This window comes from Streptomyces cirratus (assembly GCF_014650775.1).
In the GTDB taxonomy this organism is placed as follows: Bacteria; Actinomycetota; Actinomycetes; order Streptomycetales; family Streptomycetaceae; genus Streptomyces; species Streptomyces cirratus.
The window spans coordinates 504398-618028 of record NZ_BMVP01000003.1; the positions used below are offsets into that span (position 1 = coordinate 504398).

Annotated in this window: 100 protein-coding genes and 1 pseudogene (2 of these 101 only partly in view); 46 read left to right on the forward strand and 55 right to left on the reverse strand. The window is 73.8% G+C overall.

Annotated features, from left to right (window positions below; translation table 11 throughout):
- Together IE207_RS11995 and IE207_RS12000 are read right to left on the reverse strand one after the other, a co-directional pair.
- A protein-coding gene (locus tag IE207_RS11995) for a Zn-ribbon domain-containing OB-fold protein (protein WP_190184069.1) crosses the window boundary here: on the reverse strand, positions 1 to 418 show its start. 557 nt of this gene lie to the left of the window's left edge; only the first 418 of its 975 coding nucleotides appear in the window; it begins with the start codon at positions 416 to 418; its stop codon lies off the left edge, out of view.
- A 776-nt stretch (positions 419 to 1194) separates the two neighbouring features.
- A complete protein-coding gene (locus IE207_RS12000) occupies positions 1195 to 1995 on the reverse strand; it encodes a crotonase/enoyl-CoA hydratase family protein (RefSeq protein ID WP_190184070.1) in 801 nt (266 codons plus the stop codon).
- Between the two features lie 186 nt (positions 1996 to 2181).
- Between IE207_RS12000 and IE207_RS12005 the strand changes: the two genes are divergently transcribed.
- The gene (locus IE207_RS12005) at positions 2182 to 3813 is read left to right on the forward strand and encodes an acyl-CoA synthetase (RefSeq protein ID WP_190184071.1); all 1632 of its coding nucleotides are present in this window, start codon (positions 2182 to 2184) and stop codon (positions 3811 to 3813) included.
- An 18-nt stretch (positions 3814 to 3831) separates the two neighbouring features.
- Here IE207_RS12005 and IE207_RS12010 read toward each other — a convergent pair whose 3' ends face one another.
- Positions 3832 to 4479 (reverse strand): DUF2278 family protein, encoded by a 648-nt coding sequence (locus IE207_RS12010; RefSeq protein ID WP_190184072.1) that lies wholly within the window; start codon positions 4477 to 4479, stop codon positions 3832 to 3834.
- 163 nt (positions 4480 to 4642) lie between these two features.
- Between IE207_RS12010 and paaK the strand changes: the two genes are divergently transcribed.
- The 3 genes from paaK (at position 4643) to IE207_RS12025 (ending at position 7859) form a co-directional block, all read left to right on the forward strand.
- A complete protein-coding gene (paaK, locus tag IE207_RS12015) occupies positions 4643 to 5959 on the forward strand; it encodes a phenylacetate--CoA ligase PaaK (protein WP_190184073.1) in 1317 nt (438 codons plus the stop codon).
- A gap of 114 nt (positions 5960 to 6073) precedes the next feature.
- Positions 6074 to 6928 (forward strand): YhjD/YihY/BrkB family envelope integrity protein, encoded by an 855-nt coding sequence (locus IE207_RS12020; protein ID WP_373304698.1) that lies wholly within the window; start codon positions 6074 to 6076, stop codon positions 6926 to 6928.
- A gap of 67 nt (positions 6929 to 6995) precedes the next feature.
- Entirely contained in the window at positions 6996 to 7859 is an 864-nt protein-coding gene (locus tag IE207_RS12025) for an oxidoreductase (RefSeq protein ID WP_190184074.1), read from the forward strand.
- 70 nt (positions 7860 to 7929) lie between these two features.
- Here IE207_RS12025 and IE207_RS12030 read toward each other — a convergent pair whose 3' ends face one another.
- From IE207_RS12030 to IE207_RS12040, 3 genes are read right to left on the reverse strand one after another with little or no spacing between them, the layout of a single operon-like run.
- The gene (locus IE207_RS12030) at positions 7930 to 9060 is read right to left on the reverse strand and encodes a calcium:cation antiporter (RefSeq protein ID WP_190184075.1); all 1131 of its coding nucleotides are present in this window, start codon (positions 9058 to 9060) and stop codon (positions 7930 to 7932) included.
- Positions 9061 to 9094: 34 nt separating this feature from the next.
- Entirely contained in the window at positions 9095 to 10642 is a 1548-nt protein-coding gene (locus IE207_RS12035; RefSeq protein ID WP_190184076.1) for an acyl-CoA synthetase, read from the reverse strand.
- 5 nt (positions 10643 to 10647) lie between these two features.
- Positions 10648 to 11769 carry a nitronate monooxygenase gene (locus IE207_RS12040; RefSeq protein WP_190184077.1) on the reverse strand — a complete coding sequence of 374 codons (1122 nt, stop codon included), beginning with the start codon at positions 11767 to 11769 and terminating at the stop codon, positions 10648 to 10650.
- Positions 11770 to 12073: 304 nt separating this feature from the next.
- On the opposite strand from IE207_RS12040, the gene IE207_RS12045 reads away from it, so the two are divergent.
- Both IE207_RS12045 and IE207_RS12050 read left to right on the forward strand, forming a co-directional pair.
- The gene (locus IE207_RS12045) at positions 12074 to 13945 is read left to right on the forward strand and encodes a serine hydrolase domain-containing protein (protein ID WP_190184240.1); all 1872 of its coding nucleotides are present in this window, start codon (positions 12074 to 12076) and stop codon (positions 13943 to 13945) included.
- Between the two features lie 90 nt (positions 13946 to 14035).
- Positions 14036 to 14488: a nitroreductase family deazaflavin-dependent oxidoreductase gene (locus IE207_RS12050; protein WP_190184078.1), complete on the forward strand. Its 453-nt coding sequence runs from the start codon at positions 14036 to 14038 to the stop codon at positions 14486 to 14488.
- Positions 14489 to 14492: 4 nt separating this feature from the next.
- Here IE207_RS12050 and IE207_RS12055 read toward each other — a convergent pair whose 3' ends face one another.
- The 10 genes from IE207_RS12055 to IE207_RS12100 all read right to left on the reverse strand — a co-directional run bounded on the left by IE207_RS12055 (position 14493) and on the right by IE207_RS12100 (position 26498).
- Positions 14493 to 16085, reverse strand: coding sequence for a phytoene desaturase family protein (locus IE207_RS12055; RefSeq protein WP_190184079.1), 1593 nt, complete (start codon positions 16083 to 16085; stop codon positions 14493 to 14495).
- Positions 16082 to 18145 carry a serine/threonine-protein kinase gene (locus IE207_RS12060; protein WP_190184080.1) on the reverse strand — a complete coding sequence of 688 codons (2064 nt, stop codon included), beginning with the start codon at positions 18143 to 18145 and terminating at the stop codon, positions 16082 to 16084. The genes IE207_RS12055 and IE207_RS12060 overlap by 4 nt, the downstream gene beginning before the upstream one ends.
- A 257-nt stretch (positions 18146 to 18402) precedes the next feature.
- The gene (locus IE207_RS12065) at positions 18403 to 19836 is read right to left on the reverse strand and encodes a chloride channel protein (protein ID WP_190184081.1); all 1434 of its coding nucleotides are present in this window, start codon (positions 19834 to 19836) and stop codon (positions 18403 to 18405) included.
- Positions 19833 to 21671 carry a glycoside hydrolase family 15 protein gene (locus IE207_RS12070; RefSeq protein ID WP_190184082.1) on the reverse strand — a complete coding sequence of 613 codons (1839 nt, stop codon included), beginning with the start codon at positions 21669 to 21671 and terminating at the stop codon, positions 19833 to 19835. The genes IE207_RS12065 and IE207_RS12070 overlap by 4 nt, the downstream gene beginning before the upstream one ends.
- A gap of 25 nt (positions 21672 to 21696) precedes the next feature.
- A complete protein-coding gene (locus IE207_RS12075; RefSeq protein WP_190184083.1) occupies positions 21697 to 21921 on the reverse strand; it encodes a hypothetical protein in 225 nt (74 codons plus the stop codon).
- Between the two features lie 76 nt (positions 21922 to 21997).
- Positions 21998 to 22663 carry a class II glutamine amidotransferase gene (locus IE207_RS12080; RefSeq protein ID WP_190184084.1) on the reverse strand — a complete coding sequence of 222 codons (666 nt, stop codon included), beginning with the start codon at positions 22661 to 22663 and terminating at the stop codon, positions 21998 to 22000.
- A gap of 211 nt (positions 22664 to 22874) precedes the next feature.
- Positions 22875 to 23213 (reverse strand): hypothetical protein, encoded by a 339-nt coding sequence (locus IE207_RS12085; protein WP_229873656.1) that lies wholly within the window; start codon positions 23211 to 23213, stop codon positions 22875 to 22877.
- A 225-nt stretch (positions 23214 to 23438) separates the two neighbouring features.
- Positions 23439 to 24629 (reverse strand): acyl-CoA dehydrogenase family protein, encoded by a 1191-nt coding sequence (locus IE207_RS12090; protein ID WP_190184085.1) that lies wholly within the window; start codon positions 24627 to 24629, stop codon positions 23439 to 23441.
- Positions 24630 to 24762: 133 nt separating this feature from the next.
- Complete coding sequence (locus IE207_RS12095) at positions 24763 to 25599, reverse strand: class II fructose-bisphosphate aldolase (RefSeq protein ID WP_190184086.1); 837 nt, start codon at positions 25597 to 25599, stop codon at positions 24763 to 24765.
- Positions 25596 to 26498 carry an SIS domain-containing protein gene (locus IE207_RS12100; RefSeq protein WP_190184087.1) on the reverse strand — a complete coding sequence of 301 codons (903 nt, stop codon included), beginning with the start codon at positions 26496 to 26498 and terminating at the stop codon, positions 25596 to 25598. Before IE207_RS12100 ends, IE207_RS12095 begins: the two co-directional genes overlap by 4 nt.
- 149 nt (positions 26499 to 26647) lie before the next feature.
- Between IE207_RS12100 and IE207_RS12105 the strand changes: the two genes are divergently transcribed.
- Complete coding sequence (locus IE207_RS12105) at positions 26648 to 27427, forward strand: DeoR/GlpR family DNA-binding transcription regulator (protein WP_190184088.1); 780 nt, start codon at positions 26648 to 26650, stop codon at positions 27425 to 27427.
- A gap of 875 nt (positions 27428 to 28302) precedes the next feature.
- Here the strand turns inward: IE207_RS12105 and IE207_RS12110 are convergent.
- The 3 genes from IE207_RS12110 to tdh form a co-directional block, all read right to left on the reverse strand.
- Positions 28303 to 29217: a LysR family transcriptional regulator gene (locus IE207_RS12110; RefSeq protein ID WP_190184089.1), complete on the reverse strand. Its 915-nt coding sequence runs from the start codon at positions 29215 to 29217 to the stop codon at positions 28303 to 28305.
- A 151-nt stretch (positions 29218 to 29368) separates the two neighbouring features.
- On the reverse strand, positions 29369 to 30571 hold the full coding sequence (locus IE207_RS12115; protein ID WP_190184090.1) for a glycine C-acetyltransferase: 1203 nt from the start codon (positions 30569 to 30571) through the stop codon (positions 29369 to 29371).
- A 134-nt stretch (positions 30572 to 30705) separates the two neighbouring features.
- Positions 30706 to 31734, reverse strand: coding sequence for an L-threonine 3-dehydrogenase (gene tdh / locus IE207_RS12120; protein ID WP_190184091.1), 1029 nt, complete (start codon positions 31732 to 31734; stop codon positions 30706 to 30708).
- A 214-nt stretch (positions 31735 to 31948) separates the two neighbouring features.
- Between tdh and IE207_RS12125 the strand changes: the two genes are divergently transcribed.
- On the forward strand, positions 31949 to 32857 hold the full coding sequence (locus IE207_RS12125) for an alpha/beta hydrolase fold domain-containing protein (protein WP_229873657.1): 909 nt from the start codon (positions 31949 to 31951) through the stop codon (positions 32855 to 32857).
- A 113-nt stretch (positions 32858 to 32970) separates the two neighbouring features.
- On the opposite strand, the gene IE207_RS12130 is transcribed toward IE207_RS12125, so the two are convergent.
- A complete protein-coding gene (locus tag IE207_RS12130) occupies positions 32971 to 33678 on the reverse strand; it encodes a class I SAM-dependent methyltransferase (RefSeq protein WP_190184093.1) in 708 nt (235 codons plus the stop codon).
- Between the two features lie 147 nt (positions 33679 to 33825).
- Between IE207_RS12130 and IE207_RS12135 the strand changes: the two genes are divergently transcribed.
- A complete protein-coding gene (locus IE207_RS12135) occupies positions 33826 to 35943 on the forward strand; it encodes a SpoIIE family protein phosphatase (RefSeq protein WP_444544997.1) in 2118 nt (705 codons plus the stop codon).
- A gap of 299 nt (positions 35944 to 36242) precedes the next feature.
- Positions 36243 to 37673: an APC family permease gene (locus tag IE207_RS12140; protein ID WP_190184094.1), complete on the forward strand. Its 1431-nt coding sequence runs from the start codon at positions 36243 to 36245 to the stop codon at positions 37671 to 37673.
- 30 nt (positions 37674 to 37703) lie between these two features.
- Here IE207_RS12140 and IE207_RS12145 read toward each other — a convergent pair whose 3' ends face one another.
- Positions 37704 to 39497 carry a glycoside hydrolase family 15 protein gene (locus tag IE207_RS12145; RefSeq protein ID WP_190184095.1) on the reverse strand — a complete coding sequence of 598 codons (1794 nt, stop codon included), beginning with the start codon at positions 39495 to 39497 and terminating at the stop codon, positions 37704 to 37706.
- A 76-nt stretch (positions 39498 to 39573) separates the two neighbouring features.
- Entirely contained in the window at positions 39574 to 40143 is a 570-nt protein-coding gene (locus IE207_RS12150) for a DoxX family protein (RefSeq protein ID WP_190184096.1), read from the reverse strand.
- A gap of 124 nt (positions 40144 to 40267) precedes the next feature.
- On the opposite strand from IE207_RS12150, the gene IE207_RS12155 reads away from it, so the two are divergent.
- Positions 40268 to 40732, forward strand: coding sequence for a MarR family winged helix-turn-helix transcriptional regulator (locus IE207_RS12155; protein ID WP_190184097.1), 465 nt, complete (start codon positions 40268 to 40270; stop codon positions 40730 to 40732).
- A gap of 40 nt (positions 40733 to 40772) precedes the next feature.
- Here the strand turns inward: IE207_RS12155 and IE207_RS12160 are convergent, their stop codons facing one another.
- Positions 40773 to 41417 carry a fasciclin domain-containing protein gene (locus tag IE207_RS12160; RefSeq protein ID WP_190184098.1) on the reverse strand — a complete coding sequence of 215 codons (645 nt, stop codon included), beginning with the start codon at positions 41415 to 41417 and terminating at the stop codon, positions 40773 to 40775.
- 35 nt (positions 41418 to 41452) lie between these two features.
- A pseudogene (locus IE207_RS33085) lies at positions 41453 to 41817 on the reverse strand (molybdopterin-binding oxidoreductase); the annotation flags it as partial.
- A 584-nt stretch (positions 41818 to 42401) separates the two neighbouring features.
- Between IE207_RS33085 and dhaK the strand changes: the two are divergent.
- From dhaK to IE207_RS12175, 3 genes are all read left to right on the forward strand, one after another.
- Positions 42402 to 43406 (forward strand): dihydroxyacetone kinase subunit DhaK, encoded by a 1005-nt coding sequence (gene dhaK, locus IE207_RS12165; RefSeq protein ID WP_190184099.1) that lies wholly within the window; start codon positions 42402 to 42404, stop codon positions 43404 to 43406.
- 156 nt (positions 43407 to 43562) lie between these two features.
- Positions 43563 to 44144, forward strand: coding sequence for a dihydroxyacetone kinase subunit DhaL (gene dhaL, locus IE207_RS12170; protein ID WP_373304702.1), 582 nt, complete (start codon positions 43563 to 43565; stop codon positions 44142 to 44144).
- Positions 44141 to 44551, forward strand: coding sequence for a PTS-dependent dihydroxyacetone kinase phosphotransferase subunit DhaM (locus tag IE207_RS12175; RefSeq protein ID WP_190184101.1), 411 nt, complete (start codon positions 44141 to 44143; stop codon positions 44549 to 44551). The genes dhaL and IE207_RS12175 overlap by 4 nt, the downstream gene beginning before the upstream one ends.
- Before the next feature lie 98 nt (positions 44552 to 44649).
- Here IE207_RS12175 and IE207_RS12180 read toward each other — a convergent pair whose 3' ends face one another.
- Positions 44650 to 45027: an RNA-binding S4 domain-containing protein gene (locus IE207_RS12180; protein WP_190184102.1), complete on the reverse strand. Its 378-nt coding sequence runs from the start codon at positions 45025 to 45027 to the stop codon at positions 44650 to 44652.
- Between the two features lie 134 nt (positions 45028 to 45161).
- On the opposite strand from IE207_RS12180, the gene IE207_RS12185 reads away from it, so the two are divergent.
- The 3 genes from IE207_RS12185 (at position 45162) to IE207_RS12195 (ending at position 48588) form a co-directional block, all read left to right on the forward strand.
- Entirely contained in the window at positions 45162 to 45557 is a 396-nt protein-coding gene (locus tag IE207_RS12185; RefSeq protein WP_190184103.1) for a TOBE domain-containing protein, read from the forward strand.
- Between the two features lie 120 nt (positions 45558 to 45677).
- Positions 45678 to 46490 (forward strand): molybdate ABC transporter substrate-binding protein, encoded by an 813-nt coding sequence (modA, locus tag IE207_RS12190; RefSeq protein ID WP_190184104.1) that lies wholly within the window; start codon positions 45678 to 45680, stop codon positions 46488 to 46490.
- A 169-nt stretch (positions 46491 to 46659) separates the two neighbouring features.
- Entirely contained in the window at positions 46660 to 48588 is a 1929-nt protein-coding gene (locus tag IE207_RS12195) for an ABC transporter permease (protein ID WP_190184105.1), read from the forward strand.
- Between the two features lie 7 nt (positions 48589 to 48595).
- On the opposite strand, the gene IE207_RS12200 is transcribed toward IE207_RS12195, so the two are convergent.
- The 3 genes from IE207_RS12200 to IE207_RS12210 all read right to left on the reverse strand — a co-directional run bounded on the left by IE207_RS12200 (position 48596) and on the right by IE207_RS12210 (position 54972).
- Positions 48596 to 51244 carry a phosphodiester glycosidase family protein gene (locus tag IE207_RS12200; RefSeq protein ID WP_190184106.1) on the reverse strand — a complete coding sequence of 883 codons (2649 nt, stop codon included), beginning with the start codon at positions 51242 to 51244 and terminating at the stop codon, positions 48596 to 48598.
- Between the two features lie 178 nt (positions 51245 to 51422).
- Positions 51423 to 53501, reverse strand: coding sequence for a SpoIIE family protein phosphatase (locus tag IE207_RS12205; protein WP_190184107.1), 2079 nt, complete (start codon positions 53499 to 53501; stop codon positions 51423 to 51425).
- Positions 53502 to 53520: 19 nt separating this feature from the next.
- On the reverse strand, positions 53521 to 54972 hold the full coding sequence (locus IE207_RS12210; RefSeq protein ID WP_373304699.1) for a DUF6777 domain-containing protein: 1452 nt from the start codon (positions 54970 to 54972) through the stop codon (positions 53521 to 53523).
- A gap of 99 nt (positions 54973 to 55071) precedes the next feature.
- Here IE207_RS12210 and IE207_RS12215 point away from each other — a divergent pair, with 99 nt between their 5' ends.
- Together IE207_RS12215 and IE207_RS12220 are read left to right on the forward strand one after the other, a co-directional pair.
- Complete coding sequence (locus tag IE207_RS12215) at positions 55072 to 56355, forward strand: streptophobe family protein (protein WP_190184108.1); 1284 nt, start codon at positions 55072 to 55074, stop codon at positions 56353 to 56355.
- Positions 56356 to 56455: 100 nt separating this feature from the next.
- A complete protein-coding gene (locus IE207_RS12220; protein ID WP_190184109.1) occupies positions 56456 to 56824 on the forward strand; it encodes a hypothetical protein in 369 nt (122 codons plus the stop codon).
- Between the two features lie 16 nt (positions 56825 to 56840).
- Here the strand turns inward: IE207_RS12220 and IE207_RS12225 are convergent, their stop codons facing one another.
- The 3 genes from IE207_RS12225 to IE207_RS12235 are packed head-to-tail and all read right to left on the reverse strand — an operon-like array spanning position 56841 to position 60848.
- Positions 56841 to 57854: a serine/threonine-protein kinase gene (locus IE207_RS12225; RefSeq protein WP_190184110.1), complete on the reverse strand. Its 1014-nt coding sequence runs from the start codon at positions 57852 to 57854 to the stop codon at positions 56841 to 56843.
- Positions 57854 to 58483: a hypothetical protein gene (locus IE207_RS12230; RefSeq protein WP_190184243.1), complete on the reverse strand. Its 630-nt coding sequence runs from the start codon at positions 58481 to 58483 to the stop codon at positions 57854 to 57856. Before IE207_RS12230 ends, IE207_RS12225 begins: the two co-directional genes overlap by 1 nt.
- A 13-nt stretch (positions 58484 to 58496) precedes the next feature.
- Positions 58497 to 60848, reverse strand: a complete 2352-nt coding sequence (locus IE207_RS12235) for an FHA domain-containing protein (protein WP_190184111.1) — start codon at positions 60846 to 60848, stop codon at positions 58497 to 58499.
- A gap of 151 nt (positions 60849 to 60999) precedes the next feature.
- On the opposite strand from IE207_RS12235, the gene IE207_RS12240 reads away from it, so the two are divergent.
- From IE207_RS12240 to IE207_RS12260, 5 genes are all read left to right on the forward strand, one after another.
- Positions 61000 to 62031, forward strand: coding sequence for a cation diffusion facilitator family transporter (locus tag IE207_RS12240; RefSeq protein WP_190184112.1), 1032 nt, complete (start codon positions 61000 to 61002; stop codon positions 62029 to 62031).
- A 30-nt stretch (positions 62032 to 62061) separates the two neighbouring features.
- Entirely contained in the window at positions 62062 to 62541 is a 480-nt protein-coding gene (locus IE207_RS12245; RefSeq protein WP_190184113.1) for an NUDIX hydrolase, read from the forward strand.
- 37 nt (positions 62542 to 62578) lie between these two features.
- Entirely contained in the window at positions 62579 to 63835 is a 1257-nt protein-coding gene (locus IE207_RS12250) for a Tm-1-like ATP-binding domain-containing protein (RefSeq protein ID WP_190184114.1), read from the forward strand.
- Between the two features lie 137 nt (positions 63836 to 63972).
- Positions 63973 to 65619 carry a serine/threonine-protein kinase gene (locus tag IE207_RS12255; RefSeq protein ID WP_190184115.1) on the forward strand — a complete coding sequence of 549 codons (1647 nt, stop codon included), beginning with the start codon at positions 63973 to 63975 and terminating at the stop codon, positions 65617 to 65619.
- Positions 65616 to 66269, forward strand: coding sequence for a hypothetical protein (locus IE207_RS12260; protein ID WP_190184116.1), 654 nt, complete (start codon positions 65616 to 65618; stop codon positions 66267 to 66269). The genes IE207_RS12255 and IE207_RS12260 overlap by 4 nt, the downstream gene beginning before the upstream one ends.
- 120 nt (positions 66270 to 66389) lie before the next feature.
- Here IE207_RS12260 and IE207_RS12265 read toward each other — a convergent pair whose 3' ends face one another.
- On the reverse strand, positions 66390 to 67679 hold the full coding sequence (locus tag IE207_RS12265) for an ATP-binding protein (protein ID WP_190184117.1): 1290 nt from the start codon (positions 67677 to 67679) through the stop codon (positions 66390 to 66392).
- A 285-nt stretch (positions 67680 to 67964) separates the two neighbouring features.
- On the opposite strand from IE207_RS12265, the gene IE207_RS12270 reads away from it, so the two are divergent.
- The gene (locus IE207_RS12270) at positions 67965 to 68732 is read left to right on the forward strand and encodes a trypsin-like serine peptidase (protein ID WP_190184118.1); all 768 of its coding nucleotides are present in this window, start codon (positions 67965 to 67967) and stop codon (positions 68730 to 68732) included.
- Here the strand turns inward: IE207_RS12270 and IE207_RS12275 are convergent.
- Genes IE207_RS12275 through IE207_RS12285 form a run of 3 tightly spaced genes read right to left on the reverse strand, consistent with a single transcriptional unit; the run spans position 68729 to position 71409 of the window.
- Complete coding sequence (locus tag IE207_RS12275) at positions 68729 to 69211, reverse strand: NUDIX hydrolase (RefSeq protein WP_190184119.1); 483 nt, start codon at positions 69209 to 69211, stop codon at positions 68729 to 68731. The genes IE207_RS12270 and IE207_RS12275 overlap by 4 nt on opposite strands.
- 37 nt (positions 69212 to 69248) lie before the next feature.
- A complete protein-coding gene (gene lnt / locus IE207_RS12280; RefSeq protein WP_190184120.1) occupies positions 69249 to 70850 on the reverse strand; it encodes an apolipoprotein N-acyltransferase in 1602 nt (533 codons plus the stop codon).
- Between the two features lie 43 nt (positions 70851 to 70893).
- Positions 70894 to 71409, reverse strand: a complete 516-nt coding sequence (locus IE207_RS12285) for a hypothetical protein (protein WP_190184121.1) — start codon at positions 71407 to 71409, stop codon at positions 70894 to 70896.
- Positions 71410 to 71737: 328 nt separating this feature from the next.
- Between IE207_RS12285 and IE207_RS12290 the strand changes: the two genes are divergently transcribed.
- Positions 71738 to 72082: a hypothetical protein gene (locus tag IE207_RS12290; RefSeq protein ID WP_190184122.1), complete on the forward strand. Its 345-nt coding sequence runs from the start codon at positions 71738 to 71740 to the stop codon at positions 72080 to 72082.
- A complete protein-coding gene (locus tag IE207_RS12295) occupies positions 72079 to 72999 on the forward strand; it encodes an ADP-ribosylglycohydrolase family protein (protein WP_229873658.1) in 921 nt (306 codons plus the stop codon). The genes IE207_RS12290 and IE207_RS12295 overlap by 4 nt, the downstream gene beginning before the upstream one ends.
- Here the strand turns inward: IE207_RS12295 and abc-f are convergent.
- The 3 genes from abc-f to IE207_RS12310 form a co-directional block, all read right to left on the reverse strand.
- Positions 72975 to 74597: a ribosomal protection-like ABC-F family protein gene (abc-f, locus tag IE207_RS12300; protein WP_190184123.1), complete on the reverse strand. Its 1623-nt coding sequence runs from the start codon at positions 74595 to 74597 to the stop codon at positions 72975 to 72977. The genes IE207_RS12295 and abc-f overlap by 25 nt on opposite strands.
- Before the next feature lie 145 nt (positions 74598 to 74742).
- Positions 74743 to 75090 (reverse strand): VOC family protein, encoded by a 348-nt coding sequence (locus IE207_RS12305; RefSeq protein ID WP_190184124.1) that lies wholly within the window; start codon positions 75088 to 75090, stop codon positions 74743 to 74745.
- 77 nt (positions 75091 to 75167) lie between these two features.
- Complete coding sequence (locus IE207_RS12310) at positions 75168 to 75959, reverse strand: glutamate racemase (protein WP_190184125.1); 792 nt, start codon at positions 75957 to 75959, stop codon at positions 75168 to 75170.
- 547 nt (positions 75960 to 76506) lie between these two features.
- Between IE207_RS12310 and IE207_RS12315 the strand changes: the two genes are divergently transcribed.
- The 6 genes from IE207_RS12315 to IE207_RS12340 all read left to right on the forward strand — a co-directional run bounded on the left by IE207_RS12315 (position 76507) and on the right by IE207_RS12340 (position 83387).
- Positions 76507 to 77679, forward strand: a complete 1173-nt coding sequence (locus IE207_RS12315; protein ID WP_190184126.1) for a glycosyltransferase — start codon at positions 76507 to 76509, stop codon at positions 77677 to 77679.
- Between the two features lie 294 nt (positions 77680 to 77973).
- On the forward strand, positions 77974 to 78492 hold the full coding sequence (locus IE207_RS12320) for a DUF6643 family protein (protein WP_190184127.1): 519 nt from the start codon (positions 77974 to 77976) through the stop codon (positions 78490 to 78492).
- 100 nt (positions 78493 to 78592) lie between these two features.
- Positions 78593 to 79417 (forward strand): MOSC domain-containing protein, encoded by an 825-nt coding sequence (locus tag IE207_RS12325; RefSeq protein WP_190184128.1) that lies wholly within the window; start codon positions 78593 to 78595, stop codon positions 79415 to 79417.
- 222 nt (positions 79418 to 79639) lie between these two features.
- On the forward strand, positions 79640 to 80251 hold the full coding sequence (locus tag IE207_RS12330; protein WP_190184129.1) for an Rv1733c family protein: 612 nt from the start codon (positions 79640 to 79642) through the stop codon (positions 80249 to 80251).
- A 113-nt stretch (positions 80252 to 80364) separates the two neighbouring features.
- Entirely contained in the window at positions 80365 to 82821 is a 2457-nt protein-coding gene (locus tag IE207_RS12335; protein ID WP_190184130.1) for a right-handed parallel beta-helix repeat-containing protein, read from the forward strand.
- 89 nt (positions 82822 to 82910) lie between these two features.
- Positions 82911 to 83387, forward strand: a complete 477-nt coding sequence (locus IE207_RS12340) for an SRPBCC family protein (RefSeq protein ID WP_190184131.1) — start codon at positions 82911 to 82913, stop codon at positions 83385 to 83387.
- Between the two features lie 68 nt (positions 83388 to 83455).
- On the opposite strand, the gene cds1 is transcribed toward IE207_RS12340, so the two are convergent.
- A complete protein-coding gene (cds1, locus tag IE207_RS12345; protein WP_190184132.1) occupies positions 83456 to 84583 on the reverse strand; it encodes an L-cysteine desulfhydrase Cds1 in 1128 nt (375 codons plus the stop codon).
- A gap of 321 nt (positions 84584 to 84904) precedes the next feature.
- On the opposite strand from cds1, the gene IE207_RS12350 reads away from it, so the two are divergent.
- Entirely contained in the window at positions 84905 to 85447 is a 543-nt protein-coding gene (locus tag IE207_RS12350) for an ATP-binding protein (protein WP_190184133.1), read from the forward strand.
- 55 nt (positions 85448 to 85502) lie between these two features.
- On the opposite strand, the gene IE207_RS12355 is transcribed toward IE207_RS12350, so the two are convergent.
- Positions 85503 to 86801, reverse strand: coding sequence for an ROK family protein (locus tag IE207_RS12355; RefSeq protein ID WP_229873659.1), 1299 nt, complete (start codon positions 86799 to 86801; stop codon positions 85503 to 85505).
- Between the two features lie 40 nt (positions 86802 to 86841).
- On the reverse strand, positions 86842 to 87492 hold the full coding sequence (locus IE207_RS12360; protein ID WP_190184134.1) for an alpha-ketoglutarate-dependent dioxygenase AlkB family protein: 651 nt from the start codon (positions 87490 to 87492) through the stop codon (positions 86842 to 86844).
- Between the two features lie 38 nt (positions 87493 to 87530).
- On the opposite strand from IE207_RS12360, the gene IE207_RS12365 reads away from it, so the two are divergent.
- Positions 87531 to 88271, forward strand: a complete 741-nt coding sequence (locus IE207_RS12365; protein ID WP_190184135.1) for a maleylpyruvate isomerase family mycothiol-dependent enzyme — start codon at positions 87531 to 87533, stop codon at positions 88269 to 88271.
- Here IE207_RS12365 and IE207_RS12370 read toward each other — a convergent pair.
- Positions 88264 to 89229: a spherulation-specific family 4 protein gene (locus IE207_RS12370; RefSeq protein ID WP_190184136.1), complete on the reverse strand. Its 966-nt coding sequence runs from the start codon at positions 89227 to 89229 to the stop codon at positions 88264 to 88266. The two genes, IE207_RS12365 and IE207_RS12370, sit on opposite strands and share 8 nt — an antisense overlap.
- Before the next feature lie 556 nt (positions 89230 to 89785).
- Between IE207_RS12370 and IE207_RS12375 the strand changes: the two genes are divergently transcribed.
- Positions 89786 to 90850, forward strand: a complete 1065-nt coding sequence (locus tag IE207_RS12375) for a hypothetical protein (RefSeq protein ID WP_190184137.1) — start codon at positions 89786 to 89788, stop codon at positions 90848 to 90850.
- A 49-nt stretch (positions 90851 to 90899) separates the two neighbouring features.
- Here the strand turns inward: IE207_RS12375 and IE207_RS12380 are convergent, their stop codons facing one another.
- On the reverse strand, positions 90900 to 92090 hold the full coding sequence (locus IE207_RS12380) for a geranylgeranyl reductase family protein (protein WP_229873675.1): 1191 nt from the start codon (positions 92088 to 92090) through the stop codon (positions 90900 to 90902).
- A 270-nt stretch (positions 92091 to 92360) separates the two neighbouring features.
- Between IE207_RS12380 and IE207_RS12385 the strand changes: the two genes are divergently transcribed.
- Together IE207_RS12385 and IE207_RS12390 are read left to right on the forward strand one after the other, a co-directional pair.
- Complete coding sequence (locus IE207_RS12385; RefSeq protein WP_190184139.1) at positions 92361 to 93725, forward strand: dipeptidase; 1365 nt, start codon at positions 92361 to 92363, stop codon at positions 93723 to 93725.
- A 119-nt stretch (positions 93726 to 93844) separates the two neighbouring features.
- Entirely contained in the window at positions 93845 to 94498 is a 654-nt protein-coding gene (locus IE207_RS12390) for an MBL fold metallo-hydrolase (RefSeq protein ID WP_190184246.1), read from the forward strand.
- A gap of 260 nt (positions 94499 to 94758) precedes the next feature.
- Here the strand turns inward: IE207_RS12390 and IE207_RS12395 are convergent, their stop codons facing one another.
- Entirely contained in the window at positions 94759 to 95796 is a 1038-nt protein-coding gene (locus IE207_RS12395) for an NUDIX hydrolase (RefSeq protein ID WP_190184140.1), read from the reverse strand.
- 244 nt (positions 95797 to 96040) lie between these two features.
- Between IE207_RS12395 and IE207_RS12400 the strand changes: the two genes are divergently transcribed.
- On the forward strand, positions 96041 to 97027 hold the full coding sequence (locus IE207_RS12400; RefSeq protein ID WP_229873660.1) for a LacI family DNA-binding transcriptional regulator: 987 nt from the start codon (positions 96041 to 96043) through the stop codon (positions 97025 to 97027).
- A gap of 45 nt (positions 97028 to 97072) precedes the next feature.
- Here the strand turns inward: IE207_RS12400 and IE207_RS12405 are convergent, their stop codons facing one another.
- The 5 genes from IE207_RS12405 to IE207_RS12425 form a co-directional block, all read right to left on the reverse strand.
- Entirely contained in the window at positions 97073 to 98371 is a 1299-nt protein-coding gene (locus IE207_RS12405) for a DUF6986 family protein (protein ID WP_190184142.1), read from the reverse strand.
- A 175-nt stretch (positions 98372 to 98546) separates the two neighbouring features.
- Positions 98547 to 99509, reverse strand: coding sequence for an electron transfer flavoprotein subunit alpha/FixB family protein (locus IE207_RS12410; protein ID WP_190184143.1), 963 nt, complete (start codon positions 99507 to 99509; stop codon positions 98547 to 98549).
- Between the two features lie 61 nt (positions 99510 to 99570).
- Positions 99571 to 100356, reverse strand: coding sequence for an electron transfer flavoprotein subunit beta/FixA family protein (locus tag IE207_RS12415; RefSeq protein ID WP_190184144.1), 786 nt, complete (start codon positions 100354 to 100356; stop codon positions 99571 to 99573).
- A gap of 202 nt (positions 100357 to 100558) precedes the next feature.
- Positions 100559 to 101095: a flavin reductase family protein gene (locus IE207_RS12420; protein WP_190184145.1), complete on the reverse strand. Its 537-nt coding sequence runs from the start codon at positions 101093 to 101095 to the stop codon at positions 100559 to 100561.
- Positions 101096 to 101375: 280 nt separating this feature from the next.
- The gene (locus IE207_RS12425) at positions 101376 to 101714 is read right to left on the reverse strand and encodes a thioredoxin family protein (protein WP_190184146.1); all 339 of its coding nucleotides are present in this window, start codon (positions 101712 to 101714) and stop codon (positions 101376 to 101378) included.
- Positions 101715 to 101925: 211 nt separating this feature from the next.
- Here IE207_RS12425 and IE207_RS12430 point away from each other — a divergent pair, with 211 nt between their 5' ends.
- Positions 101926 to 102648, forward strand: a complete 723-nt coding sequence (locus IE207_RS12430; protein WP_190184147.1) for a lysophospholipid acyltransferase family protein — start codon at positions 101926 to 101928, stop codon at positions 102646 to 102648.
- Positions 102649 to 102695: 47 nt separating this feature from the next.
- Positions 102696 to 103937 carry an MFS transporter gene (locus tag IE207_RS12435; RefSeq protein WP_190184148.1) on the forward strand — a complete coding sequence of 414 codons (1242 nt, stop codon included), beginning with the start codon at positions 102696 to 102698 and terminating at the stop codon, positions 103935 to 103937.
- Here the strand turns inward: IE207_RS12435 and IE207_RS12440 are convergent.
- The 5 genes from IE207_RS12440 to IE207_RS12460 all read right to left on the reverse strand — a co-directional run bounded on the left by IE207_RS12440 (position 103873) and on the right by IE207_RS12460 (position 109078).
- On the reverse strand, positions 103873 to 104475 hold the full coding sequence (locus IE207_RS12440) for a transglutaminase-like domain-containing protein (RefSeq protein WP_190184149.1): 603 nt from the start codon (positions 104473 to 104475) through the stop codon (positions 103873 to 103875). The two genes, IE207_RS12435 and IE207_RS12440, sit on opposite strands and share 65 nt — an antisense overlap.
- Positions 104476 to 104517: 42 nt before the next feature.
- On the reverse strand, positions 104518 to 105594 hold the full coding sequence (locus IE207_RS12445; protein ID WP_190184150.1) for a threonine aldolase family protein: 1077 nt from the start codon (positions 105592 to 105594) through the stop codon (positions 104518 to 104520).
- On the reverse strand, positions 105591 to 106352 hold the full coding sequence (locus IE207_RS12450) for an SDR family oxidoreductase (RefSeq protein WP_190184151.1): 762 nt from the start codon (positions 106350 to 106352) through the stop codon (positions 105591 to 105593). The genes IE207_RS12445 and IE207_RS12450 overlap by 4 nt, the downstream gene beginning before the upstream one ends.
- A 26-nt stretch (positions 106353 to 106378) precedes the next feature.
- Positions 106379 to 107785: a DUF6421 family protein gene (locus IE207_RS12455; protein ID WP_190184152.1), complete on the reverse strand. Its 1407-nt coding sequence runs from the start codon at positions 107783 to 107785 to the stop codon at positions 106379 to 106381.
- Between the two features lie 171 nt (positions 107786 to 107956).
- Positions 107957 to 109078, reverse strand: a complete 1122-nt coding sequence (locus tag IE207_RS12460; RefSeq protein ID WP_190184153.1) for an LLM class flavin-dependent oxidoreductase — start codon at positions 109076 to 109078, stop codon at positions 107957 to 107959.
- Positions 109079 to 109440: 362 nt separating this feature from the next.
- Here IE207_RS12460 and IE207_RS12465 point away from each other — a divergent pair, with 362 nt between their 5' ends.
- Positions 109441 to 110124, forward strand: a complete 684-nt coding sequence (locus IE207_RS12465) for a glycerophosphodiester phosphodiesterase (RefSeq protein WP_190184154.1) — start codon at positions 109441 to 109443, stop codon at positions 110122 to 110124.
- 19 nt (positions 110125 to 110143) lie between these two features.
- Here IE207_RS12465 and IE207_RS12470 read toward each other — a convergent pair whose 3' ends face one another.
- Complete coding sequence (locus IE207_RS12470; protein ID WP_190184155.1) at positions 110144 to 110683, reverse strand: GNAT family N-acetyltransferase; 540 nt, start codon at positions 110681 to 110683, stop codon at positions 110144 to 110146.
- 131 nt (positions 110684 to 110814) lie between these two features.
- On the opposite strand from IE207_RS12470, the gene IE207_RS12475 reads away from it, so the two are divergent.
- The 4 genes from IE207_RS12475 to IE207_RS12490 all read left to right on the forward strand — a co-directional run.
- Positions 110815 to 111390, forward strand: a complete 576-nt coding sequence (locus IE207_RS12475) for a DUF5134 domain-containing protein (RefSeq protein WP_190184156.1) — start codon at positions 110815 to 110817, stop codon at positions 111388 to 111390.
- A gap of 79 nt (positions 111391 to 111469) precedes the next feature.
- The gene (locus IE207_RS12480) at positions 111470 to 112408 is read left to right on the forward strand and encodes a M56 family metallopeptidase (RefSeq protein ID WP_190184157.1); all 939 of its coding nucleotides are present in this window, start codon (positions 111470 to 111472) and stop codon (positions 112406 to 112408) included.
- Between the two features lie 75 nt (positions 112409 to 112483).
- Positions 112484 to 112903, forward strand: coding sequence for a hypothetical protein (locus IE207_RS12485; RefSeq protein WP_190184158.1), 420 nt, complete (start codon positions 112484 to 112486; stop codon positions 112901 to 112903).
- A 111-nt stretch (positions 112904 to 113014) separates the two neighbouring features.
- Positions 113015 to 113631: the 5' portion of a TetR/AcrR family transcriptional regulator gene (locus IE207_RS12490; RefSeq protein WP_190184159.1), read on the forward strand. The gene runs 16 nt beyond the window's last position; the window shows 617 of its 633 coding nt (coding positions 1–617); its start codon is at positions 113015 to 113017; its stop codon lies off the right edge, out of view.

Here is a 113631-nt window from a genome sequence, read left to right on the forward strand (position 1 = left end):
GGGCGGCCCATCGGATGCGCACGCGCATGCCGGTGCGGACGGCGTCGGGGCCGGGGGCGTCGAGGGCGTGGAGGAGGGCGGTGTCGGCGCCGTCGAGCCTGACCAGGGCCCAGGCGAAGGGGCTGTCGAGGGGCTGGTTCGGGCGCGGGTGGTCGTTCCAGGCCCAGGTGGTGACGGTGCCGGTGGTGGCGACCTGGACCAGCTCGCGGATCTCTTCGGCGGTGACGGGGTCGTACTCGACGGGCGGGACCATCACCTGGCCGGCGGTGGTCCGGACGCCGAGTACGACGCGCTCGCGCAGGCCGGTGAGGAACGCGCTCTGCACGGGCCCGAGGGACCGGGTGAAGGGAAACTCGACGACCAGGGGCGCGCGCAACACCCCGGGCGGCGACGCGGCGGCTTCTGCGGCAGCGGACATGTGCGGGCTCCTGTCTGAAGGCACGACGAGTAACACCCGACCGGCCCTTGGCCGGCCGGGTCTGACGGCCGGGCCTGACGGCCGGGTCTGGCGGCCCGGCCCTTCGGCCGATCGGTCGGGGCGGGCGGTTCTGCTTCGGTCCGGCACCTCTGCCGACGGGCCACGGGCGCAGGCCGGCCCACGGCGTACCCGGCCCCGTCCCCGGCCCGCCCGGCCATCCGCCGTCCACTTGGGGGCCGGGCCCCGGGAGACCGAGGGCGGGGCCCCGGGAGTCCGGCTCTGGGGTAGCACTTCCGGCCTGGCCGGCCGTCGGCCGCCCGGGCCACCCCGGGGGTGCCGAATCCAGGCCCTCGGGTACCGGCACGTCCCGGGGCCCGGACCCCGGGACGTCCGGACGTCGGAGTACCGGGGTTCCGGCCCCGCACGGCCGGCCGCCACCCGGTGACCCGGGGGCGCCGGGGTTCCGGAGCGGCCGGCCGACCGCCACCCGGCCACCGGGTACCGGCGACCCCTGCGCCCGGGGCCGGGCCCCAGGAACCCGCCTCCGGGGCGGCGGTTCCGTCCCTCGTCGGTCGTCCGGCGTCGGTCGTCCGGCGTCCGGCCACGGACGTACCGGCTCCCGGCTCCCGGCTCCCCGCCACGGACGTACCGGCGGCACCGGGTACCGGCGGCCCCTGGCCCGAGGTCCGGGGTATCCGGGCGGTGGGGGGGAGCGGGGCTCCGGCCGCGCCGGGCGGCCGGGCACCGGTGCCTCCGCCGTGCCGTCCCGCGGAGCGTCAGGCGCGGTGGTACTGGGGCGGGCGTTTTTCCGCGAACGCACGCGCGCCCTCCTTCGCGTCCGCCGTCTCGAAGATCGGCCGGCCCCGGGTGAGTTCGGCGGCCAAGCCCTCCGTTTCCGTCAGCTCGGCCGTCTCGTACACCGAGGCCTTCACCGCCTCCACCGCCAGCGGCCCGCACGCGTTGATCCGTTCGGCGATCTCCAGCGCCTGCTCCAGCGCGGTGCCGTCCGGCACCACCCGCCCGATCAGGCCGATCCGCGCCGCCTCCGCCGCCGAGTACGGCCGGCCGGTCAGCAGCATCTCCAGCGCGTGCGTGCGCGGGATCTGCCGTGGCAGCCGTACCGTCGAGCCGCCGATCGGGAACAGGCCCCGTTTGACCTCGAAGAGCCCGAACGTGGCCCCCTCCCCCGCGACCCTGATGTCGGTCCCCTGGAGGATCTCGGTGCCGCCGGCCACGCAGTACCCCTCCACCGCCGCGATCACCGGCTTGCGCGGCCGGTGGTGGCGCAGCATCGCCTTCCAGTGCAGGTCGGGGTCGGCTTCCAGCCGGCTCCGGTAATGGTCGCCCGCCATCCCCCGCCCGGCCAGGGCCTTGAGGTCCATTCCCGCGCAGAAGTCCCCGCCGGCGCCCGTGAGGACAACCGAGCGGATGGCGTCGTCCGCGTCGGCTTCCAGCCAGCCGTCGTACAGCCCGACCAGCAGCGGCAGCGAGAGCGCGTTCTTCGCCTCCGGCCTGTTCATGGTGAGCACCAGCGTGGCGCCGTGGCGTTCCACGGTCAGGTGTTCCGTCCCACCCATTGCCGTCCTCCCGTCTGAAGACCTAGAACAGGTTGCAGGAGGGGAGGATGCAGTTCAATAGTTTTCTGACACACAGTCAGTTTTCTTGTTGCGCGCCTTCCCAGTTGACCGTCCCGGCGCTCTAATGACCGCCGAGCCGGCCCAGCCATGGGGTCAGCCATGGACACTTTCGGGTCAGGAGGAACGGTGGAGTACAACCTTGCCGACCTGTTCGAGTCGGTCGTCGACGTCGTCCCCGACCGGGAAGCCCTCGTCTACGTGGACCACCCCGGAACCGGCGCCGAGCGCCGCCTGACGTACGCGGAACTGGACGCCGCGGCGAACCGCCTAGCACACCACCTCCTCGACAACGGACTGACGGCCGGCGAACACCTGGGGCTGCACCTCTACAACGGGGTCGAGTACCTCCAGACCGTCCTGGCCTGCCTCAAGGCGCGCCTGGTGCCGGTGAACGTCAACTACCGCTACGTCGAAGAGGAGCTGGTCTACCTCTACGACGACGCCGACCTCGCCGCCCTCGTCTTCGAGGGCGAGTTCACCGAGCGGGTGGCCGCGGCGCTCCCGCAGACCGCCCGGCTCCGGCACCTCATCCGGGTCGGCGAGGCCCCCGAAGGCGCGCCGGAGCCCGCGATCGCGCCCGTGGCGTTCACGGACGCGGAGGCGGCCGGCTCCCCCGGGCGCGGCTTCCCGCCCCGCTCCCCCGACGACCTGTTCATCATCTACACCGGCGGCACCACCGGGATGCCCAAGGGCGTCATGTGGCGGGCCGAAGACCTCTTCTTCGCGGGCCTGTTCGGCGGCGAGCCGTCGGGCGAACCGGTGAAGCGGCCGGAGGAACTGGCCGAGCGCGTCGCCGCGCGCGGCGCCGGTCTCACGTTCTTCCCCGCGCCGCCGCTGATGCACGGCACGTCGACGCTGACCTCGTTCATCGCCTTCAACTACGGCCAGCGGGTGGTCATCCACCGCAAGTTCGCGCCCGAGGAAGTGCTGCGCACGATCGAGAAGGAGAAGGTCTCCAGTGTGTCGCTGGTGGGTGACGCGATGCTGAGGCCGCTGATCGACGCGTTGAACGGCCCGCTCAAGGGGACCGACCTGTCCTCGCTGTTCAGCGTCTCCTCGTCCGGGGCGATCATGTCGGAGACGGTGAGGGCCGAGTTCCAGCGGCTGGTGCCGCACGTGGTGCTGCTGAACAACTTCGGTTCGTCGGAGTCCGGTTCGAACGGCCGGGCGGCGAACGACTCCGGCCCGGAGAAGGGGTTCCGGCTGGAGGTCAACGACCGTACGCAGGTGGTGGACCCGGTGACGCACGAGCCGGTGCCGGTGGGCCGGCCGGGGCGCCTGGCGCAGCGCGGGCACGTACCGCTCGGCTACTACAACGACCCCGTGAAGACGGCCGAGACCTTCTTCCGCAAGGACGGCCAGCGGTGGGTGCTGCTCGGCGACATGGCGACGGTGGACGAGAGCGGGATCGTCACCGTACTGGGGCGCGGTTCGCAGTGCATCAACACCGGGGGCGAGAAGGTCTACCCGGAGGAGGTCGAGCAGGCGCTGAAGTCGCACCCGGACGTGTACGACGCCCTGGTCGCCGGGGTCACGGACCCGACGTGGGGCAGCCATGTGGCGGCGGTCGTCCAGGTGCGTGCGGGTGCTCCCGAGCCGACGCTGGAGGAGATCCAGGCCCATTGCCGGACCAGGCTGGCGGGGTACAAGATCCCACGCCAGCTCGTCGTCACGCCCGCGATCCAGCGTTCCCCGAGCGGCAAGGCGGACTACCGCTGGGCGAAGGCCGTGGCCACGGAGGCGGACGCCGCCCGCTGAGGCAGGGGTGGGCGCCGGTCACAGGGGGTGGCCGTCGGGACCGGTCCGGTCGGCCTGCGTGGAGAACTTCGAGAGGAAGACGTCGTACCAGCCGTCGCCCCTTCTGGTCATCGTCGCGCCGTCCTGCCAGATCCCGTTGTCGGACCACCACTGGCTGTCGTACGGGTCGCCCTGGTTCTGGTGGACGTTGTGCACGCCCGGGCCGCCGTGGTCGAACGGCTCCCCCCAGACGAGGACGGGGCGGCCGGGTACGAGGAGGGGCTCCAGCGCCCGGGAGGCTTCGAGGCAGGAGCCCGAGACCCAGGGGTGCGGGGGGCTGAGCCGGTCGAGGAGCGCGCGCAGCCGGGCGGGCGTGCGGCCGGACCGGTCGGCGAGCGCGGGGTGGCGCTGGAAGTCGATGGCGCCGGATCCCGAGGTGCGGGCGAGGTCGTGGTAGCCCGGCAGGAGCGCGGAGGCCGGTTCGAGCACCGAGGCGGCGAGGGTGAGGACCTTCCACTGCACGCCGATGGCGGAGTGCTTGCTGTCGACGTCGACGGCGCAGCGGTAGCGGCCGTCGGGTGCGTCCACCTCCAGGTTGACGTGGAACCAGCGGCCCTGCGTATCGGGTTCGTCGCGGAAGTGGCGGTGCAGCGTTCCGCACAGCACCCCGTAGTCGGCGAGCGGCATGCGGCCAGTGAACCACCGACGGACCCGGTGGTGGCGACGGCGCGGGCCGTCCGCACCTGACGGCGGCGAGATCACCGATCACTCGTTCGAGCCATTGCTTCAGCCGACGGTCTCCGGCAGGCTACCGAATGATCGGTCGGTTCGTTCACGATGGGGTGAGGACATGTCGGACTTCGCAGGCGAGGAGCGGGATCAGGGCGAGCTGCTGAGCGGTGACGAGCTCGCGGCCCTCCAGCTGAGCCGGTTGCGGGCCACCTTGCACCGCGTCTACGAACGCGTGCCCTTCTACCGGCAGGCCTTCGACAAGGCCGGTGTGCACCCCGACGACTGCCGTTCCCTCGCCGACCTCTCCCTCTTCCCCTTCACCACGAAGGCCGACCTTCGCGACCAGTACCCCTTCGGGATGTTCGCCGTCCCCCGCCCGGAGGTCCGGCGCATCCACGCCTCCAGCGGAACCACCGGCCGCCCGACGGTGGTGGGGTACACCGAGGGTGACCTGTCCACCTGGGCGGACGTCGTGGCCCGCTCCATCCGCGCGGCGGGCGGCCGGCCGGGGCAGGTCGTGCACATCGCCTACGGGTACGGCCTGTTCACCGGCGGCCTCGGCGCGCACTACGGCGCCGAACGGCTCGGCTGTACGGTCGTGCCCGCTTCCGGGGGCATGACGGACCGGCAGGTCCGGCTGATCCAGGACTTCCGGCCGGGGGTCATCATGGTGACCCCCTCCTACATGCTGACGTTGCTGGACGAGATGGAGCGCCAGGGGATCGACCCGCGCTCGACCTCTCTGCGTACGGGGATCTTCGGCGCGGAGCCGTGGACGGAGGAGATGCGCCGGGAGATCGAGGACCGGCTCGGCATCGACGCCGTCGACATCTACGGCCTGTCGGAGGTGATGGGCCCCGGGGTGGCGCAGGAGCACGCTTCGACGAAGGACGGGCTCCACATCTGGGAGGACCACTTCTATCCGGAGGTGGTCGACCCGCTCACCGGGGCGGTACTGCCGGACGGCGAGCCGGGGGAGCTCGTCTTCACCTCGCTCACGAAGGAGGCCATGCCCGTCATCCGCTACCGCACCCGGGATCTGACGCGGCTGCTCCCGGGCACCGCCCGGCCGGCCTTCCGCCGGATGGAGAAGATCACGGGCCGCAGCGACGACATGATCATCCTGCGCGGGGTCAACCTGTACCCCACCCAGATCGAGGAGATCCTGCTCCGCGTCCCGGCCCTGGCCCCGCACTTCCAGCTCCGGCTGACCCGGGAGGGCCGGCTGGACGCGCTGACCGTCCGGGTGGAGGCCCGTCGCGATGCCGATGCCGCTCAGCGGGAGGCGGCAGCCGCCGCGGTGGTCAGAGCCGTGAAGGAGGGGGTCGGGGTATCGGTCGGGGTCGAGGTGGTCGATCCGGAGACGCTGGAACGGTCGGTCGGCAAGATCAAGCGGATCCGGGACCTGCGGGGGGAGCCGCCGATACGCCCCTGACCGCCGCCGGCGAGCGGTGCGGGTCAGCCGCGCGGACGTGGGAAATCCACCCCTTCGGGCCGTTTTCACCGGCGCCTACGAGGCAATCGGGGTGCGGCCGGGTAGGTGAAGGGTGTGACCTCGAAGCCCCGGCCGCCGCACGACCGGCTCCGGGCCTCCCTCGTCGGGCTGGCCTGGAGCCGGGGGCGCCAGATGGAGCTGATGCACCGCGCGATGGGCTTCGCGGCCCTGGGCTTCTTGACCCTCGTACCGCTGCTCGTGGTCGTCGCGGCCGCCGCACCCGGCTCCGGTTCCGGCTTCGGCCGCTGGCTGGGGCAGGCCCTCGGGGTGACGGAGTCCTCGCGGGCCCGGGTCGAGATGCTGTTCAGCGCCGCCGACCTGGCGCTGGAGCGGACCACCGCCTTCGGTCTGGCCGCGCTCGCCGTGTTCGGCCTGACGTTCGGCTCGGCGGTCCAGACCGGCTACGAGAAGGTGTGGGACCTTCCCACCGCCCGCTGGCACACCATGTGGCGCCACGTCATCTGGCTCGCCCTGCTCGTCTGCTACCTCGCCGTCCTCGTCGAGATCCCCGCCCCCTCGAAGAGCGTGGTCGGCACCGCCGTCGGCACCGTCAGCGACCTCATCGGCACGGTCCTCTTCTTCTGGACCTCCCAACGCCTCCTGCTGGGCGGCCGGGTCCGCTGGCGCGCCCTGTTCCCGGGCGCGGTCGCCACCAGCATCGGCCTGCTGGGCCTGCGCGTCTTCTCCCAGCTGGTCTTCTCCCCGCTGATCGCGTCCAGCGCCGTCACGTACGGGCCGTTCGGCACCCTCCTGGTGGTCCAGTCCTGGCTGGTCGGTGTCGGCTTCGTCGTCTACGGCGGCTCCCTCGTCGGCCGCCTGGCCCACGAACGGCTCACCCTGCGCAGGCTGCGCAGGTCCGGCATGGCCACCGAGGAGGGACCGGATTCGCATGGTCCGAGAACCGACTGACGCCGCGGGCCACACCGGTGCGAGGATCGGCGTGATCCAGTAACACCAGTCACTCGCAGGGGGATTGATGAGTACGCAGTTTCCGACGGGCGCACCCGAGGGCCGCGTCTGGCTGATCACCGGGGCGTCCTCCGGGTTCGGCCTGATCCTGGCCGAGGCCGCGCTGGCCGCCGGCGACACGGTCGTCGCGGCCGCCCGCCGCACCGGCACCCTCAACGCCCTGGCGGCCGAGCACCCCGGCCGGCTCGTCCCGCTGGCCCTGGACGTGACGGACACCGCCCGCGCCGAGGAGGCCGTCGGCGGGGTCGTGGACCGCTTCGGCCGCATCGACGTGCTGGTCAACAACGCCGGGCGGGGCCTGGTCGGCGCCGTGGAGGAGGCGAGCGACACCGAACTCCGCGAGCTGATGGACCTGCACTTCTTCGGCCCGGCGGCGCTCCTGCGCGCCGCGCTCCCCCACATGCGCTCACGCAAGTCCGGGGCCGTCGTGCAGATGAGCAGCATGGGCGGGCGGCTGGCCTTCCCGGGCGTCGGGGCCTACTGCGCGACGAAGTTCGCCCTGGAGGGCCTGACCGAGGCGCTCGCCGCCGAGGTGGCCCCCTTCGGGATCAAGGTGTTGATCGTGGAACCCGGGTCGTTCCGGACGAGCTTCGCGGGCGGCGGTGCGCTGCGGTCCACCACCCCGCTCCCCGCCTACGAGGACATCGTCGGCCCCGTGCGGGTCGGGCTCCCGGCGAGCGACGGCCACCAGCCCGGGGACCCCGTCAAGGCGGTCGCCGCGATCCTCGCCGCCCTGGACGCCCCGCAGACCCCGCTGCGCCTGGTGCTGGGCAATGACGCCGTCGAGTTCATCCGGGCCCACGCGGACGCCGTGCGCGCCGAGGCCGACGTCTGGGAGTCCGTCAGCCGCGGCACGGACTTCGACGCCTGACGCCGCCACCCACCCGGGACGTGCGCCCGGGCCGGTGCCACCGGTCCGGGCGTACGTCCCGCACGGCGGTTCACGGGCTCACGGCCAGGAACAGGTACGCGGCGAGCAGCACGATGTGCACCCCGCCCTGGAGCAGCGTCGCCCGCCCGGGCACGATCGTCAGGGCGCTGACCACCACCGTCAGCGCCAGCAGCACCATGTGGACCGGGCCGAGGCCGAGCAGCAGCGGTCCGGAGAGCCAGATCGTGGCCAGCGCGATGGACGGGATGGTCAGGCCGATGCTGGCGATGGCGGAGCCGTAGGCCAGGTTCAGGCTGGTCTGCACCCGGTCACGGCGGGCGGCGCGTACGGCGGCCAGGGTCTCGGGGGCCAGTACCAGCAGGGCGATGATCACACCGACGACGGCGTGCGGCAGCCCGGCGTCCGCCACGCCCCGCTCGATGGTCGGTGAGACGGCCTTGGCGTTGCCGACCACCGCCACGAGCGCGATCAGCAGCAGACCGAGGCTGATCAGGGCGGCACGGAAGGTGGGCGGCACGGCGTGGTCGCCGTCGCCGTCCGTCCCCCCTCCCGCCGCGGGCCCCGCCGCGCTCCCCCCGGTGTCCACGGGCAGGAAGTAGTCCCGGTGACGGACCGTCTGGACGGCGATGAACAGGCCGTAGAGCGCGAGGGAGGCGCAGGCGGCGAAGGTCAGCTGGGCGCTGGAGAACTCGGGGCCGGGCTTCGTGGTGGTGAAGGTGGGCAGCACGAGGCTGAGGACGGCGAGGGTCGCGACGGTGGCGAGCGCCGCACCCGAGCCCTCGGCGTGGAAGACGGCGACCCGGTTGCGCAGGGCGCCCACCAGCAGTGACACGCCGACGATGCCGTTGCAGGTGATCATGACGGCGGCGAAGACGGTGTCCCGGGCCAGCGAGGAGGTCTTGTCCCCGCCGCCGGCCATCAGGGTGACGATCAGGGCCACCTCGATGATGGTGACGGCGACGGCGAGCACGAGGGAGCCGAAGGGTTCGCCGACCCGGTGGGCCACCACCTCCGCGTGGTGGACGGCCGCCAGGACCGCGCCCGCCAGGCAGAGGGAGACCAGCGCGACCGCGAAGCCGGGCAGGTCCCGTCCCCAGCTCAGGACGAGCGCGCCGAGGGCCACCACGGGGACCACGACGGTCCAGTCGGTCAGGGGCGTTCTGTGCGTTGCCGTACTCATGTCGGCCAACTTGCCAGAACCCTCCCCGGGGGCGTCACATGGCGCGCTCGCGCCCTTCCCAGTACGGGTCCCGCAGCCGTCGCTTGTACAGCTTGCCGTTGGGGTCGCGGGGCATCGTCTCGATGAAGTCGACCGTCTTGGGGCGCTTGTAGGCGGCCAGCCGCCGCTCGCAGTGGTGCAGGATCTCGGCGGCCAGCGCGTCGCCCGCCTCGAAGCCCTCGGCGGGTTCGATGACGGCCTTGACCTCCTCGCCCCAGTCGTTGTGCGGGATGCCGAAGGCGGCGGCGTCCGCGACCGCCGGGTGGGTGAGGAGGGCGGATTCGATCTCGGCCGGGTAGATGTTGACCCCGCCGGAGATGATCATGTCGATCTTGCGGTCCCGTAGGAAGAGGTAGCCCTCCTCGTCCATCAGCCCCAGGTCGCCGACCGTGAAGAAGTCGCCGATGCGGTTCTTGCGGGTCTTGCCCTCGTCCTTGTGGTAACTGAAACCGCCGGTGTTCATCTTGATGTAGACGGTGCCGAGTTCACCGGGCGCCAGCCGGTTGCCGTCGTCGTCGAAGATGGCCAGTTCGCTGATCGGCCAGGCCTTTCCTACGGTTCCCGGCTTCTTGAGCCAGTCCTCGGCGGTGGCGAAGGCGCCCCCGCCCTCGCTTGCGGCGTAGTACTCCTCCACGCAGCCTCCCCACCAGTCGATCATCGCCCGCTTGACGTGGCCGGGGCAGGGCGCTGCGCCGTGGATGGCGTGCCGCATGGAGCTGACGTCGTAGGCGTCCTTCGTCTCCTGCGGGAGCGCGAGGAGGCGGTGGAACTGCGTCGGCACCATGTGGGTGTGGGTGCAGGCGTACTGGTCGATCAGGCGCAGCATCTCGGCCGGGGTCCACTTGTCCATGAGGACCAGCGGGTGCCCGATGTGCAGCGACGCGCCCGCGAACTGGAGGACTGCGGTGTGGTAGAGCGGCGAGCAGACGAGGTGCACGTTGCCGTCGAAGGGCCGGATGCCGAAGATGCCGAGGAATCCGCCGAGGTACGTCTCCTCGGGGAGCTTGCCGGGCAGCGGGCGGCGGATGCCGCGCGGCCGGCCGGTGGTGCCCGAGGTGTAGTTCATGACCCAGCCGAGGGTGCGGTCGGCGGGCGGCGTGGCGGGGTGCGGGGCGAGCAGGTCTTCGTAGGGGCGGAAACCGGCCACCGTTCCCACGGCGTAGCGGTGGCTCACGGGCAGGCCGGCTTCACCGGCCGCCGCCGTGGCCGCCTCGGAGAAGCGCTCGTGCGCGATGAGCACCTTGGCGCCGCTGTCGGCGACGATCCAGGCGATCTCGGGACCGACGAGGTGGTGGTTGACCGGGACGAGGTAGAAACCGGCCTGGGAGGCTGCCAGGTAGGCGGTGAGGAACTCGACACCGTTGGGCAGTACGACGGCGAAGGAGTCACCCGTCCGCATTCCGGCCGCGCGCAGTCCGTGGACGAGCCGGTTGGCCTCGGCGTGCAGCCGGCCCGCGCTCCACTGTTCGCCGTCGGGGGCGGTCAGTACGGTGCGGTCGGGCTCGGCGGCGGCCTGGGCCCAGAAGCCGTTGGTGTCGGTCATGCTGCTCACGCCTCTCGGGTGGTCCGGCGGCCGGCTATGCGGTTGATTCGGTCGATGGCCTTCTCGAAGCCGCTCGTCAGTTCGTCGAACACGGCCTGGACGCCGCGTTCGCTGTTCATCCGGCCGACGATCTGGCCGACGGGGGTCCCGAGGAGCGGCTGGACCTCGTACTTCTGGATCCGCGACACCGCTTCGGCGACCAGCAGGCCCTGGAGCGGCATGGGGAGCGCGCCGGGGCCGTCCGGGTCGTCCCACGCGTCGGTCCACTCGGTGCGCAGCTGGCGGGCGGGCTTGCCGGTGAGGGCGCGGGAGCGGACGGTGTCGCCCGAGCCGGCGGCGAGGAGCTTGGCGGTGAGCGCGCGGGAGTGCAGGTCGGCTTCGGTGGTGGTGAGCCAGAGGGAGCCGAGCCAGACGCCCTGGGCGCCGAGGGCGAGGCCGGCGGCGATCTGCTCGCCGCTGCCGATGCCGCCCGCGGCGAGGACCGGCAGCGGGGCGACGGCCTCGGCGATCTCGGGGACCAGCACCATCGTGGCGATGTCGCCGGTGTGGCCGCCGGCTTCGTAGCCCTGGGCGACGACGACGTCGATGCCGGCTTCGGCGTGACGGCGGGCGTGTTTGGCGCTGCCCGCGAGGGCGGCGACGAGGACTCCGTGGTCGTGGGCGCGGCGGATGACGTCGGCGGGCGGGGAACCGAGCGCGTTCGCCAGGAGTTTGATGGGGTAGTCGAAGGCGACGTCGAGCTGGCTCCGCGCGACCTGTTCCATCCAGCCGGTGATCCGCCAGCCGGATGCCTCGCCCTCCGCGAGCTCGGGCACGTGGTGCTTGGCGAGGGTGTCGCGGACGAAGGCGCGGTGTCCGGCGGGGATCATCGCCTCGATGTCGGCTTCGGAGATGCCGTCGACCGCCTTCTTGGCGGGCATGACGACGTCGAGGCCGTAGGGCTTGCCGTCGGTGTGTGCCTGCAGCCAGTCGAGGTCGCGTTTGAGGTCGTCGGGGGCGGTGTAGCGGACGGCGCCGAGTACGCCGAATCCGCCCGCGCGGGTGATGGCAGCGGCGACCGCCGGGAAGGGCGTGAAGCCGAAGATGGCGTGCTCGACTCCCAGTTTCTTGCTCAGCTCCGTCTCCATGGGCGTGAGGATGCCGCAGCGCGACGGTCGAGGGAAGAGGTTTTCTGATGCAGCGTCAGATTCTTTGCGGACCGGTCGGTGCGGGGCGCGCCTGCCGCGCGGGCAGATACTGCGAGAGGCGCGACGGCGGACAGGAGGACCGGTGATGGACGAGTTCACGGGGGCGCCCGAGGGGCCTCGGCCCGTACCGGTGGCCACACCCACCGCGGGCCCCACAGCCGCGGCGATGCCCGGACCGCCCGACGCGGGCGGTGGGGCGGCACCCGGGGCGGCTGGTGCGGCGGCAGCCGGACCGACCGCCGGGATGACAGCCGGACCGGCCGGCTCGGGCGCCCGGGCCGATGGCGCGCAGCCTGAGCAGGGCGACGGGGTGGCTGGCGGGACGGGTGTCGGCGGCGACGGGGTCAGCCGGCGGCGGCTCGGGGCGCGGTTGCTCGCGCTCGGCGGGGTGCTCGTCCTTCAGGCGGCCCTGCCCGGGTCCGCCGGCGCCCGGGGCAATCCGGCCGAGCGGCGCGCCCTCCAGGGCCTGAGGCTGCGCTACGGCTCCGCCCGTCAGGCCGGGTTGCTGGAAGAACACCTCGAAGGGGTGGCGGAGGAGGCGCGGCGCTTCCTCGGCCCCTCCCCCGAACACCCGTACTACGCCGGAGCCGTCGTCCTCGCCGGCCGCGGCCGCACCGTCGCGCTGCACCGGGCCATGGGCCACGCGCTCCGGTACGCCGACTACGACGGCCGCACCGACCGGGTCCGGGAGTTCCCCGAGGCCGAACGGATCGCGATGGCGCAGGACACCGTCTTCGACCTGGCCTCGCTCACGAAGCTGTTCACCTCGTTGCTGGCCGTGCAGCAGATGGAGCGGGGGCGGCTGGAGCTGGAGGCTCCGGTGGAGCGGTACCTGCCGGAGTTCACCGGAGGCGGCAAGGAGCTGATCACGGTTCGTCAGCTGCTCACGCACACCTCGGGGATGCGCTCGTGGGCCCCCTTCTACCGGGAGTCCACCCACGAGGGGCAGATGAGGCTGCTGTGGTCGGTGCGCCCACAGGACACCCCGGGGACGGTGTACCGGTACTCCGACCTGAACCTCATCACGCTCCAGCTGCTCCTGGAACGGATCACCGGCCGCACCCTGGACACCCTGCTCCGCGAGGAGATCACCGCTCCGCTCGGGATGCACCGCACCCGGTACCGGCCGCCGCTCTCCTGGCGCCGGGGCATCGCCGCGACCGAGGTGCAGCGTCCGCCCTGGTCCGGCCTGGACCGCGGTCTGGTGTGGGGCGAGGTCCACGACGAGAACGCGTACGCCCTCGGCGGCGTCGCCGGCCACGCGGGCGTCTTCGGCACCGCCTGGGACCTGGCCGTCCTCGCCCGCGCCCTGCTCGACGGCGGGGTCTACGCCGGGAAGCGCATCCTGCGTCCCGCCTCCGTCGAGCTGCTCTTCACCGACTTCAACACCGCGTTCCCCGGCGACGACCACGGCCTGGGCTTCGAGCTCTACCAGCACTGGTACATGGGAGCCATGGCCACCCCGCACTCCGCGGGCCACACCGGTTTCACCGGCACCTCCATGGTCCTGGACCCCTCCACCGACTCCTTCCTCATCCTGCTCGGCAACTCCGTCCACCCGGTACGGACCTGGCGGGCCGGCAGCGCGCCCCGCGTCGCCACCGGCAACCGCTTCGCCCGCGCCGTCCCCGTCCGCACCCGGCACGGCGGCCCCGCCTGGTTCTCCGGCATCACCCCGGGCGGCTCTGGCACCCTCGCCCTCCCCCCGCTCACCCCCGCCACCGCGGCCGCGCGGCTGCGCTGCGCCCTGTGGTGGGACACCGTGCCCGGCGAAGGGGCCTTCCACCTGGAGGCCTCCGCCGACGGGCAGAGCTGGGAGCCCCTGCCCTTCACCACCGTGCGCTCCACCGGCGGTACGTCCGAAGCGTGGCCCCAGGGCCGCGCCGACGGCTGGTCGGGCCGCATCTGGCACCGCCTCGAAGCCCCCCTCGCCCCCTGGGCGGACCGCGAGGTGCGCCTGCGCTTGCGGCACAGCGCGACCGGCCGTTACGTGGGACGCGGCGTCTACGTGGACGTCATCCGCGTCGCCGAACCGGGCCGGCTGCTCTTCGCCGAGGACCGCCCGGCCGACGCGGACCGCCTGGAGGCCACGGGATGGACCCGTTCGGCCGACTGACGCGCGGGTGCGGAATGAACGCGTCCCCACCCGCGTTGCGACTCATTGCCGAGATTCGTTGACCGTTCAACACGAAGGCAGGCCAGGAACATGACCGACATCGACTGGGACCACCCGATCGACCCCAAGCCCGGCTGGACGCTGGACCACGTCAAGCAGTACGTGAGCTCGAACGGGGCCGAGGGCCAGTTCTGGAACGGGACGCAGACCCTGCTCCTCACCACCCTCGGCCGGGTCTCCGGCAAGCCCGTACGCACCCCCCTGATCTACGGGGAGGCCGACGGCCGGTATCTCATCGTGGCGTCCAAGGGCGGCCACCCCGAGGACCCGCTCTGGTACAAGAACCTGAAAGCCCACCCCGAGGTCCGCGTCCAGGTCGGCCCGAAGGTCGTCCAGGGCACCGCCCGCACCGCGACCCCCGAGGAACGCGCCGCGTACTGGCCCGTGATGGTCGGGCACTGGCCCGCGTACGACGAGTACCAGACCAAGACGGACCGTGAGATCCCGATCGTGGTCATCGAGCCGACGCGGCAGGTCGCGTAACGGCTCAGCGGCCCAGGACCGCCATGGCGGCGTTGTGGCCGGGAACCCCGCTCACACCGCCGCCGCGCACCGCGCCCGCCCCGCACAGCAACACGTTCGGGTAGGCCGTCTGAACGCCCCAACGGCCCGCGGCCCCCGCTCCGCCCGCGCCTTCCTCCGCGTAGGGCCACGACAGGTCGCGGTGGAAGATGTGCCCTCCCGGCAGGCGCAGTTCGCGGTCCAGGTCGAGCGGGGTCTTGGCCTCGATGCAGGGCCGCCCGTCCGCGTCGAGTGCCAGGCATTCGGTGAGCGGCTCGGCCAGGTGCGCGTCGAGCTGGGCCAGCGTGCCCGCCAGCAGCACCCCGCGCGCACCCTGGTTGTCCTTCTCGAACAGCCGGGCCGGAGTGTGCAGGCCGAACAGGGTCAGCGTCTGGTAGCCGCGTGCGACGAGCTCGGGCCCCAGGATCGAGGGGTCCGTCAGCGAGTGGCAGTAGATCTCGGAGGGCGGTACGGAGGGCAGTTCACCGGTCGCCGCCTCGGCGTAGGCCCGCGCGAGCTGCTCGTACCCCTCGGCGATGTGGAAGGTGCCGCCGAACGCCTCGCGCGGGTCCACGGAGGTGTCCCTCAGCCGGGGCAGCCGCCGCAGCAGCATGTTGACCTTGAGCTGGGCGCCCTCCGCCGGGGCGGCCGGGGCCCCGCCGAGCAGTTCCGCCAGGGCCCGCGGCGAGGCGTTCACGAGCACCGTGCGGCCCGCGACGGCGCCCTCCCCGGTCGCCGTCCGGAACCTCACCTCGGCGGGCGCGGCCGTTGCGTCCGCGTCGATCCGCAGCGCCTCGTGACCCGTGAGGATCTCGGCCCCCGCCGCCCGCGCCGCCCCTGCGAGGGCATCGGTGAGGGCGCCCATACCGCCGACGGGGACGTTCCAGTCGCCCGTTCCGCCGCCGATGACGTGGTAGAGGAAGCAGCGGTTCTGCGCGAGGGAGACGTCGTGGGCGTCGGCGAAGGTGCCGATCAGGCCGTCCGTCAGCACCACGCCGCGCACCACGTCGTCGGCGAAGTGCCGCTCCACGGCCTTCCCCAGCGGCTCCTCGAACAGCATCCGCCAGGCGACCTCGTCGTCGATCCGGGCGCGTAGCTCCCCGCGGGTGGGCAGCGGCTCGGTGAGGGTCGGGAACACCTTCCGGGCGAGCCGGCCCGTCGTGGCGTAGAAGGCGCGCCAGTTCTCGTACTCGCGGTCGGAGCCGGTCAGCCGCGCGAAGGACTCCCGCGTGCGGGCATCGGAGCCGCCGACGAGCAGTCCGCCCGCGCGTCCGCCGCGCTCGACGGGCGTGTACGAGGAGACGGTGCGCCGGAGTACCTCGAAGTCCAGGCCCAGATCGCGCACGATCTTCGCGGGGAGGAGGGAGACCAGGTAGGAGTAGCGGGAGAGCCTGGCGTCCACGCCCGCGAAGGGCCGGGTGGAGACCGCCGCGCCGCCGGTGTGGCCGAGCCGTTCGAGGACCAGTACGGACTTGCCCGCCCGGGCCAGGTACGCGGCGGCCACCAGGCCGTTGTGCCCGCCGCCCACGATCACCACGTCGTAGGCCGCCTGCCGGAAGGGCTCCGAGGTCGTCGTCATGGCTCTTGGTAGCACACCTGGGCGAGCCGCTCCAGACAGTATGCCTCATCGGCGTGGGCGAGCACCGTGTCGGGGTGCCCTTCGCCGAGGGACCGTTCGCGGATGCCGGAGAGTTCCCGGTACAGGGGCAGCGCCTCGTGCCAGCGGCCCAGCCGTCCCAGCCCTACGGCGAGTTCACGGCGGCTGACCAACGTGTCCGGATGCTCCGCGCCGAGCACCTCCGCCCGCGCCTTCGCGACCTGGCCGGCCTCGGCCACCGCCTCCTCCCAGCGGTCCAGCCGGCCCAGGTTCACGCCGAGGACGTGCCGGGCGCGCAGGGTCTCCGGGTGGGCGGCGCCGTAGGCGCGGGTGCGGTCGCGCACCAGGGCGCGGAACAGGTCGAGGGCCTCGGCAGCGCGGCCGGTGCGGCCCAGCGCGACTCCGGTCTCGTAGCGGGCGGCGAGGGCGTCGGGGTGGTCGCGGCCCAGGATCCGTTCGCGGACGGCGGCCACCTGCCGGAAGCCGGCCAGCGCCTCGTCCCAGCGGCCGAGGCGGCCGAGCGCGTACGCGACCTCGTACCGGGTCAGCAGCGTGTCGGGGTGTTCGGCGCCGAGCACGGCCGCGCGGTCCGCCGCGACCTCGACGGCGGTGCGGTGGGCGTCCTCGTACCGGCCGAGGGCGCCCAGCGCGCAGGCGAGGTTGTGGCGGCAGAGCAGGGTGTCGGGGTGGCGCGGGCCCGCGGTGCGGGTACGGGCGGCGAGCACGGAACGGTAGATCTCGCAGGCCTCGCGGTGGCGTCCGAGACGGCCCAGTTCGTACGCCTCCTCCTGACGGGCCGCGAGGGTGTCGACATGGTCGGGCCCCAGCACCCCGGCCCTCCCCCGGGCCACGGCTGCGTACACGGCCAGCGCCTCCTCGGGCCGACCGGCGCGGCTGAGGGCGTACGCCCGGGAGTGGGCGGCGTCGAGCGCCTCGGGGTGCTCCGGCCCGCCCGGGGTCACGGCGCGGCCCAGCCCGACGGCGAGGGTGAGCCGGGGATCGGCGGCGGCGTCGGGCCGCTCGATCGGCCGGGTCACGCCGGGCCGGGCGGTGGTCCAGGAACCGGTGAGCACGGCCCATTCCCCGCTGGCGGGGCGGGCGTCGGTCCCGGCCTTGCGCCCGGCGGTCATCCCCCGGGCCCACTCGGGCAGCGGGGGCTGCGCCCCGGGCGCCCCGCCCGGACCGAGCCGGTACTCCACGAGCCTGCGGTGCAGGTGCCGGGCGTCACCCGGTCGGTCCTCGGGCTGCTTGGCGAGCAGTTCGAGGACCAGCAGGTCGAAGTACTCGGGCAGCTCGGGGCGGTGCTCGCGGGGCGGTACCGGCGCGGTGTCGCGGTGACCGACCAGGACGGACCAGGAGTCGCCGAGGTCGAAGGGCGGGGCGCCGGTGGCGATCTCGTACAGGACGCAGCCGAGGGAGTAGAGGTCGCTGCGGTGGTCGACCTCGCCGCCCGCGATCTGCTCCGGCGACATGTAGTGCGGGGTGCCCATGGCCATGCCGCCGCCGGTGAGCTTGGCGGTGAAGCCGATGTCGTGGGCGAGGCGGGCGATGCCGAAGTCGCAGATCTTCACGGTGCCGTCGGTGAGCCGCATGATGTTGGCGGGCTTGAGGTCGCGGTGGACGACGCCCTGGTCGTGGGTGTAGCCGAGCGCCGCGGCCATCTGCTCGGCGATGTCGACGACGACGTCCACGGGGAGCGGGCGCGACTCGTTGTCGGCGAGGAGCTGGCTGAGGTTGCGGCCGTCCAGGAGTTCCATGACGAGGTAGAGGGGGCCGCCGGCCGCGCTGTCGTCGCCGAAGTCGTGCACCACGGTGACGCCGCGGTGCTGGAGCGAGGCGGCCACGCGCGCCTCACGGCGGAAACGTTCGCGCAGCACCTGGGTGAAGTGGGTGTCCTGCTCGGGCCCGAGGGGCTTGAGGCACTTCACGGCGACCTGGCGGCCCAGCGACTCGTCCCGGGCCCGCCATACCTCGCCCATGCCGCCGCGCCCGATCAGATCGAGCGACCGGTACCGGCCCTGGATCAGTCTGGACTCCGCCATGTCTTGAAGCCGCCCCCGTGTGTTGTGCCACGCCCTCCCCGGACGGTCCAGTATGGCCGCTGATGTACGCAGTGTGTACGCCGAGGGGCGACTCCCGGGACCCGTGCGACGCATCGCTTTCAAGATGTGACCTGACGGCGGCCGTCGGCGCGGACCTGCGGGGATGGTGCGCAGCAGGCGTCTGGTGGGGTGCGGGAGGCGGATGAGGGCGGGCGGGCCGGGCGCGGAGGCGGGATCGTGAACTGCCCGCCCGGTGGTCACGGCCCCCTGCCCGCTTCGGCGTTGGCGGGCGGGCCGGGCCGGGGCGCGGGCGTCGGCAGGGGAGGGAGTTCGGGCAGCAGCTCGGTGATGACGAAGGCGATGACGGCCGCGAGGATCGCCACCGGCATCATCGCGGAGCTGCCCAGCAGCAGGATCACGAGCACCACGCTGCTGACCGGCAGCCGCATGACGGAGACCGCGGTGGCGGCCATGCCCGCCGCCATCGCGGGTGCGACGCCCAGACCCGGCAGCGGTGCCACGAGGACTCCGGCCGCGGCCCCCAGGAAGAGGGCCGGGAAGATGGGGCCGCCGCGCAGACTGCCCAGGCACAGGGCGTACGCGACTCCCTTGAACAGCAGGACGGCGATCAGCGCGCCGATCCCCCAGGCGTGCGGGTCGGCGGCCAACTGCGCCAGCGTGGCCTGACCGGACAGGGCGGCCTCCGCCGAGGAGCGGCCGGTGATCAGGGCGTAGAGGGCGGTGCAGGCGGCGGCGCCGAGCGCGCAGACGACCGTGCGCGGGAGGGTGCTGCGCGAGACGAACACCGAGACCCGGCGCGCCATGAACAGGACCGGCCGCATGAGGAGGGCGCAGCCGACGGCGATGACCACCGCCCAGAGCACGTCCCCGGCGTCCAGACGCGGGGGGGCACCGGCCACCTTGAGTCCGAGTTTGCCGGTGCCCAGTCCGGTCCACCGCCCGAAGCCGGTGAAGACCAGGGACCCGATGCCGCTGGAGAGCAGGGCGGGGAGCATGACCGCGAACAGCTCTGGGCCGCCCACCCCCGCTACCTCGATCAGCAGCACCGCGGCCACCAACGGGTTGCCGAAGATCGCCGCGATGGCGGCCCCCGCTCCGGCCGCGCCCAGCAGAGCGGTGGTCATCGGACTCGTCGGGGCCCTGGTGAGGTCGCGCAAGAGCAGGGCCAGGCCGCCGCCGAGGGCGATCAGGGGTGCTTCCGGGCCCAGGACCGCGCCGAGGGGCAGGCCCGCCGCCGCTGCGATCAGTACGCCGGGCAGGGCGGCCGGCGGGCTGCCGCCGGCGGACAGCCCGGCCGCGGGGATGTGCCCGCCCGCACCGGGGAGGTGGGTGACGACCAGTGCGACGATGACCCCGGCGATCAGGAGCAGCGGCAGGGGCCACCACCACGGGGGCGCGTCGCGGCCCATGGCGTGCGGGAGCGAGACCCACACGGCGTGTTCCAGGGCGTGCAGCCCGGCCAGGAACCAGAACGCGACCAGGGACACCGGAATGCCGACGAAGGCGGAGAAGGCGAGGGCCTTGAGGTAGCCGGGAGAGCGGAGGATGGCTCGCAGCCGGTCCGCCTCTCGCGGCTGGGAGGGGCCGGCGGCCGAATCCGGGTGCGGGGCGTCCGGGCGGGCGGCGTCCGGCCGGGGGCCGGGTTCCATCGGTTCCGTGGGTTCCGTCATGGTTCCTCGTCCAGTTCGGCGTCGAGCGCGAGGGCCGCGGTGACCAGCGCGAGGTGGGTGAAGGCCTGGGGGAAGTTGCCCAGTTGCTCGCCGGTGGGCCCGATCTCCTCGGCGAACAGGCCGACGTGGTTGGCGTAGGTGAGCATCTTGTCGAAGGCGTAGCGGGCTTGTTCGACCCGTCCGGCCCGGGCCAGGGCGTGGACGTAGAGGAAGGAACAGAACGAGAACGTTCCCTCGCAGCCCCTGAGACCGTCCGGAGAGGCCAAGGGGTCGTAGCGGTAGACGAGGCTGTCGGAGACGAGTTCGCCCTCCATGGCGTCCAGGGTCGACAGCCAGCGCGGATCCGTCGGCGGTACGAAGCCGACCAGCGGCATCATCAGCAGCGAGGCGTCCAGGACCGTGCTGTCGTAGTGCTGGACGAACGCCTGCCGCTCCCGGCTCCAGCCCCGGGTCATGATCTGCTCCATGACGGCGTCACGGACGGCGGTCCAGCGCGTCAGGTCCGCGGGGCGGCCGGTGGCCAGGGCCTGACGGATGCCGCGGTCCAGCGCGACCCAGCACATGAGGCGGCTGTAGGTGAAGTCCTTGCGCCCTCCGCGGGTTTCCCAGATGCCGTCGTCGGGGCGGTCCCAGTGGCCGCAGAGCCAGTCCAGCAGGGCGGCGGAGCGCCGCCAGTGGTCGTAGCCGACCACGTCGGGGGTCCGGCCCGCCTGGGCGAGGGCGTAGACCGCCTCCCCGTATATGTCGAGTTGCAGTTGACCGGCCGCGTCGTTGCCCACGCGTACGGGGGCGGATCCCCGCCACCCCGACAGGTGGCCGAGGACCTCCTCGGGCAAGTGGGGGTCGCCGTCGACCCGGTACATGACCTGCAGAGGCTCGCCGTTCGGGGCGCCGACGCCACGGAACCGGTGGGCCAGCCAGCCCCGGAAGGCGTTCGCCTCCGCGGTGAACCCGACGTCGCGCATGACCCGGACGGCCAGGGAGGCGTCCCGGACCCAGGTGTAGCGGTAGTCCCAGTTGCGCTCCCCTCCCTCCTGTTCGGGCAGGCCCATGGTCGCGGCGGCGACCGGTGCGCCCGTGGGCCCGTACGTGAGCAGCTTGAGGGTGATGGCGGAGCGGTTGACGATCTGCTGCCAGCGGCCCCGGTAGCGGCAGCGTCCGGTCCAGCGGTGCCAGTAGCGGTTCAGACCGGCGAACTCCCGGGCCATGTCGTCGGCGTCCGGTGGGGACGGCGCCGCGCCGCCGGCGTCACACACCGTCAGCACGACGGCCGCGCGGCCGTCCGCGTCCAGGGCCACCGTCGCGCGTACGTCGTCCCCGTCGGCTTCGAGGGACACGGGGCCGACGGTCTGCAGGTGGGCGGTGGTGTCCGGCGCGTCGAAGCGTGCGGCGCCCCCGTCCAGGGCCAGGGCGTGGTGTGCGCGGCCGTAGTCGAAGCGGGGCCTGCACTCCAGGGCGAAGCGCATCGATCCTCGTACCACGCGCATGACGCGCACCACCTGGTGCCGGTCGGTGGGGGTCCGCTCCTCGCGGACGGGCATGAAGTCGACCACCTCACCGACTCCTTCGGGGGTGAGGAAGCGGGTGATCAGGATGGCGGTGTCGGCGAGGTAGAGCTGGCGGGTGACGACGTGCGGGCCGCTTCCCCCGGGTGTCTGCGCCGTGATGGCGAAGTGGCCGCCGCGCTCGTGGTCGAGGAGCGCGGCGAAGACGCTGGGAGAGTCGAAGCGGGGGGAACAGAACCAGTCGAGCACGCCCTCGGAGGAGACGAGCGCGCAGGTCTGCAGGTCGCCGATCAGGCCGTGTTCGGCGATGGGCGGGTACGGGCGCGTCATGTGGCCGGCTCCCCGGGGTCGGCCCTCAGCCCACCAGGACCTTGGCTTTGGCCTGCTCGTACTCCCCCTGCGTGAGGTCGCGCCGGTGCTTGAGCTCGGCGAGCCCGGACCGTTCCCCGACGTGGCCGGTGCCGCCGGTGGTCCCGGCGGCCTCGCGCACGAAGGAGCGGACCTCTTCCTCGTACCGGTGTGCCCGCTGCGAGCCCCGTGCGCCCGTTCCGCGCCCGCGGACGATCAGGTACACGAACACGCCCGGGAAGGGCAGCAGGATGACGAGGAGGGTTCATCGCCGGTCCCTTCGTCGTGAGTGGGCTGCGCTCCTGGTGCTACGCGGGCTCCGGGGCGAATCGGAACATCTCGTCCGCCCCGGGCTGGACGACGCCGTAACTGCTCTCGGGGACTTCGTTCCAGGCACCGGGCAGGTCCGACAGGGGTTCGGAGACGATGAGCCGGGTCTGCTCGGACAGGTTCTGCAAGTAGGCGACGTCCGGATGCAGTTTGCGCAGCGCCTCCACCCGGCTGCTGTAGAACAGCGACCGGGAGGCGCCCTGACTTGAGTAGCGCAAGGCCCAGACGCGTTCTCCGTCGGTCACGGCGACGGTCATCTGCATCGGGAACTCCACCCCGCGCTCGCGGCCGCTGCGCTCCACGACTCCCACCATCCGGGCGACGGCGCCGGGCGGGTCCCGGCCCAGGCCGAGGGTGACCGCGAGGTAGAACATCACTTCGGAGTCGGTGGTGCCCTCGATGTGTGCGAACAGGGCCGGATCCACCAGCATGCAGAGGTCGCGGCGCAGCAAGTGGAAGTCGGCGATGGCGCCGTTGTGCATCCACATCCAGCGGCCGTACCAACCGACGCCGAAACCGTCACCGTTGGTGGTCTCCACCCCCAGTGGGGAGTGCAGGCTCTGGTCGATCAGCGAGTGCGCCGGCTTGTACAGCAGGGCGTCGAGCAGCAGGGGCGTTCCCGAGTACGCGAGCCATCTGCACATGGGCGATCACCTGTGTCCCTCCCTACGTCGCCGGCGGACGGAACCGCGGAGCCGGGAGTCGGTCGTTCGGCCGGGCGCGCGCTCCTTCCCCGGCATACTCATTCTCCCGCCCTCTCCCGGTGATCGCCACGCAGGCGGTGGCCGGGCTACCGGTCGGTCAGGGCGTACAGGTGTGGCGCGGGGTGTCGGCGGCCGACGGCGTTCGCGTCGGTCATTGGGTGCGGAGAGTGCCGGTGTACACGTCCGTACGGTTCTGTGGTGTCCCGGAGTGGGTCTCGGTGAGCACCGCCCGTACTCCCTTGTCGTCCGCCACCAGCCCTTGGTAGTCGCCGAGGAAGTAGCCCCCGGCGAACGGTGCCTGCAACCAGTCGAAGATCCGCGAGATGCGCCGCTCGGTCCGGCGCTTGGGGTCCCCGTGCGGCAGGGTGACGAACTGGTAGGCGGTGGGCAAGGTGGTGGTGTCGCCCGGCTTGAGGAAGCGCAGGTCGTAGTAGGTGAGTGCGACCGTTCCCCGCTCGTCTACCGCGATCGACGGGGAGAAGGCCGGCACGCCCTTAGGGCTGATCAGCTCCGGGGCCCCCAGGTGCGTCCGCCGTCGGAGCAAGCAAGGCGGCGGAACGCCCGACATCAATGCGGACGGCAACTACTGCAAGGGCGGCACGTGGGACGGTGAGCAGGTCGACTGAACCCCACAAGGCGCCCCGCAGCCATGCACCGCGGGGCGCTCCCGCGTGAGCACAACCGGCGGCGGGGGGAACAGCCGGTCTCACGAGCCCTAGCGGCGGACGCGGGGCATGCCGAGGCCGATCCAGGAGATGATCTCGCGCTGGATCTCGTTGTTGCCGCCGCCGAAGGTGAAGATGACGGCGCTGCGGTAGCCGCGTTCGAGTTCGCCGTGCAGGACCGCGCCCGCGGAGCCGTCCTTGAGGGAGCCGGCCGCGCCGACCACCTCCATGAGCCAGGCGTAGGCGTCCCGGCGGGCCTCCGAGCCGTAGACCTTGACGGCGGACGCGTCCTGGGGGGTGAGGGTGCCGGACTGGACGGCGTTCACCATCTGCCAGTTGAGCAGCTTCATCGCGTCGAGCCGGGCATGGGTGCGGGCGAGGCGGCCCCGGACCCAGGAGAGGTCGATGACCCGCCGGCCGTCGGCCAGTTTGGTTTCCGCCGCCCAGCGCTGGACGTCGTGCAGGGCCCGGATGGCCATGGTGCCGTGGGCGGCGAGGGTCACGCGCTCGTGGTTGAGCTGGTTGGTGATCAGGCGCCACCCCTTGTTCTCCGCACCGACGCGCCGGCTCGCGGGGACCCGAATGTTCTCGTAGTAGCTGGCGGTGGTGTCGTGCGAGGCGAGCGTGTTGATGAGGGTGCAGGAGTAGCCCGGGTCGGAAGTCGGTACGAGGAGCATGCTGATGCCCTTGTGCGCGGGGGCGCCCGGATCCGTGCGGACCGCCAGCCAGACCCAGTCGGCCGTGTCGCCGTTGGTGGTCCAGATCTTCTGGCCGTTGACCACGTAGGTGCCGCTCTCCTCGTCACCTTCCCGTACCGCCTTGCACTTGAGCGCGGCGAGGTCGGTTCCGGCGTCGGGTTCGCTGTAGCCGATGGCGAAGTCGATCTCACCGGAGAGGATGCGGGGCAGGAAGTACGCCTTCTGCTCGTCCGTACCGAACTGCATGAGGGTCGGCCCGACGGTGTTCAGCGCCATCAGCGGCAGCGGTACGACGGCCTGCGCGGCCTCGTCGAAGAAGATGAACTGGTCCATGGGCGACATCCCGCGCCCGCCGTACTCCTTCGGCCAGCCGACGCCGAGCCAGCCGTCGGCTCCGAGGCGGCGGATGGTCTCGCGGTAGAAGCGCTTCTGCGCGGCGGGGTCCTCGTAGCGGGCGTAGACGTCCTGCGGGACCAGCTCGGCGAAGTAGGCGCGCAACTCGCTGCGCAACCGCTCCTGCTCAGGCGTGTATTCGAGGTGCACGGCCCCTCCGGGTGTCTAGCGGTCCGTCCGTCGGCGGAGCGTAGATTAGAACCTGTTTCAAGAATCCGGAAGGGTGATGACGGGCCGGGCGCGTGCCGCGGTCACCGGTGGGGGTGGTGACCGCGGCCGGGGCTCAGCCGAGGGCGGCGATCATCGCCGCGGCCGTCGCCGCCATCGCGCTACGGGCGGCCGTGAGGTACGGGCGGGGGTCCGCCGGGGTGAGGTGGGTGCGGATGGCTTCGGTCATGGCCACGTTCAGCGCGGTGCCGATGTTGACCTTGCGGATGCCGCCCGCGACGGCCGCCGCGAGTTCGGAGTCCGGGAGTCCCGAGGATCCGTGGAGGACCAGCGGGACCTCCACCGCCTTGGCCAGGCGGCCCAGGAGCGCGTGGTCCAGGGACGCGGTCCGGCTGGTCATGGCGTGGCTGCTGCCGATGGCGACGGCCAGCGCGTCCACCCCCGAGTCGGCGACGAACCGCCGCGCCTCGTCGGGATCGGTACGGGCGCCCGGCGCGTGCGGATCCGGCGGGGCGGCGCCGTCCTTGCCGCCGACCTCCCCCAACTCCGCCTCGATCCAGAGGCCGTTGGCGTGGGCCCAGTCGGCGGCGGAGCGGGTGGCCTCCAGGTTCTCGCCGTACGGCAGCCGCGCGGCGTCGTACATCACCGACCCGAACCCCGCGTCGACGGCCTGACGCAGCAGCTCGGAGCTCTGCACGTGGTCCAGGTGCAGCCCGACGGGCACCCCCGCGGCCTCGGCGCAGGCGGAGGCCGCCCGGGCGATGGGGAGCAGCCGGCCGGACCTGAACTTCACCGCGTTCTGGCTCAGTTGCAGGATGACCGGCAGGCCGGTCCGTTCGGCGCCCTCGATGACGGCCTCGGCGTGCTCCAGCGTGATGATGTTGAAGGCGGCGACGGCGCGGCCGGCCGCCGCCGCCTGCGTGACGAGCGCTCCCGCCGGTACGAGGCTCATCGGACCGCCTCCTCGCCCGCCGTCAGGATCACCGAGCGGGTCAGGTGCCGTGGTGCGTCCGGGTCGAGGTCGCGGTGGGCGGCTACGGCGAGGGCCAGCCGCTGGACCCGCACCAGCTCGGCGAGCGGGTCGAGCCGCCCGGGCACCCACGCGGCGCCCGTCGCCAGGACCTGCTCGGCGAGCCCCTCCGGGGCCTCGCCGAGGGACCACGTGACAGTTCCGGGCCCGGTGACGCTGATCGGTCCGTGCCGGTATTCCATGGCGGGGTAGGACTCGGCCCAGGAGAGGGAGGCCTCGCGCATCTTGAGCGCGGCCTCGTTCGCCAGCCCGACGCTCCAGCCGCGGCCGAGGAAGGTGAACTGCCTTCGGCCGTCCAGCCCTTCGGGCAGCGGTTCGGCGAGCGCGGTGCGGGCGTCCGCGACGACGGCCGGGCCGTGCGCGCCGACGTGCGCGCGCAGCAGCGTCAGGGCCGTGGTGGCGAACCGGGTCTGCACGACGGAGCGCTCGTCTGCGAAGTCCAGTACGACGAGTTCGTCCGCGAGGGCCATCACGGGGGTGGCCGGGTCGCCGATGACGGCCGTGGTCGCCACTCCGGCGTCCCGAAGCCCGGCCAGCAGGTCGAGCACCTCGGTGGTCGTCCCGGACCGGGTCAGCGCCACCACCCGGTCGTAACGCCGGTGGCGGGGGAACTCGGAGGCGGGGAAGGCGTCGGTCTCGCCCTGCCCGGACTCCTCGCGCAGGACGGCGGCCGCCTGGGCCATGTAGTACGAGGTGCCGCATCCGACGATCGCGGTCCGCTCCCCCGGCTGCGGCAGCACCGTCCGCCGCGCCGGGGCCAGTTCGGCGGCCCGCTCCCAGCATGCGGGTTGCGTGACCAGCTCGTGCGCGACGTGACTCATAGGGGCTCCCTGGAGCAGTGGGTCTACGGATGCGTGTTCTTGCACGGTATCGGGCTGTTTCGCGCAACTTCAAGCATCTGCCGGGCGATCGTCTGGGTTAATCTCAAGCCGAGGGCCGAACGACGGGCCGGGAAAGTGGGAGTGGGGCCATGACCCGCAAGGAACGCTGGCAGAGACTGCTGGATCTGCTGGTCGAGCGGGGCGGGCTGGAGGTGGAACCGGCCGCCGAACTGCTCGGCGTGTCGGCGGCGACCATCCGGCGCGACCTCGACCAGCTGGCCGAGCAGCAGATGCTGGTCCGTACCCGCGGGGGGGCCGCGCCGCACGGGGTCTCGTACGAACTGCCGTTGCGCTACCGCACGTCCCGGCGGGCCGCCGAGAAGGGCCGGATCAGCGAGGCGGTGGCCGCGCTCATCGCTCCCGGCGAGGTGATCGGCCTGACGGGCGGGACGACGACGACCGAGGTCGCCCGGGCCCTGGCCGCGCGCCCGGACCTCGCCACCGGCTCGCCCGCCCTGACCGTGGTCACCAACGCCCTCAACATCGCGGGCGAGCTGGTGATCCGGCCGCAGTTCAAGATCGTGCTGACGGGTGGAGTGGCCCGGCCCCAGTCGTACGAACTGACCGGCCCGCTGGCGCAGCAGGTGCTCGGACAGCTCAGCATGGACACGGCGGTGGTCGGTGTCGACGCCTTCGACCCGGCCGACGGCGCGGCGACCCGGCACGAGGACGAGGCGGCGATGAACCGCCTGCTGTGCGAGCGGGCCCGCCGGGTGGTGGTCGCGGCGGATTCCAGCAAGCTGGGGGTACGTGCGTTCGCGCGCATCTGCGCGACCGACGCGGTGGACGTCTTGGTGACGGACACGGGCCTCCCGGAGACGGTCGCGAAAGCCTTCGCCGAGGCGGGGGTGGATGTGCGGAGGGTGTGACCGCGCGGCCGGAGCGGGTTGGGCGTCGGCCAGGTCCGGTGCGGTTGCCGGCGGCGCGTGGGGCGACGGCCGTGGGCCGGACCGTCGCGGACGCGGTCGAGAGCGGCGGCCGGGGCCCGGCGGCGCGGGCGCCCCGGTTGGCGGCGCTTCGGTTCCTCCCGCGACTTCGCGTCGACGGCGAGTCGTTTCCCGGGCGCAATCGCCCCGCGGGCGGCGGCCGGTACCTCACCCGCCGGGACCGGCGGGGACTGGCGCGGCCTACGCCCCCGTACCCGTACCACGCCCCGACTGCGTGCCGCCCCGTCGCGCCGGACGCGACGGGCGGCACGCGCGCCGGAGCGGCCGGGGCCGGAGGCCACCGCCCCAGAACCGGGGCTGTTGCGCCGAACGCGGCGGCCGGCACGATCACCGCACCGGCCGGAGCCGAGGGGCACGGCCCCACAGCCGCGGGACCGGACCGGCCGGCCCGATGCGCCCAACGCGGCGGGCGGGACGAACGCTGGAACAGCCCGGGGCCGGAGGCCCGCCCCACAACCAGGAGCGGGCCCCGGCGGACCGGCCGGGCCGATGCGCCGCACGCAGCGGGCGGCACGCGCCGGAACAGCCGGAGCCGGAGGCCACCGCCCCAGAACCGGGGCTGTTGCGCCGAACGCGGCGGCCGGCACGATCACCGAACCGGCCGGGGCCGAGGGGCACGGCCCCACAGCCGCGGGCCGGCCCCGCCGAGCCGACGCGCCGCACGCGACGGGCGGCACGGGCGCCGGAGCGGCCCCGGGCCAGCGCCCCACAGCCGGGAGCGGGCCCCGGCGGACCGGCCGGCCCGATGCGCCGAAGGCGACGGGCGCCGGGGGCGGGGAGGGCGGAGCGGTGTGGGGTCAGGGGGTCGGGACGCGTTGGGCCTCGCGGGTCAGGGCGGAGAGCACCGGGGCGATCAGGGGGTGGGTCTCCGCGCCGCGGCGGGTGGCCGCGAAGACGCGGCGGGTGGCGGCCGGGCCGGAGACCGGGCGGACCTGGACCTCCTTGAGGTCCATGCCGCGCAGCGCCGACCTCGGCACCAGGGCGACTCCCGCACCCGCACCCACCAGGGCCGTCACCGCGCGGAAGTCGTCGGAGGAGTGCGCGAAACGGGGCTGGAAGCCGGCGAGTTCGCAGGCCAGCAGCGTCACGTCATGGCACGGGTTGCCCGGGTACTGGCCCACCCAGTCCGAGTCCGACAGCTCCGCGAGGGACACCGTGGGCAGGCCGGCGAGCCGGTGCCCCACCGGCAGGACCGCGTCGAAGGGCTCGGCGTACAGCGGGAGGACGGACAGCCGGCCGTCGTCGGCGCCGGGGGCGCCCCGGTACTCCACGGCCAGGGCCAGGTCCGCCTCACCGTCCAGCAGCAGCGGCAGGCTCTGGTCGCCCTCCGCGTCGCGCACCCGCAGCCGGATGCCCGGATGGTCCACGGCCAACCGGGCGATCGCCGGCGCCAGGACCTCGGCGATGCCGGTGGCGAAGGCGGCCACCGTGACCTCACCGGCCGAGCCGCCCGCGTACGCCGCGAGTTCGGCTTCCGCGCGCTCCAGCTGGGCCAGCACCTCGTGGGCGTGCCCGAGCAGGATCTCCCCGGCGGCGGTGAGCCGCACGCCGCGGCCGCTGCGGGTCAGCAGGGCGTGCCCGGTCTCCTGCTCCAGCGCCGCGAGCTGCTGCGAGACGGCGGAGGGGGTCAGGTACAGGGCCGCGGCCGCGGCGGTCACCGTACGGTGGTCCGCCACGGCCCGCAGGACACGCAGCCGGCGGGGGTCGATCACCCCGCCATTGTCGCAGGTCCGGGGCGCATCGAGCCCCGCCGATCGCGAGCGCCCGGGCAGTCCCGGGGCCCGCGGCTGCCGTGGGGCCCCGGCCCTCGCGAGGGGCCCCCGTTCAGGCCCCGGCCGCCTCAGGCCTCAGGCCCCGTCCGCCTCAGACCCCCGCCGTCGCCAGCGCCGCGCGGGCGTCGACGAAGGCGGCCACCGCGCGCTCCACGTCCGCCGTCGAGTGGGCGGCCGACAGCTGGACGCGGATGCGGGCCGCGCCCATCGGCACCACCGGGTAGGAGAAGCCGATCACGTACACGCCGCGCTCCAGCAGGAGTTCCGCCATGCGGGCAGCCTCCGCCGCGTCGCCGATCATCACGGGGGCGATGGCGTGGTTCCCGGGCAGCACCTCGAAGCCGGCCGCGGTCATCTTCGTACGGAACAGCTCCGTGTTGGCGGCGAGCTGCTCCCGCAGGTCGCCCGCGGACTCCAGCAGGTCCAGGACCTTGAGGGAGGCGGCCGCGATGACCGGGGCGAGGGAGTTGGAGAAGAGGTACGGGCGCGAACGCTGGCGCAGCAGTTCGACGATCTCGGCGCGGGCCGCGACGTAGCCGCCGGAGGCGCCGCCGAGGGCCTTGCCCAGGGTGCCGGTGATGATGTCGACGCGGTCCATGACGCCGTGCAGCTCGGGGGTGCCCCGGCCGCCGGGGCCCACGAAGCCGACGGCGTGCGAGTCGTCCACCATGACCATGGCGTCGTAGCGCTCCGCCAGGTCGCAGATCTCGGCGAGCGGGGCGACGTAGCCGTCCATCGAGAACACGCCGTCAGTGACGATCAGGCGGCGGCGGGCGTCCTGGGTGTCCTTGAGCCGGGTCTCCAGCTCCGCGAGGTCGCGGTTCGCGTAGCGGTAGCGGCGGGCCTTGGACAGGCGGATGCCGTCGATGATCGAGGCGTGGTTGAGGGCGTCGGAGATCACCGCGTCCTCGGCGCCGAGCAGGGTCTCGAAGACGCCGCCGTTGGCGTCGAAGCAGGAGGAGTAGAGGATCGTGTCCTCCTGGCCGAGGAACGCCGAGAGGCGGGCTTCCAGTTCCTTGTGCACCTCCTGGGTGCCGCAGATGAAGCGGACCGAGGCCATGCCGTAGCCCCAGCGGTCCAGCGCGTCCTTGGCGGCGGCGACGACCTCGGGGTGGTCGGCGAGCCCGAGGTAGTTGTTGGCGCAGAAGTTCAGGACCTCCCCGGCGGAGCCACCGGAGGTGACGGCGACGGACGCGCTCTGCGGGGTGCCGATGACGCGCTCGGGCTTGTGCAGGCCGGCGGACCGGATCTCGTCGAGGGTGGTGCGCAGGTCGGCGCGGACGGTCTCGAACATGGGGCGGTGCTCTCTTTCTCCTGGTGGCGGAGGGAGGGGGACGGGGCCCCCGCGAAGGGTGGGTGCGGGGGCCGGCCGGAGTAGGTGGTCCGGGAGCCGGGGACGGTGGTGGCGTCCCGGCTGCCGGGCGGCGGTCAGGCCGTCCAGTCCAGGATGATCTTGCCGCTGCGGGCGGTCGACGCCTCGTCGAAGGCGGCCTGGAAGTCGGTGTGTGAGTAGCGGCCGGTGATGACGGGGCTGAGGTCCAGGCCGCCTTCCAGCAGCACGGTCATCGCGTACCAGGTCTCGAACATCTCGCGGCCGTAGATGCCCTTGATGGTGATCATCGAGGTGACGACCTTGGCCCAGTCGACGGGGAACTCCTGGGCGGGCAGGCCCAGCATGGCGATCCGGCCGCCGTGCGTCATGTTGTCGATCATGTCGCGCATGGCCTCGGCACGGCCCGACATCTCCAGTCCGATGTCGAAGCCCTCGCGCAGTCCGAGCTGCGCCTGCGCGTCGGCGATGGAGGATTCGGCGACGTTCACCGCGAGGGTGGCGCCGGCCTTGCGGGCGATGTCGAGGCGCTCGGGGCTGACGTCGGTGATGACGACGTTGCGCGCACCGGCGTGACGGGCGACGGCGGCCGCCATGATGCCGATCGGTCCGGCGCCCGTGATCAGGACGTCCTCGCCGACGAGCGGGAAGGACAGCGCGGTGTGCACGGCGTTGCCGAACGGGTCGAAGATGGCCGCCACGTCCAGGTCCACGGCGGTCCGGTGCACCCACACGTTCTGCGCGGGCAGCACCACGTACTCGGCGAACGCGCCGTCCCGGCCCACCCCGAGACCCACCGTGCTGCGGCACAGGTGACGGCGCCCGGCGAGGCAGTTGCGGCACTTGCCGCACACCAGGTGGCCCTCGCCGCTGACCAGCGCGCCGACCTCGATGTCCCGGACGTCGGCGCCCAGCGCGGCGACCTCGCCCACGAACTCGTGACCGAGCACCAGCGGCGTCTTGACGGCGCCCTGCGCCCAGCCGTCCCATGCCCGGATGTGCAGGTCGGTCCCGCAGATCCCGGTCCGCAGCACCCTGATCAGCACGTCGCCGGGGCCGTACTCGGGCTCGGGAACGTCCATGAGCCACAGCCCGGGTTCGGCCTTGTGCTTGACGAGTGCCTTCATGGGGTGGCTCCAGGCAGGTGAAGGGTGCCGCGTCGGACGTGCGGGCCCGCGCGGTGATGGGTAACGGGACCAATCTGCCGAGCGGCCCGGTGATCAGTCCATCGAGACTTTCTTAAGCGGGTCGACAGCGCAGCTTCACGCCTATGCTCCTCGGGTGACGGGGCAGGGCCGGCCGGGACCGGGCCGGGAGCAGGGGAACGGGGAGGTGGGGGGCGTGCCGAGTCTGCGCAGCAGGGCGCTGTCGGTCGCGCTGATCGCGACGGGACGGCGAAGACGGTTCGCGAGTGCCGAGGCGGTGCGCGCCAGGGTGGCGCAGACGGCCCGGCGGCCGGCGTCGCATCTGCCGCCGCGCTCGCTCGGCCGGATCGCCGAGGTCTCGCGGGCCTTCGTCGGGGCCTGGCCGGTCTACGACATCTCGCCGCGCGGGTCGGAAGCGGTGGCGCAGGTGCTGTACGTGCACGGTGGCGCGTACATCAACGAGCTGGTCCGGCCGCACTGGTCGATGATCCGCACGCTCGTCGCCCGGGCCCGTGCCCGGGTCGTCGTACCGGCCTACATCCTGGCCCCGCGCGGGACGGCCGACCGGAACGTCCCGGTCGCCGCCGACCTGCTGAGCGGGCTCATCGAGAGCGGCGGCGCGGGCGGGACGGTACTGATCGGGGACTCCGCGGGGGCCGGTCTGGCCCTGGCCGCCGCGCAGCGCCTGCGGGACCGTACGGGGGCGCAGCCGTCCCGGATCGTGCTGATCTCGCCCTGGCTGGACGTGACGATGAGCCATCCCGCGCAGCCGGACATCGAGCGGGCCGATCCGCTGCTGGCCCGGCCGGGGCTGGCGGAGGCGGGGCGGCTGTACGCGGGCACCCTCGCCGCCGACGACCCCCGGGTGAGCCCGCTGCTCGGGTCCTTCGAGGGGCTGGCGCCGCTGACGGTGTTCACGGGGACCAGGGACGTGCTGACCACCGACAGCCGGGAGCTGTTGCGGCGGGCCCGGGCGGACGGCGTGGACGTCGAGTTCCACGAGGAGGCGGGGCTGCCGCACGGCTACCCGTTGCTGCCGGTCCCGGAGGGCCGGGTGGCCCGTGACCGGATCGTGGACCTGGTCAGGGCCGCCGCGGAGCTGTGAGGTGAGGCGGGGCGCCACGGGCCTGACGGACGGGCCGCGCGCCACCGGCGCCCGCCGCGCCGCGCACGGGCCGCGCCGCACCCCCGCCGGGCACCGCGCCACCGGCCCCACGCTCAGGCCAGGCAGGTCATCAGCGAGCTGACCGGCCGGGCCCGGTAGGCCGCCCAGAACGCCTCGTCGCGCTCCGCGTCGGGCGGCGGCGTGCGTACGGGCTGCCAGCCGGCGGTGGTGAACCCGGCTTCGACGGCTGCTTCGCAGTAGTCGGCGTGCGTCCAGGCGCGGAACTCGAAGTGCGCGTCGGGGCGGGTGACGAACTGGGCCCGCACGAGCGGGGCCTCGGGGTGCGGTTCGCGCCTGAGGACCCGTACGCCGTAGGGGGACCAGTCCGGGCACGGGTACGCCCCCGGGTTCGGCACGATGGCCAGCAGCCGTCCCCCGGGTCTCAGGTTGGCCCGTACGGATCTGAACAGGGCGTGCAGGGTCTCGCGGTCCGGGGCCTGGTTGAACAGGTAGACGGCGGTGGCCAGGTCGAAGGGGCCCAGCTGGGGCATCCCGGCGGCGTCGGCGACGACGTACTCGATCCGGGCGTCGTGGTGGGTTTCGCGGGCCCGGCGGATGCGGTCGGGGCAGCTGTCCACGCCCACGGTGCGCCGGGCCCCGCCGCTCGCCAGCAGTCTCGCGGTGCCGCCGTGCCCGCACGGGAGGTCGAGGGCGTCCAGGCCCCGGACCCCGCCGAGCGCGTCCAGGGCGGTGCGCAGGGTGAGGGCGTCGGCCTCCGAGAAGGCGGGCGGCGGCGTCGACGTGTCGTACTGCTGTTGCATGCCGCAATGCCTCCCCGGCGTCGGCCCGGCGGACAGCCGCCCGGCGGGGACCGTCCCCCGCACGGGGGAGGCGTTCGGGTCAGTCGGCGCGGCGTACGGGCCCCGCGCGACGGTGCGGGGCCGCCGCGCCGGGCGCATCCTGACTGTGTGACCGCGAGACCCGACAGCGGCAGCCCGGCCACCGACGCCTTGGCCCGGGTGCTCGCACGGGCAGCCATGGCCGCCGAGGAGGCCGTCGGTGGCTACGCGGGCGGGGTCTACCTGCGCTCGCGCACGGACGGGCTGCTGCGGCTCGCCGCGCTGGACGGGCTCCCCGGCCGGCTGTTCCGGCCCTGGTGGCGGATGCACGTGAACCGGCCGTACCCCGTCGCGGAGGCGTTCCGCTCGGGGCAGGCCGTGCACCTGCCCGACGCCGAGTCGGCGATGCGGCACTTCCCCCAGCTGACGGCCGGGCTGCCCTTCACGTTCGGGTCGCTGTACGAGCCCGTCGCCGCCGGGGACGAACGGTTCGGGGTGCTGATGGTGCTGCGCCCGGCGACCCCTGGCGTCGCGGTCCGGCCCGCGGACCGGGAACGGATGCGGGGCATCGCGGCGCGGCTGGCAGCCGAGCTGACGGCGTTCACCGCGAGCGGGGTGCCGGTGGTGTGGGACGGCGACCCGTTCCGTCCGGAGCCGGCAGTTCCGCTCGGCGGCGCGGAGGCGGCCGTGGACCGCCTCGCGCAGGCCGTGCTGTCGACGGACCGGCAGGGCAGGATCCGCTACGCGAACGCCGCGGCCGCGGCGCTGCCCGGCGCGCAGGGGCGGCCGCTGCTCGGCGAGGTGCTGTGGGAGGCCCTGCCCTGGCTCGGCCATCCCGCGTACGAGGACCACTTCCGGGCCGTCTTCATGGCGCCCCAGCCGGTGTACTTCGTGGCGCGGGAGGGCCACCCCCCGTCGGGGAGGTGGCTGTCGGTCGGCCTGCACCCGGGCCCGGACGGCGTGACGGTGACGCTGGGCTCCCCCGCGTCGGTCTCGTACGCGTCGCCGCAGGAGTCCGCCTCCTCCGCGGACCGGTCCTCGGCCCTGTACCGGCCCGTGGCGCTGGCGATCGCGCTGACCGAGGCGATGACCGCCCGCCAGGTGTCGGCGGTGGTCACCGAGGAGCTGTTGCCGGCGTTCGGCGGCCGCCAGCTGGCGATCTACCTCCTGGACGAACGCCATCTGCACCTGGCGTGGGAGACCGGCTTCCCCCGGGGGTTCCTTGACCGCTTCGACGGAGTGGGCCTGGACGTGCGGCTGCCCGGGGTGGAGACCCTGACGTCGGGCCGGCCCCTGTTCTTCGAGTCGATGGGGCACCTGGCCGCGGCCTATCCGGGTATCCCCCTGGACACCCACGTCGGGGCCCGCGCGTTCCTGCCGCTGATCGCCTCGGGCCGCCCGGTGGGCTCGTGCATCCTCGGCTTCGACACTCCCCGCAGTTTCAGCGCGGAGGAGCGTACGGTCCTCACCGCGCTGGCCGGGCTGATCGCACAGGCCCTGGAGCGGGCCCGGCGCTACGACAGCGAGGCGGCCCTGGCCCGCGGACTCCAGTCGGCGCTGCTGCCGCACCGGCTGCCGGTGAGCGAGCACGTGGTCACCGTGGGCCGGTACCTCCCCGGGACGGTCGGCATGGACGTCGGCGGCGACTGGTACGACGTCACGGAGACGGGGCCCGACTCGCTGGCCCTGGTGATCGGTGACGTCCAGGGCCACGGGGTGGCGGCCGCGGCGACCATGGGCCAGCTGCGCAGCGCCGTACGGGCCTTCGCGCTGGGCGGCAACGCCCCGGAGCAGGTGGTGCGGGGCACCAACCGGCTGTTGATCGACCTCGACCCCGGCCAGTTCGCCAGCTGCTGCTACGCCGAGCTCGACCGGACCACGGGCCGGGTCCGGGCCGTGCGCGCCGGCCACCCCCAGCCGCTGCTGCGCCATCCCGACGGCCGGACGGAGGTGCTGGACCTGCGCGGCGGGGTGGTGCTCGGCGTCGATCCGGGTGCCTCGTACCCGGTGACGGAGTTCGTACTGGAGCCGGGCGCGCTGCTCGCCCTGTACACGGACGGGCTGGTGGAGCAGCCGGGCAAGGACATCGACGCCGGGGTGGAACGGCTGCGGGCCGCGCTGGCCGCCGCCCCTCCCGTCCCACTGACCGAGACCGCCGACCGGCTGGCGGGCGGGGCCGGCACCTCCGGGCACCGCCCGGACGACATCGCCCTGCTGCTGGCGTGGCGGACCGGAGCGGCCGGCTGAGGCGCTCCGGTGGTCACGTTAAGGGGGCCGCTCGGCAAAGCGGAGGAAAATTCGCGCTGATCTAGGTGCGGTTCCCGTACCCCCGCGCGGGCAGTGTTTACGCCGTCTTGACGCCGGAAACGGGTTACCGCCGGTCCGCAGACAAGGGAATCCGCACATGAACAGCTCTTGACCTGCGGATCTCGCGGAGATTGCATGACGGCCCGGGAGCCACCGAAACACCTTGCTCACCACCGCCCCGGAGGCGATACCGCTCCCGCGCTCACTCCCCGCACCTGCCGATCGGAACCCCCGTACCGATGACTGACACGATCAGCGCCCCGCAAGCCCTCGCTCCGGCGACCGCGCCCGTCCCCCAAAAGCTCAAGCGTTCCATCGGCGTGGTCGGTGGAACGCTGCTCACGCTCTCGTGCGTGACGCCCGCCTCGACGCTCTTCGTGGTCGTTCCCGACCTGTTCGCGGGTCTGGGAACCTGGACCGCCCTCACCATCGCCATCGGCTCGCTGCTCTGCATCGGCGTGGCCTTCTGCTACTCGGAGCTGGGAACGCTCATCCCCAGCGCCGGCGGTGAGTACGCGATGGTGTCGACCATGGCCGGCAGGCTCGCCGGCTGGCTGGTCTTCGTACTCTCGCTGCTCGTCGTGATGATCGTGCCGCCCGTGATCGCCATGGGTACGGCCGACTACCTGGCGCCGGTCGTGCACATCCCGGCCCCGGTCGCCGGTGGCGCGGTGATGCTGCTCGCCACCCTCGCCGGTCTGCTGGACCTGCGGGCCAACGCGTGGATCACCGGCATCTTCCTGGTCCTGGAGGTCGTGGCGGCCGCGCTCGTCGCGGTACTCGGCTTCGCCCACAGCGAGCGCGGCGCCGACTCGCTGGTGCACGGCTCGGTGGCCGCCGAGGGCGGCGGCACCTCGAGCGTGACGGCGATGATGGTGGTGTCCGGACTCGCGATCGCCCTGTTCGTCACCCAGGGGTTCTCCACGGCCGTCTACCTGTCGGAGGAGCTGGAGAAGCCGCGGCGCAACGTGCCGCGGACGGTTCTCGCGACGCTCGCCATCTCCACCGCCGTGATCCTGGTCCCGGTCATCGCGATCACCGTGGGCGCCCCGGACCTCGACGCGCTGAGCGCCGGAGACCTCGGCGGGATGGTCACCGCCTGGTCGAACTCGGCCGTCGGCACCTTCGTGAGCCTGTGCGTCGCCCTCGCCATCGTCAACGCGGGCATCGTGATGGTCATCCAGAACTCCCGCGTGCTGTTCGCCTCCGCCCGCGACAAGGCCTGGCCGCAGCCCGTCAACAACGCCCTGTCGAAGCTCGGCCGTTTCGGCTCGCCGTGGGTGGCCACCTTGCTGGTCGGCATCCCGGGCGCCCTGATGTGCTTCGTCAACCTGGACACCCTGTACGGCGTCACCGGCGTCTCGGTGACCGGCATGTACCTGCTGGTCGCGGTGGCCGCGCTGTTCTGCCGGCGCGGGGCGCACCGTGACAAGGCCGCCTGGCGGATGCCGCTGTGGCCGGCCGTGCCGGTGGTGCTGATCGCGGTCTTCGCGTACATCCTGACCCAGCAGGAGACGCAGTACCTGCTGTGGACGGGCGGGATCACCGCCGTGGCCACGCTGTACTGGGCCCTGTACCTGCGGCCGCGCCAGGACAGCCGCTGGCTGGTCAGCATCCCGCAGGACGGGGAAGAGGACGAGGAGGCGGCCGCACCGGCGGCCGCCTCGTAGGGCCCGGGGCCCGCCGGGGCCCCCGCGAGGTCAGTCCCGCGGCGGGCCCCAGCCGAGCAGGAGCGCGGTGCTGACCAGGCCGACGTGGCTGAACGCCTGTGGGAAGTTGCCGAGTTGGCGTCCTGCGATCGGGTCGTACTCCTCGGCGAGCAGGCCCACGTCGTTGCAGACGTCCAGCAGCCGCTCGAACAGCTCGCGCGCCTCCTTGCTGCGGTCGGTCAGGTGCAGCGCGTCGGCCAGCCAGAAGGAGCAGGCCAGGAAGACCCCTTCGTCCCCGGGCAGCCCGTCGACGGAGGGGCCTTCGGTGCTGTACCGGCGGACGAAGCCGCTGGCTCCGAGTTCCTCGCGCACCGCGTCGACGGTGCCGATCACCCGCGGGTCGTCGGGCGGCAGGAAGCCGACCCTGGGGATGAGCAGCGTCGCGGCGTCGAGCTCGCGCGAGCCGTAGTACTGGGTGAAGGTGTTGCGCTCGGGGTCGTAGGCGTTCGCGCAGACGTCGGCGTGGACCTCGTCCCTTATGGCCCGCCAGCGCTCCACGTCGCCCGGCATCGAGGGGTCGTGCTCCAGCGTCCTGACGGCGCGGTCCGCGGCGACCCAGGCCATCACCTTGGAGTGGGTGAAGTGGCGGCGCGGACCGCGGACTTCCCAGAGCCCTTCGTCGGGCCGTCGCCAGTTGCGCTCCAGGAAGTCCAAGAGCGCGAGCTGGATCTTCCAGGCGTGCCGTTCGGTGGGCAGCCCGCTGGCCCGGGCCAGGTAGAGGGCGTCCATGACCTCCCCGTACACGTCCAGCTGCAGCTGGTCCACGGCCGCGTTGCCGACGCGCACCGGGGAGGAGCCGGCGTAGCCGCGCAGCCAGGGCAGGTCGGTTTCGGGGAGCCTGCGTTCGCCCGCGATCCCGTACATGATCTGGAGGTCGGCGGGGTCTCCGGCGACCGCGCGCAGCAGCCAGGCCCGCCAGTCGCGGGCCTCGTCGTGGTAGCCGGTGGCGAGCAGGGAGCCCAGGGTGAGGGTGGCGTCGCGGAGCCAGCAATAGCGGTAGTCCCAGTTGCGCACGCCCCCGAGTTCCTCGGGGAGGGAGGTCGTGGCGGCGGCGACGATGCCCCCGGTCGGTGCGTAGGTCAGGGCCTTGAGGGTGATCAGGGAGCGGACGACCGCCTCCCGGTAGGGGCCCACGTACGCGCACCGGGAGGCCCATTCGCGCCAGTCGGCGAGGCTCTGTTCGAGCGCCTCCTCCGGGTCGAGGGGCTCGGGCCGCGGCTCGTGCGAGGGGTGCCAGGTCAGCACGAAGGCGACCTTTTCGCCGGCGGCGACGGTGAACTCGGAACGGGTGCTGTTGTCCTCGCCCCAGGTGGGTACGGGCGGCCGGCTGCGGAACCAGGCGGAGTCGGGTCCGGCGATGGCGACGCGGTCGCCGTCGCGCCGCCGGACCCAGGGGACGATGTCGCCGTAGTCGAACCGCAGGCGCAGGGTGCTGCGTACGGCGACCTCGCCGGAGACCCCTTCGACGATCCGCATGACGTCGGGCATGACGTCGCGCTGCGGCATGAAGTCGGTGACCTTGATGGTGCCGTCCTCGGTTTCCCAGACGGACTCCAGGATGAGCGAGTCTTCGACGTAGGCGCGGCGCGTGCACCCTTCGCCGTCGGCGGCGCCCGCCGGGGCGATGCGCCAGTGACCGTTCTCCTCGTCTCCCAGGAGGGAGGCGAAGCAGGCGGCCGAGTCGAAGCGGGGCAGGCACAGCCAGTCGATGGACCCGTCTCGGCCGACGAGTGCGCTGGTCATCAGGTCGCCGATGAGTGCGTAGTCTTCGATGGGTTGTGTCATTTGTGCGATCTTCCCCCGAAAACCGAGGGCCAATCAGGTCCGCGCCCCGCTCGGCGCGGGGGCGCGGACCCTGGCGTCAGTTCCTCACGAGGAGCAGTGCGGCACCGATGACCACACCGAGGGCGACGGCGAGCGCTCCGTGGGCCTGGCGGGGCGTCCGCAACGCCGGGAGGGGCAGCAGGCGGTCGACTGCGTAGCGGCCGGGGCCGGTGAGGGCGAGGGCCGCGGCGCCGACGGTCAGGAGCAGTTCGTACTCGATGCCCTTGGGGGCGAAGAACGCTCCGGCGCCATGGACGGCGATCGCGTTGATCATGGTGCCGACGACGGCGGCGCCGGCGAGCGGGGTGAGCAGCCCGGCGGCGAGGCCGAGACCGCCGAGGGTCTCGGTGAGACCTGCGAGGGCCGCCATGGCGTCGCCCGCCGGGTAGCCGCTCGCGGTGAAGAACCGGCCCGTGCCGCTGATGCCGCCGCCCCCGAACCAGCCGAACAGCTTCTGGGTGCCGTGGGCGGCCATGGTGAGGCCGAGGACGATGCGCAGGAGCAGCAGCCCGGCATCGTGGGCGGTGGTGCCGGTGCCGGCGGTCGTGGGGGCGGGGGCGGCCGGTGCGGCCGGAGCCTTCGTCGTGGTGGCGGAGGCGCTGGTCATGGGGGGATCCTTCCGGTCGGGCCGGTCCGGCGCGGCAGATCGCACGGGTTGTTCAAATTCGAACCGACAGTTCACGACCATAAGCCATTGATTCAAATTGGAACAACACATGTAGGCTGGTGTCATGGCTGGGACGAGATGGCTGGACGAGCGCGAGATGCGCGCATGGAGCGGCTTCCTCGCCGCCTCCGCCTTGGTGAACCGCCGCCTCGACCAGCAGCTCAAGGAGGACGCGGGGCTCTCGCACCCCCAGTACGAGATACTCGTCCGGCTCGCCGCCGCGCCCGACCGCGAACTGCGGATGACCGAGCTGGCCAACGGACTGATCAACTCCAAGAGCGGGCTGACCTACCAGATCACCCAGATGGAGAAGGCCGGACTGGTCCGCCGCCGCAGCTGCCCCTCCGATGTGCGCGGGGTCTTCGCCGTCCTCACCGGGGCGGGCCTGGCCCGGCTGGAGGAGGCGGCGCCCGGGCACGTGGCCACCGTCCGCGAGGTCCTCGTGGACGTGCTGACCCCCGAACAGCTCGACGCGCTGGCGGACGGCCTGGGCGAGGTCGGCCGCCGGCTCAGGGAACAGGGCGCCTGAGCCGCCGCCGGGCCGGGGCCCTGTTCCCCGGCGCCCGCAGTTACTTGGGCATCAGGACCGTGTCGATGATGTAGACCTTGGCGTTGGCCGTCGTGACGTTGCCGCACACCACGTTGGCGCTGTTGCCGACCTTGTAGGACTCGCCGGAGCCGGACGTGGTGAGCGTGCCCTTCTCCAGGGTCTCGAAGGAACCGGACTCCAGCTGCTGCGGCGTCAGCGTCCGGCCGACGACGTGGTGCGTGAGGATCTTCGTCAAGGTGGCCTTGTCGGCGAGGACCTTGTCCAGGTCCGCCTTCGGGATCTTCGCGAAGGCGTCGTTGGTCGGCGCGAACACCGTGATGTCCTTCGCGTTGTTGAGCGTGTCCACCAGCCCGGCCTTCTTGACGGCGGTGACGAGCGTGGACAGTGCCGGGTTGTTCGAGGCGGCGGTGGCCACCGGGTCCTTGGCCATCCCGTCGAAACTGCCGGCGCCCTGCTCCGGCACCGTGGCACACGCCGGACCGAACGGGGCCTGCGACGCCGTGGCGGGCGAGGCGGCGCCGGCGGCCGGATCGGCCGGCCCGGAGGCGGCGCTGCCGTAGCCCGGCTCCCCGCCGGAATCGGAGGAGCAGGCGGCCAGGGCGAAGGGCAAGGCGGCCACGGCGGTGAGGGCGAGGGCCGTACGGCGCAGACGAAGGCTGTTCATGAAGGTGGTTCTCCTCTGTCGGGATGGGGCTGTGGTCAGCCGACGCTGACGACGACCGGGTGCCGGCCGCTCGCCCCGTCGGGGATCGTGGGGTGCGTTCCTCGGTCTGGGTGGTCCCGGACCGGTCGGTGGCGCGGACGGTGAGGGTGTGTCCGCCGGTGACGGCCTGCCAGCGGTAGGACCACTGCCGCCAGGTGTCGGCGGTGTGCCCGGCCGCGAGGTCGGCCGGCTCCCAGGGGCCGTCGTCGACGCGCACCTCGACCCGGTCGATGCCCCGGTGCTGCGCCCGGGCGACTCCGGCGACCATGACCGCGCCGGGTGCGGGGCGGGCGAAGGGCCTGCGGGCGTCGATGCGGGCCTGCGTCTCGACGGGTGCCCCGCGGGCCCACTTCCGCCGCACGGCGGCCGTACGCCCGCCTCGCTCAGAAGGTCGGCCGGGCGCACGCCGCGCGCGTACAGCAGCGCCGCTCCGGCGAGGGTTCCCACCAGGGACGGCAGGGCCTCGGCGGGGCCGCCGGAGTCGGGCCGGGTGACGACGGCCGCTCCGCCGACCGCGGTCACCGGGCCCGCCTCGGGGCGCACCGCGGCCGATACCAGCTCGGCGGCGGCCGGGGCGGCGTAGCCGGACAGCAGGCCGCTCGGCGCCGCCGGGGCGGTACGGACGATGGCGGCCCGGGTGGTGACGCGGGCGACGGTGGCTCGGGGGATCCTCACGCCGGTTCTTCGGAGCTGCCGGGCAGCCGGATTGGCCCTTCGCCGCGTGAAGTGGCCCCTCTTCGAAACCCGGTACGCGGGAGGGCGGGCGGGAGGCGGCCGGGCCTGCGGGGCGCCTCGTGCGCCGAGGTGGGACGCTGGAAGTGACTGCCGACGACCCGCCGCGTGGAGTGTCGTCCCCCGCCCCGGGCCGCCACCCGTCAGCATGGGCAGACGCAGGGCAGACAGGGGTACACACGCGCACCACTCCAGCCGCACCGGGAGAATCTCGTGAAAATGCTGATCAACAGTGCCGAGACCGTCGTCGCCGACGCGCTGCGCGGACTGGCCGCCGCGCACCCCGAACTGGACGTCGACGTCGAGCGAAGGGTCGTCGTACGGCGGGACGCGAAGGACGGCGGACGGGTCGGACTGGTCTCCGGGGGCGGTTCCGGCCACGAGCCGCTGCACGCCGGGTTCGTGGGCCCGGGCATGCTGTCGGCGGCGTGCCCCGGGGAGGTGTTCACCTCGCCGGTGCCCGACCAGATGGTGCGGGCCGCCGCGGCGGTCGACGCCGGTCAGGGCGTGCTGTTCATCGTCAAGAACTACACCGGCGACGTACTGAACTTCGAGATGGCCGCCGACCTCGCGGGCGAGGACGGCGTACGGGTCGAACAGGTGCTGGTCAACGACGACGTCGCCGTCACCGACAGCCTCTACACGGCGGGACGGCGCGGTACCGGCGCCACCCTGTTCGTGGAGAAGATCGCCGGGGCGGCCGCCGAGGAGGGCGCGCCGCTGGAGCAGGTCGCGGCGCTCGCCCGCCGGGTCAACGAGTCCTCGCGCAGCTTCGGCGTCGCCCTGAGCGCCGTCACCACGCCCGCGAAGGGCAGCCCCACCTTCGACCTCCCCGTCGGGGAGCTCGAACTGGGCATCGGGATCCATGGCGAACCCGGCCGCGAGCGGCGCGCGATGATGCCGGCGCGGGAGATCGCGGACGTCGCGGTGGGCGCCGTACTGGACGACCTGGCGCAGGTGGCTCCCGCCGACGGGCCGGTGATCGCACTGGTCAACGGGATGGGCGGGACCCCACTGCTGGAGCTGTACGGCTTCCACGCGGAGGTGGCCCGGGTGCTGTCGGAGCGCGGGGTGCCGGTCGCCCGGACCCTCGTCGGCAACTACGTCACCTCCCTGGACATGGCGGGCTGTTCGGTGTCGCTGTGCCGGGCCGACGAGGAACTGCTGCGCCTGTGGGACGCCCCGGTCCAGACCGCCGCCCTGCGGTGGGGGCGGTGAGCGGCCGCGAGGGCGGCCGGCCCGGCCCGTCGTCAAAGCCCAGTCGTCAAAGCCCCTTCCGCCTGCGGGCGCGCCCTATGGTGGCGGTGGAAGACCGGTCGGGCGGACGTGAGGCGAGGAGATCCGGTGCGTGACACAGACTTCTTCCGGCGCTGGATGGACACCGCCACGGCGGCCGTCGAACGCGAGGCGGACCGGCTGACGGAGCTCGACTCCCCCATCGGGGACGCCGACCACGGCAGCAACCTGCTGCGCGGCTTCATGGCCGTACGGGCGGCCCTCGCCGCCGGCGAACCGGCCGTGGCCTCCCCCGGCGAGGTGCTCCAGCTCGCCGGCCGGACCCTGATCTCCACGGTGGGCGGGGCGTCCGGACCCCTGTACGGGACGCTGCTGCGCCGCACGGGCAAGGAGCTCGGGGACGCCGCCGAGGTCTCCGACGACGCACTGCGCGAGGCGCTCTACGCCGGGGTGGGCGCGGTGGCGCAGCTCGGCGGGGCGGCTCCGGGCGACAAGACGATGCTGGACGCGCTGGTGCCCGGGGTCGCCGCGCTCGGCACCTCCTACCGGGCGGCCGCCGACGCGGCGGAGGAGGGCGCGCGGGCGACGGTGCCGCTCCAGGCGCGCAAGGGCCGGGCCAGCTACCTGGGTGAGCGGAGCATCGGGCACCAGGACCCGGGCGCGACCTCGTCGGCCCTGCTGCTCAACGCCCTTGCCGAGGTCGCGGAGGGCGCGGCGTGAGTGCGCCTCGGACCTGTGTCGGCATCGTGCTCGTCTCGCACAGCGCCAGGGTCGCGCAGTCGGTGGCCGATCTCGCCCGGGGCCTGGCCGGGGGCGCGCCGTCCGTCCGCGTCGGCGTCGCGGGCGGCACGGGGGACGGCGGACTGGGCACGAGCGCGGAACTGATCGTGGCCGCCGCACGGGAGGTGGACACGGGCGCGGGCGTGGCGATCCTGGCCGACCTGGGCAGCTCGGTGCTCACCGTCAAGTCACTGCTGGTGGACGGGGAGCTGCCGGACGGCAGCCGGCTGCTCGACGCGCCGTTCCTGGAAGGGGCGGTGGGAGCCGTCGTGGCCGCCTCCGCCGGCGCCCGGCTGGACGCGGTGGAGGCCGCTGCCGCGGAGGCGTACAAGTACCGCAAGGGCTGACGGGGCGGGCCGGTCGCACCGGGGCCGGCTGACGGGGCGGCCCGGCCGCACCGGGGCCCGTCGGGCGGCCGCACCAACCCACGCCGCCCTGCCTCCCGCTATCGCCCGCGCAGGGTCTCGATCTCGCGGCGTTCCCGCTTCGTCGGCCGGCCCGCGCCGCGGTCGCGGATGCCGACCACGGCCGCCTCGACGGGGGTGGGCGGCGGTGGGCTCTTGTCGATGTAGCACTCGGCGGCCACCGGCGCACCGACCCGCTTGGACACCGGCCTGCGGACCACCACGATCCGCTCGCGGCCCGCGTGGAAGAGCCGTACCTCGTCACCCGCGCGCACGGCCTGGGCCGGCTTGGCGCGCTCGCCGTTGACCTTCACATGACCCGCGCGGCAGGCCGTCGCCGCGGTCGAGCGGGTCTTGGTCAGGCGCACCGACCAGATCCACGCGTCCACCCGGACCGTTCCCGATACGTCATCCGTCATGTCCCGACCCTATCGAGACGGGCGGCCGGCAGGGGAACGGGTTTCGGCGGATACCACAACACCCTTGGCATCTGCCATGTACAACCGGCTAAGGGAATTGCAAATGCGCCAGAGGTGCCCCTACCTTGTCGCACATGCAGTCCTACACCATCGGACAGGCCGCGCGTCTGCTGGGCGTCAGCCCGGACACGGCGCGCCGCTGGGCCGACGCCGGCCGGGTCGCGACCCATCGCGACGAGGGCGGGCGCCGGCTGATCGACGGCCGGGCACTGGCCGCCTTCTCCGCCGAAGTGGGCCAAGGCACCCACGCCGAGGAGGAGGAGCCGTACACCTCGGCGCGCAACGCGTTCCCCGGCATCGTCACGGCGGTCAAGCTCGGCGACGTCGCCGCGCAGGTCGAGATCCAGGCCGGACGCCACCGTCTGGTGTCCCTGCTCACCCGTGAGGCCGTCGAGGAGCTCGGCCTGGAAGTCGGCATGCGGGCCACCGCCCGCGTGAAGTCCACCAGCGTGCACGTCAGCCGCGCCTGACCGCGGTCCCGCCCGGCAGCACCGAACCGTCCCCACCCGCTCCGCCCGTCCCCGGCGCGGGTCACCACCGCGGTCCCGGCACGCGAGCCGGCCGCCGACCCGACCGAGGAGCACCCGCCCATGTCCCCGACCCTGACCCGCCGCCGCGCCGCTGCCGCCGCCCTGACCGCAGCGCTCCTCGCGCCGGCGCTGTCCGCCTGTGGCGCCGACGACGAGAAGTCCGGCGCGGCGGCCTCACCGGGCGCCTCCGCCTCCGCCCAGGCCAAGGCCGCGAACCTGACCGTCCTCGCCGCTTCCTCCCTCACCGACGTCTTCAAGACGGCGGGCGCCGCCTACGAGAAGTCGCACCCGGGCACGAAGGTGACGTTCTCCTTCGCCGGTTCGCAGGAACTCGCCGCCCAGGTCAAGCAGGGCGCCCCGGCCGACGCGCTGGTGACCGCCGACACCAAGACCATGGACGGCCTCAAGGCCGAGACCGGCGGTGCGACGGTCATCGCGAAGAACCGCCTGGTCATCGCCGCCGGCAAGGGGAACCCGTTCAAGATCGACGAGTTGAGGGACCTCGCGGACGGCAAGATCAAGGTCGTGCTCGCCGCGCCCGAGGTGCCGGTCGGCCGCTACAGCAAGCAGATCCTCGACGCGCAGAAGATCGAGGTGAAGCCGGTCTCCCAGGAGCCCAACGTCCGCGCCGTGCTGAGCAAGGTCGAGCTGGGCGAGGCCGACGCCGGTCTCGTCTACAAGACGGACTCCGCCAAGTCGGGTGACAAGGTCGTCAGCGTGGACATCCCGGACGACCAGAACGCGGTCGCCTCCTACCCGGCCGCCACGATCAAGCAGTCCGGGAACGGCGAAGCCGCGGCCGCCTTCGTGGCCTGGCTGAGCACCCCGGAGGCGCAGAAGATCCTCCAGGACGCCGGATTCCAGCAGCCGTAACGGCTCCCGCGGCCCGAACGCGGAAGGGGCTGCCTGATCCACCGGACGGGCAGCCCCGTTCCTTCGTGACGCGGGCCGAGGCCGGCCCGCGCGTCCTCGCGGTCCCGTCCCCGGCTTACCCTTCCCACCCGGAACGACCGCAGCCGAGAACCCAGCCAGGAACCGCCCCATGAGCAGACCCCGTACCCGCGTCCGGCCGCCCGCGGCACTGGCGTTGCCCGCGCTCCTCGCCGTGGCGTTCCTGCTGCTGCCGCTCATCGGCATCCTGAGCCGCACCCAGTGGAGCGAGCTCGGCACCCATCTGGGCAGCCCGGCGGTGGAGCAGGCGCTCGAGCTGTCGCTGCTCGTCTCCTTCTGGGCCCTCGGCCTCTCACTGCTCCTCGGGGTGCCGCTCGCCTGGCTGCTGGCGCGCGTCGAGTTCAAGGGCAAGGCGTTCGTACGGTCCCTCGTGCTGCTCCCGATGGTGCTGCCGCCCACCGTCGGCGGTGTCGCACTGCTGCTGGGCTTCGGCCGCCGGGGGCTGCTCGGGCCGTGGCTGGAGGGCACCTTCGGCATCACGCTGCCGTTCCACACCTCGGGCGCCGTCGTCGCCGCCACCTTCGTCGCGATGCCGTTCCTCGTCATCAGCCTGGAGGGCGCCCTCGGCGGCCTGAAACGCAGTTACGAGGAGACCGCGGCCTCCCTCGGCGCCTCGCCGGTACGGGTGTTCCTCACCGTGACCCTGCCCATGGTGGCGCCGGGCCTCGTCGCCGGCGCCGCGCTCACCTGGGCCCGGGCGCTCGGCGAGTTCGGGGCCACCATCACCTTCGCCGGGAACCTGCCCGGAACCACCCAGACACTGCCGCTCCAGGTGTACCTGCTGCTCCAGGACCGCCCGGAGGCGGCCACCTCCGTGTCCCTGCTGCTGCTGGCGATCGCGATGGGCGTGCTGATCGCCCTGCGCGGCCGCTGGACCGGCACCCCGGTCGCCCGTGGCTCCGCCGCGACGCCCGCCGCCGCGGCCGGGGAGGCTCCCGAGCCCCCCGCCCCGGCCGAGCCGCCCGCCGCACGCCCCGACGACGGGCACTGGCCGCTGCACGCCGAGGTCAGCGGCTTCAACCGGCTCACCCTGGACGCCGGGCCCGGCACCACGATCGCCGTCGTCGGCGAGAACGGCGCCGGCAAGACCACCCTGCTGCGGGCCCTGCTCGGCCTGACCCCGCGCGCCCACGCCACCTTGCGCCTGGGCGACACCGACGTCACCGCGCTGCCCCCGCACCGGCGGCAGGTGGCCTGGGTCCCGCAGGACGGCGCGCTGTTCCCGCACCTGAGCGCCCTCGCCAACACCGCGTACGGGCTGCGCGCCCGCCGGGTGCCGCGCGCCGAAGCCCGCGCCGAGGCGCAGGCGTGGCTGGACCGGCTCGGCGTCGGCCACCTCGCCCGGCGCAAGCCCGCGCAGCTGTCCGGCGGGCAGGCGCAGCGCGTGGCGCTGGCCCGGGCGCTTGCGGCGCGGCCCCGGCTGCTGCTCCTCGACGAGCCCCTCGCGGCACTCGACCAGACGACCCGGGCGCGCGTGCGGCACACCCTGCGCACCCATCTGGCCGGCTTCGGCGGGGTCTGCCTGATGGTCACGCACGATCCCGTCGAGGCGGTGTCGCTGGCCGACCGGGTCCTCGTACTGGCCGACGGGCAGACCCTCCAGGACGCCCCGCCCGCCGAGGTCACCCGCCATCCGCGCTCCCCGTGGGTGGCGCGGATGCTGGGCCGCAACGCATGGCCGGGCACCGCCACGCCGAAGGGGCTCGAACTGGCCGGAGGCGGCCTCCTGGTGGTGCCGGAGGCGCTGCCGCAGGGGTCGCAGGCCCTGGCGATCATCGCCCCGGAGGCGGTGTCCGTGTACCGGGAGCGGCCGGGCGGCAGTCCGCGCAACGTGTGGCCCGGCACCGTACGGGAGGTCACGGCGGTGGGGAGCCGGCTGCGCGTGCTGGTGGGGTCCGCTGAGGCGCCGGACCTCGTCGCGGAGATCACCCCGGAGGCAGCGGCCGAGCTCGGCGTGGTCGACGGCGCCGAGGTGTGGACCAGCGTCAAGGCCACCGAGGTGACGCTCGTGCGGCTCTGACCGGGCCTCAGGCGCCGGGCCGTACGGAGAGCCAGTCCCCGGCGGCGAAGGCGTCGACGCCGATCAGGGTCCGTTCGGCGCGGGCCGCCGCGACCGACAGGACGCCCTCGGAGCGGCCGGCGGCGAAGCGGGGAGCGTCGAGGGTCAGCAGCACGGCCCGTTTCCCGGTCGTGCGGCGGAACTCCGCGAGCAGCCCCTCCAGCAGGGCGGCCTCCTTGCGGTCCACGGCCTGGGGCGCATGACGTTCTACGACGGCCACCGCGCCCGTGTCCGGCTGCCGGGCGGCAGCCGCCAGAGCCTCGCGCACCGCCCGCATCCGGACCAGCCCGGCGCCGCCCTCCAGCGTGCGGTGGCCGCTGTCGAGCGGCACGAACCGTACGCCGCGGTGCACGAACCCGGGCCGGTCCGCGCGGAGCACGAAGTCGACGCCCGGCGGCGGCTTCTGCCCGGGCGGGACCACCGCGAACCGCCAGGGCCGCGCCGCCGTGCTGGCGGCGGTGCCCACCACCGGGTCGGCGGCAGCGGGCACGGCGGGGGCGGGACCGGTCGGCGGGGTGGCGGCGGTCAGGGTGTCCAGCAGCAGCCGGCCGGGCCGGGTCCCGGGCGCCGCCGAAAGCCGGGTCACGGTCAGCGGCGGCTGTGCCCGGGCCGGCAGCGGCAGGGTGACGCGGCGCCGGCCGGACCAGGTCACGGCGGGCCCGCGCAAGGAGACGGCGGCCCCGTCGGCGTCGGCCAGGTGCAGGGCGGGGCGGGCTCCGGAGCCGTCCCCGGTCACCCACAAGGACAGCGAACGGGCGAGCTCCGGCACGGGGAGCGGGCCCGGCGGGGTGGCGGAGGCCCCGGCTCCGGCGGGGGCGAGGGCCAGCGCCCCGGGAGCGGCCGTCGCGCCCGGGCCGGTCCAGCGGGCGGCGTCATCCGTCAGGCCGGCGAGCGGCAGCTCGTCCAGGCCGGCCCCGAGGGCGACTTCGGCGGTGGCTCCGGTCGCCCGGACGGTGATGCCGAGCCGTCCGGTGGCGTGCGGGACCCGGGCGGTCACGGTGAAGGCGCCCCGACCGTCGTCGGTCACGCTCCAGCGGGAGCGGTCGAACCGGAGGGTCACGTCCCGGGGTTCGACGGGCGCGGCCGCGCCCTGGGCGTCGTAGCCGGTCAGCGCGAACCCGGCGTGCTCGGCGGGGCCGGCGAGGCCGATGCGGTCGCTGGTGGGCCGGAGCCGGGCCAGTGGGCCGAGGACGTCCAGGCGCAGCACGCCGGCGGCCGGTCCGCGCCGGGCCGTGACGGTGACGGGGCCCGGCCGCAGCGCGTGCAGGATCCCGTCCGGGCCGACGCTCCCGCTGCCGCGGGCCGACCACTGCGCGGCGCCGGGGGCGGGGCCGAGGGCGGAGTCGTGGCCGGTGGCCGTGAGGGCGCGGGTCAGCCCGGGGAAGGCACGGGCCGGTCCGGCGACGGGCTCGACGCGGTACCCGGTGAGGCGGCCGGAGCCGGCCGGGACGGTGAGGACGAGGCCGTTGGGGACCGGGCGGAGCGAGCCGTCCGACGGGGAGTTCTCCACCGTCAGGGCGGTGGCCCCGCTCCGCCCGGCGAGCAGGGTCGAGGAGCCGCCGCCGTCCAGGTTGAGGGCCTCGGACGCGCCGAGCCGGCGCATCATCCGGCCGAGCCCGGTCAGGGTGAGGCCGCCGCTGTCGCGCTGGCGGCCGTCGACGGTGACCAGGCGCAGCCGCCGGCCGTCGTCCGAGAGGCCGACCGCGGTGCGGGGAGCGGCGGTGTCGTTGGGTTCTCCGTCGTGGTTCTGCGGGGTTCCGGCCAGGACGAGCGGCTCACGGCCGCCGACCGCCGTCACGGGGACCGGGGCGCCGGAGGCGGGAAGGGGCAGGGGAAGGGCGGTCACGGCCACCGGGTCACCGGGGCGCAGCGCCGCGAGTTCGGCCGCCGCGGGCCCGCCGGCGACCAGCAGGGTGGTTCCGGGGACGGGACGCCCGACCGGCTGCCGGGCGGGGCCGGTCACCCGGCCGTCGCGGAGTTCCACGGCCCGGGCCGCGGCGGCGGGCAGGGCGACGCCGGGCCAGTCGTGGGTGTAGAGGGCGAAGCCCTCGGCGGGCGGCCGGGCGGCGTTGTAGCCGGCCAGGGGCCGTACGGCGGCGCCCGGCAGGGTGACGGTCCCGGAGAGGCCGAGGCGCAGGAGCCGGCCGGCGCCGTCGGGGCCGAAGCCGACGGCCAGGCCGCCGCCGGGGCCGGGCGAGGCGGAGTGCAGGAGCCGTCCGGCCCGCAGCCCGGGGCCGAGGGGGGCCTTGGTGGCCCGGATGTCGAAGAAGTCCCCGTTGACGGCGCCGACGACCCGCCGTCCGGGCCCGGCCGGGTGCCGGGCGGCGGCTTCGGCGAGGGTGGGGAGGTGCGCCGGGTCCCGGCCGGGGCCGCCGAGGTACTCGGCCCGTACGCCGTCGGCTCCGCCGAGGTCGGCCATGAGTTCGTCGACCCGCAGCCACCGGTCGGCCTGGAGGCGGTCGTAGGACTCCAGGCGGACTCCGGGAGCGATCTGCCGGGACGTACGGGCGGTCTCGAGCCCGTCGTCGTCGGCGGCCCGGGCCGGACCCGCCGCGACGAGCGCGGCGCAGACCAGGGAGGCGAGCGGGGCGAGGAGCAGCGGACGCGGGTTCGGCACCGGGGCAGCATCGGCCGCGGGAGCCGCCCCCGGGAGCGCGTCCGCCGTGCCGCGCCCGCGAATTCAGCCGTTCGCCCCACCCCCTCCCCCACCAGGAGCCCCCCGCCGCCCCGCCCCGGCCCCGCCCGGCAACGGCACGCGCGCCGCACCGAATGGCGGACCGTCCCCCGAGGAGCCCTCAGCCCGTCGGGGGGCTGGGGGCGAACTCGGCCCAGACGCATTTGCCGCCGCCTCTGGGTTCCACTCCCCACGCGTCCGCCAGACCGTCCACCAGCAGCAGGCCGCGTCCCGACATCGCCCACTCCCCCGCTTCGCGGCGGTACGGGAGGGCGCTGCTGGAATCCTCCACCTCGACCCGGATCCGGCCGTCCACCGTCCGGCGCATGCCGACCACGCCTCCGCCGTCGGTGTGGACCAGGGCGTTGGTCATCAACTCGTCCGCGGCCAGCACGATCTCGTCCGACCTGTCGCGCGCACCCCAGGCCTCCGACGCCGCGCGGATCAGGTGCCGGGCGTGCGCCGGGGCCACCGGGTCGCCCGGGTCGAGCCGGTGGCGCAGCGGGCCCCCGCCGCGCGGGGCGGGCGTACCGCGGCGGCGCAGCACGAGCAGCGCCATGTCGTCGCCGCCGCCCGCGTCGCCGATGAGGTCGCACAGCACGTCGGCGAGTTCCTCGACGTCGGCCGGGCCGTCACGGACCGCGTCCATCAGCTCGCGCATGCCCGTCTCGGAGTCCCCTCCGGGCCGCTCGGTCAGGCCGTCCGTGCACAGCACCAGGGTGTCGCCGGGATGCAGGTCGAGGGCGGTCACGGGGTACCCAGTGCCGCTCCCCGGGGAGGCGCCCGGGCCGTCGGCCGGTCGCAGCCCGAGCGGGAGACCGCCCGCCACCTGGACGCGGTGGGCGCTGCCGTCACCGCGCCGCAGCACCGGGTCGAGGTGACCGGCGCGGACCATGCTCAGCGTCCCGCTGTTCAGGTCCACTTCGGCGTAGGTGCAGGTGGCGAAGCGTTCCGTCTCCAGCTCGCGCAGGAACGCCGAGGCCCTCGCCATCGCGGTGCCGGGCGTGTGGCCCTCGGCGACGTAGGCCCGCAGGGCGATGCGCAGCTGGCCCATGACGGCCGCCGCGTCCGTGTCGTGCCCCTCCACGTCGCCGATCATCACCCCGACCCGGCCGTCGCCGAGCGGGATGACGTCGTACCAGTCGCCGCCGATGTCCCGGCCGATCCTGGCCGCCCGGTACCGTACGGCGATCCGCACGCCGGCGACGTCCGGGATCCGGCGCGGGAGCATGGCCCGCTGGAGGCCTTCGGCGAGATCGTGTTCCTGTTCGAAGAGGATGGCCCGCTGGAGGCTCTGCGCGATGCCGCTGCCGAGCGCCATCAGCACGTTGCGTTCCTCGGCGGTGAAGTCCCCGGGCCGGGTGTAGAGCAGGCCGAGTGCGCCGATGGCCCGGCCCTGGGCGATGAGGGGCAGGTACACGCCGCTGCGTACGTCGAGCGGCTCGATGTACGGCCACAGCAGCGGGTAGCGCTCCCGGAAGTCGTCCCGCGAGGCGATGAAGACGGGGCTGAGGCGCCGTACGGCCTCGCTCATCGGGAACCGCGCGTCGATCCGGGTGTACTCGATCTCCGGGACGTAGGAGCCCAGCCGGCCCTCCGCCACCAGATGGATCCGGCCGCCGTCGACGACGCCGAGCATCACGCTGACCGCCCCGAGGTGACCGAGCGCCTCGGGGTCCTTGAGGACGTCGGTGACGTCGTTGACGGTGCGGGCGTGCGCGAGGATCGCGGTGGTCCGCTCGACGACCCCGGTCATCCGGCGCCGTCCTTCGGCGTGCGCTCCGTCGGCCCCGGGCTCGCCGGGGTCGTGGGCGGCGTCGCGCAGGATCCCGATGATCCGGTACGGGCGGCCGTTCGGGTCTCGCAGGATGTGTCCCTGGATGTGGTTCCAGCCGGCGCTGCCGTCGCGTCGTCTGCTGCGGAAGTAGGCCCCGTAGTGGCTGCGTCCCTCCTTGAGGGCCTGCGCGACGCGCGCGTCGATCCTTGCCTCCTCGCCCGACACCAGGCGGGCGCGCAGTCCGTCGGGGGTGCCGCTGAACTCGTCGGGGCGGAGGTCGAGGACCTCGAGGGCGGTGTCGTCCAGGTGCATCTGCCCGCTGTCGAGGTCCCAGTCGAAGGTGCCCATGCGGTTGAGCGCGAGGCTGGTGTCCGGCCGCGCCGGCCAGTCGAATCCGGGGGCCGTCTCTCCCCGCTGCTCCATGCAGCCAGCCTCTCATGTGTTATCGGGCGTCGCCGGGTGCGGGCGGGCTGGAGGTACCCGGCGAGGAACCGGGCGAGGAACCGGGTGCGACCGGTTCGGACGAAGGTCCGTAGGGCGTGTCCGGGGACTGCGCAGGGGAGGCGGGCGGGGATTCGGGAGGGGAGGCCGGGGACTCGGGGGAGGCCGGGACCAGCGGATACGTCGTGGCCGGGGACTCGGGCAGGGACGCGGGCGGGGACTCGGGCAGTGACGCGGGCGGGGTCTCGGGCAGTGACTCGGGCGGGGACTGCGGCGGCGAGAGGGTGGGCGGCTGCGACGGGGGCGGCGGCGGGCTCTTCACCACCGGCGGCGGCACGGTCTTGTCGTGCTTGCCCTCGTGGTCGTGCCGGTCGCGCTCGACCCAGCGCCCCTCGTGCCCGTCGTAGATCACGAACTTGTTCACGACGGTCACCGAAGGCGCGATGACCACCACGCGGGAGGGCCGGTACGAGGGCCAGGGCTGTCCGGTCCGCTTCGGCTCGCCCCCCAGCGCCACCGGGGGCGTCAGCGGGTTTCCGCAGGCGCAGCGCACCCGCGGTACGCCCCTGTCGTCGACCAGCACGGCCGTCCCGGCCTGGAGCACGGCCTGGTAGGCGGTGGGCTTCCCGTCGCGGTAGCCGTGGTTCGTGACCCGGGTGTCGACGCGCAGTCGCAGAGGGGTCAGGGAGCGCAGGTAGCGCGGGACGGAGGCGGGTTCGACGGAGAGTGCCGAGGCGAAGGCGGCGTTCTTCGCCGGCTGGGCGGACAGCTCCTTGATCTGCTTTTCCACATCGCAGCTGGCCACGTCCTTGGTGCCGCCGTAGAGCCCGGGCGCCGCCCCGGTGACGCTGCGGGTGACCGTGGTCCCGGTCGCCGCCGTGCTCGGCGCGGCGGTGCCCGGCGTCTGCGGGGACGGGCTCTGCAGCGGCAGTGTGGCGGGCGGCGTGCCCTGGTCGGCGGCCGTGGATTCGGTGAAGGGGTCGGGGCCGGCCGCGGCGGCGGGCTGGAGGAAGACCTCGCCGCCCGCCTTGCCCGACGGGGAACCGCCCGGCCGGGTGAGGACGACCACCAGGGCGGCGACGGCCGCCACCGCGACGACGGCCGTGACCAGCCGGGGTACCGAGCGCCACCAGGGCCCCCCGGGCGGCTGCGCGCCGGACCCCGAAGGGGGGCCGGACGGCGGCGACGGCGGCGGCGGCGGGCCACCCTGTCGGCCACCGCCCGAGAGAGGACCGGCGGGCGGACCGGCGGGAGGTTCGACGGACGGCGGCCGTGAAGCGTCCCGCGGCCGCCGCCGGGGTGGCAGCGGCGGCTCCTCGCCTGAGGGTTGCGTGGTCACGGGCTCCTCTTCCCCATTCTTAGGCGCTCCGGGGTCCCGGCCCAGCCCCTCGGCGTTCCGCGGCTGCCCTGCGGACTCGAGCGCGGACACAACCGAGCACACAGCCCCGCACATCCTCCAAAACCGCTCATATCGGCGTACATCGCACTCCTGCGGACCATTGTGTGCGTTCTTCCGGTGGTGGCCGCAAGCCGGGAGTGCCACCTTTGCCGGGTGAGCAGTCCCTCTACGACGCCGGCCTCCCGGGCCGCGAAGGCCTGGCGCGACGGCTTCTTCGCCGTGGTGGCGGGGTTCGCGGTCATGTTCGCGGTCGCGGCGGCCGGAGCGGCCTGCGCGGGCGCCGGCAGCCTGCCGGGCGGCGCGTTCCCCCGGGTGGTCGCCGCGGTCGCCGTGATGGCGGCCGGCGGCTCGGTCGAGCCCTCCGGCGGGGCCGGTGCCCTGGCCGGCGCCGCGGGGCAGCTCTCCGTGATGCCCCTGTCGGTCTCCCTGGCCGGGGCGCTGACCGTGGGCTGCGCCTTCCTGCGGCCCCTGCGCGGGCGCGCGGTCGCCGGTCCGCGGGAACTCCTGGGCCGCGCCGTGCCGTTGGTCGTGTTGTGGCTGCTCGCCCTGATGGGAACCGGGCTCGCGGCCCGACAGACCTTCGGCCTCCTCCCCGGCGACTCCCCCCTGGGGACCATCGGTGAACTGCTCGACTCCGCCCCGACGGTGGGTTTCGAGACCGACCTGCCCGTGACCGCGCTGTGCGGACTGCTGTGGATCGTGGGCCTGTTGGTCGTGGCCCTGCTGGTGTCGCGGCGCGCCCCGCTCCCGGCCTCGGTGGTCCGCTTCCACACGGCGGTGCGCCCGGCCGCCTTCGCCACCCTGGTGCTGCTCCTCGCGTACGTCGTGCTCGGGTTCTTCACCGCCGTCGTGGTGGCGTGCACCCAGGGGCACGCCGAACGCACCCTGGCCGTCGTGCTGCTGGGTCTGCCGAACCTGGCGTGGCTCGCGCTGTCGCTGGGGCTGGGCGGGGCATGGGAGGGCAGGGTCGAGGGGCCGTTCGGACTGCCGATGCCGCGGCTGCTGGACCAGGTGCTGCGGGGCCCGGAGCGCTCCACGGTCGACGTGTCCACTCTGGCGGAGCGGGACTCGCGGGCGTGGTGGCTGGTGGTGGTCGCCGCCGTCCTGCTGCTGCTGGGCACGGGCGTGCTGGCGGCGGTCCGCTCACCGGCCGGTGTGCGGCCCTGGCGGCAGGCCCTGCACCTGGGTGTGGCCCTGGCTCTGGCCATGCTGACGGTCTGTCTACTGACGGGCACACACGCGGGTTTCGGGCTTTCCCTGCTGGGGATCGGCGATGTGAGCGGCCTCGGTGAAGAGGTCGAACTCACCCCGGTGCTGTGGCGCAACACCGGCCTGGCTCTTCTGTGGGGCGCGGTGGCCGGGTTCCTCGGCACCCTCCTGGCCCGCCCGCTGCGCCACCGGGGGCCGGTGACGAGCAAGGACCCCACGGGGCTCTGACCCGAGCGGTTGCCCGTGATGGGCAACCGATGATCCATACGGGTGAACCGGCTCGGATCGGTTCGGCGGTGAATCGATTCCGCATGCCAACCTCACCTCCGTGAACACGTTTAAAGGCCTGTTCCGGCCGCTCCACGCCGGCGGCCTGCTTGCCGTCTCCGCAGTCGCCCTGACCCTGTCCACCGCGCTCCCGACCGGAGCGACACCCACCGGCGCCCGCTACCTCGCCGGTCCGGTCGGGGCGCGGGACGCGACACCCCGGGAGGTCTCGGCGAGCGCGGTCTACTGCCCCGACGGGACGCTCCTCCAGTCCGGCGGCTACTCCCTGGAGAACGGCAACACCGGCCCGGTCCTGGCCAGTCACCCCGTCGTCGGACCGGACGGCCGCAAGGGCTGGTACGCCTCCGCCTCGCACGCCGACGTCAGGGCGTACGTGCTGTGCCGCTCCGCCCTCGACTCCGACTCCTGACCGGCGGCGGCCCCCGTCACGCACCGCCGCCCCGCAGCCGGAACACCGGCATCGCCCAGCGCGGCGGTGGCGGCGCGGGGCCCGGGCCCGCGGCGGCCCCGAGGGCGTCCGCGAGCGGCGCCGGCGACCGGCCGGAAAGCGCCGCCTGGGCGGGACCCGACGCCTCGCCCGCCCTTCGCAGCGCACCGGTGAACTCCAGGCAGTCGCGCCAGCGTTCGTCCGGCGATTTGGCCAGCGCCCTGCCCAGCACCTCGTCCACCGCCGCCGTCAGGTCGGGCCGCCGTGAGGTCACCGGGGGCGGCGGATCGAACTGGTGGGCCCAGAGCAGGGCCATGTCTTCGTCACGCTGGAAGGGCGGGGCGCCGGTCAGCATTTCGTGGACGACGCACCCCAGGCTGTACACGTCGCAGCGCCCGTCGACCGGTTTGCCGGAGATCTGTTCGGGCGCGACGTAGTCGAGGGTCCCCACGAACTGTCCGACGCTCGTGAACCCGGTCAGCGACAGCGACTTCTTCGTCAGCCCGAAGTCCGTCAGGTACACGTGCTCGGGGTGGTCGCTGTCGGTGCCCTCCGCCACCAGGATGTTGCCCGGCTTCACGTCCCGGTGGACCAGGTCGTGGGCGTGGGCCGCGTCCAGCGCGGAAGCCACCTGGCCCGCGATGCGCACCGCCGTACGGACGGGCAGCGGGCCCGTCCGGTCCAGCAGGGCGCGCAGGTCCTGCCCGGCGACGTAGCGCATGGCGATGTACAGCAGGCCCTCCGTCTCGCCCGCCTCGAAGACGGGCACGATGTGCGGGTGGTCGATGGCGGCCGCCACCTTCGACTCGTGGGTGAAGCGCTGCCTGAACGTGTCGTTGCGGGCGAGCTCGGGCGCGAGCAGTTTCAGTGCCACCGTCCGGTCCAGCCGCAGGTCCAGGGCCTTGTAGACGACCGCCATCCCGCCGCGCCCGATCTCGCTCTGCACCAGGTACCCGGCGATGCGTCTGCCCCGTAGGTCGGAGGGCCGCCCGCCGACCGGTTCGGCGGACATCACCGGTCGCCGCCCTCGGGGCCCTCCACGACCAGAGTCGGCTCGTGCCCGGTGTCGCCCGGTTCCTGTGTTTCTACGTCGGCCACACCGCCGGGATCGGAGGTGCCGGGCGGCGACGCCCCGGCCGCGGAGCCCGGCCCGGAGACGACGGCGTAGGTCGCAGGCCGGCCGCCTTCGCCGTACAGCCACCGCCCGTTCGCCTCGTCGTAGATCCACACCGATTCCCCGTCGATCACCACGCCGGCCCGCAATCCCCGCGTACCCCGGCGGAAGGCCTCGGCGTCAACCTGTCCGGACGCGAGCTGGTCGGTGGCCCGGCGGTAGCGCTCCAGCGTGTCGGCGGTGCGGGCCAGCAGTGGCCGCGGGTCCTCGGAGCGCGCGAGGGGCCGCCCGCCCGTCGGCGGGGGCTGCGGCACGGCCACCAGCAGCCGGCCGTCCACCCACGCGGACCATCCGTTGGAGCACAGGACCTCGCCCCATTCGCCTTGCCGCGACAGCAGTTGTACGGGCAGGAACGGGTCCAGCGCGGCGGTCGGCCGGGACACGTCCGGCACCTCCCAGGCGGGCAGTCCGTCCTGCGGCACGACGTGCGTGGGCCGGAAGTCGGCAGCTCCGGCAGGGCTCGTCATCGCGGTCACCGGGCTACTTCCTCATGATGGCGGGCTCGTGCCGGCGCAGCAGCCTCGCGACCAGCACCCCGAACAGCACGGACAGCGCCACCAGCATCCCGACGTCGAGCAGCCACACCCCGGCGGAGTGCGCGAACAGCGGATCGTCGGTGCTCTTGCCGGGCACGATCGCGCCGAGATCGATGGTGGCCGCCATGGCGCCGAGCGCCCAGCGGGAGGGAACCAGCCAGGCCAGTTGCTCGATCACCGGTACGCCGTCCAGCTGGAGCAGGGCCCCGCAGAAGACCACCTGCACGATGGCGAGCAGGACCAGCAGCGGCATGGTGACCTCCTCCTTCCTGACCAGCGCGGAAACCAGCAGGCCGAGCATCATCGCGGTGAACGACAGCAGTGCGACGGCGATGGTGATCTCCACGAGTGGCGACAGGAAGACCCCCTTGCCGCCGGGCGCGTTGGTCTGCACCCCGAGGAGCGCCACCAGCGTCAGCACCACCGCCTGCGCGACGGTGACCGCGCCCAGGACCACCACCTTCGACATCAGGTAGGCGGAGCGGGACAGCCCCACGGCGCGCTCGCGCTGGTAGATGGTCCGCTCCTTGACCAGTTCGCGAACCGCGTTCGCCGCGCCGGTGAGCACGCCGCCCACGCACAGGATGAGCAGGGCGTTGACGGCCGTCTCCCGGGTGAGGGAGTGGCCGGCGAGGGCGCGGGCCATCGCGCCCATCACGAACGGCAGGGCGACCATGATGGCGAGGAAGGTGCGGTCGGCGCCGAGGGCGGCCGCGTAGCGCCGCACCAGGGTGGACAGCTGGGCTCCCCAGCTCTGCGCCTTGGGCGGCGCGGCGGCGAATCCGGCCGGTCCGGCGGGGGCGCCGCCCTCGACCGGCGGGAGGCCCGGGAGCTGGACGTACTTCCGGTACAGGGTGGAGGAGCGGTACTCGCCCGCCCAGTCGCGGCCCTGCTGGTTCTCGAAGGCTTCGAAGGCCTCCGGCCACTCTCCGAAGCCGAAGAAGCCGAGGGTCTCCCCGGGCGGACCGAAGTAGGCGACGCGTCCGCCGGGGGCGAGGACCAGCAGCCGGTCGCAGACTTCCAGGCTGAGCACGCTGTGGGTGACGACGATCACGGTCCGGCCGTCGTCGGCGAGGCCGCGCAGCATGTTCATGACCGAGCGGTCCATTCCGGGGTCGAGTCCGGAGGTCGGCTCGTCGAGGAAGAGCAGGGAGGGCTTCGTCAGCAGTTCCAGCGCGACGGAGACCCGTTTGCGCTGGCCGCCGGAGAGGCTGTGGATGGGCTGGTCGGCGCGCTGCCCGAGCCCGAGTTCCCGGATCACCTCGTCCACCCGGGCCCGCCGCTCCGCGGTGGCGGTGTCCTGCGGGAAGCGCAGCTCGGCGGCGTAGGTCAGGGCGCGGCGCACGGTGAGCTGGGCGTGCAGGATGTCGTCCTGCGGGACGAGGCCGATGCGGCTGCGCAGTTCGGCGTAGTCGCGGTAGAGGTCGCGTCCGTCGTAGAGGACGGTGCCCTGGTCGGCGGGGCGCAGCCCGGTGAGCGCGCCCAGCAGCGTCGATTTGCCGGCGCCGCTGGGGCCGACGACGGCGAGCAGGCACTTGGCGCCGACGGGGAAGGAGACGTGGTCGAGCAGGACCTTGCGGCCGCGGTCGACGGCGACGGCGAGGTCCTGGACTTCGAGGGAGACCTCTCCGGTGTCCACGTACTCCTGGAGCTGGTCGCCGAAGACGCAGAAGGCGCTGTGTCCGATGCCGACGATGTCGCCGTCGGCGACGGGGGCCCGGTCGACGGGGACGCCGTTGAGGTACGTGCCGTTGTGGCTGGCGAGGTCGGCGATCTCGTACGTCCCGTCGGGCAGGGGGCGCAGTTCGGCGTGGCGGCGGGAGACGACGAGGTCGTCGACGACGAGGTCGTTGTCGGGGGCCCGGCCGATGCGGACGGTGCGCGCGAGCAGCGGCCGTACGGAGGCGGGCGTGTGGAAGGAACCGGTCAGGGCGGGGCCGGTGACCGAGGACGGGCGGGCGGGGGTGCGCTCGGGGGCGGCGCCGAGGAGGACGGCGCGGGGGCCGTCCTCGGCGCTGCCGAAGCGCAGTTCGCTGCCTGGGCCGACGCTCCACTCGCGTACGCGGTGGCCGTCGGCCCAGGTGCCGTTGGTGCTGCCCTCGTCCTCGACCGTCCAGTGGTCGCCGTCGGGGCGCAGGACCGCGTGGTGCCAGGAGACGCGGGCGTCGTCGAGGCAGATCTCGCAGAGGGGGTCGCGTCCGACGTGGTACGTCCGGCCCGGGCTGATCGAGGTGCAGCCCCGGGCGGTCTCCAGCACGAGTTCGGGTGCGGCCGGCGCACCGGGTCGCGAGGCCATGCACAGATTTTCCCACGATCCGACCGGCGCGGCATAACAGCAGGTCAGCGGCTTCTTATGGGTAATGACAACGGTCCCCGTTGCAGCCTTTGCCGATGCACCGAAGGTGCGTTTCACTTGCGGCGTCGGAACCGAACAAACGGGGGACACCATGACCGGGCACGACCACGGGCACGAGCACGACCACGCCGGGGATCCCGGGCCCGGCGGCCACGCCGGGCACAGCCACGGTGTGGCCGCGGACGCCGACCGGCGCTGGCTGGCGATCGCCCTCGGCCTGATCGGCGGCTTCATGGCCGTCGAGGTGGTCATCGGCGTCCTCGCCCAGTCCCTGGCCCTGATCTCCGATGCCGCGCACATGCTGACCGACGCGGTCTCGATCGTGCTGGCGTTGATCGCGATGCGGCTCGCCGCCCGCCCGGCGCGCGGCGGGTTCACGTACGGCCTCAAGCGGGCGGAGATACTCTCCGCGCAGGCGAACGGGCTGACCCTGCTGCTGCTGGCGGTGTGGCTGGCGTACGAGGCGGTGCGGCGGCTGATGGACCCGCCGGCGGTGGAGGGCGGGCTGGTCCTGGTGACGGCGCTCGCGGGCATCGTCGTCAATGTGGCGGCGGCCTGGTGCATCTCGAAGGCGAACCGGACCTCCCTGGCCGTCGAGGGCGCCTACCAGCACATCCTGAACGACATGTTCGCCTTCATCGGGACGGCGGTGGCCGGTCTGATCGTGCTGACCACCGGTTTCCGCCAGGCGGACTCGATCGCCTCGCTGGTCGTGGTGGTGCTGATGGTCAAGGCGGGCTACGGGCTGGTCCGCGAGTCGGGCCGGATCTTCCTGGAGGCGGCCCCGGCGCACATGGACCCGGACGCGGTCGGCGACCGGCTCGCGGGGCACCCGCCGGTGACGGAGGTGCACGACCTGCACATCTGGACGATCACCTCCGGCCAGGCGGCGCTCTCCGCGCACGTGCTGGTGGAGCCGGCGGGCGACTGCCACGCCGTACGCCGGGACCTGGAACGGCTCCTGGCCAAGGAGTACGGCGTCACGCACACCACCCTCCAGGTGGACCACGTCCCGGAGGCCCTCCTGTCGGTCGGCCGGGCCGGCGAGGACCCGGAGCCCGGCGACCCGCACTGCGCGGACGCGCACGGTCCGGTCCACCGGGCCGGACCGCACGATCACTGACGGAGGGCGCGGCGGGGCATACATGCCCGCATGACGCAAAAGCGCAGCGCGGGCCTGTTGCTGTTCCGGGAGGCCGACGCCGGGGTCGAGGTACTGCTGGGCCACATGGGCGGCCCGCTGTGGGCGCGGCGGGACGCGGGGGGCTGGGGCATCCCGAAGGGCGAGTACGGCCCGGACGAGGCCCCGCTGGACGCGGCCCGGCGCGAGTTCACCGAGGAGATCGGGCTGCCGCCGCCGGAGGGCCCGTACCTGCCGCTCGGCGAGATCCGGATGGCGGGCGGGAAACTGGTGACGGTCTGGGCGGTGCGCGCCGACCTGGATCCGGCGCTCATGGTGCCCGGCACCTTCACCATGGAGTGGCCCCCGCACTCGGGCCGGCAGGCGGAGTTCCCGGAACTGGACCGGGTGGCCTGGTTCACTCCCCCCGCGGCCAGAAACAAGCTGATCGCAGGTCAAGTGCCTTTCCTGGAGCGGCTGTTGGAGCTTCGGGAGGGGTTGACCCGACCTTGACTTGCCAACAAACCCCACCTGCCTGGACATTGCACATATGACGAGCGTCGTGCTGGTGGGAACCCTGGACACCAAGGGTGTCGAGTACGGCTGGCTGCGCGAGAGGCTGCTGCGCGCCGGCGTCGAAGTGATCACGGTCGACACAGGAATCATGGGCGAACCCCGGATACCCGCGCAGATACCGCGCGAAGCGGTCGCCCGGGCGGCGGGAACGGAACTGACGCAACTACGGGCGGCGGCCGATCGGGGCGCCGCCGTCACCACCATGGCCGAGGGCGCGGAGGCGACGCTGCTGCGCCTGCACGCCGAGGGCCGGCTCCACGGGGTCCTCGCGATCGGGGGCAGCGGCGGGACCTCCATCGCCACCCGGGCGATGCGCGCACTGCCGCTGGGCGTACCGAAGCTGATGGTCTCCTCGATGGCCTCCGGCGACGTGGCCCCGTACGTCGGCTCGGCGGACATCACGATGATGTACAGCATCGTGGACATCGCGGGGATCAACAGCGTCTCCGCCCCGGTACTGGCCAACGCGGCGGAGGCGATCGCCGGCATGGCCAAGGGGTACGCCCGGGCCGCGCTGGAGCGGCGCCGCCCGGCCCGGCTGGGGTCGGGCTCCCGGCCGCTGATCGCCGCGAGCATGGCGGGCGTCACCACGGTCGGTGTGGACGCGGCCCGGGAGCGGCTCACCGAACTGGGCTACGAGGTCCTGGTGTTCCACGTCAGCGGCAGCGGCGGCCGCACCCTGGAGAAACTGGCCGGCCAGGGCGTCTTCGCCGGCGTCCTCGACCTCACCCTCAGCGAACTCGCCGACGACCTGTGCGGGGGCATCCTCACCGCCGGCCCCGACCGGCTGAGCGCGGCCGGCCGGGCCGGGATACCGCAGGTGGTGAGCCTGGGCGCGCTGGACATGGTGAAGTTCGGGCCGCTGGAGAGCCTGCCCGAACGGGTCCGCTACCGCCGGATCCGCGTCCACAACCCCTCGATCACCGTCATCCGTACGACCGCGGCCGAATGCGCGGAACTCGGCCGCCGGGTCGCCGCCAAGCTCAGGGCGGCGACCGGCCCGACGGAGGTGTGCGTCCCACTGCGCGGACTGTCGACACTCGGCGCGCCCGGCGGCCCCTACCATGACCCCGGCGCGGACCGGGCCCTGTTCACGGCGCTGCGCGACGGCTTGCGGGGCAGCGCCGCCCGGCTGCACGACTACGACACCCACATCAACGATCCGTCCTTCGGGCGGGCCGCGGCGGAGCGGCTGCACGCCATGATCGGTGCGGAACAGGCCGTGGCATGACGGTCTGACCCACCCGCCCGGGCCTGCTTCGAGACACCCCCTCCGGCAGGGAACCGGCCATGGCGGAAACCGTGTCCCAGGGGGTGCCGGCCGCAATGACCGGCGCTGGGACACGGTGGGGCCATGGAGGGGGAACGATGAACGACGCGTGGACGGTTCCCGGGTACACGCCGGTCCGGGAGCTGGGTGCGGGCGGCAGCGGCCGGGTGGTGCTGGCGGTCCACGAGGCCACGGGCACACCGGTCGCGGTGAAGTACCTCGCCGAACGGCTGCGCGAGGACCCCGCCTTCGTCCGGGAGTTCCGGGCGGAGGCCCGGCTCCTGGGCGGGCTGCGCTCCCCGCACGTGGTGACGTTCTACGAGTACTGCGAGTACACGCAAGGGCCCGGCGGCGCCGCCATCGTGATGGAACTCGTCGACGGGATCTCCCTGCGCGCCCTGCTGAAACAGTCCGGCGCAGGCACGGAGCCGGAGGCCGCCCTGGTGCTGCTCAAGGGCTCGCTGCTGGGGCTGGCCGCCGCGCACCGGGCCGGAGTGGTGCACCGGGACTACAAGCCGGAGAACGTACTGGTCGGGGCGGACGGCTCCTCGAAACTGGTGGACTTCGGGATCGCGGCCGGACGCGGTACCACTCCCGGGGTCGCGGGCACGCCGGCGTACATGGCGCCCGAGCAGTGGCAGGGCCGGCCGGCTTCCCCCGCGGCCGACGTGTACGCGGCGACGGCGACGTTCTTCGAGTGCGTGACGGGACACAAACCCTTCCCGGGGACGAACTTCGCGGAGCTGGCGGTCCAGCACGTGGAGGCTCCCGTGCCGGAGACCGAGGCGCCGGAGCCGGTGCGCCCGCTGATCCGCCGGGGCCTGGCCAAGGCGCCGGAGCAGCGACCGGAGAACGCCGAGGCGTTCGTGGCGGAGCTGGAGGAGGCGGCGCTGGCCGGGTACGGGCCCGACTGGGAGGAGCGCGGGCAGCGCAAACTGGCGGCCCTCGCGGCGCTGCTGCCGCTGCTGTTCCCCTCGGCGGGGGCCGCGGCGGCCGGCACCACCGCGCTCGCCACAACCGTGCTGCCGCCTGCGCCTGCGGCCTGGGCGCCCGGGCGGCGCGGCGCGCTGGCGGCGGCCGCCGTGGTGGTGATCGGGGCGCTGCTGCTGTTCACGTACGAGGCCGCCGCCGGGGAGTCCGGAGGGGCGGCCACGCTGAGCGCGTTCGCCACGTCGAGCCCCGGGCCGCCGGGCGGCGGTCCGGGGCCGGGGCCGGGCGCCTCCGGGTCCGCGTCGCCGACCCCCTCGGCGCCGGTGGCTGCCTCGCCGTGGGTGTCCGTCTCCCCCTCCCCCTCCTCCTCCCCCTCCCCCTCGGCGTCGGCGTCGGCTTCGCCGTCCGGGCCGCCGAGCCAGAGCACATCGCCCACGCCGAAACCGACACCGACGGAGCCGGCTCCGACGGCGAAGCCGAGCCCGCCGGTCACCATCTCCGGGGTCACGGCCACCCTGCGGACCAGCCCGACCACCGGGCAGGTGACCGTCTCCCTCGACGTGCAGGGCGGACCGGCGACGGTGGTACTGGAGTGGTTCCTCGGAAACAGCCTCTCGGACCTGAGCTACGCGGACGGCACGGACTCGGTGCCTGTCCAGGCCGGTACCGCGCCGGTGACCCGGGCCCATACCTTCACCCGCCGAGCCGGCTGCTACCTGAGCGTCCGCGTCACGACGACGCCCGCGTCCGGGAAGCAGCCGGTCATCGCCTCGCAGGCCATCCCCAGGTGCACTACGACGGAGCCCCCGCGATGAGCGGACCCCACGCCCCCGAAGGCGACGACTACAGCGCCACGGTCCTCGGCAGTCACTGGTTCAGCGGTCCGCCGCAGCCGCAGGGCGCCACCCGGCGGCCGGAGGTGACGCAGCGGCTCGACACCCCGGCCACCGTGCAGGGCGCCGCCCCCGACCGGGTCGACGGGCCGGTGCTGCGGTTCGGTCCCGGCGTCACGGCGGCGACGCCCGCGCCGTTCCCGGTGACGGTGCCCGCCGCGGCTCCGGGCCGCCGCCCGGCGCAGTGGCGGCGCTACGCCCTGGCCGCCGTGGTCCTGGCCGGGGTCCTCGCCTACCTGGGCTGGCAGCGGTTCGGCCCCGCCCTCACGGTCCGGGACGTGGCGGTGACCACCGACCCCAAGGGGCCGGGCTGCGATTCGGCCGCCGACGTGCTGGCCGTCGTACGGACCGACGGGCGCCCGGGCACGCTCACCTACCACTGGGAGCGCAGCGACGGCACCCGCTCCGAGCAGCTCACGGAGCGCGTCCCGAGTGGCCGTACGCAGGCCCGGCTCCACCTGCTGTGGACGTTCCGGGGAGTCGGCACCTACGCCGCGCGGGCCGAACTCCGCCTCGACTCACCCGGGCAGCGCGCCGACGCGGTCGGGTTCACCTACCACTGCCCGGCGTAGCGGGCCCCGCGCGGGAAGGCCCGCGGCCGCTCGGGGTGGAGCGGCCGCGGGCCGACCTGGCCGGCCTGTCCGTGGCAGGCACGTCTGTGATGGGCCGCCTGTGGCGGGCGGCCGGGAAGGTCAGCAGCGGGCGTGCGCCGTGATGTCCGCCGCGAACTCCCCCGTCATCGCGGGGGTCACGGTCGGCCTGCACTGCGCGACCGCCGCCAGGTAATCTCCCGTGCCGGCGCCCAGCTGCGCGGCCGCCGCGCCCCGCGCGCCCACCGCCTCCAGGTCCCGCTCGAAGGACACCTGCGCGGCGATGCGCGCCGCGTGCTCGATGTCCGCCGGGGTGAACAGTTCGGTCGCCTCCACCAGCGCCGCCACGTCGACGTCCGGGCGCCCGGACGTGTAGCGCGACCAGATCGCGGCGCGCGCCCCGGCGTCCGGGGTGCCGATCGGGATCAGGTAGTCGAAGCGCCCGGGCCGCAGGAAGGCGGGGTCCAGGGAGCGGATGGAGTTGGTGGCGCAGACCAGCAGGCGTTCGTCGCCCTCCCGGAAGCCCGGTATCAGCTTGAGCAGCTCGTTCGTGACGCCGTGGATGCCGCCGGGCTGCGCGGGCTCGGTCCGTACGGGCGCGATCTCCTCGACCTCGTCGATGAAGACGAGGACCCGCTCCAGCTCGGCGATCCGGGCGAAGGCGTCGCGCAGCGCGGCCGCGAGGTTGCCCTCGTCGGCGAGCCGGGAGGGCAGCAGTTCCACGAAGGGCCAGCCCAGGCGGGAGGCGATGGCGCGGGCGAAGGTGGTCTTGCCGGTGCCGGGCGGCCCGAAGAGGGTGATCGCGCGCGGCGGCCGCACCCCGTGCGCGGCGGCCCGTTCGGGCTCGGCGAGCGGGAGGACCACGCGGCGCTCGATGAGGTCCTTCTCCTTCTCCATCCCGGCGACCTTGGCCCACAGGTCGCCCTGGAGGAAGCGGCCGCCGAGGTCGTCGAGGAGGCCGGCCGCCGGTCCGTGCAGCGGTTCGGTCTTCTCGAAGTAGGCGACGGCGGGCTGGCGCGTGTACCCGGCGTTGAGCAGGCCCTCGCCGAGCAGGTCCTCCTCGGGCAGGACGTAGGCGATCCGGCCGACGCGGGCGGCGATGAGCCGGCGCTCCAGTTCGACGAGCAGCGCGCTGGCCAGGCCGCGGCCGCGCCAGCCCGCGGCGATGGCGAGGCGCATCACCCAGGCACGTTCCCCGGTGACGCAGGCGAGGGCCGCGCCGATCGGGACGCCCTGGTGGACGGCGACCACACAAGGCTGCCGGTCGGTGAGCGCGCTGATGCACTCGGCGAGCGAGAAGACGGACTCCTGGCCGAGTTCCGCCGTGGTGTCGATCAGGTGGACGACAGCGGCGAGATCACTCTCGCGGTAGTCGTGGATCAGCCAGTTCACCGGGTACCGCCCCTCGTTCGTGCTCCTGCGGCGAGGCTAGGGGCGCCCGGGCCCTGCGATCACGCTCCGCGGTGCACAACACCGGCCCCGTAAACCGTCCGCGCCGTCCATAGACTCGCCCCTTCCGTCGCGAAGGCCCGTGCCTCCCGCCCGGGGCGCATGCCGGACATGCGTGCTGTTTCGGCACTTGCGCCATGGGCCGGCCGGGATTCACAGCGGATTCTTATGGAATCGGGCGCTCCGGCCACAGGATCTCTGGGCAGGCTCAGGTGCATGATCCGCAGCATGCCCCCCAGACAGGCCGCCCCCGCCGGCTCCTCCCGCGCTCGGCGGGCGTCCCGGGTCCTGCTCGCGCTGGCGGCGATGGCCACGCTGCTGAGCGTGGATCTGCCGGACGCGGGGGCCGCCCCGCCGCTCGGCAGCACCGCGCAGGCCGAGCCCGGCAGTGCCGCCGACCGGGTGGGCGCGCTGTTCGCGGGCGGGCTGGACGGGGGTCACTTCTGCACCGCCGCCGTGGTGCACAGCGACGACCGGAGCGTGATCGCCACCGCCGCGCACTGCCTGGACAACCCGGACAGCACGGTGTTCGCGCCCGGCTACCGGGACGGGAAGGCTCCGTACGGCCTGTGGAGGGTGACCGGCGCGTACCTGTCCCCGCGCTGGACGCAGGGGCGGGACCCGGACGAGGACATCGCCTTCGCGTCGGTCGCCCCGGTGTCGGGGTCGGCGCAGGTCGAGGACGTGGTGGGCGGCTTCCCGGTGGCCCCCGACCAGCCGCAGGACGCGACGGTGACGATCCTCGGCTACCCGAGCAGTGAGGAGTCGCCGCTGCGCTGCACCAACGCCACGAGCCTGTTCTCGCCGACGCAGCGCCGCATCGACTGCCCCGACCTCAGCGGTGGCACGAGCGGCAGCCCCTGGCTGGCGAACGGCGCCGTGGCCGGGGTCCTGGGCGGCCACGAGGACGGCGGCCTGGTCCCGGAGGTCTCCTACAGCGCGGTGATGGACGACCAGGCCCTGGAGCTGTACCGCGAGGCGGCAGTCGCGGGCTAAGCCCCGTCGGCGGGCCGGAACCAGGTCGGTTCGTCGCGCAGGGCGCGGTGGACGCGTCTCACGGCGAAGGGCTCCAGCGGCGGCAGCGCGTCCGCCGTGAACCAGCCGACTTCCAGCAGCTCGTTGTCGTGCGGCCGGGCCTCGCCGCCCGTGGCACGGCAGCGGAAGGTGATGTCCTGGAACTGGCAGACGTCCCCGTTGGGGTAGGTGATCGGTTCGAGCATCTCGACGAGCACGACCCGCTCGGGGACGCACCGTACGGCCGTCTCCTCGTACACCTCGCGCACCGCCGTGTCGGCGGGTTGTTCGCCCGGTTCGGCGATGCCGCCGATCACCGACCACAGGCCGGTGTCGGCGCGGCGGCCGAGCAGGATCCGGTCCCGGTCGTCCACGACGATGGCGGTGACGCCGGGCAGCAGGAGCAGCAGGTGCCCGGCGCCGGCTTCGCGGACCGCGCGTATGTAGTCAGGGGTGGTCATGGCCCGACCCTACGAGACGGCCCGGCGTCCACCCGCGTCATGCGGACCGGCGGGCGCGAACCCGGCGGGTCAGTACCAGGCCCAGCCCCCCGGCGGCCACCAGGAGCAGCGCGTACTCGGGCAGCGGTCCGAGCCTGGTGGCCGGCGTCTGCGTCGAGCGCAGCGGGATTTCGGCGACCAGCGCGTCGGCGGTGAACATCTTCGTCTGCTGGACGACGGTGCCGTCGGGCCGGATGACGGCGCTGACCCCGCTGGTGACGGGGACGAGGACGGTCCGGCTGTGCTCGACGGCCCGGACGCGGTCCATGGCGAGCTGCTGGTAGGTCATCTGGGTCCGGCCGAAGGTGGCGTTGTTGCTCGGTACGGCGATGACCTGGGCGCCGGCCCGGACGGTGGAGCGGACGGCGTCGTCGAACGCTGCCTCGTAGCAGGTGACCATGCCGGCCCGGGTGCCCGCCATGTCGAAGACGCCGGGTTCCTTGCCGGGCCCGAAGTCACGGCGTACCCGGTCCACGTCCTTGCTGAAGATCCGGACGAAGGACCGCATCGGCATCCGTTCCCCGAACGGCTGGATCTTGCGCTTGTCGTACGTCGCGGTCGGGCCCTTGACCGGGTCCCACAGGATCATCGTGTTGCGCAGCGGGCCGGTCGGCGGTTCCAGTACGGAGCCGATGGCGACGGGCACGCCGATCCGCTTGACCGCCCGGTCGATGACGTCGTGGGCGTCCTGCTCGGCGAACGGGTCGATGTCGGAGGAGTTCTCCGGCCAGACGACGAAGTCGGGCTGACGGGCGCGCCCGGCCTTGATGTCGTCGGCGAGCTGGAGGGTGCGGTTGGCGTGGTTGTCGAGGACCGCGCGGCGCTGGGCGTTGAAGTCGAATCCGGCACGGGGGACGTTGCCCTGGATGACGGCGGCCACGGCCGTGCCGTCCTCGGCGGCGTCGGAGACCAGTGGCCGCGCCGCGAGGGCCGCCCCGACGGGCAGGGCGACGGTGAGGGCGGCGAGCGCGGCGGTGGTGCGGCGGGGCTGTGAGCGGGCGGTGCGCCAGGCCTCGTACAGGCCGAAGCCGCACAGGGCGACGGCGAAGGAGAGCAGCGGGGTGCCGCCCAGCGCGGCGAGCGGCAGGAAGAATCCGTCGGCCTGCCCGAAGGCGAGCTTGCCCCAGGGGAAGCCGCCGAAGGGGGCCCGGGCGCGCAGCGCCTCGCCGGCGATCCACAGGGCGGAGGCCCACACGGCCCGGCCGGGGAGGGTGCCGACGAGGGTGATGCCGAGGCCGGTGAGGCCGAAGATCAGCGCTTCGAGGGTGACGAGGGCGATCCACGGGACGGGGCCGACGCCCTCGCTGGTCCAGACGAGCAGCGGGAGCAGGTAGCCCAGTCCGAAGACGAACCCGAGGCCGAATCCGGCCCGGGCACGGCGGCCGCGCAGGCAGCCGGCCAGCAGGGCGAGCGCGAAGGGGGCCAGCCACCACAAGGGGCGGGGCGGGAAGCTGAGGTAGAGCAGGACCCCGGCGAGCGCGGCGAGCGCCGCCCGCGCCGGCCAGGCGCCCCGCAGCCGGTCCAGGGCGCGGGCGCCGCTCTCCGGCGCGGTGGACTGCGCGGGCTCGTTCCCGGCCGCTCGGGTGACACTGGTGCTCATTTGGCGGAGTGTACGTCCCCCGCGCACCGCAGTCCCCAGGGACTCAGTGCGCCAGGGCGCGCAGGTGGGTGCGGATGACCCGGACGGCGTTCTCGGCGTCGTCGACGGTGACGGTGAACAGCTTCCCGTCGTCCAGGCGCAGCTCCACGCCCTCGCCGCGGCGGACGATGACGGCCGTCCCCCGCTCGGGGCGCCAGCGGTATCCCCACCCGCCCCAGTGCTGGGGGGTGATCCGGGGTACGAACTCGGCGGAGGTCACCTCGGCGAGCCGGATGGTGCGGCGGGGCAGCCCCATGTGACCGCAGCGGACTTCCATCGCCTGGGAGTCGACGGTGACGGCGACGTGGACGAAGGCGAGGGTGCCGAAGAGGATGAGCAGCCCGGCCGCGAGGCAGCCGATCACGGACATCAGCAACGGCACCGTGCCGGAGGTCCAGCTGGCGTCGACGGCGAGTTCGACGCCGAGCGCCAGGCACGCGGCGCCGGCCGCGGCGAGCAGCCACTGCACGCGGTTGGAGGCACGGCCCGTCCAGAGCGGACCTGGGGGGTGACCCGTCATGTGTGCAGCGTACTCACCTCCCGCCCCCTTGCCCCCCGACACGTCGCCCCTCCTCCCCGGTCCGCCCGGGGCGGCGGGCAGTGACGGTCCGCTGGAGGGGCCGCGAAGCGGAGGCGACCCGGGGCCGGGCCGTGAGGCGGTGGGGGCGGCCGGCCCTGCGCTCGATCCGTTCCAGCGGGAGGGCGGCCGGCACCCCTGGCGGCGGCGAGTGCGCCGACGTCCGCTCCGACGACGAGGCGGTCCGGCCCGTGCCGGGAACCAGCGCTCATCAAACGCCCCTGGGCCGGCCACCACACCTGCGGTACCACGGCCATGGTTGGCTGTCCACGTGAACCAGTACCGAAGGGACCGGCTGCGCGACGCCGCCGGGGTGGGGCGCGGGCGCGTCCTGGCCTACCTGGAGCTGCGGGCCGAGGCCGCCCGCCGCCCCTGGCCGGCCGAGCTGCCGGACCCGGTCGGCGCGTGCGACTTCGAGGTGTACGCGGACCTCCTGTCCCGCGCCGGCCTGCCGGGCGGCCCCGAGCGGGCGCGCGCCCTGACGCTGGCGCTGCACGGGGCGATCCCCCACCTGCTGGTCGGCCCGCCACAGACCCCGGCCGCCGCCGGCCTGGACGATCCGGACGGCTTCAGGCGCGGCGTCCTGGCCGCCCTGTGCCCCGAGGCCGGTTCGTGACGGCCCGCCTGGACCGCGCCGTCGGCGCGGTACTCGGCTCGGCCGTCGGGGACGCGCTCGGCGCACCGTACGAATTCGGTCCGCCCGGGCAACTCGACGCGTGCGGAAAGGAGATGGCCGCGGGCGGCGGGTGGGACCCGGGCGAGGCGACCGACGACACCCAGATGGCGATCCTGGTCGGCGAGTCCCTGCTGGAGCGCGACGGCCTCGACCTCCCCGACATCTTCGACCGGTTCCAACGCTGGGCGGCGGGAGGGCCCAAGGACATCGGCCTGCAGACCGAGGACGTACTGACGAACGGCGAGCCGTGGGACCGGGCCGCCGCCGTGCACTTCCGCAACAACGCGCGGGCGGCGGGCAACGGTTCCCTGATGCGCGCCTCCACCTCGGCGGTGTACTTCGCCGCCTGCGGGCGGGCGGCCACCATGGACGCCGCCCGCCGGATCGCGGCGCTGACCCACGGGGACCGCGCCGCTTGGGAAGGCACCGCCGTATTCCACGAACTCGTACGGGTGGCCCTCGACGGGGGCGAGCCCACGGCCGCCGTGCCCGAGGTGCTCGGCGCGGTGCACCCGGCCCACCGTGAGCGCTACGCACGCGTGCTCGACCGCGACTGGCACCCCGGCCTGGCCACCGAGTTCAACGGGGCCGTGTGGCCCTGCCTCGGTTCGGCGGTGTGGGCACTGCGCACCACCGGCGGATTCGCCGAGGCCGTGCGGGCCGCCGTGAATCTGGGCGGGGACACCGACACGGTGGCGGCGGTCACCGGGGCGCTGGCCGGAGCCAGGTACGGGCAGGCGGCGGTTCCGGACGAGTGGATCCGGCCGCTGCACGTACCGCTGCCCGGGTTCGGGGAGCGGGTGGTGGACGCCGGTGGGCTGCGGGCGCTGGCTCAGCGGCTCGCCGGGGTCGGCTGAGGTTCGGGGGCCAGCTCCAGGCGGCGGCCCCGGAACGCGCTGCGGAGCCGCCGGTCGTGGGTGACCAGGACCAGGGTTCCGGTGAAGTCGGCCAGCGCCGCCTCCAGTTCCTCCACCACGGCCGGGGCCAGGTGGTTGGTCGGCTCGTCGAGGAGCAGCACGTCCAGCGGGGCCGTCACCAGCCGGGCCAGTTCCAGCTTGCGGCGCTGGCCCGCGGAGAGGTCCCGGACGGGGCGGGTCAGGTCGGCCGGGGCCAGCAGGCCGAGGGCCGCGACCTGGTCCGCGTACTGCGGGCCGGACAGCTCGACCACGGAGCGGGCCTCCCGCCCCCAGGGGTCGTCCTGGCGCAGCAGGCCGACGCGCGGGGGTGTGCGTACGGAGCCGCGCCCGGGGGTGAGCTCGCCCGCGAGGAGGTGCAGCAGCGTGGACTTGCCCGCCCCGTTGGGTCCCGTGACCAGGAGCCGCTCACCGGGTTCGAGCAGGAAGGAGACCGGCGCGAGGCGCCCCGGCACGGCGAGTCCGTCGGCCTCCACCACGCCCGCCGCGCCCGCCGTGAACCGCCCGGTGAAGCGGAGCGGGTTCGGGGGCGGCGGCACCGGGTTCTCGGTCAGCCGGTGCAGGCGTTCGCGGGCGGTCCGGATCCGGCCGGCCGCGCCGTGGGTGCGCGAGCGGGCCCGGAACGCCCCGGCCCCGCTGAAACCGCGCGGCAGCTTGCGCGGGATCGCGGCGAACCGGCCGATGTTGGTGTCGGCCAGCCGTTCCGCGTCCCGGATCTGTTCGCGCCACTGCTCGTACTGCCGCTCCCAGCGGGCGCGTTCGGCGGCGCGGCCGGTGAGGAACCCGGCGTAGCCGTTGCCGTACCGGCGTACGGTGCGGCGGTCCTGGTCGACCTCCAGGATGGCGGTGGTGACCCGGTCCAGGAAGAGCCGGTCGTGGGTGACGGCGACGACGGTGCCGCGGTGGGCGCGCAGGTGGTCCTCCAGCCAGCCGACGGCCTCGTCGTCGAGGTCGTTGGTCGGCTCGTCCAGCAGGAGCAGTTCCGGTTCGGCGGCCAGGGTCGCGGCGAGGGCCAGGCGTGAGCGCTGCCCGCCGGAGAGGGTGCCGAGCGGCCGGTCCGGGTCGGGCGCGGCGCGCTCGCCGAGCCGGCGCAAGGTGGTCGCCACGCGCCGTTCGGCGTCCGGGCCGCCGCGGGTCTCGTAGGCGGCGAGGAGGTCGGCGTACGCGGAGAGTTCCTCCGGACCTGCCTGCCGGAGCCCGGCTTCGGCCGAGCGGATCCGGCGCTCCAGCTCGCGCAGTTCGGCGAGCGCGAGGTCGATCGCGTCCCCGACGCGGGCGGTCGGGGGCAGGTCGATGGTCTGGGCGAGGTGGCCGGTCCCGCCGGGTGCGGTGACGGTGACCTGTCCGTGGTCGGGGCGCTCGCGGCCCGCGAGGAGCCGGAGCAGCGTGGACTTTCCGGAGCCGTTGTCGCCGACGACGCCGACCCGCTCACCGGGGCGCACCGTGAAGCTGACGCGGTCCAGTACCACCCGGGTGTCGTAGCCCTTGGTGACCTCGGACAGGACGATCTGGGTGGAGGCGAGTGGGGCGTGAGCACGCAAGGGCGGTTCCTTAGTGGGGCGGGTGCGGGTGCCGGGTGGGTCCGGTCGGGGTGGAGGAACTGAACGAGACGTATCGTCTCGCTCAGTTCCTCCACCCTACCCATGGGCCGTCGGGACGGCGACTCGGTATATCGCGGCCCGCGCGCTACGCCACCGGGTTCTCGACCAATGTGACCCGGTTGCCGTCGGGGTCGTGGACGGCTGCGAACCGGACCTTCTCGGCGCCCGGCTGGACCTCCCCCGCCACGATGCCGCGACCGGCCAGCTCCGAGAGCGCCTGGTCCAGGTCGCCCACCACGAGGTTGAGCAGGGTCGTCCCGGCGTGCTCGGGGGAACGGAAGACCTGCACCCAGGCGGACGGGGAAACGTGCCAGTCGGCGAGGCCGGCCATCGGCCGCGTATCGGCCGGCCTGCCCAGGAGGCGCTCGTACCAGAGCACCGCGGAGTCGAAGTCACTCACCGGGGCCACCGCGAGTACGTGTGTGACATCCATGTCTGCCGCCCTTCGCTGCGAAAGTTCCCGTCTCTCTTTCGACTCCCGACGGACGGGGAACTCATCGGCGACGCGGGTCAGTGCGCGAGGGGCGCGCCCTCCGCGAGCAGGCGGCCTTCGGCGTATCCGAGGGCGGCGGCGGGCAGGGGTCCCTGCCGGCCGCCGAGCAGCACGGTCAGGCCTCCGGTCCGGGGCAGGTACGGCTCGGGGCGGGCGCCGATGCGGCGCAGCGCCTGCACGGCGACCGCCTCGGCGGAGCCGTGGAAGACGAACTCGGCGCCGCCGGTCCGCTCGGCGAGGGCGGTCCGGATCGACGCCTCGACCAGCTCGTAGTGGGTGCAGCCGAGTACGACGTCGGTGACGTCGGCCGGGGTCAGGGCGGCGGCCGCGGCGACGGCCCGGGCGACGGCGTCCTCGTTGCCGCGCTCGACGGCGTCGGCGAGGCCGGGGCAGGGCACCTCGGTGACCCGGGCTCCGGCGGCGAACTCCGCGATCAGCCCGCGCTGGTACGGGCTGCCGGTGGTGGCCGGGGTCGCCCAGATCGCGACCCGGCCGCCCGAAGCAGCGGCAGGCTTGATCGCGGGGACGGTGCCGATGACGGGAATGGCGGGCTCCAGCGCCGCGCGGAGGGCGGGCAGGCTGTGCACGGATGCGGTGTTGCACGCGACGACCAAGGCGTCCGGGCGGTGCTCGGCGGCGGCCCGGGCGACGCCGAGGGCCCGCCCGGTGAGGTCGGCGGGAGTCCGCGGGCCCCAGGGCATCCCCTCGGGGTCACACGACAGCAGCAGATCGGCGTCGGGCCGCAGCCGTCGCATCGCGGCGGCCGCCGCGAGGAGGCCGATTCCGGAGTCCATGAGGGCGATCTTCACCTGGTCACCTTAATCGACGCGCCCCCCGACCCCGGCGCCCCGCCACCGCCGACGCGGCGACCACCGCCCCCACCGGGCGCCCCGTACCAGGCCACGCCCCGTGCAGCCCGGCGGCCCACTCCGCCGGCGACAACCGCCCCAGCCGGGCCAGGACCGGCTCCACCGGAACGGCGGCACCCCACCGGCCCGCCGGATGCGCCCGCCGCACTCACCGGCCGACGCACCCGGCCTCGCCACCAACCCACCCGCCCGACGGCCCATGCAACCCGGCGGCCCACCCCGCCGACGACAGCCGCCCCACCCATGCCGGGACCGCAGCACCGCCGGCACGGCGAACTCCCACCCGCCCGCCGGCGACGTACCGGGCGACGCAGACCGGCGGGCCGGTCCGCACCCCCGGCCGGAACGGCGGCCGCGCCCGCCCGGCGCCCGGGGGGCCTGCGGGCCACAGGGCTCGCCACGCGAACCGAACCGCGGGCCCGGCGCCACGGTGCGGGTGCGCGACACGGTGCGCGACACGGCCCCTCCCTTTCGGCACACTGCGGCCATGGGCATCCTCCTCGCCGCCGCCTACGCATCCCTCGCCGCCTGGCTCTGGCTCACTCTCGCCCAGGGCATGTTCTGGCGCACCGACGTCCGCCTCCCCCCGCGCACCGCCCCCGCCCGCTGGCCCTCCGTCGCGATCGTCGTCCCGGCCAGGGACGAGGCGGAGGTGCTCCCCCGCAGCCTCCCCTCCCTCCTCGCCCAGGACTACCCCGGCGCCGCCGAGGTGATCCTGGTCGACGACGGCAGTACCGACGGCACGGCCGACCTCGCCCGATGCCTGGCCGGGGAACTCCCGGGGCTGCCCCTCACCGTCGTCTCCCCCGGCGCCCCGGACCCCGGCTGGACCGGCAAGCTCTGGGCCCTGCGCCACGGCATCGCGCACGCCCGCACCGCCCGCCCCACCGAACCCGAGTACCTCCTGCTCACCGACGCCGACATCGCGCACGAGCCGGACAGCCTGCGCGAGCTCGTCGCCGCCGCGACCTCCGCCCGCCTCGACCTGGTCTCCCAGATGGCACGGCTGCGGGTGGCCACGTTCTGGGAGCGGCTCGTCGTACCGGCCTTCGTCTACTTCTTCGCGCAGCTGTACCCCTTCCGCCGGATCAACCGCCCCGGCGGGCGGACCACCGCGGCCGCCGGCGGCTGCGTGCTCCTGCGTACGGAGGCCGCCGTCCGCGCGGGGGTGCCCGACTCGATCCGGCAGGCCGTGATCGACGACGTCTCCCTCGCCCGCGCCGTCCGGCGCTCCGGTGGCCGGATCTGGCTGGGGCTGGCGGAGCGGGTGGACAGCGTGCGCCCGTACCCGGCGCTCGGCGACCTGTGGCGGATGGTCTCGCGCAGCGCCTACGCCCAACTGCGCCACCACCCGCTGCTGCTGGCGGGGACGGTGGCCGGGCTCGTACTCGTCTACCTCGTGCCGCCGGCCGCCCTGTTCGCCGGGCTCGCCCTGGACCGCCCCTCCGTCGCCTGGGCGGGGGGACTGGCCTGGCTGCTGATGGCGGGTACCTATCTGCCGATGCTGCGCTACTACCGTCAGCCCGCCGCGCTCGCGCCGCTGCTCCCCTTCACGGCGCTGCTCTACCTCCTGATGACCGTCGACTCGGCCGTCCTGCACTACCGCGGCCGCGGCGCCGCCTGGAAGGGCCGGACCTACGCCCGGCCCAGTGACGCCTGACCGCCGCAGACCGGCCGACCCGGCAGAGACCGGCTGACCCGCCGCGGAGCTGCTGAATGGGCGTCATACGAGGTCAGGCGCCAGGCCCTCGCATGGTGACGCCGCGTCAAGGCCAAGTACGTGCAACCCCCAACCGGTGAGTACGAGTAGGAACAAGGTGGGGTGGAAGGCGCGAATCGTGCACGTGAACGTGAAGTGAAAGCTGTGGCCCTGACCTGGGAATATGCAGGTCAGGGCGGGGTTGGCGGCACCTCGCTATGGACCCCGTGAAGTCGTGGGCTTAACTTAGGTCCCATGACCTCCCCCCGCTCCACTTATGGCGGCGGTTACTACTCCGCGCCCTCCTTCCCGGACACCCCCATCTACGATTCCCTCGTCGCCGAACGCGGCACTCCGCAGATCGCCCCGATCCGCGTTCCCGCCGCCTACGACACCCCCGGTTCCGGTTACTCGAGCGGTGGGTACCTGCCGGCCCTCCCGTCCGCCCTGCCCGCACTCCCCGCCGCGCCCTCGATGCCCCAGCAGCAGAGCGCCCCGGCGTACGGGTACCCGTACCAGCAGCAGCCCGCCCCGCAGATGCAGATGCAGATGCCAGTGCCGCTGCAGAACGCGCCCGCGCCGTACGTGCCGCAGCAGCAGCCGGTCGGCGCACGCGCCGGATACGCCCCCCAGCCGCAGCAGCCCCGCCCGGTCCCGACCGGCGCCGGGTACGAGGCCATGCGCCCGGCCGCCCCGCGCCCGATGCAGGCGCCCGCGCAGGTCCCCTCGTACGAGGACCCGTACGGCCGCCCCTACCAGGGGCGCGGCTACTAGGGCGCGGCAGGCGGAGCACGGCCGCGGCGGCTGACCCCCGCCCGGCCCTGTGGGAAGAGGTGCCGGGAGCCGCGGGGGCGGCTACTGGCAAACTGCACTCATGTCGAACTCGTACGTCCAGTCGCTCCACGTCTACCCCGTCAAGTCGATGGCGGGGATCGCTCCCGACGCGATGACCGTGGAGCCCTGGGGACTCTCGGGTGACCGTCGGTGGGCAGTGATCGACACCGAGGGCACGGTCATCACGCAACGCCAGCAGGCCCGACTGGCGTTGGCCTCGGCCCGTCCGCTGGACGGCGGCCGGGTGGCGCTTTCCGCGCCGGGCATGGCCGATCTGGTCGTGGAGGCGCCGGAGCCGGGCCCACTGGAGCCGGTCGTCCTGTTCGGGAAGAAGATCGAGACCCTGGTCGCGTCGACGGCCGCGGCCGACTGGCTCTCGGCCTACCTCGGCGTCCCGGCCCGCCTCGTGTACTTGGACGACCCCGCCGTACGCCGCCCCGTGGACCCGGACTACGCGCTGCCGGGCGAGACGGTGAGCCTCGCGGACGCCTACCCGCTCCTGGTCACCACCCTCGCCTCGCTGGACGCCCTGAACGCGCTGATAGCCGAGGGCGACCATCCGCAGGAGGGGCCGCTGCCGATGAACCGTTTCCGCCCGAGCCTGGTCGTGGCCGGCGCCGAGGCGTGGGCCGAGGACGGCTGGCGGCGCATCGCCGTCGGTGACGCCGTCTTCCGCGGGGTGCGGGAGTGCGGGCGGTGCATCGTCACGACGACCGACCAGTCGACCGCGGAACGCGGCAAGGAACCGTTGAAGACGCTGGCGAAGCACCGGCGGATCGGGAAATCGCTGGCGTTCGGCCGGCAGGTGGTGCCGGTGACGCTGGGGACCGTGCGCGTCGGCGACGAGGTACGCGTTCTGGAATAACACCTTCGAGGGGCTCCGCCCGTCCGCCGGAACCAGCGGGCACCGCGGCGCCGTTGGATCATTCGAGACGTGTGGGCAGGGCCACGGACGGGGCACGGGGGAAGGTGCCGCCGATCGGGTCCGGGCCGGGTGCGCATGTCTCTCGCGTTCCGGAATGCGCGTCCGCCGGGCATGCGGGAAGCTGGGACGCGCAGGCAGGCGGAGGCGAGGGGGTGCCGGACCGTGTGGACAGCAGTGGGTGTGTGGCGTTGGCGGCGCAATCCGCTGCGCCGTAGGACTGATCTTTTCGAAGCGTGGCTGGCGCTCGCCGCGGCGGTGTGCGTCCTGGTGGTGGCTCCGGCCGTCGGCTGGCTCGCGGGTTCGAGGGTGGACGGTACGCTGCAGCGCGCCGTGCACGAGCAGCGGCAGGAGCGCTACCTCGTCCCGGCGGTGGTGCTCCGGCCGGCCCATGCCACGGAGGGCGCCGTCCCCGCCGACAAGTCGGCGGGTCCGCAGACACCGCAGCGGACGAGGATCCTCGCCTCGTGGACCGCGCCGGACGGCAGCCTCCACCAGGGGACGGTGCCGGCCGCCGAGGAACCGCCCCGGGCCGGTGACCGGTTCCGGATATGGACGGACACCAGCGGCCGGCTCGTGGGGCAGCCGCTCGCGGCGTCCGCCGCCTCGTTCCACGCCGTGATGGCCGGTCTGGCCGCTGCCCTGGGCGCGGCCGCGCTGGTGGAGACGGTCCGGCGGCTGGTCGTACGGAGGCTCATGCACCGGCGGTACATACGCCTGGACCGGGCGTGGGCGGCGGTCGGGCCGGATTGGGGCCGGGCGGACGCGGGCAGCTGACCTGGCAACTCACCGGCCCCGCGCGCGCTACGGTGGACCGGGCAGGCCGGCCGCCGGGCGACTCCGGCGGTGACTGCCGCACGCGAGGACGAGGGTGGGGGCACGACAGCACCATGGCTCAGGGCACGGTCCAGGTGACACACGGCGGGGCTTCGCGCTGGCGGCGCCGCTCCGGTGAGTACGCGACACTGACCGCCGCGCTCGCCGTCGCCGGCGACGGGGACGTCCTGTCGATCGCGCCCGGTACCTACCGGGAGAACCTGGTGCTGCGCCACGCCGTCACCCTGCGGGGGCCCGAGGGCGCGGCCGGGTCCGTGCGCATCGCCCCGCCCGACGGTGTCGCCCTGACGGTCAGCGCCTCGGCCGTGGTGCAGGACCTGTATCTGGAGGGCCAGGACCGGACGGCGCCCGCGCTGCTCGTCGAGGACGGCTCGCCCGAACTCACCGACCTGCGGGTCAACACCCGTTCGTCGGCCGGTATCGAAGTCCGCGGCGCGGGGGCCAGGCCGCTGGTGCGCCGGTGCACGGTGGAGAACCCCGCCGGCGTCGGCATCGCCGTACTCGACGGCGGCGGCGGCGTGTTCGAGGAGTGCGAGGTCGTCGCGGCCGGACAGAGCGGCATCTCGGTGCGGGGCGGCCACCCGCGTCTGGAGCGCTGCCGGATCCACCACGCCACGGGGGCCGGCATCGCCGTCACCGGGGAGGGCTCCGGCCTGGAGGCGCTGGGCTGCGAGGTGTACGAGATCAAGGGCACCGGCTTGCAGGTCGTGGCGCGGGCCGCCGCCCGGCTCACCGACTGCGCGGTGCACCGTACTTCGGCCGACGGTGTCACCCTCGACACCGACGCCGTCCTCACGCTCGCGGGTTGCGACATCCACGACATCCCGGAGAACGCGGTGGACCTGCGCTCGCGTTCGGTGCTCACGCTGAGCCGTACCACCGTGCGCCGGTTCGGCCGCAACGGCCTGTCGGTGTGGGACCCGGGGACCCGGGTCGATGCCCGGTCCTGCGAGATCCACGACAGCACGGGGGACTATCCGGCGGTGTGGATCAGCGACGGCGCCACCGTCTCCCTGGACTCCTGCCGGGTGCACGACGTACCGGACGCACTGTTCGTACTGGACCGCGGCTCCCGCGTGGACGTGGTCGACAGCGACCTGTCGCAGGTGCGGAACACGGCCGTCTCGGTGAGCGACGGGGCCACCGCGCAGCTGGACGACTGCCGGATCCGGGAGGCCGCGACCGGCGCCTGGTTCCGTGACCACGGCAGCGGCGGCACCCTCGCCAACTGCACCGTCGACTCCGTCCAGACGGGCGTGATCGTCACCAAGGGAGCCGACCCGGTCCTGGACCGCTGCGTGGTCACCTCCCCTTCCGAGGCCGGTTTCTACGTCTCGGCGGGCGGCCGCGGCACGTTCACGGCCTGCCGGGTCAGCGGCAGCTCCGGCTTCGGTTTCCACGTGATCGACGGCAGCCGCACCTCGCTGGCCAAGTGCCACACCGAGCGTTGCGCGCGCGGCGGTTACGAGTTCGCGGAGGACAGCCCCGTGGCGGAGGACTGCACCAGCGACGAGTCCGGCCCGCGCCTCGCCGCCCAGTCGGCGGCGGCCGGAGGCCCGGCCCGCGAACGCGCCGGGATCCGTACGGTGACGTCCGCGCGGAGCTCCGTGCCCGCAGCAGCCGACGTACCGGCGCCGCGTCCCGCCGACGAGCCGGACCCGGCCGCCGCGCCGGCCCGGGGATCGGGCGAGGTGCTGGGCCAGCTCGACGCGCTGGTCGGCCTGGACAGCGTCAAGCGCGAGGTGCGCGCCCTCACCGACATGATCGAGGTGGGGCGCAGGCGGCAGCAGGCGGGCCTCAAGGCGGCGTCGGTGCGCCGGCACCTGGTGTTCACCGGCTCCCCCGGTACCGGCAAGACCACCGTGGCCCGGCTCTACGGGGAGATCCTCGCTTCCCTCGGGGTGCTGGAGCGGGGCCACCTGGTGGAGGTGTCCCGGGTGGACCTCGTCGGCGAGCACATCGGGTCCACGGCGATCCGTACGCAGGAGGCCTTCGAACGGGCGCGGGGCGGCGTGCTGTTCATCGACGAGGCGTACGCCCTGGCCCCGGAGGACTCGGGCCGCGACTTCGGGCGCGAGGCCATCGACACGCTGGTGAAGCTGATGGAGGACCACCGGGACGCGGTGGTGGTGATCGTCGCCGGATACACGGCGGAGATGGAACGGTTCCTGACCGTCAACCCGGGTGTGGCGTCCCGCTTCTCCCGGACCATCACCTTCGGCGACTACGGGCCGCAGGAGCTGTTGCGCATCGTGGAGCAGCAGGCGGAGGAGCACGAGTACCGGCTGGGCGAGGGCACCGCGAAGGCGCTGCTGGCGTACTTCACGGAGCTGCCCAAGGGGCCGGCGTTCGGCAACGGCCGCACCGCCCGCCAGACCTTCGAGTCCATGGTCGAGCGCCACGCCGGACGCGTGGCGCAGCTGAGCGACCCGGGCACGGACGAACTCACCCTGCTGTTCCCGCAGGACCTGCCGGCACTCCCGGCCGGCTCGGCGGCGGCCGACCGCTGAGACGCGTACCGGGGCGGCGCCTGGAGACATCTGAGGGGCGGGCGGGTAGGGTGCGGCGTTCCGCTCCGCCCATTCCCAGGGGGTATCCGATGGCTCGCCGACTCCGGGCAGTGGAGCTGGACTTCGCCGAGAAGGCGCCGGTCCGGCTCGTGTTCGCGGCGCACGTGACGCAGGCGCCGACACCGGTCTACGAGGCGCTCGCCGAGCAGGTGGCGGACTGGCCGGCGTGGTTCAAGGCGGTCACCCTGGCCCGCTCGACGCACGGCGGTGCGGGCCGCGAGATCGGGCTGATGGGCGGGGTCCGGTTCCGGGAGACCGTCGTGGCGGCGGAGCCGGCGCGGTGCTACGCGTACCGGGTCGACGAGACCAACGTCCCCGGCCTTCGGGCGCTGCTGGAGGAGTGGCGGCTGAGCCCGTCCGGTTCCGGGACGCGGATCAGGTGGACGTTCGCGGCGGACGGGCCGGCCCCGCTCCGGTTCGCCCTCGCCGCGGCCCGTCCCGGGCTCGGGCACTCGTTCCGCTCGGCGGTGGGCGCGCTCGACGCCCGCCTGATCGCCCGCCGCTGACCGCCGTGAAGGGCCGCCCCGCGGCGGCCGTTCGCGGCGGCCCTTCACGGCGGCCCTTCACGGCCCGGTCAGGCGGCGGGCTCCCGCCAAGCACCCGTCGTCAGCAGCGTCTCGATGGTCTTCGCGTACGGGGCGATGTCCAGCTTCTGCGCCGCGAGCCAGTCGTCCGAGTAGTACTTGTCGAGGTAGCGGTCGCCCGGGTCGCACAGCAGGGTCACGACACTGCCCGTGCGGCCCTGCGCCACCATCTCCGCCACGATCTTGAGCGCGCTCCACAGGCCGGTGCCGGTCGAGCCGCCCGCCTTGCGCCCTATGGCCTGCTCCAGGGCCCGGCAGGCGGCGACGCTCGCCGCGTCCGGCACCTTCATCATCCGGTCGATGGCGCCGGGCACGAAGCTCGGTTCCATCCGGGGGCGGCCGATGCCCTCGATGCGCGAACCGCAGTCGCTGCTCGCGTTCGGGTCGTTCCGGGTCCAGCCGTCGAAGAAGCAGGAGTTCTCCGGATCGGGGACGCAGATCCGGGTGTCGTGCTGCATGTAGTGGACGTAGCGCGCGATCGTCGCGGAGGTGCCGCCGGTTCCGGCCGTCGCCACGATCCAGGTGGGCTCCGGGTAGCGCTCCAGGCGCAGCTGCTGGTAGATCGATTCCGCGATGTTGTTGTTGCCCCGCCAGTCCGTCGCCCGCTCGGCGTACGTGAACTGGTCCATGTAGTGGCCGCCGGTCCGCGCCGCCAGTTCCGCGGACTCCTCGTACATCTTCATCGAGTCGTCGACGAAGTGGCAGGTGCCGCCGTGGAATTCGATGAGGCGGCACTTCTCGGGGCTGGTCGTGCGCGGCATGACGGCGACGAACGGGACTCCGATCAGCTTGGCGAAGTACGCCTCGGAGACCGCGGTCGATCCGGAGGAGGCCTCGATGACCGGGCGCCCGGGACGGATCCAGCCGTTGCACAGCGCGTACAGGAACAGGGAGCGGGCCAGGCGGTGCTTGAGGGAGCCCGTCGGGTGCGTCGACTCGTCCTTCAGATAGAGGTCGATGCCCCATTCCTCGGGGAGCGGGAAGCGCAGCAGGTGGGTGTCGGCGGAGCGGTTGGCGTCGGCCTGGACCTTGCGCACGGCTTCGTTCAGCCAGGCCCGGTAGTCCGCGTCGCTGCGGTCGACGTCGTCGACTCCGGCGGTGGTGCTGGTCGTGCTCATGCGCCTTGCTCCTTCATCACTTCCATGGCCCCCTGCCTTCGCAATGTACCTCCCCCACCTGCGCAAACAGTTCCTTTGGGTCTCCATGCGAATCGCTTTAGGGGCGGCACACGAGCCGACTGCCGCCGGGTTTGCGGAGCGGCCCGCCGAGGGCCCGCAGGCGGCTTTCGGACCGCGGACCGACGGCTTTCGGACGGGTTGCGGACACCGGGGCCAGATCATCAGGCCCGTTCGGTTGCACACCGGCCCACCCTGGGTGACCCTGGTGAGGCGTCACAGAGGGTGCAGCACCCGTAACACTCATGTCGGGGAGTCGCAGCCGTGATAAGTCATTCCCGCAGGCACTGCGTCGTCGAACTGCAGGCCCTGCCCGCGCGGATCGGACAGATCCGCAGAATCGTTTCTGCACAACTGCGTCACTGGCAGCTCGACCCCCTCATCGACCGGGCCGCGCTCGGCGTGACGGAGCTGCTCAGCAACGTGCACCGCCACGCACAGCCGGACAAGGTCTGCCGGGTGGAGATCGAATTCCGGCTCGGCCGGCTCACCGTCTCGGTGCACGACAGCGATCCGCGGCTGCCCGTGGTGCGCGAGTCTGCGGCCATGGAGACCTGCGGACGCGGCCTCGCGCTCGTCGCGGCGATCAGCGAGGCCTGGGGTGCCCGGCACCAGCAGGACCGGCCCGGCAAGGTGGTGTGGTTCTCCCTGCGGGCCGCCCCCGCCTCGACGGCGCCGGCCCGTACCGTGCGGATCTCTTCCAAGGCCGTACGAGAACCCGCCCCGGCGGCGCTCTTCGCCGTGGAACCCGCGGCCGTCGTCACAGCCGTGCCGGTATCGGCCCGGGCCGGCACCAGGCCCGGCTAGCCCCGGCCTGCCGTACCCCACCGGGACCTCCACACGGCCCACCGCCCCGGCCCCCTCAGGCGGCGGTGCCCAGCGCCCCCAGCGGGTCGTCCAGCACCGGCTGCCACGCCAGCTCAGCCGCCCCGACCAGGCTGTTGTGGTCCAGGGTGCACGGCAGGATCGGCACCCCGCCGCTGCGCCCCCAAAGGCTGCGGTCCGCGACCACCGCGCGCAGCCGCTCCGGGTCCGCGTGGAGCAGCTCCCGATGCAGGCCGCCCAGGATGATCCGGTCCGGGTTCAGGATGTTCACCAGGCCCGCCAGCCCCAGTCCCAGCCGGTCGATGAGTTCCTCGGCGGCCGCACGTACGGCCGGATCCGCGAACTCGGCGTGCAGCAGGTCCCGCGCCTGCTGGAGCAGCGACACCTCGGGGCCGGGCGTACGGCCCGCCGCCGTCAGGAAGGCCAGCGGATCCGCCTCCACGTCCAGGCAGCCCCGGCTCCCGCAGTGACAGGCCCGTCCCTCCGGGTTCACGGTGAGGTGGCCGACCTCCAGGGCCAGGCCGGCGCTGCCGGTGTGCAGCCGGCCGTCGAGGACCAGCGCCCCGCCCACCCCCCGGTGGCCGGTGGCCACGCACAGCAGGTGCTGCGCGCTGCGGCCCGCGCCGTGCCGGTGCTCCGCGAGCGCGGCGAGGTTGACGTCGTTGCCGGTGAGGGCGGGGCCGTCGATACCGGCCGCTTTCACCCGTTCGGCGAAGATGGCCCGGACCGGGGAACCGGCCGGCCAGGCCAGGTGCAGGGGGTTCAGTGCGGTGCCCTCCGGCTCCGCGACCGCCGAGGGAACGGCGAGGCCCGCGCCGATGCAGCGCCGCCCGGACTCCGCCAGCAGCGCGGCCCCCGCGTCGACGACGGCTCCGAGGACCTGCGCCGGGTCGGCGGAGACGGTGACCTTGCCGGGGGCCGTGGCCACGATCCGGCCGCCGAGGCCGACCAGGGCGGCCCGGAAGCCGTCCGGGTGAACTTGGGCGGCCAGCGCGACGGGGCCGTTCTCCTCCACGGCGAGCCGGTGCGAGGGCCGGCCCTGGGTGCCGCCGGCGCCACCGGGGCGGGAGTCGACGCGGATCAGGCCGAGCGCCTCCAGTTCGGCGGCCACGGCTCCGGCGGTGGCGCGGGTGACGCCCAGCTCGGCGGTCAGTACCGCCCGGGTCGGGGCCCGGCCGGTGTGCACGAGTTCCAGGGCGGGGCCCAGCGCTCCACGGCCCCTCTCCAGTCTGGTCCTCGTAGCCGCCGCTGCCCGGTCGGCGGCGGAGGCCGCCGTTGGGACCGTGGACACCGTGGACGCGTTCCCCACCCGCCGCGGGGCCCCGTTGCCGTTCATGACAGCGATCCTCGCACGTGCGCGAAGGGCCGGGCGCCGCTCACGGCAGGAGGCCGCCGACCCGCAGTGTGATGTTCAGCCGTCCCGTCAGGCCCAGCTCGGCCGGCGCGGTGCCGGACAGGACCTTCGGTACGCCGTGGTAGGCGAGGCGGCTCGGTCCGCCGAAGACGAACAGGTCGCCGCTGCGCAGTTCCACGTCCTGGTACGGGCGGCCGCGCGAGGCGGAGTTGCCGAAGCGGAACAGACAGGAGTCACCGAGGCTGAGGGAGACGACGGGCGCCGCCGACTTCTCGTCGGAGTCCCGGTGCATGCCCATGCGGGAGTCGCCGTCGTAGAAGTTGACGAGGGCGATGTCGTACGCCTCGTCCGGTGGCCGTCCGTAGGCGTCGGTGACGGCGGTCCGCCCGAGTTCGGCGAGCCAGGGGGGCATCGGCTTGACCGGCGCTCCGTCGCCGTCGACGGCGGTGCGGGCGTATCCGTACGGGTACCAGTGCAGCCCCAGGCACACCTGGCGGGCGGTCATCGTCCCGCCACCGGGGGTGTGCACGGTGCGCAGGCCCGCCGGCGGCCGGGCCCACTCGCGGCAGGCGGCGAGCAGCTCGCGCTGCCGGCCGCGGTCGAGCCAGTCGGGCAGGTGCACCGCGCCGGGGGCGATCTCGGTCCGCTCGCGCGGGAAGAGTTCCCCTTCCATGCCCCCCATTGTCAGGGGTGGCTGGCACACTCCCCTCCATGGAGATCATCGACTTTGTGCAGACGCTGGCCCGCGAGGGCGAACTGTTGGCGCAGGCGGCCGAACGGGCGGGTACGGACGCCCCGGTGCCGACCTGCCCCGAGTGGCGGGTCGCCGATCTGCTGCGGCACACCGGGGCGGTCCACCGCTGGGCGGCCGGATACGTCGGCGGCGCGGTGAAGGAGCCGGGCCCGTTCCCGCAGGCGCCGGACGCGGCGGGTCCGGAGCTGCTGGCCTGGTTCCGGGAAGGGCACGCGGCGCTGGTGCGGACGCTGCGCGAGGCTCCGGCGGATGTGGAGTGCTGGACGTTCCTGCCGACGGCGCCGTCACCCTTGGGGTTCTGGGCCCGCCGTCAGGCGCACGAGACGGCGGTGCACCGGTTCGACGCGCAGGCGGCGCTCGGAATCCCGTTCTCGGTGGTGGCACCGGAGTTCGCCGAGGACGGGGTGGACGAGCTGCTGACCGGCTTCCACGCGCGCTCGCGCAGCGGGGTGCGCAGCGAGAAGCCCCAGGTCATACGGATACGGGCGACGGACACGGGTGCGGTGTGGACGGTGCACGTGTCGCAGGAGCCGCCGCGGACGGTGCGGGGCGGTACGGAGGTCCCGGCGGACCTCGATCTGGCGGGCGAGGCGGCCTGGCTGTACGCGGCCCTGTGGAACCGCCTCCCCCTGACCGGCCCCGACGACGCCGACCACCCGCTCGCGCAGCTGTGGAAGGAGACGTCCCCGATCACCTGAGCCGTCCGCCCCGCCGAGGACGCCGCCGGCGCCGGCCGACGGTGGCGGCGAAGCCGGTCTGGCCGGAGTAGGGCCAAGCCGGTGGCGTGTTCCACGGATTGGGCATGACGGCGCCGGTGGCGTAGGCGTAGCCCGCGCCGCGGTCGAAGGCGGTGCGGAGCGTGGAGCGCATGGCGGAGGCGTCCGGGACGTCGTGGACGAGGTGCCAGAACGCCGTTCCGCTGGGATCGAGTTCGCTGCCGCCGCGGTAGCCGCCGGACTCGTTGAAGACGTTGCCGCCCAGCCAGCCGCCGGAGGTGTAGGCGGCGTAGGTGTCCTCGAAGGTGACGAAGACGTCGGCAGTGCGGTGGCCGGGTTCCAGGTAGCAGTCGGCGATGGCGGTGCCGGGGTTGTCCACGACGAGGTCCGGCACGGCCGGGTCGACGGCGCCCATGGCGTCTTCGACGTAGCGGCGCAGCTGCTCGTACAGGTCGCGGGTGGCGTTCGCGGGACCGCAGTCCCGGCCGGCGACGTCGAAGAAGATGCCGTCGACGTGGAGGCGGCCGTCGGGCGTCTTCACGTAGTTGTCGACGGAGGCCCTGACTGCGGCCACGTCGCGGTTGCCGTGGTCGGTGTGGACGTAGCCGAGCACCTTGGTCCGCTCGCCGGTCGCGGTGGTGCCGGCGCGCAGGGCGTCCGCGCGGGCCTGCCAGGGAGCGTTGAACGGGGCGTCGCCGTTGCCGGGGTTGAGGACGACCACCGAGACGGCCGGTCCGGCGTCGGCCAGGCGCGACAGCATCGGATCATCCGCCCACACGTAGGCGGGGACCGCGATTTCCAGCCCCCGGACGCCGGGGACGCGGGGGCTGGGCCGGGCGACGGCAGCCGGGGCCGGTACGGGGCCGGCCGGAGCCGGTGCGGCCAGTAAGAGGACGGTCGCAACGGCGTACAGCGCCTTCACGACGCGGGCGCGGGCCATGGCGTTTCCTCCGACGGCGGCAGGGGGGGCGACCCGAGGAACAGTAGACGCGCACCGGCGCTGAAAGGGCTGAACTCCACGCATTCATACGACGAACAGAAGAGCGACGAATCGTTTCCACCACCGGTCCACGAGCCGCCGCCGGACCCGCCGCACGCGAACCGAAGACCCGCCCGACAGGCCTCGACGCCATCGGCAACCACCCCCGGGCCGCCGGCCACCCCGTGTGCCGGGCGGCGGCAGACCCCTGCGTCGGCCCGGTAACCCCGGCCGACCGGCACCGACCCCAGCCGCCGTGCCCGAGGGCAATCCGGGGTGGCGGGGCGCGGGCAGGCCCGGCTCCGGCGTGCCGGGCGGGGTGGGCTTCCGCCAGGGGGCGTCCCCGGCAGCGAGGCGCGGTCTTCGACCGTGCGGGCGATCCGCGGCACTCACACGGGCTGATGGCCCGCGCCGGGCCGCCGCCACCACATCCCGTCGTGATCTCGTGGGCCTTCGTCCGACTGGTGTCCCCCTCCGACCGGTCGATAAGGAGAGCCCCGTGCACCGAATGCCCCGCATGCCGCGTATTCCCGGTGTGAGAGCCGGTGTCGGCACCGCAGCCGTCGCCCTGACCCTGCTCGCGACCGTCCCCCACGCCGTCGCCGCACCTCCCCCGCTACCGGTGCCGGCGGCCGCGGCGGCCCCGGCGGTGTCCGAGCCGCACAGCGTGGCCCACTTCCTCCTCACCAAGGGCCAGACCCCGGAGAACATCGCGCTGGCGCCCGACGGCTCCGCCGACGTCACCTTCGCGTTCGCGCGCCAGGTCGCGCGCGTCGACGCACGCGGCCGCACCCGGATCCTCGCCACCCTGCCGAACGAGCCGCATCCCGCCACCCCCCTGGTCGGCGTCCCGGTGACGACCGGAATCGTCCGCACCCACGACGGGGTGCTCTACGTCGGCTACAACACCGGCACGGCCGCTCTCACCGGCATCTGGCGGATCACACCCGACGGATCGGTCAGCCGCTTCGTCGCCCTCCCGGCGAACACGTTCACCAACGGCGTCGGCCTCGACGAACACCACGGGTTCCTCTACCTGGCCGACTCGGCCCTCGGCAAGGTGTGGCGGGTCTCCCTGCGCGACCGGGCCGTGCGGAGCTGGGCGACCGGTCGCCGGCTCAGCCCGGACAAGTTCATCGGCGCCAACGGCATCAAGCTGCGCAACGACGCGGTGTGGGTGTCGAACTACGACCGCGGCACGCTCCTGCGGATCCCCATCCGCAGGGACGGTTCGGCGGGCACGGCCTCCGTCAGGGCGTCCGGGCTGGCCGGCATCGACGACTTCGCCTTCGCCGGACGCGACGGCGCGGTCCTCGCCGCGCTGAACCCCCGCAGCGAGCTGGCCCTGGTACGGCCCGACGGCACCCACACCATCGAGCTGGGGGCGCGGAACGGCCTGTCGAACCCGACCTCGGTGGCGGTCCGCGAGGGCCGGGTCTACGTGCCGAGCGCCGCCTACACGACCCAGCGCGACCCGAACCTCCTGGTCGGCCGCCTCTCCGGCCACGGCACCGACGGCCACGGCACCGACCGCCACGGCGCCGGCGACCACCGCATCCACGCGCTGCGCAACCCCCGCTGAAGGCCGCGGTGCCGCCCACCCCGCGCGGGGCCGGGCGGCACTCGCCGCCTCAGCCCTGTCGTCGGCGCGCCTGGCGCCCGTCCATGACGTGCAGGGCCTTTCGGGCGAGCGGGTAAGCGCGTACCAGCTCGGCCAGCGTCGTGGACCCCCGGGTGATCCGGGCGAAGGCCAGCCAGGCCGGGCGCAGGCCGGTGATCGCCGCGTGCAGCAGCCCGGGCTTCGCCTCGAACAGCGCCAGCATGCGCTTGCCGACGCCCATCTCCACACCCAGGCCCGCCTTGACGGCGAAGGCGTAGTTCAGCGCCTGACGGCGGGCGTCCACCGCGTCCGGCGCCTCGGAGATCTTCACGGCCCACTCGCCCGCGAGCCGCCCCGAGCGCAGCGCGAAGGAGATTCCCTCGCGCGTCCACGGCTCCAGCAGCCCGGCCGCGTCTCCCGCCACCAGCACCCGGCCGCGCGAGAGCGGCGAATCGGGCTTCCGGCAGCGGGTGAGGTGCCCCGAGGAGACGGCGGGCTCGAATCCGGCCAGCCCCAGGCGGGCGATGAAGTCGTCCAGGTAGCGCTTCGTGGCGGCGCCCTCGCCCTTGGCCGAGATGACGCCGACCGTGAGGGTGTCGCCCTTGGGGAAGACCCAGCCGTAACTACCGGGCAGGGGGCCCCAGTCGATGAGCACCCGCCCCTTCCAGTCCTCGGCGACGGTCTGCGGAACCGGGATCTCCGCCTCCAGGCCGAGGTCGACCTGGTCCATCTCGACGCCGACATGGGCGCCGATCCGGCTCGCGCTGCCGTCCGCGCCGACCACGGCCCGGCCCAGCACCGTCTCGCCGTCCGCGAGGACCACGGCCACCGTGCGCCGGTCGGGCACCGCCGCCCCGTGCTGCTCGACGCGGCTCACGGCCGTTCCCGTACGGACGGTCGCCCCGGCCTTCTCGGCCTCCGCGACCAGCGCCGCGTCGAACTCCGCCCGGTTGACCATCCCGAACAGCATGCCGCGCGAGCGCCGGGTCCGGGTCAGACGCCCGTTCATCGAGAAGGTGACCGCGTTGATCCGGTCCTTGAAGGGCAGGACGAAGCCCGGCGGCAGGGCGTCGCGCGAAGGGCCGATGATGCCGCCGCCGCAGGTCTTGTACCGGGGCAGTTCGGCCTTCTCCAGCAGCAGGACGCGCCGCCCGGCGCTCGCCGCCGCATGGGCCGCCGAGGCCCCGGCCGGTCCGGCCCCGACCACGACCACGTCCCACACCTCGCCGGTCGCCCCGGCGCTCCCCTCGTCGGCCCGTCCGGCGGCGTTCTGCTCTGCGCTCGCGCCCTGTACGTCGTCGTCGCTGCTCACGATGTGCTGCTGCTCCTGATCAGGCTGTTCCTCGGATGCCGGGGAAATCCTACGGCGAGAGATCGTCTCGCCTCGCTGTGCGAGTATCGATGCTGTCTTTCGCCGTACCCGTCCTACGCGCACCACGCGGATGCGGGAGGCGTACACGTACACAACGTCGCACCCAAGAGGAGCGTGCCCATGTCGCCGATTCCGGTCGCCGAGACCATCGCCTCGCTGATGCCCCGTGCCCGGCAGGAGCTGGCCGAGCTGGTGGCCTTCCGGTCGGTGGCGGATTTCGCGCAGTTCCCCAGGAGCGAGAGCGAGGCCGCCGCGAACTGGGTGGCGGACTCGCTCCGCGCCGAGGGCTTCCAGGACGTGGCGCTGCTCGACACCCCTGACGGCACGCAGTCGGTGTACGGGTACCTGCCCGGCCCCGAAGGCGCGCCGACCGTCCTGCTCTACGCCCACTACGACGTGCAGCCGCCGCTGGACGAGGCCGCCTGGATCTCCCCCGCCTTCGAGCTGACGGAGCGGGGCGGCCGCTGGTACGGGCGCGGCGCCGCCGACTGCAAGGGCGGCTTCATCATGCACCTGCTGGCTCTGCGGGCCCTCAAGGCCGACGGCGGGGTGCCGGTCGCAGTGAAGGTGATCGTGGAGGGCTCGGAGGAGCAGGGCACCGGGGGCCTCCAGCAGTACGCCGAGGCGCACCCGGAGCTGCTGGCCGCCGACACCATCGTCATCGGCGACGCGGGCAACTTCCGGCTGGGCCTGCCGACGGTGACGGCCACGCTGCGAGGAATGACCCTCGTCAAGGTCAAGATCGACACCCTCGGCGGGAACCTGCACTCCGGGATGTTCGGCGGTGTCGCCCCCGACGCGCTGGCCGCACTGATCCGCCTCCTGGACTCGCTGCGGGCCGAGGACGGTTCGACGACGGTGGACGGGCTCGCCTCGGACGCGGTCTGGGAGGGGCTCCAGTACCCGGAGGCGGAGTTCCGGGCCGACGCGAAGGTCCTGGACGGCGTCGGCCTCATCGGACAGGGCACGATCGCGGACCGGCTGTGGGCCCGCCCGGCCGTCACCGTGCTCGGCATCGACTGCCCGCCGGTGGTCGGCGCGACGCCGTCGGTGCACGCGAGCGCAGGTGCGCTGATCAGCCTGCGGGTGCCGCCGGGCGTGGACACGGCGGAGGCCATCAAGCTGCTGGAGGCCCACCTGGTGGCGCACACCCCGTGGCAGGCCCGGCTGGAGCTGGAGGTCGTGGGCCAGGGGCAGCCGTTCCAGGCCGACACGAGCAGCCCCGCGTACGCGTCGATGGCGGCGGCCATGGAGGTCGCGTACCCCGGCCAGGAGATGCAGGTCAGCGGCATGGGCGGGTCGATCCCACTGTGCAACACGCTGACGTCGCTGTACCCGGAGGCGGAGATGCTGCTGATCGGTCTGAGCGAGCCCGAGGCGCAGATCCACGCGGTGAACGAGAGCGTCTCTCCGGAGGAGCTGGAGCGCCTGGCGGTGGCGGAGGCCCTGTTCCTGGTCAACTACGCCCGGTCCAAGCGCGTTTGAGCTACGCCACGGGTGAACTCCGCTCCCGGTGAACCTTTCACCGGGAGCGGCGGGTACCCGGTTACGTTCGACCCGTGATCGAACTCGAACTGGTGGAGGTCCTCCCCCACCGCCTGCACATGCTGCGCTTCCCCGTCGGCCAGGCGTACCTGTGGCGTGACGGCGAGGCCCTGACGCTGGTCGACGCCGGCCACGCGGGGGCCGCCGACGCGATCGAGGGGGCCATCCGTTCGCTGGGGCTGCGCCCGGAGCGGCTGGAGCGGATCGTACTGACCCACTCCCACCGCGACCACGTGGGCGCGGCGGGGGAACTCCGCGCCCGGTGGGGTGCGCGGATCGTGGCACACCCGCTGGACGCCCCTGTGGTCCGGGGCGAGGAGCCGGTACCGGAGCCGGTGCTGGCGGACTGGGAACTCCCCCTGTACGCGCACGGCCTGACGGCCCCGCAGGCGCCGCCGACCCCGGTGGACCAGGAGGTGGCGGACGGCGAGCAGTTGCCGTTCGGGGGCGGCGCGGTGGTGGTGCACTCCCCCGGGCACACGCCGGGCAGCATCGCGGTGCACCTGCCGGAGCACGGCGTGCTGTTCACCGGGGACTGCGTCGCGGGGGTCGGCCGGGTGATGCTCGGCGTGTTCAACGTGGACGGCGCCCAGGCGCTCGCCTCCTTCCGACGCCTGGCCGGCCTGGCCCCGTCGGTGGCCTGCTTCGGCCACGGCGACCCCCTGACCGTGGCCACGGCCGACACCCTCCGGAAGGCCGCCGGCACCGCCTGACGGGCGCTTGTGACCACGCCACCGCCGCGGGTTCCGCCCGACCCGCCACCACCGACACCCTCCGGAAGGCCGCCCCACCGCCGCCGGCACCGCCCGATCCGCCACGTCCGCGACCCTCCGGAAGGCCGGGGTCGGCGGCGGCCGTGGCCGTCCGCCGGGGGCGGCGCCGCCCGGCGGGCTGACCACCGCCCCGCCCACACCACCGCCGCCCGGACACCGCCCGACGGCGATCCCCGGCCCCACCCGCCACTCCTGCGGGGCTACGGGAGCGGGCGGCCCGCCTCCAGGTACAGCGGGTGGCCGCGTTCACGGGCCCGCAGGGCCCACCGCAGGCGTTCGAAGCGGACCGGCGGCAGCATGCCGGCGGCCTCCGTCTCCGTCACGAACCGCCACTCCCGCAGCTCCGGCCCCGGCAGCCGCAGCTCCGCGATCTCCCGCTCCCCCAGCCGTCCCCCGTCGAACAGCAGCCGCAGCCCCCCGTACGCCGGGGACACCGGCGGCTCCCAGTCCACCACCAGCAGCCCCGGCAGCCGCTCCAGCGCCAGGCCCAGCTCCTCCTCGACCTCCCGCACCCCCGCGCACGCCGGAGCCTCGCCGGGCTCCACGACGCCGCCGGGGAACTCCCACCCCGGCTTGTACGTCGGGTCCACGAGGAGCACCCGCCCCCGCTCGTCGAACAGCAGCACCCCCGAGGCCACCGTCTCCCGCGTCGGCTCGGGCGTCTGCACGATGTCGCACACCGGCGCCGACCCCGTCCGCACCGCTTCCGCGATCCGCTCCGCGGTCTCCCGCACCGTCAGCCGCCCGTTGTCGATGACGTGCGCGTCGGTCGTCAGCCAGCCCAGCGCCTGCCGGTACGCGGGGATGTGGTCGTACGCCCACTGCCGGACCCGGACGTCCACCTCCTGCGGCGCCCCCGGATCCTCCCGCGCGGCGATCCGCTCGCGCAGAATCGTTTCCCCGGGAGCGAGCAGCACGTGCCGCACCGGTATCCGCCGCGCCGCGAGCCCGCCGAAGATCTCGTCGCGGTACTCCTGGCGCAGCAGCGTCATCGGCACGACCAGCACTCCGCCCAGCTCCGCCAGCACCGCCGCCGCCGTCTCCACGACGAGCCGCCGCCAGCTCGGCAGGTCCTGGTAGTCGTCGACCTCCGCGAGCCGCTTGCGCGGCAGCAGCACCCGCAGGGCGTCACCGATGAACTCCGGGTCGAACACGGTGCTGTCCGGCAGGAGTCCGGCCAGTTCGCGGGCCGTGCTGGTCTTCCCGGCACCGAACGTGCCGTTGATCCAGACAATCACGTCTACCCCTCTCCGATGGCTCGCCTCGAAGCCCCCAGTGGCTTGCCCGCCTCACCCTGCCACGGAAACCCACTCCCGGACCGAGTGCTTATCCTCAAGGTCAGAGCCTCGTCACGCGTCCCCGCTCATGCCCCCGCCATGTCCCGCCCCTGTCTTCGTCCGTGTCCCGCCCGCTCGCTTCGCCGGAGGTCCCGTGCCCCACACCCGCCGCCCCCGCGTACCCCGTTACGGGAACAGGCCGACCATGAAGGACGTGGCCGCCCGGGCGGGCGTAGGCCTCAAGACGGTCTCCCGGGTGGTCAACGGCGAGCCGGGCGTCACGCCCGACACCGAGCGGCGCGTCCAAGAGGCCATCGAAACCCTGGGGTTCCGCCGCAACGACAGCGCCCGCGTGCTGCGCAAGGGCCGCACCGCCACCGTGGGCCTGGTCCTGGAGGACCTCGCGGACCCCTTCTACGGGCCGCTGAACCGGGCCGTGGAGGAAGTCGCCCGCGCCCACGGAGCGCTGCTCATCAACGGTTCCAGCGCCGAAGACCCGGAGCGGGAGCGCGAGTTGGCCCTCGCACTGTGCGCCCGCCGGGTGGACGGGCTGATCGTGATCCCGGCCGGGGACGACCACCGCTACCTGGAGCCGGAGATCCGGGCGGGCGTGGCCACGGTGTTCGTGGACCGCCCGGCGGGGCGGATCGAAGCGGACGTGGTCCTGTCGGACAACTTCGGCGGCGCCCGGGACGGCGTGGCGCACCTGATAGCCGCGGGTCACCGCCGGATCGGTTTCATCGGCGACCACCCCCGCATCCACACAGCGACGGAACGGCTGCGGGGATACCGCGCGGCGATGGCGGCCTCCGGGCTGCCGGTGGACGAGTCCTGGGTGACCCTCGGCCCGACCCCCCCGGCCCCCGTCGCTGTCGCCGCCCGCCGGATGCTGAGCGGCCCCGAGCCGGTCACCGCCCTGTTCGCGGGCAACAACCGGGTGACGGTCACGGTGGTACGGGTCCTGGCCGCCGAGCCGCGCCCGGTGGCCCTGGTCGGCTTCGACGACTTCGAGCTGGCCGACCTGCTGCGTCCCGGCGTGAGCGTGGTGGCCCAGGACGCCGCCGCGTTGGGGCGGGTCGCCACGGACCGCCTCTTCCAGCGCCTGGCGGGCGCCGATCTCCCCCCGGCCCGCATCGAGCTGCCCACCCGCCTCGTCCCCCGCGGCTCGGGCGAACTGCCCCCGGCGGCCTGAGACCCGCGAGGGTTCCAGGCCGCCGGTGGGCGGGTGCGCCATCGCTCAGGCTGTCGCCTTCAGCGTCGCCGAGCGGCGCGGGATCGCGAAGGCGTCCAGCTCGGCGCGGGTGAGGCCGGTCAGGGCCGTGACCTCCTCGGTGCCGACGGCCCCGCAGTCGAGGCCGCGGACCAGGTAGCCGGCCAGGGCCTTGGCGGTGGCGGGCTCGTCCATGACGTCACCCTCGATCTTGGCCACGTACGCCTTCAAGCGGGCGGCTGCGGCTTCGAGACCCTCGCGGTAGAAGGTGTAGACGGCCGCGTACCGGGTCGGCAGGTGCCCGGGGTGCATGTCCCAGCCCTGGTAGTAGGCGCGGGCTAGGGCGCGCCGGGTGAGCCCGTAGTGCAGCTTCCAGGCCTCGTGGACGTGCTCGGTGGTACCGATCGGCAGGACGTTCGTCGAGCCGTCGGAGACGCGTACGCCGGTTCCCGCGGCCGCGACCTGCATGATCGCCTTGGCGTGGTCGGCGGCGGGGTGGTCGCTGGACTGGTACGCGGCGGAGACGCCGACGCAGGCGCTGTAGTCGAAGGTGCCGTAGTGCAGCCCGGTGGCGCGGCCCTTGGCGGCCTCGATCATGCGGGCCACGGTGGCGGTGCCGTCGGAGGCGAGGATCGACTGGCTGGTCTCGATCTGGATCTCGAAGCCGATCCGGCCCGGGCGCAGGCCGCGGGCGGTCTCGAAGGCCTCCAGCAGCTCGACGAAGGCGCTGACCTGCTCGGCGTAGGTGACCTTGGGGAGGGTGAGCACGAGGCCCTCGGGCAGGTCGCCGTGCTCCAGGAGCCCGGAGAGGAAGACGTCCGTGGTGCGGATGCCGCGGTCGCGGACGTTGGACTCCATGCACTTCATGCGGATGCCCATGTACGGGGCGTTCGTGCCGTTGGCGAAGGCCTCCGAGACGAGGCGGGCGGCGCGGGCGGCGGCCTGGTCCTCCTCGGCGTCGGAGCGGACGCCGAAGCCGTCCTCGAAGTCGACGCGCAGGTCCTCGATGGGCTCGGAGGCGAGCTTGGCGCGTACGCGCTCGTAGACGGGTACGGCCAGCTCGTCGCGGATGCCGAGCACCTTGGCGAAGGTGGCCGCGTCCGGGGCGTGCTCGTCGAGGGCCGCGAGGGCCTGGTCCCCCCAGGAGCGGATGGTGTCGGCGGCGAAGACGTCACCGGGGACGTAGACGGTGTGGATGGGCTGGCGGGTCCCGGGGTCGCCCGGGTAGTGCCGCGCGAGCTGCGCGTCCACCGGGGCGAGGGAGGCGCTGATGCCCTCGCTGACCGCGCCTGCGAGGCTCGTCGCCACCTTCTCCTGCTGACCCATCGTGCACTCTCCTCTTTTCCGCTTCACGGAAGCTTAGATCCGCATAGCAGAATTTAGTCACGGGGGCTCCGCCCAGTCAATGGTCCCTCCACCGCTGCGGGCGAACGACTCGGGGCCGTGCGGTGATGTGCACCACACGGCCCCGAAGTCATCCCACGGAAGGGAGAAGCGCAGGTCAGCCCTTGCGCGCCTTGATCTCGTCCGTCAGCTGCGGGACGACCGTGAAGAGGTCGCCGACCACGCCGTAGTCGACCAGGTCGAAGATCGGGGCCTCGGCGTCCTTGTTGATGGCCACGATGGTCTTCGAGGTCTGCATGCCGGCCCGGTGCTGGATCGCGCCCGAGATGCCGGAGGCGATGTACAGCTGCGGGGAGACCGACTTGCCGGTCTGGCCGACCTGGTTGGTGTGCGGGTACCAGCCGGCGTCGACGGCGGCACGCGAGGCGCCGACCGCCGCACCGAGGGAGTCCGCGAGGTCCTCGATGAGGTGGAAGTTCTCGGCGCCGTTGACGCCGCGGCCACCCGAGACCACGATCGCGGCCTCGGTCAGCTCCGGACGGCCCGTGGACTCGCGCGGGGTGCGTGAGACGACCTTGGTGCCGGTGGCCAGGGCGCCGAAGGTGACGGAGAGCGCCTCGACGGTGCCGGCGGCCGGGGCGGCCTCGACCGGAGCCGAGTTCGGCTTGACGGTGATGACCGGGGTGCCCTTGGAGACGCGGGACTTGGTCGTGAAGGACGCGGCGAACGCGGACTGCGTCGCGACCGGACCCTCGTCACCCGCCTCCAGGTCGGTGGCGTCGGTGATGATGCCGGAGCCGATGCGGACCGCGAGGCGGGCCGCCACCTCCTTGCCCTCGGCGGAGGACGGGACGAGCACGGCGGCCGGGGACACGGCCTCGTACGCGGCCTGGAGGGCGTCCACCTTCGGTACGACGAGGTACTCGGCGAACTCGGGGGCGTCGGCGGTGAGGACCTTGACGGCGCCGTGCTCGGCGAGCACGGCGGCGGTGTTCTCGGCGCCGGCGCCGAGGGCGACCGCGACGGGCTCGCCGATGCGGCGGGCCAGGGTCAGCAGCTCGAGGGTGGGCTTGCGGACGGCGCCGTCCACGTGGTCGACGTAGACGAGGACTTCAGCCATGGGAGTGCTCCTGCGAATGCGAAGTAGTCAGGGGGCGGTCGAGAGGGTGTCGGCGAAGCTCTCAGATGAACTTCTGGCCGGCGAGGAACTCCGCCAGCTGCTTGCCGCCCTCGCCCTCGTCCTTGACGATCGTGCCGGCGGTACGGGCCGGGCGCTGCGCGGCGGAGTCGACCTTGGTCCAGGAGCCTTCCAGGCCGACCTCGTCGGCCTCGATCTCCAGCTCCTCCAGGTCCCAGGACTCCACCGGCTTCTTCTTGGCCGCCATGATGCCCTTGAAGGACGGGTAACGGGCCTCGCCGGACTGGTCGGTCACCGAAACGAGCGCCGGCAGGGAGGCCTGCAGCTGCTCGCTCGCGGTGTCGCCGTCGCGGCGGCCGGTCACGGTGCCGTCCTCGACCTTGACCTCGGAGAGCAGGGTGACCTGCGGGACGCCGAGGCGCTCGGCGAGGATCGCCGGGAGCACGCCCATGGTGCCGTCGGTGGACGCCATGCCGGTGATGACCAGGTCGTAGCCGGCCTTCTCGATGGCCTTGGCGAGCACGAGCGAGGTGCCCATGACGTCGGAGCCGTGCAGGTCGTCGTCCTCGACGTGGATGGCCTTGTCGGCACCCATGGAGAGCGCCTTGCGCAGCGCGTCCTTGGCGTCCTCGGGACCGACGGTCAGGACGGTGATCTCCGCGTCGTCCGCCTCGTCGGCGATCTGGAGCGCCTGCTCGACGGCGTACTCGTCGAGTTCCGACAGCAGACCGTCGACGTCGTCGCGGTCGACGGTCAGGTCATCGGCGAAGTGCCGGTCGCCGGTGGCGTCGGGTACGTACTTCACACAGACAACGATCCTCAGGCTCACGCCGACTCTCCTACCGCATCGTCTTTTTCTGGTACCGCCTTGTGCAGGCAGCATAGGCGCCTTGTCGGGCGGATCCCGATCGGGGCGGCCCGCGCCCCGAAGGGAATGTTACTCGTCAGTACACAGTGGGTCTTCCCCGGTGGCAAGGCTGCTGAACTGTGATCTGGCCAACGCCGCCCGAACCCGCCCCAGCAGGGACGATTCAGTCCCGCAACGCGTTGAAGCGCCCTTGGTGGTAGAGGAGCGGACGGCCCTCGCCGCCGGCGTGAACCGCCGGGTCCCCGGACACCACCTCGGCGATGATCACCCGGTGGGCGCCGGCGGGCACCCGCGCCACGACCCGGCACACCAGCCACGCCAGCACTCCGGACAGGACCGGCACCCCGTGCGGGCCCTCGGCCCAGTCGGTGGCCGGCCCGAAGCGGTCGGCACCGCTGCGCGCGAAGAGGCCGGCCAGCTCCCGCTGGTGCTCGGCGAGTATGTGCACGCCGAGGTGGTCGCAGTCGCGTACCGCGGGCCAGCTGGAGGAGCCGGTGCCGATCGTGAAGGAGAGCAGCGGCGGGTCGGCGGAGACCGAGTTGAGGGAGGTCGCGGTGAACCCCACCGGGGCGCCGCCGCTCGTGGTGGCGGTGACGACCGCGACTCCCGCGGCGTGCTGGCGGAAGACCGAGCGCAGGAGATCGGGGGATCCGGGCGTGCCGGTGGTGAAACGGGGGGACGGAGCCGTCGGGGCCGTCATGGGAGGGCTTCCTTCTGCCGCGCGGGGCGCGGGCGCAGTCGGGGATCGGGGGTCGGGGACGTTCAGCGATCCCAACAGCGCGCGCTCGCGTAGCGGACGAGGTCGACGTGGACCCGTCCGTAAAGCAGGAGTTCATACCGCATGTGGTCAGCCTGGCGATCTCTCGTGTACACAGTCAAGCCGCTCCGGCCGGATGTCGGGCGCGTCACGCCCGCTGCGGGAGCGTGCCCCGGCGCGCGCGATCCCCCGGCCCGGCCCGTCCGGCTCCTCGCCCCGCTCCTCACACGGCGGCTCCGAGGGCGGCGATCACGTCGGCCTTCCGCGGCATCCCGGCGGCCCGCCGGACGATCCGCCCCGCTGCGTCCAGCACCAGCACGGTCGGGGTCTTCTCGATGCGCAGGGCCCGGACGAGCTCCAGGTTCCGCTCGGCGTCCACTTCGACGTGCGCGACGCCGTCCACCATGGAGGCGACGTCGGCCAGGATCCGCCGGGTCGCCCGGCAGGGCTGGCAGAACGCGCTGGAGAACTGGACGAGGGTGGCCCGCTCCCCCGGTTCGGCGCCCAGTTCGGCGGCGCCCAGCCGTGCCCCGTCCCCGTGCCCGTGCTCCCCGGCTGCCATCAGTACCCCTGCCCTCGCTCCGGTCGTACTCTGATCCGAGCATCCCGCCCGTGCGCCGCATTCCCGGCGTGACGAGAATCTCCCCGGGCATACGCATCTGGACTGGCTCACGGGCCGGTATGTGGGGCACCATCCCCATGGTCGCGTACCTACGCTTCCGTAACTTCCGGCCGGGAGCACCTCCCCAGGCAGAAAGCGGGGTCTCCCCACCATGGCTGAGTTCGTCTACCCGCCCGTGATCGGCGCTGCGCACACGCTCTTCCGCGCGCTGGACATCCGTATCGACATGAAGGGTACGGAGAACATCCCGCGCAAGGGCGGGGCGGTCCTGGTGTCCAACCACATCGGCTACCTCGACTTCATCTTCGCCGGTCTGGCCGCGCGGCCGCAGAAGCGGCTGGTGCGGTTCATGGCGAAGGAGTCGGTGTTCCGGCACAAGGTGTCCGGCCCGCTGATGCGCGCGATGAAGCACATCCCGGTGGACCGCGCGCAGGGGGAATCGGCCTACCAGCACGCGCTGGACTCGCTGCGCTCCGGCGAGATCATCGGGGTGTTCCCCGAGGCGACCATCTCCCAGTCCTTCACGCTCAAGAGCTTCAAGTCGGGTGCGGCCAGGATGGCGCAGGAGGCCGGGGTCCCGCTGATTCCCGTCGCGCTCTGGGGCACCCAGCGGCTGTGGACCAAGGGCCGCCCGAAGGACCTCAAGCGCAGCCACATCCCGGTCACGATGCGGGTGGGCGAGCCGCTGGAGGCGCCGAAGGACCAGTACGCGGGGGCCATCACCCGCCGTCTGCGCGAGCGGGTCCAGGAACTGCTGGACGCCGCGCAGCGCGCGTATCCGGCCAAACCGAAGGGCCCCGAGGATTCCTGGTGGCTCCCGGCGCACCTGGGCGGGACCGCCCCGACCCCGGCGCAGGTGAAAGAAGCGGGCTGAACGCCCGGTTCGCACATAGGAGGAAGAACCCGGAGGGGGCTCGCCGGATGCGGGCATTCGGGCGGTATCTGGGGGCGGCGCTCGCCGCGCGGTTCGCCTCCGAGGGCATGGGCATGGCCGTGGTGCTGCTGGCGCTGGAGCGGACGGGCAGCGCCGCGCACGGGGCGTTCGTACTGACCGCCTGGCTGGCGCCGCACGTACTGGCCGCCCCGCTCGCCGGGGCCGCCGCCGCCCGGGCGCGCCGGCCGAGGCTGTTCTACGCGGGCGCGCTGGCCGGGTTCACGGCCGCCGTGGCGGCGCTGTCGCTGCTGCTGGGGCGGGCTCCGACCGCGGTGGTGCTGGCGGTCGCGCTGCTCGGCGGAACGTGCGGGCCGATGGTGACGGGCGGGCTGTCGAGCCTGGTGGCGGGGCTGGTCCCGCCCGGCCCCGGCCGGGCCCGGGCGTACGGGTGGGACGCGTCGACCTACAACGCCGCCGCCGTCACCGCCCCGGCCGCGGTCAGCGTGGTGGCGGCGCTGGGGTCGGCGGGACCGGCGATGGGCCTGCTGGCGGCCTCGGGTGCGCTGGCCGCGGCCCTCGCGGCGAGCCTGCGCTACGAATCCCGGGACGCGGACTCGGCGGCGCCGCGGGCCGGGGCGGCCCTGACCGGCGGGCTCGCCGCGCTGTGGCGGGTGCGTCAGTTGCGGGCCATCACCTCGGCGACGACCCTGGCCTTCGTCGGAGTCGGTTCCCTCACCACCACCTCGGTGCTGCTGGCTTCGGCCCTGGGCAGCCCGGGCGCGGGCGGGGTGCTGATGACGGCCTTCGCGGTGGGCGCGCTCGCCGGTTCCCTGACGCTGGGCCGGGTCACGGCCGTCGCGCCGGGTTTGCTGGCCTGCGGGGCGCTGGCCGGGACCGCGGTGGCCCTGGCCGCGGCGGCGTGCGCGCCCTCGGTGGCGTGGACGGCGGCCGCCTTCGCCGCGGCCGGGGTGTGCGACGGCCCGCTGCTGACGGCCACCCTCCGGATCCGCTCGGAGTACGCCCCCGACGCGGTGCGCACGCAGGTCTTCACCCTGGGCGCCGGCCTCAAGCTGACGGCCGCTTCGGCGGGCGCCGCGCTGGTGGGGCTGGCAGCCGCGGCGCCGCCCCGGACGCTGCTGCTCGGGATCGCCGGGCTCCAGGCGGCCGCGGCCCTGCTGCACGTGTGGGTGGTGCGGGGTGGACCCGTCGCGGCGGCGGGGGCGGTCACAGGGCCGTCGGCAGCTTCCGCCACAGCTCCGGCCGGTCCGCGGACTCCCGGAGCGCCGTGAGGGCGCCCGCGTGCGGGGCGGCGTAGAGCGTCGGGTAGTCCACCTCGCCGAGCTCCGGGCGTACGGGGAAGGCGAGTTGCTCCCGTTCGAGGTCGAACCGGGCGTTGACACCGGGCTTGTTGCCGCGCGGGTCCAGGCGGGCCCAGCCGCCGCGGCCGGGCAGCCGGAGGGCGATGAGCCCGTGGAGCAGGGGCTGGGATCCGTCGTCCTCGGTGAGGCGCTGGTAGCACAGGGCCGCCGGGAGGCCCCGGGTGCGCAACAGGGCGACGAGGGCGTGGGACTTGGCGTGGCAGATGCCGTTGCGCGTGGCCAGCACGTCCGAGGCGCGCCAGGTGACGCGCATGTCCCCCGAGTCGCCGGAGTGCGGGACGGTGTCGCGCACGAACTCGTACGCCGCTTCGGCGTAGGCGTACGCGTCGCCGCCGCTGGCGGTCCACAGGGCGTCGGCGGTCTCGCGGACGAGGGGATGGCGGTGGTCGATGGTTTCGTCGGCGGCGAGGTAGGCGCGCACGTCGGCATGCTCCTGGATCAGTTCCATGACCCAGGAGCATGCCTATGCAGTGAACCGCATGTCTATCGATTAACGGGCGAGCTCTTCCTTCAACGCCTGGAGGAAGCCGTCGACGTCCTCCTCCTGCGTGTCGAAGCTGCACATCCAGCGGACGTCACCGGCGATCTCGTCCCAGAAGTAGAAGCGGTAGCGCTCCTGGAGGCGCCTGGACACCTCGTGCGGCAGCCGCGCGAACACCGCGTTCGCCTGCACTGGGTAGAGGATCCGGACCCCGTCCGTCTCGCGGACACCCGCCGCGAGCCGCTGTGCCATCGCGTTGGCGTGGCGGGCGTTGCGCAGCCACAGGTCCTTCGCGAGCAGCGCTTCCAGCTGCACCGAAACGAAGCGCATCTTCGACGCCAGCTGCATCGACATCTTGCGGACGTGCTTCATCTGCCGCACGGCGTCGGGGTTCAGCACGACCACGGCCTCGCCGGCCATCATGCCGTTCTTCGTGCCTCCGTAGGAGAGCACGTCCACGCCGACCGCGTTGGTGAAGGCGCGCATGGGCACGTCGAGCGAGGCCGCGGCGTTGGCTATCCGGGCGCCGTCCAGGTGCACCTTCATGCCCAGCGAGTGCGCGTGGTCGCAGATCGCCCGGATCTCCTCGACGGTGTAGACCGTGCCGAGTTCGGTGTTCTGGGTGATCGAGACGACCTGCGGCATGGCGCGGTGCTCGTCCTCCCAGCCCCACGCCTGCCGGTCGATCAGCTCGGGGGTGAGCTTGCCGTCGGGCGTGGGGACGGTGAGGAGCTTGAGTCCGGCCATCCGCTCGGGCGCGCCGCCCTCGTCGACGTTGATGTGCGCCGACTCGGCGCACACCACGGCGCCCCAGCGGTCGGTCATCGCCTGGAGGGCGGTGACGTTGGCGCCGGTGCCGTTGAAGACGGGGAAGGCTTGCGCGTACGGCCCGAAGTGGCTGCGGAAGACCTTCTGCAGGTGTTCGGTGTACTCGTCGTCGCCGTAGGAGACCTGGTGGCCGCCGTTGGCGAGCGCGACGGCCTCCAGGATCTCCGGATGCACCCCCGCGTAGTTGTCGCTGGCGAATCCGCGCACCGTCGGGTCGTGGTGGCGGCGCGCGTCGGTCGTCCCGCTCGCGGTTCTCACGGCCTGGGAGTGAGCCACAGACGCTGTCCGTTCACATCGGAGGCGGGCTCGTCCCACACGCCGGCGATGGCCTCGGCCAGCTCCTTGACGTCCGTGAAGCCCGCGAACTTCGCATTGGGGCGCTCCGCGCGCATGGCGTCGTGCACCAATGCCTTGATGACCAGGATCGCAGCCGCGGCCTGCGGGCCGTCCTCGCCCCCTGCCTTGCGGAAGGAGTCGGCCATGGCCAGCGTCCAGGCCTCGGCGGCCGCCTTGCCGGCGTTGTAGGCGGCGTTGTTGGCGACCGGCTTGTGGGCGCCGGACTGGCTGATCAGGACGTAGCGGCCGCGGTCGCTGCGGAGCAGACCGTCGTGGAACGCGATCGAGGTGTGCTGGACCGTGCGGATCAGCAGCTTCTCCAGGAAGTCCCAGTCCGCGAGGTCCGTGTCGGTGAAGGAGGTGCTGCCGCGCCAGCCGCCGACGAGGTGGACCAGGCCGTCGATGCGGCCGAAGTCCTTCTCGATCCGCTCGGCCCAGGCCTTCGTCGCGGCCAGGTCGAGCAGGTCGACGGTGTCCCCGATGACGGTGGCGCCGCCGTGGGCGTACCGGGCCGCGTCCACGGCCTCGGCGAGGCGCGCCGGGTCCGCGTCCGACGCGACGACGGTCGCGCCCGCCTCGGCGAGGCGGAGCAGGGCGGCGTGCCCGGCGGGCCCGCCGGCCCCGGCGACCGCCACTACCGCTCCCTGGAGCGCCGCGTTGTCCTTGCCCGAGCCGTTCATCCGTGCAGCCTCCTGAGGGCGAGTGGTCACGCGGCCACTCGCTGCGCGTCGTCAGCGTTCACAGCAGTGATGCCCTTGGTGGAGGCGATCACTCCCTTGAGCTTCTTGGCGAGCGCCTCATAGAACATGCTGAGCGGAAACTCGTCGGCGAGCACGTCGTCCACGAGCTTGCGCGGCGGCAGCGTCAGGTCGAGGGCGTCGGGGCCCTTGGCCCACTTGGAGCCCGGGTGGGGGGCGAGGTAGGTGGAGACGAGTTCGTACGCCTTGAACCAGTGGACGAGCTTCGGGCGGTCGATGCCGGCCCGGTAGAGGTCCTCGATCTCGGCGCACAGCTGGTTGGTGACCTGCGGGGCACGCATCCAGTCGATCTTGAGCGTGTTGTCCGTCCAGCGCACGACGTCGTGCTTGTGGAGGTAGGCGAAGAGCAGCTGGCCGCCCAGGCCGTCGTAGTTCCGGTTGCGGTCGCCGGAGACGGGGAAGCGGAACATGCGGTCGAAGAGGACGGCGTACTGCACGTCACGGCCGTGCTCGTTGCCCTCGGACTCCAGCTTCACGGCCTCCTTGAAGGCGGTGAGGTCGCAGCGCAGCTCCTCCAGGCCGTACATCCAGAACGGCTGGCGCTGCTTGATCATGAAGGGGTCGAACGGCAGGTCGCCGTGGCTGTGGGTGCGGTCGTGGACCATGTCCCACAGGACGAAGGCCTTCTCGCAGCGCTCCTGGTCCTCGACCATCCGGGCGATGTCCTCGGGCAGCTCGATGCCCAGGATGTCCACGGCGGCAGCGGTGACCTTGCGGTAGCGGGCGGCCTCGCGGTCGCAGAAGATGCCGCCCCAGGTGAACCGCTCGGGGGCCTCGCGCACGGCGATCGTCTCCGGGAAGAGCACCGCCGAGTGGGTGTCGTAGCCCGGGGTGAAGTCCTCGAAGGTGATGCCGAGGAAGAGCGGATTGTCGTACCGGGTGCGCTCCAGCTCGGAGAGCCACTCGGGCCACACCATCTTGAGGACCACGGCTTCGAGGTTGCGGTCCGGGTTCCCGTTCTGGGTGTACATCGGGAAGATCACGAGGTGCTGGAGCCCGTCGGCGCGCTCTGCGGCCGGCTGGAAGGCCAGCAGGGAGTCGAGGAAGTCCGGCACCGGGAAGCCGGCCCCGGCCCACTTGCGCAGGTCGGCGACGAGGGCCCGGTGGTAGGCGGTGGCGTGCGGGAGCAGCGGCGACAGGGTCTCCACGGCCACGATCACCCGCTCGACGGCGGCAGCGGCCTCGGCCCGGGTGGGGGCGGCCTCCGCCTCGAAGTCGATGGAACCGTTGGAGGCCTGCCAGGGGCGGATCTCCTCCACGGCGGCCTTGAGCTCGGGCCACGCCGGGTGATCGACCACCCGCGTCCCGGCGGTTATCACGGCGCCACCGGTGCCCGGCACAAGAGTTTCCGTCATGTCACTTCCTCCACAGGAGAACCTCACGTCAGGGCAGCGTAAGCGCGTGAGGCTCTTCTGTTCAAGAGGAGGCTCGGGAAAATATCCTGCGAAACCCCCCACTCCACGGGAATTCTTCCCGTCCTAGAGGGCGGAAGCAGTCGCTCCGGCCCCTCATTCGGCCCTGGGCGCCTACGCGTTCTTGAAGTGCGGGATCACTTTGTCCCCCCACTGCCGCAAGGTCTCCAGACAGGCCTCCTGGGGCACCGTGCCCATCTGTATGAGACACATCACCTCGTCGGCCCCGGCCGCCCTGAGCCGTTCGACGTACGCGATGGCCTCCTCCGCGCTCCCGTAGGCGTGGTCGGCGTTGAAGGTGGCCGTCGACGTGGGGCGCACCGGGATCTCCAGTTCGTGCAGGCGGGCCACCACCTGCTCGGCCGCCTCCCGCATCCCCGCGGCCTCGTCGGCGCCCGCCACCACCGCCTCGTCCGGGACTCCCGCCCCGCCGTACCAGTGGCCGATGGACTGGGCGAAGAACCGCTGGCCGCGGATGCCGATCCGCCGGGCCTCCCGCGGGTCGTCGAGCACGATGGTCGGGCAGAGCACCGAGAAGTGGTCGTTCACCGCGCTCGACACGAGACGCCCCCCGTCCCGCCGGGCGATCGCGGCGTCGTACGCGGCGCGCATCTGCGCGATCGGGCCGGGCCCGGCGAACCCCATCACCAGCGCCCCCACACCCAGCTCGGCGGCCTGCTCCAGGGTCTCGGTCCGGCTGCACGCGAGGAACAGCGGCGGATGGGGCCTCTGGGCCGGCCGGGGCAGCACCGGATGGGGGCCGATGTCCAGCAGTTCCCCGTGGTACTCCAGCTCCTCCTCCCGCCAGGCCCGGCCGATGATCCGCAGCGCCTCCTCCACCTCGGCGGTGGTGCGCTCCTTGTCCACCTCGAACAGCGAGGTCTCCTGCGTGGTGCCGCCGCGGCCGGCGCCGAGGTCGAGCCGTCCTCCGGAGAGCAGGTCGAGCATCGCGGCCCGCTCGGCGACCCGCACCGGATGGTTGAAGCGGAACGGCATGCAGACGACGCCGTGACCGATGCGGATGGTGCGAGTCCGCGCCGCGACGAAGGTGAGGAAGATTTCCGGAGCGCTCATGTGTGCGTACCACCTCAGCGCGTGGTGTTCGACCGCCCAGATCCGGTCGAATCCCACCTCTTCGGCGAGCACGGCCTGTTCGACGCAGTCGCGGATGACCTGGTGTTCCCGTTCCACGGTCGGATCGGCCAGCTGCGCTTCGAAGATCACGGAGAATTCCACGCTGCCTCCAGAAGTCGCGCGCGGCGGTGCGTTCGGACGCGCCGCGCGCCAGGACTTGCTTCGAATAGGAATATGACTAGTAGTCATACGTAGAAGAAGCAAGACCTCGAGCCGGGCCGCGTCCGCGCGGTATGCCGGGCAGCCGTCGTCAACGCGTGGGGGACGCGCCCACCCGCGGGTGACGGCGCAGCGCCGCCACCGGGCCGCCCGCCCCGGCGGGAACAGGCCGGTCGGGCCTTCCCGGGCGCTGCACGGCCGGTCTCATCGCACCCGTCGCCCACTAACATGCGTCCTCTACCGCGCGCGGCCGGTCGGGACACCGCGACCGCGCGGGAGCCGCCGTCGACGGAAGCGAGAGAACCTTGACTTTCCTCACCATCGGTCACCGCGGGGTCATGGGTGTGGAACCGGAGAACACCTTGCGGTCCTTCGTCCGCGCGGAACGTTGCGGCATGGACGTCATCGCGCTGGACGTGCGCCTGAGCAAGGACGGCGCGCTCGTCGTCCTGCACGACGGCGAAGTGGACCGCACGACCGACGGCGCGGGCGCCGTCGCCGAACTGACCCTGGCCGAACTGCGCGAGCTGGACGCCGGTCACGGCGAACGCGTGCCGGTCCTGGACGAGGTGCTGGAGGCGGTGCGTACTCCGCTCCAGGTCTCGGTGCAGGACGAGGCCGCCGCCACGGTGCTCACGGAACTGGTCGTGCGCCGCGACCTGAGCGCCCGGATCGAGGTGGCCTCGTTCCAGGACTCGGTCCTCGCCGGGACGGCCCGGCGCGTGCCGGGTCTGCGCACCACCCTGTACGCGGACCCGCACGGCGCCGACGTGGTGGACCGGGCGCTCGCCGCGCACGCCCGGACGATCGCCCTCAGGCTGCGCCGGATCACCCTGGAGACGGTCGAGGCGGCGCACACGGCCGGGCTGCGGGTGACCGGCTGGACGGTCGACTCCCTGGACCAGCTGCGGCTGGCGCGCGCGCTCGAACTGGACGGCGCGCTCACCGGCCTCCCCGAGATCCGCAGCACGGGCCGCTTCACCGCCTGAGCGGGCGGCCCGTCGTCCGCTACAGCGGCTTGACCAGCAGCTCGAAGGCGAGGTCGGTGCGGAGCGGGATGCCGAAGCGCTCGTCGCCGTACGGGAAGGGGCTCAGCTCGCCGGTGCGCCGGTAGCCGCGGCGCTCGTAGTAGGCGATGAGCTCCTCCCGTACGTTGACCACCGTCATCCGCATCTCCTTGGCGCCCCACCGCTCGCGGGCGCGCCGCTCGGCCTCGGCCAGGACTTCCTTGCCGAGGCCGCCGCCCTGCAGCCCGGGGCGCACGGCGAACATCCCGAAGTAGGCGTGGTCGCCGCGGTGTTCGAGCTGGCAGCAAGCGACGAGCTCGCCCGCGCGCTCCACGACGAGCAGCACGCCGTCGGGGGCTTCGATGATCTGCCGGACGCCTTCCGGATCGGTGCGCTGGCCGTCCAGGTAGTCCGCTTCCGTGGTCCAGCCGGCCCGGCTGGCGTCACCGCGGTAGGCCGACTCGACGAGCACCACCAGTTCCGGTACGTCCGTCTCGACTGCGGGCCGGAAGCTCAGGGCTGCGGGGTGGGCGCTCGGCATGGACGACTCCGTTCATCTGATCGGCATATGACATGCCGGGTACGGCACGGAGAGCCTAACCCGGGGCGGCGTGCGGGCCCGCCGACAGGGGCATCTCTTCCCCTGACGCCGACGAACCGGGAGGTTCCGCCGTGCACGGATCCGCGCTGCCCTCCGCCGCCTCAGCCGTCTCCGGCTGGCTACTGGTCGCGCTCTGCGCCACCAGCGGTACGTACTGCCTGCTGCGGGCGCGCAGAGCGGGCGGGGCGGCGCGCGGCGCGGCGGTGGGCGAGGCCCTCATGGGGCTCGGGATGGCCGCGATGGCCGCGCCGTCGGGCACCGGGCCGTGGGGGCCGGGGATCTTGCTGGGCGTCTTCTGCGCGGCGGCCGCGCACGCGCTGTGGCTGCTGCGGGGAGGGCTCGGCGTGGGCCGGGGTCACCACGCGCACCACGCGGTCGGTTCGCTGGCGATGGCCTACATGGCGTACCTCGGGCTGTCGGCGGGCGCCGGGCACGCGCACGGGCAGAGGGCGGGGCTGCCCCTGGTGACCGGGGCCCTGCTCGTGTACTTCGCGGGGTACGTCCTGCTGGGCGGGACCCGGCTGGCCGCGGCGGGCGGCACGCCGCCGGTCCCGGTGGGGCCGGCGCCCGACGCCCCGGGCGAGTTGATCCGTGCCTGCCGACTGACCATGGGGATCGGGATGTTGGCGATGCTGCTCAGCATGTGAGGGACGGCGAAACGTGTCCTGCGTCACCAATGGCGCGGGCCCTACCCGCAGGTAGCCCCCCGCTCATAGGCTGGCGGGCATGATGGTCCCCGCCGCTCTCCTGCTGCTCGGCGCACTGACCGCGCTGCTCGCCCCCCGCCTGCTGGCGCGGGCCGAGTGGCCCGACCGTGAGCCGGTCGTCGCGCTGTGGGTGTGGCAGTGCGTGGTGGGGGCGGTGCTGCTGTGCCTTGCGCTGTCGATGCTGCTGAGCGCCGCGGCGGCCTGGCAGGCGGTACGGGGAAGGCTCTTCGCCGCAGCCCCGCACGGGGTGGTCGACGCCTACGGGCTCGGGGCGGCGGGCGGCATGTGGGCCGCGGCCACCGCGCTGGCGCTGGCGGGCGGGGGCCTGTGGACGGCCGCGATGCTGACCCGCGAAGTGCTGCGGGCGCGGGTCCGGCGGCGGGCCCGCGGAGCCGAACTGCGGGAACGCGCCCCGCTGTTGCCCGGGGAGGACCCGCAGGCCGCGCGGCTCGTCGTGCTGGAGGGGCCGCGGCCCGAGGCGTGGTGGCAGCCGGGTACGGTCCCGCAGCTGGTGGTCACGACCGCCGCGCTGGGCCGCTTGAAGGGCAGCCAGCTGGACGCCGTGCTGGCCCATGAGCAGGGGCACGTGGCGGCCCGCCACGACTGGCTGCTGCACTGCTCGCGGGCGCTGGCCGGGGGCTTCCCCCAGGTGCCGGTGTTCGCGGCGTTCGAGGCGGAGATGCACCGCCTGGTCGAACTCGCCGCCGACGACGTGGCTTCGCGGCGGTTCGGGCGGCTCACCGTCGCGCTGGCCCTCGTCGGGCTCAACGAGGACCGCGGGGTGTTCGGCCTGGGCGCCGCCCCCGAGGCGCACGTCCCCCAGCGGGTGCGGCGTCTGCTGTCGGCCACCCCGCGGCTGTCCCCGGCCCGGCGGCTGCGGCTGACGGCGCTCGCGACGCTGGTGCCCGCGCTGCCGCTGGCGGTGGCCTTGGTGCCGGGCCTGAGCGCGCTCACGTAGCCCCTCGGCCGCGCTCACGTAGCCCGTCGGCCGCGCTCACGCAGCCCCCGCGCCGCCGCCTGGCAGGCTGGGGCCATGGACGCACCCACCCCAGGCGCCTGGCTGCGCGCCGGAATCAGCCGCGACGGCGGACCCCTGCGCGAGGACGAACACGTCGTCTGGCTGCAGAGCGGCGCCTGCTACGCCGACAGCCGCGGCTTCGCCGGGACCACCTCCTACGACGGGCGGCAGGTCACCTTCCACCACGAAGTCGGCTCCCCCGGCGAGGACGTCGCAACCCTGAGGCCGGACGGCAGCGGCCTGGTCGAGACCGGCACGAACACCGACGGAAGCACGTTCTTGGAAGTGTGGACGCCCCTGGACGGCGGCGAGGGCCCCGAAGGTTCGTGGCGCGCGGGCGGAGCGCAGACCGTCCGCGTCGGCCGGCACGTCGTCCACGTGGACGCGGAGGGCACCGGCGCCCACTTCGAGCTGCCCGGCAGCGGACAGGACTGAGCGCGCTCCCCGGATGCGGGGCCCTGCTCTGGGTGATCCCCCGCGTCACCCAGAGCAGTAGACCCGCGCGCTGAGTATATTGGCTCGAAGCCAGTCAACGCAGGAGTAAGCATGGTCCCGCGCAGCGCATCGGTCAATGAAGAATTGCGCAGGCGTTCCCGGGAACGGCTGCTCCAGGCGACGGTGGAGCTCGTCGGCGAGCGTGGCTACGAAGCCACCACCCTCGGCGACATCGCCGACCGGGCCGGCGCCGCCCGGGGCCTGATCTCGTACTACTTCCCGGGCAAACGCCAGCTGCTGCAGTCCGCTGTCCACCGGCTGATGCACCTGACCTTGGAGGCGGCCCTGGAGCGGCCGCCCCGCCCCGACGACGGCCGCGAGTGCCTCGCGCGAGCCATCGACGCGATCCTCGGACTGGCCGTGGACCGGCCCCGGCTGATGCGCACCCACATGGCGGGCATCCTCCAGGCGGAGGGGTTCGTCCGGTGCGCGGAGCAGCAGCGCCTCGCGGAGCTGCTGAGGAACACCGTCATCCGGTACGGCTCGACGGACGTGGACACCGATTACCCGTTGCTGCGGGCGCTGCTGATGGGCGCGGTGGTGGCGGTGCTGCTGCCGGGGGCGCCGATGCCGGCCGCCCGGCTGCGGGCCGAGCTGTTCCAGCGGTACGGGCTGGAGTGGCAGCTCGGCGTCCCTCCGGCCGGGGGGCCGCCCGCCGGGACCCCCTC

Coding starts and splice junctions, on each gene's coding strand:
- IE207_RS12145 (WP_190184095.1), bottom strand. CDS start 39,497: ATGACACAACCCATCGAAGACTACGCACTCATCGGCGACCTGATGACC.
- IE207_RS12250 (WP_190184114.1), top strand. CDS start 62,579: ATGACGAGCGTCGTGCTGGTGGGAACCCTGGACACCAAGGGTGTCGAG.
- IE207_RS12045 (WP_190184240.1), top strand. CDS start 12,074: ATGACAGCCGGACCGGCCGGCTCGGGCGCCCGGGCCGATGGCGCGCAG.
- IE207_RS12030 (WP_190184075.1), bottom strand. CDS start 9,060: ATGAGTACGGCAACGCACAGAACGCCCCTGACCGACTGGACCGTCGTG.
- IE207_RS12320 (WP_190184127.1), top strand. CDS start 77,974: ATGACCTCCCCCCGCTCCACTTATGGCGGCGGTTACTACTCCGCGCCC.
- IE207_RS12450 (WP_190184151.1), bottom strand. CDS start 106,352: ATGAACGGCTCGGGCAAGGACAACGCGGCGCTCCAGGGAGCGGTAGTG.
- IE207_RS12270 (WP_190184118.1), top strand. CDS start 67,965: ATGCCCCCCAGACAGGCCGCCCCCGCCGGCTCCTCCCGCGCTCGGCGG.
- tdh (WP_190184091.1), bottom strand. CDS start 31,734: ATGAAGGCACTCGTCAAGCACAAGGCCGAACCCGGGCTGTGGCTCATG.
- IE207_RS12305 (WP_190184124.1), bottom strand. CDS start 75,090: ATGGATGTCACACACGTACTCGCGGTGGCCCCGGTGAGTGACTTCGAC.
- IE207_RS12100 (WP_190184087.1), bottom strand. CDS start 26,498: ATGAGTCACGTCGCGCACGAGCTGGTCACGCAACCCGCATGCTGGGAG.
- IE207_RS12010 (WP_190184072.1), bottom strand. CDS start 4,479: ATGCCGCTCGCCGACTACGGGGTGCTGTGCGGAACGCTGCACCGCCAC.
- IE207_RS12455 (WP_190184152.1), bottom strand. CDS start 107,785: ATGACGGAAACTCTTGTGCCGGGCACCGGTGGCGCCGTGATAACCGCC.
- IE207_RS12065 (WP_190184081.1), bottom strand. CDS start 19,836: ATGACGGAACCCACGGAACCGATGGAACCCGGCCCCCGGCCGGACGCC.
- IE207_RS12275 (WP_190184119.1), bottom strand. CDS start 69,211: ATGACCACCCCTGACTACATACGCGCGGTCCGCGAAGCCGGCGCCGGG.
- IE207_RS12315 (WP_190184126.1), top strand. CDS start 76,507: ATGGGCATCCTCCTCGCCGCCGCCTACGCATCCCTCGCCGCCTGGCTC.
- IE207_RS12355 (WP_229873659.1), bottom strand. CDS start 86,801: ATGAACGGCAACGGGGCCCCGCGGCGGGTGGGGAACGCGTCCACGGTG.
- IE207_RS12410 (WP_190184143.1), bottom strand. CDS start 99,509: ATGGCTGAAGTCCTCGTCTACGTCGACCACGTGGACGGCGCCGTCCGC.
- IE207_RS12185 (WP_190184103.1), top strand. CDS start 45,162: ATGCAGTCCTACACCATCGGACAGGCCGCGCGTCTGCTGGGCGTCAGC.
- IE207_RS12130 (WP_190184093.1), bottom strand. CDS start 33,678: ATGCAACAGCAGTACGACACGTCGACGCCGCCGCCCGCCTTCTCGGAG.
- IE207_RS12285 (WP_190184121.1), bottom strand. CDS start 71,409: ATGACGGGTCACCCCCCAGGTCCGCTCTGGACGGGCCGTGCCTCCAAC.
- IE207_RS12180 (WP_190184102.1), bottom strand. CDS start 45,027: ATGACGGATGACGTATCGGGAACGGTCCGGGTGGACGCGTGGATCTGG.
- IE207_RS12235 (WP_190184111.1), bottom strand. CDS start 60,848: ATGGCCTCGCGACCCGGTGCGCCGGCCGCACCCGAACTCGTGCTGGAG.
- IE207_RS12050 (WP_190184078.1), top strand. CDS start 14,036: ATGACCGACATCGACTGGGACCACCCGATCGACCCCAAGCCCGGCTGG.
- IE207_RS12160 (WP_190184098.1), bottom strand. CDS start 41,417: ATGAACAGCCTTCGTCTGCGCCGTACGGCCCTCGCCCTCACCGCCGTG.
- paaK (WP_190184073.1), top strand. CDS start 4,643: ATGTCGGACTTCGCAGGCGAGGAGCGGGATCAGGGCGAGCTGCTGAGC.
- IE207_RS12255 (WP_190184115.1), top strand. CDS start 63,973: ATGAACGACGCGTGGACGGTTCCCGGGTACACGCCGGTCCGGGAGCTG.
- cds1 (WP_190184132.1), bottom strand. CDS start 84,583: ATGAGCACGACCAGCACCACCGCCGGAGTCGACGACGTCGACCGCAGC.
- lnt (WP_190184120.1), bottom strand. CDS start 70,850: ATGAGCACCAGTGTCACCCGAGCGGCCGGGAACGAGCCCGCGCAGTCC.
- IE207_RS12040 (WP_190184077.1), bottom strand. CDS start 11,769: ATGGAGACGGAGCTGAGCAAGAAACTGGGAGTCGAGCACGCCATCTTC.
- IE207_RS12430 (WP_190184147.1), top strand. CDS start 101,926: ATGGCTGAGTTCGTCTACCCGCCCGTGATCGGCGCTGCGCACACGCTC.
- IE207_RS12245 (WP_190184113.1), top strand. CDS start 62,062: ATGACGCAAAAGCGCAGCGCGGGCCTGTTGCTGTTCCGGGAGGCCGAC.
- IE207_RS12420 (WP_190184145.1), bottom strand. CDS start 101,095: ATGACGGCCCCGACGGCTCCGTCCCCCCGTTTCACCACCGGCACGCCC.
- IE207_RS12365 (WP_190184135.1), top strand. CDS start 87,531: ATGGAGATCATCGACTTTGTGCAGACGCTGGCCCGCGAGGGCGAACTG.
- IE207_RS12385 (WP_190184139.1), top strand. CDS start 92,361: ATGTCGCCGATTCCGGTCGCCGAGACCATCGCCTCGCTGATGCCCCGT.
- IE207_RS12060 (WP_190184080.1), bottom strand. CDS start 18,145: ATGGCGGAGTCCAGACTGATCCAGGGCCGGTACCGGTCGCTCGATCTG.
- IE207_RS12375 (WP_190184137.1), top strand. CDS start 89,786: ATGCCGCGTATTCCCGGTGTGAGAGCCGGTGTCGGCACCGCAGCCGTC.
- IE207_RS12370 (WP_190184136.1), bottom strand. CDS start 89,229: ATGGCCCGCGCCCGCGTCGTGAAGGCGCTGTACGCCGTTGCGACCGTC.
- IE207_RS12335 (WP_190184130.1), top strand. CDS start 80,365: ATGGCTCAGGGCACGGTCCAGGTGACACACGGCGGGGCTTCGCGCTGG.
- IE207_RS12360 (WP_190184134.1), bottom strand. CDS start 87,492: ATGGAAGGGGAACTCTTCCCGCGCGAGCGGACCGAGATCGCCCCCGGC.
- IE207_RS12340 (WP_190184131.1), top strand. CDS start 82,911: ATGGCTCGCCGACTCCGGGCAGTGGAGCTGGACTTCGCCGAGAAGGCG.
- IE207_RS12440 (WP_190184149.1), bottom strand. CDS start 104,475: ATGGAACTGATCCAGGAGCATGCCGACGTGCGCGCCTACCTCGCCGCC.
- IE207_RS12435 (WP_190184148.1), top strand. CDS start 102,696: ATGCGGGCATTCGGGCGGTATCTGGGGGCGGCGCTCGCCGCGCGGTTC.
- IE207_RS12470 (WP_190184155.1), bottom strand. CDS start 110,683: ATGCCGAGCGCCCACCCCGCAGCCCTGAGCTTCCGGCCCGCAGTCGAG.
- IE207_RS12480 (WP_190184157.1), top strand. CDS start 111,470: ATGATGGTCCCCGCCGCTCTCCTGCTGCTCGGCGCACTGACCGCGCTG.
- IE207_RS12210 (WP_373304699.1), bottom strand. CDS start 54,972: ATGTGCGGGGCTGTGTGCTCGGTTGTGTCCGCGCTCGAGTCCGCAGGG.
- IE207_RS12140 (WP_190184094.1), top strand. CDS start 36,243: ATGACTGACACGATCAGCGCCCCGCAAGCCCTCGCTCCGGCGACCGCG.
- IE207_RS12025 (WP_190184074.1), top strand. CDS start 6,996: ATGAGTACGCAGTTTCCGACGGGCGCACCCGAGGGCCGCGTCTGGCTG.
- IE207_RS12390 (WP_190184246.1), top strand. CDS start 93,845: ATGCTGCGCTTCCCCGTCGGCCAGGCGTACCTGTGGCGTGACGGCGAG.
- IE207_RS12225 (WP_190184110.1), bottom strand. CDS start 57,854: ATGTCCGCCGAACCGGTCGGCGGGCGGCCCTCCGACCTACGGGGCAGA.
- IE207_RS12205 (WP_190184107.1), bottom strand. CDS start 53,501: ATGGAGCAGCGGGGAGAGACGGCCCCCGGATTCGACTGGCCGGCGCGG.
- IE207_RS12155 (WP_190184097.1), top strand. CDS start 40,268: ATGGCTGGGACGAGATGGCTGGACGAGCGCGAGATGCGCGCATGGAGC.
- IE207_RS12055 (WP_190184079.1), bottom strand. CDS start 16,085: ATGACGACGACCTCGGAGCCCTTCCGGCAGGCGGCCTACGACGTGGTG.
- IE207_RS12400 (WP_229873660.1), top strand. CDS start 96,041: ATGAAGGACGTGGCCGCCCGGGCGGGCGTAGGCCTCAAGACGGTCTCC.
- IE207_RS12105 (WP_190184088.1), top strand. CDS start 26,648: ATGACCCGCAAGGAACGCTGGCAGAGACTGCTGGATCTGCTGGTCGAG.
- IE207_RS12325 (WP_190184128.1), top strand. CDS start 78,593: ATGTCGAACTCGTACGTCCAGTCGCTCCACGTCTACCCCGTCAAGTCG.
- IE207_RS12195 (WP_190184105.1), top strand. CDS start 46,660: ATGAGCAGACCCCGTACCCGCGTCCGGCCGCCCGCGGCACTGGCGTTG.
- dhaL (WP_373304702.1), top strand. CDS start 43,563: ATGGACACCGCCACGGCGGCCGTCGAACGCGAGGCGGACCGGCTGACG.
- modA (WP_190184104.1), top strand. CDS start 45,678: ATGTCCCCGACCCTGACCCGCCGCCGCGCCGCTGCCGCCGCCCTGACC.
- IE207_RS12070 (WP_190184082.1), bottom strand. CDS start 21,671: ATGACGCGCCCGTACCCGCCCATCGCCGAACACGGCCTGATCGGCGAC.
- IE207_RS12115 (WP_190184090.1), bottom strand. CDS start 30,571: ATGTTCGAGACCGTCCGCGCCGACCTGCGCACCACCCTCGACGAGATC.
- IE207_RS12035 (WP_190184076.1), bottom strand. CDS start 10,642: ATGACCGACACCAACGGCTTCTGGGCCCAGGCCGCCGCCGAGCCCGAC.
- IE207_RS12425 (WP_190184146.1), bottom strand. CDS start 101,714: ATGGCAGCCGGGGAGCACGGGCACGGGGACGGGGCACGGCTGGGCGCC.
- IE207_RS12405 (WP_190184142.1), bottom strand. CDS start 98,371: ATGGGTCAGCAGGAGAAGGTGGCGACGAGCCTCGCAGGCGCGGTCAGC.
- IE207_RS12150 (WP_190184096.1), bottom strand. CDS start 40,143: ATGACCAGCGCCTCCGCCACCACGACGAAGGCTCCGGCCGCACCGGCC.
- IE207_RS12000 (WP_190184070.1), bottom strand. CDS start 1,995: ATGGGTGGGACGGAACACCTGACCGTGGAACGCCACGGCGCCACGCTG.
- IE207_RS12095 (WP_190184086.1), bottom strand. CDS start 25,599: ATGAGCCTCGTACCGGCGGGAGCGCTCGTCACGCAGGCGGCGGCGGCC.
- IE207_RS12260 (WP_190184116.1), top strand. CDS start 65,616: ATGAGCGGACCCCACGCCCCCGAAGGCGACGACTACAGCGCCACGGTC.
- IE207_RS12240 (WP_190184112.1), top strand. CDS start 61,000: ATGACCGGGCACGACCACGGGCACGAGCACGACCACGCCGGGGATCCC.
- IE207_RS12230 (WP_190184243.1), bottom strand. CDS start 58,483: ATGACGAGCCCTGCCGGAGCTGCCGACTTCCGGCCCACGCACGTCGTG.
- IE207_RS12080 (WP_190184084.1), bottom strand. CDS start 22,663: ATGTGCAGATGGCTCGCGTACTCGGGAACGCCCCTGCTGCTCGACGCC.
- IE207_RS12485 (WP_190184158.1), top strand. CDS start 112,484: ATGGACGCACCCACCCCAGGCGCCTGGCTGCGCGCCGGAATCAGCCGC.